The organism is Caballeronia sp. Lep1P3, from assembly GCF_022879595.1.
Taxonomy (GTDB): Bacteria; Pseudomonadota; Gammaproteobacteria; order Burkholderiales; family Burkholderiaceae; genus Caballeronia.
In genome coordinates this window covers 287,073-399,473 of the sequence record NZ_CP084266.1, presented here as the reverse complement: position 1 = coordinate 399,473, position 112,401 = coordinate 287,073, and the positions used below count along the sequence as shown (strand labels likewise).

Annotated in this window: 106 protein-coding genes (2 of these 106 running past the window's edge); 40 read left to right on the top strand and 66 right to left on the bottom strand. The window is 65.0% G+C overall.

The window, feature by feature from the left end; all coding sequences use genetic code 11:
* Together LDZ27_RS16305 and LDZ27_RS16300 are read right to left on the bottom strand one after the other, a co-directional pair.
* On the bottom strand, positions 1–327 hold the 5' portion of the coding sequence (locus tag LDZ27_RS16305; protein ID WP_244817015.1) for a response regulator transcription factor. 321 nt of this gene lie to the left of the window's left edge; the window shows 327 of its 648 coding nt (coding positions 1–327); it begins with the start codon at positions 325–327; its stop codon lies beyond the left edge, outside the window.
* Positions 324–1,469: a sensor histidine kinase gene (locus tag LDZ27_RS16300; RefSeq protein ID WP_244817014.1), complete on the bottom strand. Its 1,146-nt coding sequence runs from the start codon at positions 1,467–1,469 to the stop codon at positions 324–326. The genes LDZ27_RS16305 and LDZ27_RS16300 overlap by 4 nt, the downstream gene beginning before the upstream one ends.
* Before the next feature lie 279 nt (positions 1,470–1,748).
* Between LDZ27_RS16300 and LDZ27_RS16295 the strand changes: the two genes are divergently transcribed.
* A complete protein-coding gene (locus LDZ27_RS16295; protein WP_244817013.1) occupies positions 1,749–1,937 on the top strand; it encodes a hypothetical protein in 189 nt (62 codons plus the stop codon).
* Here the strand turns inward: LDZ27_RS16295 and LDZ27_RS16290 are convergent.
* The 3 genes from LDZ27_RS16290 to LDZ27_RS16280 form a co-directional block, all read right to left on the bottom strand.
* A complete protein-coding gene (locus LDZ27_RS16290; protein WP_244817012.1) occupies positions 1,934–6,790 on the bottom strand; it encodes an NAD-glutamate dehydrogenase in 4,857 nt (1,618 codons plus the stop codon). The genes LDZ27_RS16295 and LDZ27_RS16290 overlap by 4 nt on opposite strands.
* A gap of 162 nt (positions 6,791–6,952) precedes the next feature.
* A complete protein-coding gene (locus tag LDZ27_RS16285) occupies positions 6,953–7,450 on the bottom strand; it encodes an LEA type 2 family protein (protein ID WP_244817011.1) in 498 nt (165 codons plus the stop codon).
* Positions 7,451–7,486: 36 nt separating this feature from the next.
* Positions 7,487–7,993 carry a metal-dependent hydrolase gene (locus tag LDZ27_RS16280; protein ID WP_244817010.1) on the bottom strand — a complete coding sequence of 169 codons (507 nt, stop codon included), beginning with the start codon at positions 7,991–7,993 and terminating at the stop codon, positions 7,487–7,489.
* Positions 7,994–8,221: 228 nt separating this feature from the next.
* Here LDZ27_RS16280 and LDZ27_RS16275 point away from each other — a divergent pair, with 228 nt between their 5' ends.
* Positions 8,222–8,728 (top strand): YgjP-like metallopeptidase domain-containing protein, encoded by a 507-nt coding sequence (locus tag LDZ27_RS16275; protein WP_244817009.1) that lies wholly within the window; start codon positions 8,222–8,224, stop codon positions 8,726–8,728.
* Between the two features lie 10 nt (positions 8,729–8,738).
* On the opposite strand, the gene LDZ27_RS16270 is transcribed toward LDZ27_RS16275, so the two are convergent.
* The 3 genes from LDZ27_RS16270 to LDZ27_RS16260 are packed head-to-tail and all read right to left on the bottom strand — an operon-like array spanning position 8,739 to position 10,306.
* Entirely contained in the window at positions 8,739–9,428 is a 690-nt protein-coding gene (locus tag LDZ27_RS16270) for a 4'-phosphopantetheinyl transferase superfamily protein (RefSeq protein WP_244817008.1), read from the bottom strand.
* A 4-nt stretch (positions 9,429–9,432) separates the two neighbouring features.
* Positions 9,433–9,819: a tautomerase family protein gene (locus LDZ27_RS16265; RefSeq protein ID WP_244817007.1), complete on the bottom strand. Its 387-nt coding sequence runs from the start codon at positions 9,817–9,819 to the stop codon at positions 9,433–9,435.
* Between the two features lie 37 nt (positions 9,820–9,856).
* Complete coding sequence (locus tag LDZ27_RS16260) at positions 9,857–10,306, bottom strand: DUF3293 domain-containing protein (protein ID WP_244817006.1); 450 nt, start codon at positions 10,304–10,306, stop codon at positions 9,857–9,859.
* 102 nt (positions 10,307–10,408) lie between these two features.
* Here LDZ27_RS16260 and LDZ27_RS16255 point away from each other — a divergent pair, with 102 nt between their 5' ends.
* Positions 10,409–10,618: a DUF1059 domain-containing protein gene (locus LDZ27_RS16255; protein ID WP_244817005.1), complete on the top strand. Its 210-nt coding sequence runs from the start codon at positions 10,409–10,411 to the stop codon at positions 10,616–10,618.
* Positions 10,619–10,803: 185 nt separating this feature from the next.
* Here LDZ27_RS16255 and LDZ27_RS16250 read toward each other — a convergent pair whose 3' ends face one another.
* Positions 10,804–11,043: a hypothetical protein gene (locus tag LDZ27_RS16250; RefSeq protein WP_244817004.1), complete on the bottom strand. Its 240-nt coding sequence runs from the start codon at positions 11,041–11,043 to the stop codon at positions 10,804–10,806.
* A gap of 16 nt (positions 11,044–11,059) precedes the next feature.
* Between LDZ27_RS16250 and LDZ27_RS16245 the strand changes: the two genes are divergently transcribed.
* Positions 11,060–11,281 (top strand): hypothetical protein, encoded by a 222-nt coding sequence (locus LDZ27_RS16245; RefSeq protein ID WP_244817003.1) that lies wholly within the window; start codon positions 11,060–11,062, stop codon positions 11,279–11,281.
* A 111-nt stretch (positions 11,282–11,392) separates the two neighbouring features.
* Here LDZ27_RS16245 and LDZ27_RS16240 read toward each other — a convergent pair whose 3' ends face one another.
* The 3 genes from LDZ27_RS16240 to LDZ27_RS16230 all read right to left on the bottom strand — a co-directional run bounded on the left by LDZ27_RS16240 (position 11,393) and on the right by LDZ27_RS16230 (position 14,032).
* Complete coding sequence (locus LDZ27_RS16240; protein WP_244817002.1) at positions 11,393–12,565, bottom strand: acyl-CoA dehydrogenase family protein; 1,173 nt, start codon at positions 12,563–12,565, stop codon at positions 11,393–11,395.
* Between the two features lie 80 nt (positions 12,566–12,645).
* Entirely contained in the window at positions 12,646–13,038 is a 393-nt protein-coding gene (locus LDZ27_RS16235) for a nucleotide pyrophosphohydrolase (RefSeq protein ID WP_244817001.1), read from the bottom strand.
* A 10-nt stretch (positions 13,039–13,048) separates the two neighbouring features.
* Entirely contained in the window at positions 13,049–14,032 is a 984-nt protein-coding gene (locus LDZ27_RS16230) for a 2-dehydropantoate 2-reductase (RefSeq protein WP_244817000.1), read from the bottom strand.
* 294 nt (positions 14,033–14,326) lie between these two features.
* Here LDZ27_RS16230 and LDZ27_RS16225 point away from each other — a divergent pair, with 294 nt between their 5' ends.
* The 5 genes from LDZ27_RS16225 (at position 14,327) to LDZ27_RS16205 (ending at position 17,426) form a co-directional block, all read left to right on the top strand.
* Complete coding sequence (locus LDZ27_RS16225) at positions 14,327–14,761, top strand: Hsp20/alpha crystallin family protein (protein WP_244816999.1); 435 nt, start codon at positions 14,327–14,329, stop codon at positions 14,759–14,761.
* Positions 14,762–14,785: 24 nt separating this feature from the next.
* Positions 14,786–15,190, top strand: a complete 405-nt coding sequence (locus LDZ27_RS16220) for an Hsp20/alpha crystallin family protein (protein ID WP_244816998.1) — start codon at positions 14,786–14,788, stop codon at positions 15,188–15,190.
* A 147-nt stretch (positions 15,191–15,337) separates the two neighbouring features.
* A complete protein-coding gene (locus LDZ27_RS16215) occupies positions 15,338–16,117 on the top strand; it encodes an ABC transporter substrate-binding protein (RefSeq protein WP_244816997.1) in 780 nt (259 codons plus the stop codon).
* 23 nt (positions 16,118–16,140) lie between these two features.
* Positions 16,141–16,929 carry a class I SAM-dependent methyltransferase gene (locus LDZ27_RS16210; protein ID WP_244816996.1) on the top strand — a complete coding sequence of 263 codons (789 nt, stop codon included), beginning with the start codon at positions 16,141–16,143 and terminating at the stop codon, positions 16,927–16,929.
* A 152-nt stretch (positions 16,930–17,081) separates the two neighbouring features.
* The gene (locus LDZ27_RS16205; protein WP_244816995.1) at positions 17,082–17,426 is read left to right on the top strand and encodes a hypothetical protein; all 345 of its coding nucleotides are present in this window, start codon (positions 17,082–17,084) and stop codon (positions 17,424–17,426) included.
* A gap of 3 nt (positions 17,427–17,429) precedes the next feature.
* Here the strand turns inward: LDZ27_RS16205 and LDZ27_RS16200 are convergent, their stop codons facing one another.
* Positions 17,430–18,836 (bottom strand): PLP-dependent aminotransferase family protein, encoded by a 1,407-nt coding sequence (locus LDZ27_RS16200; RefSeq protein WP_244816994.1) that lies wholly within the window; start codon positions 18,834–18,836, stop codon positions 17,430–17,432.
* A 136-nt stretch (positions 18,837–18,972) separates the two neighbouring features.
* Here LDZ27_RS16200 and LDZ27_RS16195 point away from each other — a divergent pair, with 136 nt between their 5' ends.
* Positions 18,973–20,301, top strand: a complete 1,329-nt coding sequence (locus LDZ27_RS16195; protein ID WP_244816993.1) for an aspartate aminotransferase family protein — start codon at positions 18,973–18,975, stop codon at positions 20,299–20,301.
* 252 nt (positions 20,302–20,553) lie between these two features.
* Here LDZ27_RS16195 and LDZ27_RS16190 read toward each other — a convergent pair whose 3' ends face one another.
* Genes LDZ27_RS16190 through LDZ27_RS16180 form a run of 3 tightly spaced genes read right to left on the bottom strand, consistent with a single transcriptional unit; the run spans position 20,554 to position 23,253 of the window.
* A complete protein-coding gene (locus tag LDZ27_RS16190; RefSeq protein WP_244816992.1) occupies positions 20,554–21,315 on the bottom strand; it encodes a slipin family protein in 762 nt (253 codons plus the stop codon).
* Positions 21,316–21,334: 19 nt separating this feature from the next.
* Positions 21,335–22,717, bottom strand: coding sequence for a nodulation protein NfeD (locus LDZ27_RS16185; RefSeq protein WP_244816991.1), 1,383 nt, complete (start codon positions 22,715–22,717; stop codon positions 21,335–21,337).
* Between the two features lie 29 nt (positions 22,718–22,746).
* On the bottom strand, positions 22,747–23,253 hold the full coding sequence (locus LDZ27_RS16180; RefSeq protein ID WP_370653452.1) for a BON domain-containing protein: 507 nt from the start codon (positions 23,251–23,253) through the stop codon (positions 22,747–22,749).
* Between the two features lie 102 nt (positions 23,254–23,355).
* Here LDZ27_RS16180 and LDZ27_RS16175 point away from each other — a divergent pair, with 102 nt between their 5' ends.
* Positions 23,356–23,775 carry a secondary thiamine-phosphate synthase enzyme YjbQ gene (locus tag LDZ27_RS16175; RefSeq protein ID WP_244816989.1) on the top strand — a complete coding sequence of 140 codons (420 nt, stop codon included), beginning with the start codon at positions 23,356–23,358 and terminating at the stop codon, positions 23,773–23,775.
* 71 nt (positions 23,776–23,846) lie between these two features.
* Complete coding sequence (locus tag LDZ27_RS16170) at positions 23,847–25,094, top strand: aspartate carbamoyltransferase (RefSeq protein WP_244817302.1); 1,248 nt, start codon at positions 23,847–23,849, stop codon at positions 25,092–25,094.
* A 13-nt stretch (positions 25,095–25,107) separates the two neighbouring features.
* On the opposite strand, the gene LDZ27_RS16165 is transcribed toward LDZ27_RS16170, so the two are convergent.
* The 16 genes from LDZ27_RS16165 to LDZ27_RS16090 all read right to left on the bottom strand — a co-directional run bounded on the left by LDZ27_RS16165 (position 25,108) and on the right by LDZ27_RS16090 (position 40,078).
* The gene (locus tag LDZ27_RS16165) at positions 25,108–25,872 is read right to left on the bottom strand and encodes a CDP-diacylglycerol diphosphatase (protein ID WP_244816988.1); all 765 of its coding nucleotides are present in this window, start codon (positions 25,870–25,872) and stop codon (positions 25,108–25,110) included.
* Between the two features lie 193 nt (positions 25,873–26,065).
* Positions 26,066–26,383, bottom strand: coding sequence for a DUF4148 domain-containing protein (locus tag LDZ27_RS16160; protein WP_244817301.1), 318 nt, complete (start codon positions 26,381–26,383; stop codon positions 26,066–26,068).
* A 285-nt stretch (positions 26,384–26,668) separates the two neighbouring features.
* Positions 26,669–27,262, bottom strand: coding sequence for a HutD family protein (locus LDZ27_RS16155; RefSeq protein WP_244816987.1), 594 nt, complete (start codon positions 27,260–27,262; stop codon positions 26,669–26,671).
* Between the two features lies 1 nt (position 27,263).
* A complete protein-coding gene (gene hutC / locus LDZ27_RS16150) occupies positions 27,264–27,959 on the bottom strand; it encodes a histidine utilization repressor (RefSeq protein ID WP_244816986.1) in 696 nt (231 codons plus the stop codon).
* Positions 27,956–29,512 (bottom strand): histidine ammonia-lyase, encoded by a 1,557-nt coding sequence (hutH, locus tag LDZ27_RS16145; RefSeq protein ID WP_244816985.1) that lies wholly within the window; start codon positions 29,510–29,512, stop codon positions 27,956–27,958. The genes hutC and hutH overlap by 4 nt, the downstream gene beginning before the upstream one ends.
* Before the next feature lie 128 nt (positions 29,513–29,640).
* Positions 29,641–30,114 carry a GNAT family N-acetyltransferase gene (locus tag LDZ27_RS16140; RefSeq protein WP_244816984.1) on the bottom strand — a complete coding sequence of 158 codons (474 nt, stop codon included), beginning with the start codon at positions 30,112–30,114 and terminating at the stop codon, positions 29,641–29,643.
* Between the two features lie 130 nt (positions 30,115–30,244).
* Entirely contained in the window at positions 30,245–30,622 is a 378-nt protein-coding gene (gene crcB, locus LDZ27_RS16135; RefSeq protein WP_244816983.1) for a fluoride efflux transporter CrcB, read from the bottom strand.
* A 43-nt stretch (positions 30,623–30,665) separates the two neighbouring features.
* A complete protein-coding gene (locus LDZ27_RS16130; RefSeq protein ID WP_244816982.1) occupies positions 30,666–30,884 on the bottom strand; it encodes a hypothetical protein in 219 nt (72 codons plus the stop codon).
* Between the two features lie 71 nt (positions 30,885–30,955).
* The gene (locus LDZ27_RS16125; protein ID WP_244816981.1) at positions 30,956–31,786 is read right to left on the bottom strand and encodes a M55 family metallopeptidase; all 831 of its coding nucleotides are present in this window, start codon (positions 31,784–31,786) and stop codon (positions 30,956–30,958) included.
* The gene (locus LDZ27_RS16120; RefSeq protein WP_244816980.1) at positions 31,783–32,808 is read right to left on the bottom strand and encodes a P1 family peptidase; all 1,026 of its coding nucleotides are present in this window, start codon (positions 32,806–32,808) and stop codon (positions 31,783–31,785) included. The genes LDZ27_RS16125 and LDZ27_RS16120 overlap by 4 nt, the downstream gene beginning before the upstream one ends.
* Positions 32,805–33,695, bottom strand: coding sequence for a glutathione ABC transporter permease GsiD (gsiD, locus tag LDZ27_RS16115; RefSeq protein WP_244816979.1), 891 nt, complete (start codon positions 33,693–33,695; stop codon positions 32,805–32,807). The genes LDZ27_RS16120 and gsiD overlap by 4 nt, the downstream gene beginning before the upstream one ends.
* Before the next feature lie 7 nt (positions 33,696–33,702).
* Positions 33,703–34,623 (bottom strand): glutathione ABC transporter permease GsiC, encoded by a 921-nt coding sequence (gene gsiC, locus LDZ27_RS16110; protein ID WP_244816978.1) that lies wholly within the window; start codon positions 34,621–34,623, stop codon positions 33,703–33,705.
* A gap of 3 nt (positions 34,624–34,626) precedes the next feature.
* A complete protein-coding gene (gene gsiB, locus LDZ27_RS16105) occupies positions 34,627–36,183 on the bottom strand; it encodes a glutathione ABC transporter substrate-binding protein GsiB (RefSeq protein WP_370653436.1) in 1,557 nt (518 codons plus the stop codon).
* A gap of 63 nt (positions 36,184–36,246) precedes the next feature.
* A complete protein-coding gene (locus tag LDZ27_RS16100; protein ID WP_244816977.1) occupies positions 36,247–38,154 on the bottom strand; it encodes a dipeptide ABC transporter ATP-binding protein in 1,908 nt (635 codons plus the stop codon).
* Positions 38,151–39,113: an isoaspartyl peptidase/L-asparaginase family protein gene (locus LDZ27_RS16095; protein WP_244816976.1), complete on the bottom strand. Its 963-nt coding sequence runs from the start codon at positions 39,111–39,113 to the stop codon at positions 38,151–38,153. Before LDZ27_RS16095 ends, LDZ27_RS16100 begins: the two co-directional genes overlap by 4 nt.
* Positions 39,110–40,078, bottom strand: coding sequence for a MurR/RpiR family transcriptional regulator (locus LDZ27_RS16090; protein ID WP_244816975.1), 969 nt, complete (start codon positions 40,076–40,078; stop codon positions 39,110–39,112). The genes LDZ27_RS16095 and LDZ27_RS16090 overlap by 4 nt, the downstream gene beginning before the upstream one ends.
* 192 nt (positions 40,079–40,270) lie before the next feature.
* Here LDZ27_RS16090 and LDZ27_RS16085 point away from each other — a divergent pair, with 192 nt between their 5' ends.
* Positions 40,271–41,536 (top strand): mechanosensitive ion channel family protein, encoded by a 1,266-nt coding sequence (locus tag LDZ27_RS16085; RefSeq protein WP_244816974.1) that lies wholly within the window; start codon positions 40,271–40,273, stop codon positions 41,534–41,536.
* A 133-nt stretch (positions 41,537–41,669) separates the two neighbouring features.
* On the top strand, positions 41,670–42,653 hold the full coding sequence (locus LDZ27_RS16080; RefSeq protein WP_244816973.1) for a LysR family transcriptional regulator: 984 nt from the start codon (positions 41,670–41,672) through the stop codon (positions 42,651–42,653).
* Positions 42,654–42,666: 13 nt separating this feature from the next.
* Here LDZ27_RS16080 and LDZ27_RS16075 read toward each other — a convergent pair whose 3' ends face one another.
* On the bottom strand, positions 42,667–42,963 hold the full coding sequence (locus LDZ27_RS16075) for a YciI-like protein (RefSeq protein ID WP_244816972.1): 297 nt from the start codon (positions 42,961–42,963) through the stop codon (positions 42,667–42,669).
* A 157-nt stretch (positions 42,964–43,120) separates the two neighbouring features.
* On the opposite strand from LDZ27_RS16075, the gene LDZ27_RS16070 reads away from it, so the two are divergent.
* Positions 43,121–43,354 carry a hypothetical protein gene (locus tag LDZ27_RS16070; protein ID WP_244816971.1) on the top strand — a complete coding sequence of 78 codons (234 nt, stop codon included), beginning with the start codon at positions 43,121–43,123 and terminating at the stop codon, positions 43,352–43,354.
* Positions 43,355–43,516: 162 nt separating this feature from the next.
* Positions 43,517–45,376: an OmpA family protein gene (locus LDZ27_RS16065; RefSeq protein ID WP_244816970.1), complete on the top strand. Its 1,860-nt coding sequence runs from the start codon at positions 43,517–43,519 to the stop codon at positions 45,374–45,376.
* Between the two features lie 99 nt (positions 45,377–45,475).
* Here the strand turns inward: LDZ27_RS16065 and LDZ27_RS16060 are convergent, their stop codons facing one another.
* Positions 45,476–45,964 carry a hypothetical protein gene (locus LDZ27_RS16060; protein WP_244816969.1) on the bottom strand — a complete coding sequence of 163 codons (489 nt, stop codon included), beginning with the start codon at positions 45,962–45,964 and terminating at the stop codon, positions 45,476–45,478.
* A gap of 221 nt (positions 45,965–46,185) precedes the next feature.
* Here LDZ27_RS16060 and LDZ27_RS16055 point away from each other — a divergent pair, with 221 nt between their 5' ends.
* On the top strand, positions 46,186–46,440 hold the full coding sequence (locus LDZ27_RS16055) for a GlsB/YeaQ/YmgE family stress response membrane protein (RefSeq protein WP_244816968.1): 255 nt from the start codon (positions 46,186–46,188) through the stop codon (positions 46,438–46,440).
* Positions 46,441–46,494: 54 nt separating this feature from the next.
* On the opposite strand, the gene hutI is transcribed toward LDZ27_RS16055, so the two are convergent.
* Together hutI and hutU are read right to left on the bottom strand one after the other, a co-directional pair.
* Positions 46,495–47,715, bottom strand: a complete 1,221-nt coding sequence (gene hutI / locus LDZ27_RS16050; RefSeq protein WP_244816967.1) for an imidazolonepropionase — start codon at positions 47,713–47,715, stop codon at positions 46,495–46,497.
* Positions 47,712–49,385 (bottom strand): urocanate hydratase, encoded by a 1,674-nt coding sequence (hutU, locus tag LDZ27_RS16045; RefSeq protein ID WP_244816966.1) that lies wholly within the window; start codon positions 49,383–49,385, stop codon positions 47,712–47,714. The genes hutI and hutU overlap by 4 nt, the downstream gene beginning before the upstream one ends.
* Positions 49,386–49,568: 183 nt before the next feature.
* Here hutU and LDZ27_RS28870 point away from each other — a divergent pair, with 183 nt between their 5' ends.
* Positions 49,569–49,694 (top strand): hypothetical protein, encoded by a 126-nt coding sequence (locus LDZ27_RS28870; protein WP_255751460.1) that lies wholly within the window; start codon positions 49,569–49,571, stop codon positions 49,692–49,694.
* 9 nt (positions 49,695–49,703) lie between these two features.
* Here the strand turns inward: LDZ27_RS28870 and LDZ27_RS16040 are convergent, their stop codons facing one another.
* The 3 genes from LDZ27_RS16040 to LDZ27_RS16030 all read right to left on the bottom strand — a co-directional run bounded on the left by LDZ27_RS16040 (position 49,704) and on the right by LDZ27_RS16030 (position 54,535).
* Positions 49,704–52,667 (bottom strand): bifunctional diguanylate cyclase/phosphodiesterase, encoded by a 2,964-nt coding sequence (locus LDZ27_RS16040; RefSeq protein WP_244816965.1) that lies wholly within the window; start codon positions 52,665–52,667, stop codon positions 49,704–49,706.
* 176 nt (positions 52,668–52,843) lie between these two features.
* Positions 52,844–53,629 (bottom strand): hypothetical protein, encoded by a 786-nt coding sequence (locus LDZ27_RS16035; RefSeq protein ID WP_244816964.1) that lies wholly within the window; start codon positions 53,627–53,629, stop codon positions 52,844–52,846.
* Positions 53,630–54,112: 483 nt separating this feature from the next.
* Positions 54,113–54,535: a hypothetical protein gene (locus LDZ27_RS16030; RefSeq protein ID WP_244816963.1), complete on the bottom strand. Its 423-nt coding sequence runs from the start codon at positions 54,533–54,535 to the stop codon at positions 54,113–54,115.
* 294 nt (positions 54,536–54,829) lie between these two features.
* On the opposite strand from LDZ27_RS16030, the gene LDZ27_RS16025 reads away from it, so the two are divergent.
* Positions 54,830–56,056 carry an EAL domain-containing protein gene (locus tag LDZ27_RS16025; protein ID WP_244816962.1) on the top strand — a complete coding sequence of 409 codons (1,227 nt, stop codon included), beginning with the start codon at positions 54,830–54,832 and terminating at the stop codon, positions 56,054–56,056.
* Positions 56,057–56,075: 19 nt separating this feature from the next.
* Here the strand turns inward: LDZ27_RS16025 and LDZ27_RS16020 are convergent, their stop codons facing one another.
* Positions 56,076–57,083 (bottom strand): alpha/beta fold hydrolase, encoded by a 1,008-nt coding sequence (locus LDZ27_RS16020; RefSeq protein WP_244816961.1) that lies wholly within the window; start codon positions 57,081–57,083, stop codon positions 56,076–56,078.
* A 104-nt stretch (positions 57,084–57,187) separates the two neighbouring features.
* Between LDZ27_RS16020 and LDZ27_RS16015 the strand changes: the two genes are divergently transcribed.
* Positions 57,188–57,901 (top strand): 1-acyl-sn-glycerol-3-phosphate acyltransferase, encoded by a 714-nt coding sequence (locus LDZ27_RS16015; protein ID WP_244816960.1) that lies wholly within the window; start codon positions 57,188–57,190, stop codon positions 57,899–57,901.
* Between the two features lie 9 nt (positions 57,902–57,910).
* Here the strand turns inward: LDZ27_RS16015 and LDZ27_RS16010 are convergent, their stop codons facing one another.
* Positions 57,911–58,279, bottom strand: coding sequence for a response regulator (locus LDZ27_RS16010; RefSeq protein WP_244816959.1), 369 nt, complete (start codon positions 58,277–58,279; stop codon positions 57,911–57,913).
* 195 nt (positions 58,280–58,474) lie between these two features.
* Entirely contained in the window at positions 58,475–59,413 is a 939-nt protein-coding gene (gene pcaQ, locus LDZ27_RS16005; protein ID WP_244816958.1) for a pca operon transcription factor PcaQ, read from the bottom strand.
* A 114-nt stretch (positions 59,414–59,527) separates the two neighbouring features.
* On the opposite strand from pcaQ, the gene pcaH reads away from it, so the two are divergent.
* The 3 genes from pcaH to LDZ27_RS15990 all read left to right on the top strand — a co-directional run bounded on the left by pcaH (position 59,528) and on the right by LDZ27_RS15990 (position 61,217).
* The gene (gene pcaH / locus LDZ27_RS16000; protein ID WP_244816957.1) at positions 59,528–60,229 is read left to right on the top strand and encodes a protocatechuate 3,4-dioxygenase subunit beta; all 702 of its coding nucleotides are present in this window, start codon (positions 59,528–59,530) and stop codon (positions 60,227–60,229) included.
* A gap of 2 nt (positions 60,230–60,231) precedes the next feature.
* Entirely contained in the window at positions 60,232–60,822 is a 591-nt protein-coding gene (pcaG, locus tag LDZ27_RS15995) for a protocatechuate 3,4-dioxygenase subunit alpha (protein ID WP_244816956.1), read from the top strand.
* A gap of 86 nt (positions 60,823–60,908) precedes the next feature.
* A complete protein-coding gene (locus LDZ27_RS15990; protein WP_244816955.1) occupies positions 60,909–61,217 on the top strand; it encodes a DUF2288 domain-containing protein in 309 nt (102 codons plus the stop codon).
* Positions 61,218–61,230: 13 nt separating this feature from the next.
* Here the strand turns inward: LDZ27_RS15990 and LDZ27_RS15985 are convergent, their stop codons facing one another.
* A complete protein-coding gene (locus LDZ27_RS15985) occupies positions 61,231–62,313 on the bottom strand; it encodes an AI-2E family transporter (RefSeq protein ID WP_244816954.1) in 1,083 nt (360 codons plus the stop codon).
* Positions 62,314–62,479: 166 nt separating this feature from the next.
* On the opposite strand from LDZ27_RS15985, the gene LDZ27_RS15980 reads away from it, so the two are divergent.
* Complete coding sequence (locus LDZ27_RS15980) at positions 62,480–63,004, top strand: OmpA family protein (protein ID WP_244816953.1); 525 nt, start codon at positions 62,480–62,482, stop codon at positions 63,002–63,004.
* On the opposite strand, the gene LDZ27_RS15975 is transcribed toward LDZ27_RS15980, so the two are convergent.
* From LDZ27_RS15975 to LDZ27_RS15965, 3 genes are read right to left on the bottom strand one after another with little or no spacing between them, the layout of a single operon-like run.
* On the bottom strand, positions 63,001–64,995 hold the full coding sequence (locus tag LDZ27_RS15975) for an acetyl/propionyl/methylcrotonyl-CoA carboxylase subunit alpha (protein ID WP_244816952.1): 1,995 nt from the start codon (positions 64,993–64,995) through the stop codon (positions 63,001–63,003). The genes LDZ27_RS15980 and LDZ27_RS15975 overlap by 4 nt on opposite strands.
* 4 nt (positions 64,996–64,999) lie before the next feature.
* Entirely contained in the window at positions 65,000–66,607 is a 1,608-nt protein-coding gene (locus tag LDZ27_RS15970; protein WP_244816951.1) for a carboxyl transferase domain-containing protein, read from the bottom strand.
* Positions 66,608–66,618: 11 nt separating this feature from the next.
* Entirely contained in the window at positions 66,619–67,800 is a 1,182-nt protein-coding gene (locus LDZ27_RS15965; RefSeq protein WP_244816950.1) for an isovaleryl-CoA dehydrogenase, read from the bottom strand.
* 151 nt (positions 67,801–67,951) lie between these two features.
* On the opposite strand from LDZ27_RS15965, the gene LDZ27_RS15960 reads away from it, so the two are divergent.
* On the top strand, positions 67,952–68,680 hold the full coding sequence (locus LDZ27_RS15960; RefSeq protein WP_244816949.1) for a TetR/AcrR family transcriptional regulator: 729 nt from the start codon (positions 67,952–67,954) through the stop codon (positions 68,678–68,680).
* Here the strand turns inward: LDZ27_RS15960 and LDZ27_RS15955 are convergent.
* Both LDZ27_RS15955 and LDZ27_RS15950 read right to left on the bottom strand, forming a co-directional pair.
* Positions 68,673–69,566 (bottom strand): ferritin-like domain-containing protein, encoded by an 894-nt coding sequence (locus LDZ27_RS15955; protein WP_244816948.1) that lies wholly within the window; start codon positions 69,564–69,566, stop codon positions 68,673–68,675. The genes LDZ27_RS15960 and LDZ27_RS15955 overlap by 8 nt on opposite strands.
* A 95-nt stretch (positions 69,567–69,661) precedes the next feature.
* A complete protein-coding gene (locus LDZ27_RS15950; RefSeq protein ID WP_244816947.1) occupies positions 69,662–71,089 on the bottom strand; it encodes an MFS transporter in 1,428 nt (475 codons plus the stop codon).
* Between the two features lie 374 nt (positions 71,090–71,463).
* On the opposite strand from LDZ27_RS15950, the gene LDZ27_RS15945 reads away from it, so the two are divergent.
* On the top strand, positions 71,464–72,255 hold the full coding sequence (locus LDZ27_RS15945) for an ABC transporter substrate-binding protein (protein ID WP_244816946.1): 792 nt from the start codon (positions 71,464–71,466) through the stop codon (positions 72,253–72,255).
* Positions 72,256–72,503: 248 nt separating this feature from the next.
* Positions 72,504–73,619, top strand: a complete 1,116-nt coding sequence (locus tag LDZ27_RS15940; RefSeq protein ID WP_244816945.1) for a succinylglutamate desuccinylase/aspartoacylase family protein — start codon at positions 72,504–72,506, stop codon at positions 73,617–73,619.
* 5 nt (positions 73,620–73,624) lie between these two features.
* Here LDZ27_RS15940 and LDZ27_RS15935 read toward each other — a convergent pair whose 3' ends face one another.
* On the bottom strand, positions 73,625–73,993 hold the full coding sequence (locus LDZ27_RS15935; protein WP_244816944.1) for a nuclear transport factor 2 family protein: 369 nt from the start codon (positions 73,991–73,993) through the stop codon (positions 73,625–73,627).
* A gap of 251 nt (positions 73,994–74,244) precedes the next feature.
* Here LDZ27_RS15935 and LDZ27_RS15930 point away from each other — a divergent pair, with 251 nt between their 5' ends.
* Positions 74,245–75,417 (top strand): porin, encoded by a 1,173-nt coding sequence (locus tag LDZ27_RS15930; RefSeq protein WP_244816943.1) that lies wholly within the window; start codon positions 74,245–74,247, stop codon positions 75,415–75,417.
* A 64-nt stretch (positions 75,418–75,481) separates the two neighbouring features.
* Here LDZ27_RS15930 and LDZ27_RS15925 read toward each other — a convergent pair whose 3' ends face one another.
* From LDZ27_RS15925 to LDZ27_RS15910, 4 genes are all read right to left on the bottom strand, one after another.
* Positions 75,482–77,122 carry a bifunctional aspartate transaminase/aspartate 4-decarboxylase gene (locus tag LDZ27_RS15925; RefSeq protein WP_244816942.1) on the bottom strand — a complete coding sequence of 547 codons (1,641 nt, stop codon included), beginning with the start codon at positions 77,120–77,122 and terminating at the stop codon, positions 75,482–75,484.
* 64 nt (positions 77,123–77,186) lie between these two features.
* The gene (aspT, locus tag LDZ27_RS15920; protein ID WP_244816941.1) at positions 77,187–78,878 is read right to left on the bottom strand and encodes an aspartate-alanine antiporter; all 1,692 of its coding nucleotides are present in this window, start codon (positions 78,876–78,878) and stop codon (positions 77,187–77,189) included.
* Between the two features lie 329 nt (positions 78,879–79,207).
* On the bottom strand, positions 79,208–80,269 hold the full coding sequence (locus tag LDZ27_RS15915) for an alkene reductase (protein ID WP_244816940.1): 1,062 nt from the start codon (positions 80,267–80,269) through the stop codon (positions 79,208–79,210).
* A gap of 61 nt (positions 80,270–80,330) precedes the next feature.
* Entirely contained in the window at positions 80,331–80,624 is a 294-nt protein-coding gene (locus LDZ27_RS15910; RefSeq protein WP_244816939.1) for a helix-turn-helix transcriptional regulator, read from the bottom strand.
* A 181-nt stretch (positions 80,625–80,805) separates the two neighbouring features.
* On the opposite strand from LDZ27_RS15910, the gene LDZ27_RS15905 reads away from it, so the two are divergent.
* On the top strand, positions 80,806–81,198 hold the full coding sequence (locus tag LDZ27_RS15905; protein ID WP_244816938.1) for a DUF6232 family protein: 393 nt from the start codon (positions 80,806–80,808) through the stop codon (positions 81,196–81,198).
* A gap of 30 nt (positions 81,199–81,228) precedes the next feature.
* Here the strand turns inward: LDZ27_RS15905 and LDZ27_RS15900 are convergent, their stop codons facing one another.
* From LDZ27_RS15900 to phnS, 5 genes are all read right to left on the bottom strand, one after another.
* On the bottom strand, positions 81,229–83,682 hold the full coding sequence (locus tag LDZ27_RS15900; protein ID WP_244816937.1) for a glycogen/starch/alpha-glucan phosphorylase: 2,454 nt from the start codon (positions 83,680–83,682) through the stop codon (positions 81,229–81,231).
* Between the two features lie 232 nt (positions 83,683–83,914).
* Positions 83,915–84,676 carry a 2-aminoethylphosphonate ABC transport system, membrane component PhnV gene (phnV, locus tag LDZ27_RS15895; protein ID WP_244817299.1) on the bottom strand — a complete coding sequence of 254 codons (762 nt, stop codon included), beginning with the start codon at positions 84,674–84,676 and terminating at the stop codon, positions 83,915–83,917.
* 46 nt (positions 84,677–84,722) lie between these two features.
* Positions 84,723–85,634, bottom strand: coding sequence for a 2-aminoethylphosphonate ABC transporter permease subunit (gene phnU / locus LDZ27_RS15890; protein ID WP_244816936.1), 912 nt, complete (start codon positions 85,632–85,634; stop codon positions 84,723–84,725).
* Positions 85,612–86,691: a 2-aminoethylphosphonate ABC transport system ATP-binding subunit PhnT gene (gene phnT / locus LDZ27_RS15885; protein WP_244816935.1), complete on the bottom strand. Its 1,080-nt coding sequence runs from the start codon at positions 86,689–86,691 to the stop codon at positions 85,612–85,614. Before phnT ends, phnU begins: the two co-directional genes overlap by 23 nt.
* Entirely contained in the window at positions 86,688–87,776 is a 1,089-nt protein-coding gene (phnS, locus tag LDZ27_RS15880; protein WP_244816934.1) for a 2-aminoethylphosphonate ABC transporter substrate-binding protein, read from the bottom strand. The genes phnT and phnS overlap by 4 nt, the downstream gene beginning before the upstream one ends.
* A 163-nt stretch (positions 87,777–87,939) precedes the next feature.
* Here phnS and LDZ27_RS15875 point away from each other — a divergent pair, with 163 nt between their 5' ends.
* The gene (locus LDZ27_RS15875) at positions 87,940–88,842 is read left to right on the top strand and encodes a DMT family transporter (protein WP_370653435.1); all 903 of its coding nucleotides are present in this window, start codon (positions 87,940–87,942) and stop codon (positions 88,840–88,842) included.
* A gap of 6 nt (positions 88,843–88,848) precedes the next feature.
* Here LDZ27_RS15875 and LDZ27_RS15870 read toward each other — a convergent pair whose 3' ends face one another.
* The 7 genes from LDZ27_RS15870 to LDZ27_RS15840 all read right to left on the bottom strand — a co-directional run bounded on the left by LDZ27_RS15870 (position 88,849) and on the right by LDZ27_RS15840 (position 100,146).
* Positions 88,849–90,063, bottom strand: coding sequence for a L,D-transpeptidase (locus tag LDZ27_RS15870; protein WP_244816933.1), 1,215 nt, complete (start codon positions 90,061–90,063; stop codon positions 88,849–88,851).
* Positions 90,064–90,779: 716 nt separating this feature from the next.
* Positions 90,780–91,298, bottom strand: coding sequence for a hypothetical protein (locus LDZ27_RS15865; protein WP_244816932.1), 519 nt, complete (start codon positions 91,296–91,298; stop codon positions 90,780–90,782).
* Between the two features lie 110 nt (positions 91,299–91,408).
* Entirely contained in the window at positions 91,409–95,020 is a 3,612-nt protein-coding gene (locus LDZ27_RS15860; protein ID WP_244816931.1) for a transporter substrate-binding domain-containing protein, read from the bottom strand.
* Between the two features lie 190 nt (positions 95,021–95,210).
* Complete coding sequence (locus tag LDZ27_RS15855) at positions 95,211–96,956, bottom strand: S10 family peptidase (RefSeq protein ID WP_244816930.1); 1,746 nt, start codon at positions 96,954–96,956, stop codon at positions 95,211–95,213.
* A gap of 53 nt (positions 96,957–97,009) precedes the next feature.
* On the bottom strand, positions 97,010–98,593 hold the full coding sequence (locus tag LDZ27_RS15850; protein WP_244816929.1) for a protease pro-enzyme activation domain-containing protein: 1,584 nt from the start codon (positions 98,591–98,593) through the stop codon (positions 97,010–97,012).
* A gap of 214 nt (positions 98,594–98,807) precedes the next feature.
* Complete coding sequence (locus LDZ27_RS15845) at positions 98,808–99,707, bottom strand: DUF72 domain-containing protein (protein ID WP_244816928.1); 900 nt, start codon at positions 99,705–99,707, stop codon at positions 98,808–98,810.
* Positions 99,708–99,747: 40 nt separating this feature from the next.
* Positions 99,748–100,146, bottom strand: a complete 399-nt coding sequence (locus LDZ27_RS15840) for a GFA family protein (RefSeq protein ID WP_244816927.1) — start codon at positions 100,144–100,146, stop codon at positions 99,748–99,750.
* 127 nt (positions 100,147–100,273) lie between these two features.
* Here LDZ27_RS15840 and LDZ27_RS15835 point away from each other — a divergent pair, with 127 nt between their 5' ends.
* Positions 100,274–101,596 carry an inositol monophosphatase gene (locus LDZ27_RS15835; protein ID WP_244816926.1) on the top strand — a complete coding sequence of 441 codons (1,323 nt, stop codon included), beginning with the start codon at positions 100,274–100,276 and terminating at the stop codon, positions 101,594–101,596.
* Here LDZ27_RS15835 and LDZ27_RS15830 read toward each other — a convergent pair.
* A complete protein-coding gene (locus LDZ27_RS15830) occupies positions 101,577–103,601 on the bottom strand; it encodes a tetratricopeptide repeat protein (protein WP_244816925.1) in 2,025 nt (674 codons plus the stop codon). The two genes, LDZ27_RS15835 and LDZ27_RS15830, sit on opposite strands and share 20 nt — an antisense overlap.
* A gap of 415 nt (positions 103,602–104,016) precedes the next feature.
* On the opposite strand from LDZ27_RS15830, the gene LDZ27_RS15825 reads away from it, so the two are divergent.
* The 9 genes from LDZ27_RS15825 to LDZ27_RS15785 all read left to right on the top strand — a co-directional run.
* Positions 104,017–104,718 (top strand): (2Fe-2S)-binding protein, encoded by a 702-nt coding sequence (locus LDZ27_RS15825; protein ID WP_244816924.1) that lies wholly within the window; start codon positions 104,017–104,019, stop codon positions 104,716–104,718.
* 10 nt (positions 104,719–104,728) lie between these two features.
* Positions 104,729–105,718: a xanthine dehydrogenase family protein subunit M gene (locus tag LDZ27_RS15820; protein ID WP_244816923.1), complete on the top strand. Its 990-nt coding sequence runs from the start codon at positions 104,729–104,731 to the stop codon at positions 105,716–105,718.
* Positions 105,715–107,934 carry a xanthine dehydrogenase family protein molybdopterin-binding subunit gene (locus LDZ27_RS15815; RefSeq protein WP_244816922.1) on the top strand — a complete coding sequence of 740 codons (2,220 nt, stop codon included), beginning with the start codon at positions 105,715–105,717 and terminating at the stop codon, positions 107,932–107,934. Before LDZ27_RS15820 ends, LDZ27_RS15815 begins: the two co-directional genes overlap by 4 nt.
* A 108-nt stretch (positions 107,935–108,042) precedes the next feature.
* Positions 108,043–108,630: an NTP transferase domain-containing protein gene (locus LDZ27_RS15810; protein WP_244816921.1), complete on the top strand. Its 588-nt coding sequence runs from the start codon at positions 108,043–108,045 to the stop codon at positions 108,628–108,630.
* A 112-nt stretch (positions 108,631–108,742) separates the two neighbouring features.
* Positions 108,743–110,251, top strand: a complete 1,509-nt coding sequence (locus LDZ27_RS15805; protein ID WP_244816920.1) for a UdgX family uracil-DNA binding protein — start codon at positions 108,743–108,745, stop codon at positions 110,249–110,251.
* Positions 110,252–110,376: 125 nt separating this feature from the next.
* The gene (locus LDZ27_RS15800; RefSeq protein WP_244816919.1) at positions 110,377–110,871 is read left to right on the top strand and encodes a hypothetical protein; all 495 of its coding nucleotides are present in this window, start codon (positions 110,377–110,379) and stop codon (positions 110,869–110,871) included.
* A gap of 465 nt (positions 110,872–111,336) precedes the next feature.
* Positions 111,337–111,948, top strand: coding sequence for a glycosyltransferase family 9 protein (locus LDZ27_RS15795; protein WP_244816918.1), 612 nt, complete (start codon positions 111,337–111,339; stop codon positions 111,946–111,948).
* A gap of 19 nt (positions 111,949–111,967) precedes the next feature.
* Complete coding sequence (locus tag LDZ27_RS15790) at positions 111,968–112,129, top strand: hypothetical protein (RefSeq protein ID WP_244816917.1); 162 nt, start codon at positions 111,968–111,970, stop codon at positions 112,127–112,129.
* Positions 112,130–112,285: 156 nt separating this feature from the next.
* On the top strand, positions 112,286–112,401 hold the 5' end (the start) of the coding sequence (locus LDZ27_RS15785; protein ID WP_304657616.1) for a methyl-accepting chemotaxis protein. The gene runs 1,426 nt beyond the window's last position; the window shows 116 of its 1,542 coding nt (coding positions 1–116); it begins with the start codon at positions 112,286–112,288; its stop codon lies off the right edge, out of view.

The window sequence follows — 112,401 nt, the reverse complement described above, 5'->3', positions numbered from 1 at the left end:
CATATCGCTAATCGGCTTGGCGAGGAAGTCAGTCGCGCCCGCCTTCATCGCGCTGACGGTCATCGCGATGTCGCCGTGGCCCGTCATAAAGATGATCGGCAAGGTTTCGCTCGTTCCCTGCATGGCGCGCTGCAATTCGAGGCCATTAACGCCGGGCATTTGCACATCGAGTACCAGGCAAGCGGGCGTTGCAAGCGCTCGCTGATGATTGAGAAACGCTTGCGCAGAGGCGAACGCCTGAACGCAGAAACCCACTGATTCCAGAAGACGCCGCAATGCACGGCGCACACTGTCGTCGTCATCGACGATGAACACGCGCTCGATCATGACGAATGCGCGGGCATGTCCGCCTCGACGGGCAATGTGAATGCGATGGTCGCACCACGCTCTTTGTTGTTGCGCGCCCAGATGCGGCCGCCATGCATCTCGACGATGGAGCGGCTGATCGACAAACCGAGTCCGAGGCCATCGCGCTTCGACGTATGGAAAGGCTTGAATAACTGATTGACGAATGCGGCGGGCAAGCCGTGTCCCGCATCGCGAACTTCCACGCGCACGGCGCTTTCGTCGCGCATGGCGGAAACAACCACCAAGCGCTCGCCGATAGCACACTCATCCATTGCATCGAATGCGTTGAGCAGCAGATTGAGCACGACCTGCTGCAACTGAACCTTGTCGCCGCGCACGAGCGGCAGATGCGCATCGACGTCCAGCACGACGCGAATGCCACGCACGACAGCATCGCTATGAACGAGCAGCGCTACATCGTTTATCACGCTTGCGACCGAAAGCGGCGCCCTCTCGAGTTCTCCTTTCTTAACGAGCGCACGGATACGCCGCAGTATCTCGCTCGCGCGGTTAGTGTCCGCAACGAGGTCTTGCAGAATCTCGCGCACTTCGTCGAGATCGACCGGATCGCGACTGACGAAGCGCTGTGCCGCCTGTGCGTTGCTAAGAATGGCAGTAAGCGGTTGATTGAGTTCGTGCGCAAGCGATGCCGCGAGTTCGCCCAGCATCGATATGCGCGTCACATGCGCGAGTTCCTGGCGATTGCGCTGAAGTTCATAACGCTCGCTGCGATCGACGACAACCGCAAGCGTAAGCCCGCTTTCACCGGGCATCGCGTTTAGCGCGACATCAGCGAGAAATTGTGTGCTGTCCTTGCGGTACGCGAAGATTTGCGCCGCTCCGCTATCGCTCATCTGCAAGGCCGGCATGACGAGATTCACTGTCTTGCCGACGAGTTCATTGAGCGTATAGCCAAGAAGCCTTTCCGCGCTTGCATTGACGAATGCGATGCGTGCATCTGTCTCTAACACGAGCATCGCGAGCGGCACGGATTCGAGCGTGTCGCGCAGACGAGTATCGGTTGAGGCGGCTTCCTGCATCGCTTTGCGTCTCGCGAACGGCGCAAGCGTCAAGCCGGACAACACCGTTCTGAAAGCAGTGGTGGCATGCACGATAGCCATGACTTCCGTGCTCCTGTCAGTCTCTCGCATCTCATTGCCCGATGGTGCGAGCCGTATCCGTTCGATGAGCCGAATGGTAGGCAGCAGGATGCGCGATGTAAATCGATCGCACGGACACAATGCCGCGCATTCAATCGCGACGATTGTTGCGTCGGGCAAAACAACGATGCGCGCTCACTCGAGTCACCATCAATACCACAACCGTTCGCGCGTGGGCACGCTGCATGCGGCGTCATCGCTCGACGCGGCACGCGCGGCACTTATCGATCAGGTGGACCCATGAAGAATCCCTGGACGAAGAAGAATCCGTTCATGAGCATGTGGCTTTCCGGCGCGAATGCCATTGCAGGTTCCGCACGCGGACATGCGACGACAGCGGCTACGCGCCGCGCGCAAAAGCAGGTGACGGACTTCTGGACGGCGGCGCTGACGCCGCCCGAGCCACCGCGTCGCAAGAAGCGTCGCTAGTTCCGGGCGCGTTCCAGCGCGGCCATCTCGCGCACGACGACGAGCAGCATCGAAAGGCTCGCACCGCCGCTCGCGCGCAGTTCGGCAAGCAGGCGTGAATAACGATCGATCGCGTCCTGATGTCTTGCGCGCCAGCTATCGACGATGACCTCCGGTGCATCGATGCCCCGCGATTGCTCGAGCGCGCTCGCCGTCAGCGCACGCTTGAGCCGCGCGAGTTCTTCGAGCGCCGCCGCGCGTGCAAGCAGATCCCAATGCGTCGCGACGGGCAGCGCCATTGCACGCTCGCCAATGCCGCGATAGTCGAGCAGCGTGCCGATGCCGAAGTACACGCTCGCAACCAGTTCGAGACTGCGCTCCGCGCCTGCCGCGACTTCCGCGCTATCCAGCACGGCTATCGCGATCTCGCCGCTCGCCACACGCGCTGCGAGTGTGCTTTCGACGCCCGCATCTTCGAGCTCGCGACGGCCCGCATACCATGCGTCGAGCTGCGCGGCGGGCAGCAACGCGGGCAATCGCGGTGCAAGGCGTCGCACCGCTTCACGGCAGCGCGCAAGCAGCGCGTTACCATCTTCCGACGTGGATGCGCCCTGCATCAGATGACGCAGAAACCAGAGCGCCGTGTCGTCGAGAAGACGCGCGATATCGACGAACATGCGCGCCTGCACTTCGTCCGCGATGAGATTGTCGAGCGCATCGACGCTGCGCCATAGATCGTCCAGTTCGAAGACATCGCGCGCCATCAGCGACGCACGGACGATATCGCTCGGTCGCGCATCCGTCTCTTCCATCAGACGATGCACGAACGTGCAGCCCGTGCGATTGACGAGCGCATTCGTCAGATAAGTGGCGAGAATCTCGCGCTTGAGCGGGTGACGCTGCATCGCCGCGTTAAAGCGGCTTTGAAGCGGCTGTGGGAAATAGGCAGGCAACATGTCCGCGACGAGCGGGTCTTCAGGCACGCCGGATTCCAGCAATTCATCGTAGAGCCACATCTTGCTATAGGCCAGCAGCACTGCGCGTTCAGGCGACGTAAGCCCCTGCTTTTCAGCGGCCCGCTGCGCAATGTCCTGATCCGATGGCAAGAACTCTATCTTGCGTTTGAGCCGCCCGGCGCGCTCCAGATAGCGCATGAGGCGCGCTTCGGCATCGAGCGTTTCGGCTACGTGACGCCTGGCTATCGAGAGCGCCTGCGTTTGCGCGTAATTGTCCTTTAGCACGAGCAAGCCGACTTCGTCCGTCATTTCCGCAAGCAATGCGTTGCGCTGCTTGAGCGTCATCTCGCCATCCGCGACGACGAGCCCAAGCAGAACCTTGATGTTGACTTCATGGTCCGAGCAATCGACGCCGGCCGAATTATCGATTGCATCGGTATTGATGCGTCCGCCCTGCTGTGCGAATTCGATGCGCCCCAGTTGTGTAAAGCCCAGATTGCCGCCTTCAGCAACGACCTTGCAGCGCAGTTCGGCGCCGTTCACGCGAACCGCGTCGTTGGTCTTGTCGCCGACTTGCGCGTGCGTTTCCATGCTCGCTTTGACATACGTGCCGACGCCGCCGTTATAAAGCAGATCGACGGGGCTCAAGAGAATCGCGCGAATGAGTTCGTTAGGCGCAAGCGTCGATGCACCGATGTTCAGCGCCGCCCGCACTTGCGGCGAAATGGCGATGGATTTCGCGGTGCGCGGATACACGCCGCCGCCTGCCGAGATCAGCGTGGCGTCGTAGTCGGCCCAGCTCGAACGCGGCAGCGCAAAGAGACGCTTGCGTTCCTCGAAGCTGCGCTCGATGTCCGGCGAAGGATCGAGGAATATGTGGCGATGATCGAACGCCGCAATGAGTTTGATATGCCGCGAAAGCAGCATGCCGTTGCCGAACACATCGCCTGACATGTCGCCTATGCCGGCTACCGTGAAGTCTGTCGTTTGCGTATCGAAGTTCATCTCGCGGAAATGACGCTTGACCGATTCCCAGGCGCCACGCGCGGTAATGCCCATCCTCTTGTGGTCATAGCCCACCGAGCCGCCTGACGCAAACGCATCGTCCAGCCAGAAGCCGTACTCATGCGCGATGGCGTTCGCATAGTCGGAGAACGTCGCGGTGCCCTTGTCGGCGGCGACGACGAGATACGGATCGTCCGCATCGTGACGCACGACATCCGGCGGCGGCACGATGCCCTCTGGCGTGCGGTTATCCGTCACGTCGAGCAGGCCGCGCAGAAACATGCGATAACACGCGACGCCTTCAGCGAGAAACGCTTCGCGATCGGCAAGCGGCGGCGGGTTCTTCACGACGAATCCGCCTTTCGAACCGACCGGCACGATCACCGTGTTCTTGACCATCTGCGCTTTCATGAGGCCGAGCACTTCTGTGCGGAAATCCTCTCGCCTGTCGGACCAGCGCAAGCCGCCGCGCGCCACGCGTCCTCCGCGCAAATGCACGCCTTCGACGCGCGGCGCATAGACCCATATTTCGAACATCGGCTTAGGCTCCGGCAAGCCCGGCACTTTCGACGGATCGAGCTTGAACGACAGACACGCACGCCGCTCGCCCTGTTCATCGCGCTGGAAATGGTTCGTGCGAACCGTCGCCATGATGACGCCCAGGAACTGCCGCAAAATGCGGTCTTCGTCGAGATTCGGCACTTGATCGAGCGCCGCTTCGATATCCGCGAGCATGCGCATTGCCTCATCCTCGCGCTGCGTAAGTACCGGATCGAAGCGCACCTTGAAGAGTTCGATCAGTTTCCTCGCAATCGACGGATTGCCGATGAGCGCGCGCTCGATATATGCATCGCTGAATGTGGAGCCGACTTGCCGCAGATACTTCGCATACGCGCGCATGATGGTCACGTCACGCGCGTCGAACTGCGCGCGAAGCACGAGACGATTGAAGTCATCGTTCTCGATTTCGCCGGCCCATACGCTTGCGAATGCACGCTCGAACAAGGGCTTGGCGCGATCGATATCGAATTCCACATCGTCCTGCAGTTCAAGACCGAAATCGTGTATCCACGCTCTTTGCGCGTTCGCCGGTTCGATGAGATAGGGCCGCTCTTCGTCCACACGCACGCCGAGATGTTCGAGCATCGGCAAGCTATGCGACAACGCAATCGGCTCGCCCACGCGATACACCTTGAAGCGAAACGCGCGCTTGCCCGTTTCTATCGCCGCTTCGATCGGCCGATACAGGCTCATCGCCACGCCGCCCGCACGCTGCTGCGTGGCTTCGATCAATTCGATATCGCGCACCGCCGTGCGCGCCGGATAGTCTTCGCGATAACCCGCGGGAAACGAATCGGCGTAGCGCTGCAAGAGCCGATTGCCCTCTTCCTCGCCATGACTGTCGATGAGCGCATCGGCGAGATCGTCTTGCCAGCGGCGCGCCACCTGCACGATGCGCGCTTCGAGTTCGCGCGTGTCCACATCGGGCATTGCGCCCTTCTCCGCGCGCACGACGATATGAATGCGCGCAAGCGGCGACTCCGATAAGAACGGCGTGAACTCGATGCTCTTGCCGTTGAACGCCGCCATCAACACTTTGGAAATGCGGCGGCGCAGATCCGTATTGAACTTGTCGCGCGGCACGAAGACGAGACAGGACACGAAGCGATCGAAGCGGTCGCGCCGCACGAAAAGCCGCGTGCGTTGATGTTCCTGCAAGCGCAAGACGCCTAGCGCAATGTCGAAGAGCACGTCTTCGTCGGCTTGAAAAAGCTCGTCGCGCGGATATTGCTCGAGCACGGTCACGAGCGATTTATGCAGATGCCCTTTTTCGAGAAAGCCCGCGCGCCTTACGATATTCGCGCATTTGCGCCGCACGATCGGCACTTCCGATGTCGGCACGAGATACGCCGTGGACGTATAAAGCCCGATGAAGCGCCGCTCGCCGATGATTTTTCCATCGGGCGATGTGCGCTTCACGCCGACATAGTCCAGATACCCTGGCCGATGCACGGTTGCGCGCGTATTAGCTTTCGTCAGAAAAATAGGCGCCGCGCCCTCGATGATCGCCGCAGCGCCCGGCGGCAGCGGCGTCACTTCATTCGCTTGCGCACGCAATGACTCGCGAAGAATCCCCGCGCCCGTTCCCGCAATGCCGCGCAATGCAAAGCCGCCTTCGTGATCGATCAGTTCGTAATCGCGCGCGCCGAGAAACGTGAAGTGATCGTCGACCATCCATTCGAGAAACGCGCGCGCTTCGAGGCCTTCCGCGCTCGTCTCGTGCGCGCGCAAATCCGCAATTGCGCCGCGCGCCGCATCGAGAAGCTTCGGCCAGTCTTCCACGGCCGCCCGCACGTCGCCGAGCACGCGCGCGATGTTCACGCGCACGTCGTCGAGCCGCTCGGCTTCGCTGCATCGGTCCACTTCGAAATGAATGAACGATTCGAGGCGCGAGCGCGCATCGCCCGCATCTTCGTGGCCGGGACCGATGCGCTCGATCTCGCCGCCCTTTGCGCGCCACACGCGAAACACCGGATGAATCGCCGAATGCAGTGCAAGCCCGAGACGGTTCAATTCCATCGTCACCGAATCGACGAGAAAAGGCATGTCGTCGTTGACGATCTCGACGATCGTATGGTCCGAATGCCAGCCATGCTGTTCGAGATTCGGGTTATAGACGCGCAGCACTTCGCGGCCGCCGACGAACTTCTGCGCCGTCTGCCAGTGCGCCATCGCCGCGCCATAGAGATCGGCGACATCGCGGCTTTGAATGTCCTCGACATCGACTTGCTGATAATAGTCGCGAAGAAATGGCTCGATGATCGCGAAGGCTGGCTCGGGCAAGCGCCCTTTGGCAAAGCCGAGCAACTCGTTGATGAGGTGTTCGACCCGCGTGTCGATTCTGACTAGCATGGCGCCCTCCGCGTGCGTTCGGGATGTTCGAGCCGCTTTCGCTTCGGCGATTATGCGCCGCTTGCACGCACGCGCCGGGCATCGCGCATGTGCGGATGCACAATGGCGCGTCGTGCCGTATCGCGATTCCGCTTCGGACACAAACGCGCCCGAAGCGTCCGATCAGTAACCGAACGCGCCGCTGCCGGTCGGGAAGTCGATCGTGCCCTGATCCGAGAAACGCGCGCCGCCGAACGGTCCGCCCGCGAGCCGCCCCCGCGCGACGTAGGAGACTTTGGTGACCGCGTCGCCGCTCGCAAAGCCGAGTGCCTGCCGCGCCACCGACCACGCCGAGACCGTCACCGGCACGGAGACAACAGCTTCCCCGAAGCGCGGGATCGTGCCGCGCTGCGGCGAGACGCCGCTCGCGAACGCGCGGCCGTTCACGTCGAGATCGAGCGCGACGCCGTCGAAATCGATCGGCGTGTCGTTGGGATTCTGCACGCGCAACTTCACCGCGAAGCGCATCTCGAGGCCTTGCCCTTCGAGCGGCTCGATGCCCGCGACGTTCACGCGCGGCGCGTCGCGGGTGAGCAAGCCTGCGCATCCGCTCAACGCGAGGACCGCGAAGAAGGCGAGCATGACGAGGAAGAAACGGCTTCGCGCGTGATTCGATTGCATGGGCAGGTTCCGGTTGTTAGAGGAATTCGGGGACGCTCAGGCATGCAGCGCATGCAGCAGCATGCGGCCATACTCATGATGAAACCAGACACCATCCACGACATAAAGTGCCGCAACCCACGCCGCGCCGACCACGATGAGATCGCAATGCCCGCTCGTCCACAGCCTGAGCGAATGCCGCGCCGCGATCCACGGCACGCCGAGCGGATTCGGCCAGTCCGCGAGCAGATGCATGATTCCGCCGCACGCGAAGCCGAACGCGAAAGGCACGGCCGGATGACGCCCGAGCAGATGCCACGAGAGCGCGGCGAGCGCGGCCCAGCCGATGCCCCAATGCGTAACCGTGCGATGCGTGACCCAGAGCTTGCGCTTGCGCGTCCACCACGCGACTTCGAGCCAGTCGGGGGCGGTCGCGCCCACGACGCCGCCAAGAAGCGCGAGCGCGCACGCGATGTAATCCACGCCCGTGGCCTTGCTCGTAAGCGCCGCCGCGATGATGCCCGCTGCCCATCCGGTCGCGTGATGGGCCTTGCTCGATGCCATGTGAACCTGCCTTGAAGCGCTTGCGAAAGAAAGCGCGCATGTTCGCACGGGGCTTGCTTTGCTGCGCGCGCGGATACAGAAACTTACGCATATGCGCGCGCCGAAACACGCTTTGCCGCACATCGGCGGCGAGCTTGCGCCGCTATGTCTAAAATGAATGCTGACGCCGTCTCGCGCGCCTACAGGCGCACGCCACGCATGCATCGAAAGCCATCACCCGACCCGCACATGCAACACCTGAAATACCTCAGCGCCTACCCCAACGCGCTGCAGGACAAGGTGCGCCGACTCATCGCCCAGCAGCAGCTCGGGCCGTATCTCGACGCGCGTTACCCTCACAAGCACGCGGTCCAGTCGGATCGCGCGCTCTACCAATACTGCGCGGATCTCAAGAACGAGTTCATCAAGGTCGCGCCCGCCATCGACAAGGTGTATTACGACAGCAAGCTCGACGTGCTGCGTCATGCGCTCGGACTGCATACGGCGATCTCGCGCGTGCAAGGCGGCAGGCTGAAGGCCAAGAAGGAGATTCGCATCGCGTCGCTCTTCAGGGACACGGCGCCGGAATTTCTGCGGATGATCGTCGTGCACGAACTCGCCCATCTGCGGGAAAGCGAGCACAACAAGGCGTTCTATCGTCTATGTGAATTGATGCAGCCCGGCTACCATCAGATCGAATTCGACCTGCGCCTGTACCTCACGCATCGCGATCTGATTCGGACCGGAGTGGAATAAACGCCGGGCGCTATTCCGTGGACCAGGCGAGTGCCGCCGCATAGCCGGCGGGCGCGGCAAGCGGTACGGCATCGAAGCTGCCCGCTTCTTTGGAGAGCGCAAAACGCGTTCGGCGCGCGCCGCCGAGCGGCAGCACGGAGAAGCCCGGCATCGCGAGCTTCTCGCCGCCGATGCCCTCGCCCTGCGCCTTTAGCACGGCTTCCTTGGCGGTCCAGCACGCGAACCATGCGCCGCTTCTCGCGCCTTGCGGCAGCGCGTCGATCGCGCGGGCATCGGCATCATGCAACACCGATGTCTCCAGCCCGCGCCAGTCGAACGAAAGCCGCGCTTCCTCGATATCGACGCCCACGCGCCGCGCACGCGATATCGCGATCAGGCCGTGCGCGCCCGAATGCGACACGTTGAAATCGGGCGCATCGCGCATGGCGAGTTTCGGCCTGCCGTGGGCGTCGGTATCGAACGTTAGATGCGCGGCGTCGGCGTGCGTCATGGAGGCAAGCAGCCTGCGCAGCGCCGCGCGCATCGTCGTGAAGCGCACGGCATCGTGATGGCGCAGAAAGCGCCCGGCGCGCTCCATTTCGTGTGCTTGCAGAACGTTTCCGGCGGCGGCGTCGAGCGGCGCATCGAGCGCGATATCGACACGCCACACGTGCACGTCGGCGGGCGCGTCGGGTTGCAACGGCGTGCACGGCGGCTGCATGTCCTTACTCGGGCGCGTATTGCGCTTCGCCGTTGCCGAAGGACCAGTTCTCTTTTCTGACTTCGACCAGATTGATGAAGACGTCTTCCCGGCGCATGTCGAGCCGTTCGTGCAGTGCATCGACGACCGCGCGGTAAAACGCGCGCTTCTTCGCGATGTCGCGCCCCTCGCTCAACGTCACCTGAATCACGATGCAATCGTCGGTCCGGCTGATTCCCATATAGCCGCGATCCACGATGAAATCCGGCGCGCTATGTTCCGAGACGATCTGGAAGCGATCGTTCTCCGGTACGTCGAGCGTCGCGCGCATCGCTTCGTAGACGGCATCGCCAATCGTCGCACGATACGCGGCGTCCTTTCCCTGCAACAGGTCGATTCTGACGAGCGGCATGGCGTCTCTCCTTTTCAGCGTTCTTTTCAGCGTTCTATTAGCGATAGCGCGGGTGCAAGCGCAAGTGCGGGATGCCGTCTGCATCGACCAAAACGACGGCATTCTGCTCGAAGGCGATCAACCACTCATCGGCGGTCTCGTCGCTCGCGCCGGGCACGAAGAGACTCGTTTCGGCGCTCCAGATGTGCTTCGGATCGACCCCCGCGCCCGGCAACGCGGTCAATCCCGCGCGTGCGATATGCGCCTTCAGCGCCGCGTGACGCGCCGCGTTGTCTTCTGCGCCCAGTTCGCGTCCGAATGGATTGAACGCGGTCACGAAGACGCCGCTCGTCGCGCCATATCGCGCGAGCAAGGCCGCGGCGTCAGCGCTTTTCGCGCCTATCGTCATGTCGATGGACGGCGGGCCGTCGATCCGATAGATGGCCGCGCGATAGGCGGCGAGCGTCGCGTCGGGCAAGGCCGGCGTCGCAGAAAGATGATCGTTCATGGAGAAGCACCTTACCGGAGCGCGCACGCGCGTGCAAACTCGGGCGCTCGGGCACAAGGCGCCGCCTACACCGAACTCGCCCTCTCACGGGAGGAGGATGTCATGACACGCAAGTACATCGATTGCCGCGAAGTCCCGAGCGACATGAACTGCACCGTGGCGCTCGCCGCCGACTCCGAAGAGGAGCTGCTCGAAGCCGCCGTGCAGCACGCAGTCAGCGCGCACCGGCACGCGGAATCGCCCGAACTGCGCGCCGAGCTGAAGAAGTTCTTCCACGATGGAACGCCGCCCATCGACCGGCCGGGCGCATGACGAAGCGCGGGTCGTCGGGCGTTGCGTGGGGGGAAGTCGTCGACGGACGCGGATGACATGATGCGCGCCTCGCTTCGGATGCGGTGCGTGAAGTGTCGCGCTCTAATCGCTTGGGGGAAAGGTGCCTTGATGGAGGCGTGGAAAGACGAACGGAAGACCAGCGAAACGGCGTAAGCCGGCCGCGCTCAAGAGCAGCCGGTGCGCCGCTCGCTTCGGCTGAAGCTCTGGCGCGAGCGCCAGTCTTCCGAGCGCAGCACGTACTCGCCGTCTTCGCGCGCTTCGTCTTCCGAGTCGAAACCTTCGTCGCTATAGGCGACGACTTTCATGCCGCCCCCCGCCGCGCGTTCGACGGTAATGCCCCAGTGCCACCCGCCTTCCTGCTGGAAGACGTGCAGCGTCGGATTCGACGGTCTGCTCAGGTCCATATTGCGGCTCCTTCAAGTGGACGCTCACGAGGGCGCGCTGCCCGCCTCGACGAACGTTCTTGATTACCGGCGCTTCTCGTTTGAGGCCCTTGGAGAAGCTCCCCTCCGGGCGATGTTTGTTGTTTGCAAGAATGACGGCGAAGCCGCCCGCGAAGAACAGCATACTCAATGGGATGCTGCGCCGCAACAAGGGGTTTCCCGAGGCGTGGCGTCGATGAAACGCAAGCGGGAAATCTGACAAAGTTCGCAGCAAATGGCTACAAGATGTAACCGGATCGCGGCACTCGTTGCGCACGCCGCAACCGGCCACGACGCTCGTCCGTGGCGCAGTGCACAAAGAGAGAACGCGTTACACGCGCGCCCTGTCCGCGCGCAAGATTCGCCGCGCGATGCTCCAGCGATGCACCTCCGACGGACCGTCGTAAATCCGGAACGCGCGCATGTCGGCGAAGATGCGTGCGACGACCGTTTCGTGCGTCACGCCCTGTCCGCCGAGCACTTGCACCGAGCGGTCGACGACGCGCCACAGCGCCTCTGACGACACCACCTTCGCGATGCTCGACTCGTGCTTTCCTAATACGCCCTGATCCAGCACCCAGGCGCAGTGCCAGATCGCGAGGCGCGTCACATGCAGGTCCATTTCGTTGTCGGCCAGCATGAAGCCGACGCCTTCGTGTTCCCCGAGCGCCTTGCCGAACGCCTGACGCCGCCGCGCATGTTCGCTTGCGACATCGTGTGCGCGCCGCGCCGCGCCCAGCCAGCGCATGCAGTGCGTGAGGCGCGCCGGCGACAGACGCACCTGCGCGTAGCGAAAGCCCTCGCCCGCCTCGCCGAGCACGTTCGCCGCCGGCACGCGCAGCCCGTCGAACCGCACGACGCCGTGGCCGCCCGGAAAACACGTATCGAGCGAATCCATCGACCGCTCGATCACGATGCCGGGACTCGACATGTCGGCGAGAAACATCGTCGCGGGACCGTCCGCGAATTTCGCCATGACGATCGCCACCGACGCGCCCTCCGCGCCGGTGATGAACCACTTGCGGCCATCGATCACGTAATCGTCGCCGTCGCGGGTGGCGGTGGTTTGCAGCATCGCGGGGTCCGCGCCCGCGCCGGGCGGCGGCTCGGTCATGCAGAAGCACGAGCGAATCTCGCCCGCCGCCAGCGGACGCAGCCAGCGCGCCTTCTGCTCGGGCGTCGCGATGGCTTCGAGCAGATGCATGTTGCCCTCGTCGGGCGCGGCGATGTTGAGCGCAACCGGCCCGAGCGGGGAATAGCCCGCTTCCTCGAACAGAATGGCCTTCGCGACGTGACCCAGCCCCAATCCGCCGAATTCCGGCGATACGTGACTCGACAACAGTCCCGCCTTGCGGCCCTTCGCGATCAGTTCGGCGCGCAACGCTTCGTTCGGTCCATGCGGCGTGCAGCGCGGATCGCGCTCGAAGGGCACGATTTCATCCGCGACGAACGCGCGCACGCGCGCCTGCAATTCGGTCAACTCCGGCGAAAGCGAAAAGTCCATCGGCGATCCTTGTTGTCAGTGGTTTATGCGAGCCTAACCGCGTGCGTGCGCGTTGTCATTCATGCGTTTCATTGCCACGCTCATTCGTCGTATTCGCTGTACTTGCGCGCGTCGCCGCGAACCTTGTGCGCCGGATACTTCGCGCGATTGATCGCCATCTTCTCGACGAGCGCGCGATGCAGGTCCACGTCGAGCGCATCGGCCAGCATGACGAGATAGGCGAGCACGTCCGCCATTTCGTGGCGAATCGCGCGGAGCTTCGCGTCGTCGAGTTCGGTCTTGTCGCCGGTGGCAAGCCAGGTGAACGGCTCCAGCAGTTCGCTTGCCTCCACGCTCAACGCCGCCGCCAGGTTCTTCGGCGAGTGAAAGCGGCTCCAGTCGCGCTCGCGCACGAAGTCGCGCAGCAGGTCGCGCATCGCGATGAGTTCGCTCGCGGGCGCGTCGTCGTGCTCGTTGTTGCCTTGCTCGTTCATGTCGTCGCCCTCATTGCGCCGGATAAAGGCCCAGCGTGCGCGCATGCAGGCGCGCGAGACCGAGCAGCGCATCGGTGAAAGGCGTCGGCACGCCGGTGATGGCGCCGAGTTCGCGCACGGACGCGACGAGCGCATCGAGTTCGACGGCCTTGCCCGCTTCGACGTCCTGCAGCATCGACGTCTTCATCGCGCCGAGCTTGAGCGTGACCGCGTGGCGATCTTCCGGCTGCTGCTCGATAGGAATGCCAAAGCGCGCGCCGATTTCCTTCGCTTCGAGCATCACGTTCGTGACGAAGCCGCGCACGAGTTCGTCGCCCAGAATGCGATCCGTCGTGGCGCCGGTGATCGCGCTGATCGGGTTCATCGTCATGTTGCCCCAGAGCTTGAACCAGACGTCGCGCTGGATGAGCGGCGAGCCCGACGCATCGAAGCCCGCCTTCGCGAAGAGCGAGACGAGCGAGTCGACGCGCGCGCTCGGCTTGCCGCTCGCTTCGCCGAAAATGAGTGCCTTTCCCTGACGATGGCCGATCACGCCCGGCGCCTGCACGACGCAACTCGCATGCACGACGCAGCCCACGGTTTGCCCGCTGGGGATGGCCGCGGCGATCGCGCCGTGCGGATCGACCGATGAAAGGCGCTTGCCCGCGAACGGTTCGCCAAGGCCGTCGCAGAACCACCACGGCACGCCGTTCATCGCGGTCAGCACCACGGTTTGCGGGTTCAGAAGCGGCGCGATATGCGCGGCCACCGATTCCATCGCCGGCGCCTTGACGGCCACGACGACGAGGTCCTGCGCGCCGAGTTCTTCCGGCGCGGCCGCTGCGTCGACGCGCACCGTATGCGTCGCATCCTTCTCGACGAGTTGCAGGCCGCGCGTTCCGAGCGCATCGAGCGTCGCGCCGCGCGCGACCACGCTGATATCGCAACCCGCCTGCGCGAGCTTCACGCCGATCCATCCGCCGATTGCGCCCGCGCCGTAAATGCATGCCTTCATCGTGCCGTCCCCGTCGTGAGAATGAAGCGCTCATTGTAAGAGCGTATGGCCGGTCGAGGTTGCGCGTGCGAGGCGCATAAACGATGCAATCTAGGAGCGCGAGCGCCCGTTTCAAGAGTCACCCGATGAATAAGAAAACCGCTGGGACATGCGTTTTTCGGTATTGAAACGATAGCCCCCGCTCCTATTTTGGATTCAAAGGCAGCGACGGCAAAAAGGCGCTGTCCTTATCGAACACTTTCTCTTTTTCCTTGCGCGCCGGCCTCAATCGGCCGCTTTTCCGGAGACTGGACCATGAGTGACTTTTACTTTGGCGGCGACCTGTTCGCGGAACTCGACCGCGTGCAGCGGCAGATGTCGACGCTCTTCGGCAATCTTCCGTCGAGCATCCGTTCGAGCCGTGCCGATGTATTCCCGCAATTGAATATCGGCAGCACGGACGACGCCGTTCAGATTGTCGCGTTTGCGCCGGGCGTCGATCCCGCATCGCTCGATGTGACGGTCGATAAAGGCACGCTCACGATAAGCGGCGAGCGCAAGGCCGAAGCGTTGACCGAAGGCGCGCGCACTTATGCGAAAGAACGCTTTACGGGCAGCTTCCGCCGCGTGATCGAACTGCCGCAAAACGCGGATATCGACAAGGTGCAAGCGCGCTACGAAAACGGCACGCTGTCCATTACGGTCGGCAAGCGCGAAGCGTCCAAGCCGCGCGCCATCACCATTCAGTAACGAGAAAGATTGGGGAGCAATAACATGAGCGACAACACGCAAATGACCGAGCGCAATGAAAGCGAACTCGCGCGCAAGAGCGACGACAACGTGCGCCGCCCAACGATTACGCCGGCAGTGGATATCGTCGAAGACAGTCACGGCATCACGCTATGGGCCGACTTGCCCGGCGTGCCGCGCGACAAGCTCGAGGTGAAAGTGCATGACGCGCGGCTTTATATCGAAGCAGAGGCGGCTATTCCGGCGCAAGCGGGTTTGCGCCTGCGTCACGCCGAAGTGCGCGCGCCGCGCTTTGCCCGCGCCTTTAGCGTGAGCGACGATTTCGACACCACGAAAATCGATGCGAACCTCACGAATGGCGTGCTCAAGCTGACCATTCCGCGCCGCGAAGAAGCGCGTCCGCGTCGTATCGAAGTGCGCGCGAGCTGAGGGATTCGGCAGGCGTCAACGCACTCTTCAGGCAGCAACGGCCGCGATTTTCGCGGCCGTTTTCTTATTCGCTTCAAGCGCCCCTCTATAATCTTTAGCGACGGTTTAAAACGCTATCCTTAAACTCATCGCTAAGAAGGGACGATCGTGAAGACGCTGCTGACGGTGTTGTTGAGTTCAATGCTGACCGTATCCATTGGCGCGCACGCCAAAGACTGGTCGACCATTCGCTTCGGCGTCGACGCCAGCTATCCGCCGTTCGAGTCGAAAGCGCCCGACGGCAAGCTCGTCGGCTTCGATATCGATGTCGGCAACGAACTGTGCCGCCGTCTCGACGCAAAATGCGTGTGGGTCGAAAATGCGTTCGACGGCATGATTCCCGGTCTGAAATCGCGCAAGTTCGACGGCGTTCTCTCCACCATGTCCATGACGCCCGCGCGCGTCAAGCAGATTGCTTTCTCGAGCAAACTCTTTCATGTCCCTACGCGGCTCGTCGCAAAGCGCGATTCGAGGATCGAGCCGACGGCGGAATCGCTTGCGGGCAAGTCTGTCGGCGTGGAACAAGGTTCCATGCAGGAAACTTACGCCAAGGCGCATTGGGGCGCCAAGGGCGTAACGGTCGTATCGTATGCGGATCAGGATCAGGTCTATGCCGATTTACTGACGGGACGTCTCGACGCCTCGCTTCAAAACGCGGTGCAGGCCGAACGCGGTTTTCTCGATACGCCGCGCGGCAAGCCTTACGCTTTTGCCGGGCCCGCGCTTGAAGACAGCGCGATTTTCGGTCCCGGCACGGCAATCGGCTTACGCAAGGAAGACACCGATCTCAAGGAGAAGCTCGATGGCGCGATTGCCGCGATGATCAAGGACGGCACGTACAAGCGCATCGAGCAGAAGTATTTCGACTTCGATATCTACGGCGAATGAGTTGAACGAGAGGAGCCAACGCGATGACGCAAACCGGATCTGACGCCGTGCATCGGGCGGCGGCTGCGGGCTATATGGCCAATGCCGACAGTTACGTGCGCGGACGCCCGGACTATCCGCCGGAACTCGCGGGCTGGCTCACCGGTGCGCTCGGGCTTGAACCGGGCGCAAGCGTCGTCGATCTCGGCGCGGGCACGGGCAAGTTCACGCCGCGCCTTGTCGATACCGGCGCGAGCGTGATCGCCGTCGAGCCGGTCGATTCGATGCGCGGCAAGCTCGCCACCGCGTTGCCAAACGTCAGGGCGCTCAAGGGCACGGCGCAGGCGCTGCCGCTCGACGATGCATCCGTCGATGCGGTCGTCTGCGCGCAGTCCTTTCACTGGTTCGCAAGCCGCGACGCGCTGAGCGAAATTCATCGCGTGCTCAAGCCGGGCGGCCGCCTCGGTCTCGTATGGAATCTGCGCGATGCGCGCGTGCCCTGGGTCGCACGGCTCGATGAAATCGTCAATCGGCACGAAGGCGACACGCCGCGCTATTACACCGGCGCGTGGCGCAGCGCATTTCCGCATCCCGGCTTCGGGCCGCTAAAAGAAACGCATTTTTCGCTTGGCCATACTGGCTCCCCCGAAGACGTGATCGTGCATCGCGTGCGTTCGACGAGCTTTGTCGCCGCGCTGCCGGAGGACGCGCGCGAGCGCATCGACGCGGAGCTTCGCGCGCTGATCGAATCCGAGCCCGAGCTTCGCGGCAAGAAAGCGGTGACTGTGCCTTACGAAACCGCCGCGTTCATCGCGATTAAAGAAAGCGCTTAGGCAGTACTCGTCGAATCGAATCGAACTTCCGACGAATACGTTCGAGCCAATCAAATGACTTTCGTTTTTTCACGCACGGCACGCAGGAAGTTACACAGTCGCTGCCGCAGACCATGAAACCGCGCGCGAGAGGGCATCGGCATAGTGTTTGCATGAAGTGCACCGCATGGAGCAACTATTTCGGGGACATCATGCATCACTCGATCGAACCTCACGAACTTAGCAAGATCAATCTCGCGTGCTTTCAGGTCGTGCAAGTATCGGACGGCACGCATACCGTCGTACTTTGGGAAGCGCCGGAAGCCGACACGCCGATGCCGCTGCACCTGAAGGCATCGACGCTCACCATTCGTCTGTGCGATCCGCTCAACCCTGTGCGCAGAAAAGACGTGTGCGAACGTCTGCAAGCGCATCTCGCCGCATCGCGCGACGGGAAGAAGAGCGCGGCACGCCAGCGAACACATATGCATCGCCTCAGCGCGCATGCAAATGCCTGAGCGCTAAGGCAAGGTCTCGAGAAACGTCCACAACGCGTCGTCGACCGAATGCGGCACGTTGAAGCGAAAGCACGCGCTAGGGGCATCGCCGGGGCGGAAATACGAACCCGGCGCGAGCCAGATGCCGTGCTCGAGCGCGCGTGTGGCGACATCGGCTGCGGCGCAAGGATCGACGGGCAAGCTCGCCCACACGAAAAGGCCCGCGCGCGGCCGCCTGAACACACTTGCGCCGAGCGCGTCCATGCGCTCCTCGACGAGCGCATGCGCGTGCCTGAGCTTCTCCACGACGAATTCGACGTGGCGCGCATAGCGTCCTTCCGTCAGCACTTTGTCGACGATACGTTCGGTCGCCTCCGATGACGTCAGCCCCACCGCCATCTTCGTGCGGGCCAGTTCACGCAGCACCGCGCGCTCCGCGACCACATAGCCGCTACGCAGCGACGGCGTGATGGTCTTCGCGAAACCGCCGACATACAGCACGCGGTTGAGCCCTTCCATTGCGGCGAGCAGGGGCGCGCCGGGGGGCGCGAGTTCGCGGTTCACGTCGTCTTCGATGATCCAGAGGCCGTGGCGCTGCGCGATCTGCAGCAGACGAAAGGCGCATGCCATGTTGAACGTCGCGCCCGTCGGGTTCTGCAATGTCGTGTTCAGAAAGACGGCCTTCGGACGATGCGCGATGACAACCTGCTCGAACGCTTCCGTATCGATGCCCGCCACGGTGCGCGGCACGCCATGCACGTCGAGACCGGCGAGCCGCAGAATCTGCAAGAGATTGCAGTAGCCCGGATCTTCGACGACCACGGCATCGCCTGGGCGTAACAGCGTGCGCACGATGAGATCGAGCGCCTGCGTCGCGCCCGCGGTCATCAGCACGTTGGAGGCGGCATCGACAGGCAGGCCGTAGCGATCCAGTTGCTCCGCGATGCGTTCGCGCAGCGGCGCGAAGCCATAGGGATGGCCGTAATCCGCGATGCGCGCGGCGGGCACGCGGCTTAGCGCGCGCAGCGCATGTTGCAGGCCGCTTTCGTTGATCCACTCGTTCGGCAGCCAGCCGCAGCCCGCTTTTATAGGCACGGAATGATCGGCGAAGACGTCGGAAAGCAGCCACGTCGCGGTGAGACTCGGCGGTTGCCATTCGAGCGCGCGCACTTCATCGCGATGACCGCGCACGGCCACGCGATAACCCGATCCGCGCCGCGCGGCCACGAGCCCCATCGATACGAGCCTGCCATACGCTTCGGTCACGGTGAACGTGCTCAGGCGCTGCTCGTCGGCGAGACGTCGCACGGAAGGCAGCAGCGTGCCCGCGCGCAGCGTCTGCGCTTCGATCGCAGAAGCAAAAGCGCGCACGAGTTGTTCGACGAGCGTCGGCGCATGCCGCGAGCCGCGTTCCAGCTTGAGTTCTATCATGGGATCGATGAGCCGCCGAGAGCCAGCACAGTTTGCAGCATTTTGCCAGCACAGTTGGCAGCGCAGTCAAGCCACTGTCTATGCCGCGCGGCTGCGTCCGGGCATAGAGTGAGCGTTCTTCCCGAGGAGACCCGTTATGAACGCACGCCCCGTCATCGACGATCTTTCGTCGTTCTGGATGCCCTTCACCGCCAATCGCCAGTTCAAGGCCGCGCCGCGTCTCCTGGAGAGCGCGAAAGGCATGTATTACCGTTCGACGGATGGCCGCGAAGTGCTCGACGGCTGCGCGGGTCTCTGGTGCGTGAACGCGGGGCATTGCCGCGACGAAATCGTCGATGCCGTGCAGAAGGCGCTCGGCACGCTCGACTTCGCGCCGACGTTCCAGATGGGCCATCCGCTCGCCTTCGAAGCCGCGAGCAAGGTCGCCGCGCTGATGCCCGAGGGTCTCGACCGCATCTTCTTCACGAACTCGGGATCGGAGTCCGTCGACACTGCGCTCAAGATCGCGATTGCCTATCACCGGGCGCGCGGCGAAGGACAGCGCACGCGCCTCATCGGTCGCGAGCGCGGGTATCACGGCGTCGGCTTCGGCGGCATTTCGGTCGGCGGGATCGCGTTGAATCGCAAGACGTTCTCGGGCGCGCTGTTGCCTTCGGTCGATCATCTACCGCATACGCACGATCTCGCGCACAACGCGTTCTCGAAGGGCCAGCCCGCGTGGGGCGAACATCTCGCGGACGAGCTGGAGCGCATCGTCGCGCTGCACGATGCATCGACGATTGCGGCGGTGATCGTCGAGCCGCTCGCGGGTTCCACCGGCGTGCTCGTGCCGCCGAAGGGCTATCTTCAGAAGCTGCGGGAAATCTGCACGAAACACGGCATTTTGCTGATCTTCGACGAAGTCATCACCGGATTCGGACGTCTCGGCAAGGCAACCGCAAGCGAATTTTTCGGCGTGACGCCCGACCTGATAACGATGGCCAAGGCGATCAACAACGCAGCCATTCCGATGGGCGCGGTGGCCGCGCATCGCAAGGTGCACGACACCGTCGTCGAGGCAGGCGCGGCGAACGCCATCGAACTCTTTCACGGCTATACGTATTCGGCGCATCCGGCCGCGACCGCGGCGGCTGTCGCCACGCTCGATCTCTACGCGCGCGACAAGCTCTTCGATCGCGCGGCATCGAAGGCGCAGAAGTTCGAGGATGCGGCGCACGCGCTGCGCGACGCGCCCTACGTGAAGGACATCCGCAATCTCGGCCTCGTCGCGGGGATCGAACTGGAATCGCGCGAAGGCGCGCCCGGCGCGCGTGCCTACGAGATTTTCGTGAAGTGCTTCGAAGCCGGCGTGCTCGTGCGCTATACCGGCGACATTCTCGCGTTCTCGCCGCCGCTCATCATCGAGGACGAACAAATCGAACGCATTTTCGCGACGGTGCGAAAGGTGCTCAAAACGGTGAAGTAAGTCAGTAGGCCCGGTTTGCGGCGACGGCTGCGTCGTCGCTGCTGGCTTCGCTTCTATCAACGCCTGCGCGTGCTTCGCAGACATCCAGCACGCGTAGAAAACTCGCCGCGCACCGCTGCACGCTCGTGCAGGCGGCGAGCATGTCGGACCGCCGCAGCCCCGCGTTCGAACGGCGGGCACGCACTTAGTTAAGCTGCATTGCGCGCACGCGTGAACGTCGCTCGCGACAAGACTCGCATGAAAACGCGCGGCTTACGTCTTCGTGAAGCGGTCGATCACCGCGCTCACCAGATCGATCGGCACCGGAAACACGATCGTCGAATTCTTGTCGCCGGCAATGGTCGTGAGCGTCTGCAGATAGCGAAGCTGCATCGCCTGCGGCGCTTGCGCGAGCATTTGCGCCGCCTGCAAGAGCTTCTCCGATGCCTGCAACTCGCCTTCCGCATGAATGATCTTCGCGCGGCGCTCGCGCTCGGCTTCGGCCTGACGCGCGATGGCGCGGATCATCGTTTCGTTGATGTCCACGTCCTTGATCTCGACATTCGATACCTTGATGCCCCACGCATCCGTCTGCGAATCGAGCACGCGCTGGATGTCGCTGTTCAGGCGCTCGCGCTCGGAAAGCAGTTCGTCGAGCTCGTGCTTGCCGAGAATGGCGCGCAGCGTCGTCTGCGAAAGCTGGCTCGTCGCTTCGAGAAAGCGCGCGACCTGTATCACGGCCTTTTCCGGATCGACGACGCGAAAGTACACCACCGCATTCACTTTCACGGAGACGTTGTCGCGCGTGATGACGTCCTGCGGCGGCACGTCGAACACCACCGTGCGCAAGTCCATGCGGACCGCCTGCTGCACCACAGGGAGAATCAGCACGAGTCCCGGCCCCTTGACCTTCCAGAAACGTCCGAGCGTGAACACGACACCGCGCTCGTACTCGCGAAAAATGCGGACCGCCGACGCCACGATGAAGATGACGAACGCCAGCACGATACCGCTGAAACCGAAAGTAAGCCCCATGTTTTCAGCCCTCTTTATTTCATAAGGATGTCGAAGTGTTAATCGGCTCGACCGTGAGCGTCAGCCCGTCGCGTGCGGTGACGCGTACGCGCTCGCCCGTCGCGGGCAGCGCATCGGACGACGCGGCGCGCACGCGCCAGCGCTCGCCGTGCACTTGCGCCCAGCCGGGGTCCAGCATCACGCCGATGGTACCGAGCATGGCCTCCCCGCCGCTCACGACAGGCCGCCGGCGCGCCTTCAACGCGAAGCCCGACACGCCGAACACGAAAAACGCGGTGACGAGCGCGAGCGCCACGACGACGCCCATCGGCACGCCGAAGCCGGGCACGTCCGTATCGACGAGCATCAGGGCGCCGATCGCGAACGCGACGATGCCGCCGATGCCGAGCGCGCCAAACGTCGGCAGGAACGCTTCCGCGATCAGACAACCGATGCCGAGCACGACGAGGCCCAGCCCGACGTAGCTCACCGGCAGAAGCTGCAGCGCGAAGAGCCCGACGAGCAGGCAGATCGCGCCCGCGACGCCCGGCAGCACGAAGCCCGGATTGGCGAATTCGAAGAAAAGCCCGTACATGCCGATCATCATGAGTACAAGCGCGATGCTCGGGTCCGTGATCGTCGCGAGAAAGCGGCTGCGCCAGTCCGGTTGCAGCACGACGACGCTCGCCTCGCGCGTCGCGAGCACGCGCTCGCCGTGCGCGGTGCGAACGCGGCGGCCGTCGAGTTTGGCGAGAAGATCGGGCACATCGCTCGCAACGAGGTCGATGACGTTCTGCGCGAGCGCTTCGTTCGCGGATAACGCGACCGCCTCGCGCACCGCGCGCTCGGCCCACTGCGCGTTGCGTCCGCGCAATTGCGCGAGGCCGCGAATGTAGGCGGCGGCGTCCTGCACTTGCTTGCGCGTTTCGGTCGATGCCGTCTCGGACGCGCCCGACGCAGCGCGCTCGGGTGCGCCCGCGCCGAGCTGGATCGGCGTCGCCGCGCCGAGATTCGTGCCAGGGGCCATCGCCGCGATGTGGCTCGCATAGACGATGTAGGTGCCGGCGCTCGCCGCGCGCGCCCCGCTCGGCGCGATGAACGCGGCCACCGGCACGGGCGACGCGAGGATCGCCTGAATGATCGAGCGCATGGAAAGGTCGAAGCCGCCCGGCGTGTCGATACGCAGCACGGCAAGTTGCGCGTGCTCGTCGGCGGCGCGGGCGAGCGCTCGCACGACGAAGTCCGCGCTCGCCGGACCGATCGCGCCCGTCAGCGGAATCACGACGACCGGCGCGGCGGCGGCGCGGCTCGCGGACGAAGCGGGCGAAGCGAACGGGGCGAACGCGCCAAGCACGCCGAGCGCCGTCATCAGCAGCACGCGCCGCGCGATACGCAAAAGCCAGTCAGCGGTATTGGTTCTCATCGGCAATCGCCGGCCGCAGCCGGCGTCGCTCACGGTCTCGCTTTCAGCTTAGGCGATAGAACCGTCGTGCGATCGATGATCTTCTCGACATCCGCCGTCTCGCCCAGTTCCGCGACGAAGCGCGTCGTGTCGAAGTCCGGCGACACGCAGCCGTCGACATAAACGAAGCGGCGTTGCAGCGTCAGCCACAGGCTCGTCTTGTCGCGCCACTGGAGCTGTGCGTTGAGCGCGTTCAGGCGGCGCGTGACGCTGTCGGCGATTTCGCGGTCGTAGTCGTAGCTGTTCGGCAGACGGCAGCGCCCCGCGATCCAGCAGCTATTGCCACGCTCGATGCGGTAGTGTGCCTCGTCCAGCCATTCCTGTTGCGTCTCGAACGGACCGCGTGGCGCGGGACAGCCGGCGATGGCGTCCGATACGTGCAGAAAGGGATCGTTGCCGCGATTGGCGCGATTGGCGCGGGCGTCGTCCGCGTGCGCGCCGGATGAAAGACGCGCGATCGTCGCGAGGCACAGCGCGGCTGTCGTGGTTCTTCGCATGATCGTCGGCCGATGATGAACCTGCACGCGAAAAGCATAGTCCATCATGCTGCCAATGAGCCGCTACACTCGATCACGCACTCTTGCACGGACGAACACGACATGAAACAGGCACTGCACCACCTCACGCTCGCAACCGGCTCGCGCGGGCTGCACGAAGTCACGCGCGACATCGACCGCTGGATCGATCTCCAGGGCATCCGCACCGGCCTGCTCACGGTTTTTTGCCGGCATACGTCGGCGTCCCTTCTGGTTCAGGAAAACGCCGACCCGGACGTGCGCGCGGATCTGGAACGCTATTTCGAATCGGTCGCGCCCGAAGCGCCGGGCCGCTATATCCACGACGCCGAAGGCCCCGACGACATGCCCGCGCATCTGCGCACGGCGCTCACCACCGTCCAGCTTTCGATTCCCGTCGAAGCCGGGCGCATGGTGCTCGGCACATGGCAAGGCATCTACGTGTTCGAGCATCGGGCGACGCCGCATCATCGTGAGCTGGTGTTGCATCTGATCGGCGAGTAACCTACTATACGCTCCGCGTACATTCTGGAGCGTTCACCGTGACTCAGCAGCAAATCGTGCTTCGCGACGCCATGCGCCGCCTGAATATGACGCGCGACGCGTTCGCATCGCGCATCGGCGTGTCGCGGCGGGCGCTCGATACATGGCTTCTGCCGGACGAATCGCCGGAGTCGCGGTCGATGCCGGAGATCGCCGCCCGCTACGTCGGCGAGATTCTGGCGAGCGCGCCGACGGCCGGTGTATATACGCAGAGCGTATATTCCGCGTGCGCGATCGAATACGAGGGACGCCCGCAGTTGTTGTCCGTCGACCAGTTTTCGCGGGAATCCGCCGAAGCGCTGTTTCGCACCGCCGACATGATGCAGCCCATCGCGCGGCGCCGGAAAGTCACGCGCGTGCTGGAAGGCGCGGTGCTCGCGAACCTGTTCTTCGAGGCGAGCACGCGCACGCGCGTGAGTTTCGGCGCGGCGTTCTGCCGGCTTGGCGGCTCCGTGTGCGATACGACCGGCTTCACGTTCTCGTCGATGGCGAAGGGCGAATCCATCTACGACACGAGCCGGGTCATCAGCGGCTATGCCGACGCCATCGTCGTGCGGCATCCGGAGCAAGGCTCGGTCGCCGAATTCGCCCGCGCGACGAATGTGCCGGTCATCAACGCGGGCGACGGCCCCGGCGAGCATCCGAGTCAGGCGTTGCTCGACCTCTATACGATCCAGCGCGAGTTTTCGCGGCTCGGCAAGATTGTCGATGGCGCGCATATCGCGATGGTCGGCGACCTCAAATACGGCCGCACCGTGCATTCGCTCGCGAAGCTGCTGTCGCTGTACAAGGGGCTGAAGTTCACGCTCGTTTCGCCGCGTTCGCTCGAAATGCCGGCGCATATCGTCGAACGCATTGTGCGCGGCGACCATGCAATCGAGCAGACGAGCGACCTGCGCGCGGGTCTCGCCGGCGCGGACGTGGTCTACGCCACGCGCATCCAGAAAGAGCGCTTCGCCGACGAGTCGATCGAAGGCTATACGCCGGATTTCCAAATTAATCAGGCGCTCGTCGACGAAAGCTGCGGGCGGGACACGCTCATCATGCATCCGCTGCCGCGCGACAGCCGGCCCGGCGCCAACGATCTCGCCACCGACCTGAACCACGATTCGCGGCTCGCGATCTTTCGTCAGACGGACAACGGCATTGCCGTGCGGATGGCCATTTTCGCGACGCTGCTCGGCGTCGAACATCAGGTGCGGCATTCCATGCGCGACGCGACGTGGAAATCGCCCGCGTCCATCGGACCGGACGACGCGGTCTTTCACGGCTTCGATTGACGACCAGCGAACGTCAGGGCTTCACGATGGCGGGATCAGCCACGGCGCATGTGTGGTCCTGAAGCTCTTCCGACGACGCCGGATCGCCGCGCCGCACGCGATCGTTGAGCAGATAAAACGCGCGCGCGCCGTCGCCGCGCCATGCGCCGACGAGCAACACAGTCTGGTCGCCCATCGCCGCGCCTTCGCGCGCGACGCTCGCCGCGAGCACTTTGAACGGATCGGTATGCGAGAGCTCTGCGTCGTCGATGCGCAGCGCCCGGTACGCGTGCCCGCGCAGGCGCGTCGGCAGCGGCGTCCAGTCGGTGCCGATGAGCGGGCCCGCTTCGCGCAGCGCCTGTGCGACATCGGCAGCGAGGCAATCGATATGAATGTGCAACTGGTTCTGCGTGCGGCCGCTCGCGGAATTGACCGCGAGCGACATTTCGTCGCGCGGCAAGGCGCGGCGCAGCGCGTCCTCGACGTAATGGCGCGACTGCCACGCGTCGCGCCAGTAATTCGGCGCGTCGGGATCGAGCAGTTCGGGACTTTCGATGCCGCTCACGCGCGCGGTCGGAATCAGCAGATATTGCGCGACGCCGACAATATCCTTCAGCACCGCATAGCCGCCCGCGAGATTCACGTCGGCGCATTGCTGGCGGATAGCCGCGCCGCTTGCCGCCGGCACGCAACGGTCGTGGACGATTTCCCATAGCGCATCGGGAATGGCCGCGTTCGCGCCGGCATTCGGCAACGTGAAAGCCAACAGCACGACGAGGAATGAGCGGACGAGCTTCATCGGTGAGCACCAGCGGCGCGAGTCACGGTCCGCCGATTATGCGGGACGCATATGAACGTCACATGCGCGGACGACGCGCGATCGATCGCCCATGAAAAAAGCGCCGCCCGCGATGTTCGCGGCCGGCGCTTCTTCACTGCTTGCTGCGTTGCTACGTACTACGCTTTTCGACTGTTACTGCGCACGCGTCGGCTTAGTGGCCGAAGTACACCGAGTTGCGATCCGACATCGACACAGCCGAGCGCGCGCCCGATTGCATCGTACCGGCGCTCGACGGACCGTAGGACGTCGTCGCCGCCGCGCCTTGTTCGGCGTTCACGCGAGCCTGAGCTGCCTGCAGATTCTGCGGATAATTCACGCGGTCTTCCGACGGGTTGTAGCCGGCCTTTTCGAGCTGAGCGAGTTCGGCACGCACTTGCGAGCGGGTCACGGGACCGTTGTTCTGCGCGAACGCGAAGGTCGGCGCGGCCAAAGCAGAAGCGATGATGAGTGCCGGAACGAGTGCCTTGATCATGATGAACCTCCAGTAATCTTGTTTTGGAATCGAACGCGGAATCGAGTGCTTTTAAGCGGTTTCTGATTTCGTTTCGTTGATGACAAGTGTAGGAGGACGCCGCGTTAGGGGAAACCCCGATTTTCATGAAACATAATTGTTCGCGGAGCAATAATCCGGTCTGCGGCTCATGGCGGCTGTTTTCGACCTAAGCGGTTGTTTATGCGGGAGAAATCGGCAAACTGCGCCTTCCGTCTCCGGGTTAGTCGATTTCCCGATTGACAGACAATCGCCAGCACCGCGTCAGCGTCGATCGATCGTCTCGTCGATACGGATGTGCAGCCACGCGGCATCGACCTCGGCCTGACAGACGCAAGCCCGCGCATCGCTCCGGTCGATGCGCCAGGTATCGCCTGCTTCCAGCGTGATGCGCGTGTCGCCGGCCAACGCGACGCTCACCGCGCCGCGCGCGCAAAACACGAAAGTGACGTCGCAGTCGGCTGCAATCTCCCAGCGTTCATCGCGACGGACGCTCACCGACATGCGCGCCCGGTCGCGGCGCACCATCGCGTTGAAATCGCGCGTCGGTCCGCGAATGAGGCTGGCACTAACCGGCGCTTCGCCGGGAAAGCGCGCGAGCGCGAGCGGTTCGTCGAGCACCTGCGTCCGGCCGCCGGCGTCCGTCAGGCGCATGCCCGCGCCGTCGAGCAGCACGAGCGCGCGATCGACGCCCGCGAACGTGGAGAACGCGCCGTCCGCCGAAACGTCCGCGATGGAAAGCCGCCACGCGAACGCATCGAGCGATGCGCCCGGCGGACCCGCCGCGATTTCGCGCGTGATGCCGCCGCCGTTCTTCCACGGCATGCTCGCGAGCGCAGCGGCGCGGATGATCGTCACGTCAGAAATGTCCGGTGAACTGGTAACGGTCGCCCGGATGCCACAGATTCGCGACGGAGGCGACCGCGTCGCGCGACCACGTCCGCCGATGCAGTAGAAGGCACGGCTCGTGTTCCGTCATCGCGAGCGCGTGGCGGATTTCGATCGACGGCACCGACGCCTCGATCCGGTACTCGACGCGCTGCAACGGCGCGGCGATCATCAAATATTGGTTTGGCGTGATCGCCGTGAAATCCTGCCGCGCGTATTCCGGCGCGAGCGCGGGGTTCACGTAGCGCTCTTCGAGTTGCACCGGTTCGTCGTTTTCGAAGTGCAGCACGCGCGAATGAAACACCGGACTGCCGAGCGCAAGCTGCATTTCGGCGGCGAGCGTTTCATCGACGATGGATGCGCCCAGAAGCAGCACCTGCGCGCGATAGGCATGACCGCGCGCGACGATTTCGTCGGAAATGCTGCGAATCTCCACGAGCGTCGACGCGTATTTCGGCTGCGCGACGAACGTGCCCGCGCCCTGCACGCGCGTGAGCACCTGCTCGGACGTAAGCTCGCGCAGCGCGCGATTCACCGTCATTCGCGCGACCTTGAACTCGCGCGCAAGCTCGTTTTCGGAGGGCACCTGATCGCCCTCCCTCCACTCGCCGATGTGAATGCGCTCGAGGATATAGTCCTTGATTTCCTGATACGCGGGCGTATTCATGCGCCCGCTGCCTGCGCTTCCTGCCCTTCCCGCGCCTCCGACAAGAACGAGAACGGGCTGTGCTTCGCGATTTCGCCGCCCTCGACGAGCCTCGCGATGGCCGCGATATCCGGCGCGAAGTAGTGGTCGAGGTCGTAATGCGCGACGTGCGCGCGCAGCGTCTTCATCACTTCGATGAGCGGCGCGCTCGTCTTGTGCGGCGCGCGCAGATCGACGCCCTGCGCGGCCGCCAGCAATTCGATGGCGAGAATGTTGGCCGTGTTGCTCGCGATGTCGCCGAGCTTGCGCGCGGCGAACGTGGCCATCGAAACGTGATCTTCCTGATTCGCGGAAGTCGGCAGCGAATCCACCGACGCGGGATGCGCGAGCGTCTTGTTCTCCGATGCCAGCGCCGCCGCGGTGACGTGCGCGATCATGAAGCCGGAATTCACGCCGCCGTCGCGAACGAGGAATGGCGGCAGGCCCGACAGCGTCGCGTCGATCAGGAGCGCGATGCGCCGCTCGGCGAGCGCGCCGATCTCGGCTGCGGCGAGCGCGAGGTTGTCGGCGGCGAACGCGACCGGCTCCGCGTGGAAGTTGCCGCCGGACAGCACTTCGCCGGTGTCGGGGAAAATGAGCGGATTGTCGGAGACGGCGTTCGCCTCGATCAGCAGGATGTCCGCGGCGTGGCGCATCTGGTCGAGGCACGCGCCCATCACTTGTGGCTGGCAACGCAGGCTGTACGGGTCCTGCACCTTCTCGCAATCCGCATGCGACAGGTTAATCCCCGAGCCCTTCAACAGCGCACGATACGCCGCGGCCGCGTCCATCTGCCCGCGATGCCCGCGCAACTCATGAATGCGCGCATCGAACGGCACGATAGAGCCGGCCGCCGCATCCACCGAGAGCGCGCCCGCGACGAGCCCGGTGCGAAAGAGATCCTCGATGGCGAAGAGGTTGAAAAGCGCGAGCGCCGCCGACGCCTGCGTGCCGTTCAACAGCGCCAGGCCCTCTTTCGCCTGCAACGTGAGCGGCTTGAGCCCGGCGACCGCGAGGCCGTCGAGCGCGCTCGCGCGTTCGCCGCGGATCGTCACTTCGCCGATGCCGAGCAGCACCGTCGACATATGCGCGAGCGGCGCGAGATCGCCCGATGCGCCGACCGAACCCTTGATGGGGATGATCGGCAGCACGTCGGCATTGAAGAGCGTGATGAGGGCGTCGATCACTTCGCGGCGGATGCCCGAATGACCGCGCCCGAGACTGGAGAGCTTGAGCGCCATGAGCAGGCGCACGACGGGACGCGACATCGGCTCGCCGACGCCGACCGCATGCGAAAGCACCAGATTGCGCTGGAGCAGTTCGAGCTGATCGGCGGGAATGTGCGTATTGGCGAGCCGCCCGAAGCCCGTATTGATGCCGTAGGCGGGATCGCCCTTCGCGGCGATCGCGGCGACGGCGCGCGCGCTCGCGTCGATGGCATCGAAACTGGCGGGATCGAGATGCAGCGAATCCGATCCGCGCGCGATGCGGCGCAATTGCGGCAGCGTGAGTTTTCCGGGCGTCAGCGTAATCATGTTTCGTCCTGTCTATACAAGTCAGACGCCAGTCTAAACGCGCATAAACGGCGAAACAAGGCATATTCGGGATACCACTAGGGGCAACGCCAGAATATGCGGATGCTTGTCTATACAGATCAGGTCCTTTACAGGACCTTTTCCATGACGAACTGCACGAACCGCTGGCCGCGCACCACAGCCGCGCGCGCGAGCAGCATGGTGAAGCCGCAGTACTCGAAGAACGGCCGGCCCGTCGTGCTCGCGTAGGTATGCAGCACCTGCATGCCGGCTTCGTCGGCTTCGGCCTCGATGCGTGCGAGCAGCGCAGTCGCGACGCCTTTGCGCTGATGATCCGGATGAACGAACATCATGTCGATGAGCCCGTTCTTCTCGAGATCGGCGAAGCCCGCAAGCTGCCCGCCGGTGAACGCGACCCAGGTCGGGCGGCTCGCGCGGGCGAGCGCCCATTCGTCCGGATCGGCCTGCGCCCAGGCTTCGATCTGCTTCTCGTTGTAATCCGCTGACGCCGTTTCGCGCACGGCGCGCAAAAACAGATCGATCACGCCGTCGAGATCACTCGCCCGGTACGGTCTGATATCGATAAGCGGGAACTCCGGCATGGTTTCACCTTCTTTGTTGCGATAAAGAATAAGCCGCTGCAAACGCAGCGATGTGTCGAGCGTCAGAAACGCGGGAACGGGAAATTGTAGGGAACACGCGGCGGGCAAACGCGAAAAGGTGTCGCGGCGTTCAGCTCGCGACTGCGACCGTCGCGATGCCGAGCGCGGTCATCATCAGCGACGCGCCTACGTGAATCGCGATCTCCGCGAACGCCCACCCGAAGCGCCCCTGCTGAAGATGCGCGACGACTTCCGCCGAGAACGTGGAGAACGTCGATAGTCCGCCCATCAGACCGGTGATGATGAAGAGCCGCCATTCGACAGAGATATCGGGAGAGCGCGCGAAGAAGGCCACCGCGACGCCGATGATGTAGCCCGCGATGACGTTCGCGGCGAAGGTGCCGAGCGGCAGGTTCGGAACGATCGCGTTGAGACGCAGACCGAGCGCCCATCTGAGCAGCGAGCCCAGTCCGCCGCCGAGTCCGACGGCGATGATCGACAGGTACATGAATTAAGTCAGTTATCTTGATGAAAGCGCCTTGTTGCCGGCGCTAAGCCTCGCGAGCGAGCCGTTCCACGAGCGCCGCGCGGCTCGCCTCGACGATCCAGCCCTGCGTATGCCGTAAATGCGCCGCCCATGTGCCGTCGCGCCGCGCTTCCCAGCACCCGGCTTCGTGTCCGTCGATGAACAGCGAGCCGCGCATCGAGAGCGCCGGGTCGGCGGGATCGAGCGTGCTGTCGTCGTTGTGTTCGAGCTTTACCTGGTGCATGGACAACGCCTGCCAAAGCCTGTGAGCGGAGCCTGCTCTTCGCGGGCTCCATTCTAACGATACTCGGCGTGTCACCGTAACATGAATGACATTGCCGACAGGCAATTGAGCGTGCGCACGACGTGCTCGATGCCGGGCGCATCGGAGGCGAGCGTGACCGCGTCGATGCGTTCGAGCGTCGGCCACTGGCAGAAGAGATCGGCGAGCGCGCTCGTCTGCACGCGCAGTTCGCAGCGCAAGCTGCCGCATGCATCGCGCGGACGCGGCGCCCATCTTTCCGATGACGCCGACTGCACGACTTCCTTCGCCGCGCGGCGAATCGCATCGCATGCGGCGGCGGGCGTCTCCGTGATGCCGCTCGAATAGCCGTGCGCCGTCTTCACGCATACGAAGCGTGCGCCGGGAAAGAGCGGCAGCGTCTGCGCGCCGAAGACGTCATCGCCCGTCAAGAGCGCCACGCGCGCGCCGCGTTCTTCCGCGAGCCTGCCGTACAGCGCCGCTTCGCCGACTTCCTCGCCGTCGAGCGCAACGCGTGCGAACGCGAAGCTGTTGATCGTATGCGCGAGAATGCCGCGGCTTTGCGCGCATGCGTGATAACCGATCATGAAGACCCGTTCCGGCGATGCCTCCAGCCCCGCCATCATGCCGAGCGTGCGCGGTTTGCCGAGCACGAGATGCGCGCGGGCATCGAACGCGTCGGGCAGGAGATTGCGAAAGCCGCCATGCGAATCGTTGACCCACACCTGCGATGCGCCGCCATCGAATGCGCCTTCTACTGCTGCGTTCGCTTCGTGCGTCATACAGCGCCGCGCCGCTTCGTATTCGGCATTGCCGGGCCGCGTCTGCTCCGGATGAAAGACGCCGGCGATGCCTTCTATATCCGTCGAAACAAGCACTTTCATGGCGCGCCTTCGAGGGCATCGTTGAGCGATAAGCGCCGATGACCGTCGCGCCCGGTCAGCGTCCGCGCGCTGAAAAGCGCATCGAGCACGGCCTGTTCGATACCGTCGGCAGCAGCCTGAAAAAGCGGGTCCAGACGTGCATCGTTGAGCAACGGCGGGACGGCGATGAAAGCGGCGTCGTGCGGCACGGTATAAGCGGTCGAGAACGCGAGCGCGATGTCTCCGCTGCCGTGACCGTAGACCGAGCCGGTGCGCGCGAGACCCGCCGCCGCGCGCATCGCGAGACGGCGTAACTGACGCGAATCGAGCGGCGCGTCCGTGGCAAGAAGCATGATGATCGAGCCGTGTTCCGGCTTTACGTCATCGTGATGCGCCTGTTGCAGCTTGCGTCCGACCGGCTCGCCGCCAATCGTGAGCTGCGGCAGGCGGCCGAAGTTGGCGAGCACCAATGCGCCTGTCGTGTACGCCCGATCGCCGATCGATACGACACGCGACGCCGTCCCGATCCCGCCCTTCAGCTCGAAGCACGACATGCCGCGCCCCGCGCCCACCGCGCCGCGCGCGAAGTCCTTCGAGCATCGAGCGAGCGCATCGCGATAGTGCGTTTCCTCGATGGCGAAGGCGCGCATGTCGTTGAGATAGCCATCGTTGCACTCGAAGACGAGCGGATTCACGCTCGGCCAGTTCCGTCCGATCTCGTCGTTTGCTTCGCAGGCCGAACGAATTTGCGCATCGGCGACCGTTCCTACGCCGAACGTGTTGGACAACGCAATCGGCGTTTCGATCACGCCGAGTTCGTCGACCTGCACGAGACCCATGCTCTTGCCGAATCCATTGATGATGCACGCAGCGGCAGGCACCTTATGGCGATACACGTCGCCGTCATGCGGACGCACGACCGTCACGCCGGTCTGCACGGCGTCGCGGTCCAGCGTGCAGTGCCCGACCGTCACGCCCGCGACATCGGCGATGCTGCCAAGCGCGCCCGCATCCAGCATGCCGACATGCGGTGCGCGCATCATGGCCTGTCGAGCTTCGGATCGAGCGCATCGCGCAGGCCGTCGCCGAGCAGATTGAACGCGAGCACGGTCAGGAAGATCGCGAGACTCGGGAAGATCGCGACGTGCGGCGCCATCGCCATGTCGGCGCGCGCTTCGTTGAGCATCGCGCCCCACTCGGGCGTCGGCGGCTGCGCGCCGAGGCCGAGGAACGACAGGCTCGCGGCAGTGATGATCGATGTGCCGATGCGCATCGTGAAGTACACGACCACCGACGATATCGTGCCCGGCAGAATATGCCGCACGATGATCGTCCAGTCGGATGCGCCGATGCTGCGCGCCGCCTCGATATACGTGAGATGCTTGAGCGCGAGCGTGTTGCCGCGCACGAGCCGCGCGAACGCCGGGATGCTGAAGATAGCCACCGCGCACACCACGTTCACCATGCCGTTGCCGAGAATCGCGACAACGCCGATCGCGAGCAAAATGCCGGGAAACGCGAAAAGCACGTCGGATATGCGCATCACGATGCGGTCCCACCAGCCTTCGTAATAGCCCGCGAGCAAGCCGAAGAACGTGCCTATCACGGCGCCGATCACGACTGACAGCAGGCCCGCCGTCAACGAGATGCGGCTGCCGACGAGTATGCGGCTCAGAATGTCGCGCCCGAGCGAGTCCACGCCGAACCAGTGCGCGGCCGATGGGCCGGCGTTGAGCGCATCGTAGTCGAAGTAGTTCTCGGGATCGTAAGGCGCGATATACGGCGCGATGACCGCAATCGCGATGAGCAGCAGCACGAATGCGGCCGCGATCATCGCGACATGCTGTTGCCTGAACTTGCGCCAGAACTCGGTCCACGGCGTGCGTACATGCTGCGACGCTTGTTCCGTGGCTTGCACTGTCACGCTCATCGCGTCCTCACTTGAAACGAATGGTCGGGTTGATGACCGCGTACAGCACGTCCACCACGAGATTGATCACGATGAATTCCAGCGAGAAAAGCAGCACTTCCGCCTGAATCACCGGATAGTCGCGCATCTCGACGGCATCGACGAGCAGGCGCCCGAGGCCCGGCCAGTTGAACACCTTCTCCACGACGATCGATCCGCCCAGCAGAAAGCCGAACTGCAGGCCCATCATCGTGAGAACGGGGATCATCGCGTTGCGCAGGCAGTGTTTCACGATGACCATCGGCTCATGCACGCCCTTCGCGCGCGCGGTGCGCACGAAGTCCTCGCCGAGCACTTCGACGAACGACGCGCGCGTGAAACGCGCCATCACGGCGGCCACCGCCGCGCCGAGCGTGAGCGACGGCAGCACGTAGCTTTGCCATGTGCCGTCCCCGACGATCGGCAGCCAGCCGAGCTTCACCGAAAAAATCTCGATGAGCAGCATGCCGAGCGCGAACGCGGGAAACGAGATGCCCGATACCGCGAGCGTCATGCCGAGGCGATCCGGCCACTGATTGCGCCACACCGCCGACACGATGCCGATGCTCATGCCGAAGAGAACGGCCCACGCCATGCTTGCAAGCGTGAGCCACAGCGTCGGCATGAAGCGTTCGGCGATCTCGGTGGAAACGGGCCGCTTGCTGCGCGTCGACATGCCGAAGTCGAGATGCGCGACCTTCGTGAAGAAGCTCGTTAGCTGCTGCGTCAGCGGCTTGTCGAGACCGAGATCGGCACGCACGAGCGCAACCGTTGCTTCGTCCGCTTCGGCACCGGCAGCAAGACGCGCCGGGTCGCCGGGCAACAGATGCACGAACAGGAACACGAGCACGGCGACGATGAAAAGCGTCGGCAGCAGCCCGAGCAAGCGCTTGGCGAGAAAGGTCAGCATCGCTTATTTGATCGCGATCTCGTCGATGTTGAACGAGCCATCCGGCATCACGTAAGCGCCGGACAGCCGCTTGCTGCGCGCATACACCACTTTCTCGGTGACGAGGAAGATCCACGGCGCATCGGCCCAGACGCGCTTTTGTGCATCGGCGTAGAGCGCGGCTTTCTCATTACGGTCCGTGGTTGCGAGCGCCTTTTGCAAGTCGGCATCCACGTTTTCGTTCTTGTAGTAAGCCGTGTTCGCGAGCTTCGGCGGAAACGATGCACTCGAAAGCAGCGGCGAGATGGCCCAATCCGCCTCGCCCGTCGACGAGGACCAGCCGATGTAATACATGCGCACCGGCGCCGTCGCCGGGTCGGGCGCGCTGTCCACGCGCTGCACGCGCTGCCCGGCTTCGAGCGCTTCGACCGAGGCTTTCACGCCTACTTGCGCGAGTTGCTGCTGCACGAACTGGATGATCTTCTGCGCCGTCGTGTAGTTGTAGCCCGACCATAGCGTCGTCTCGAAGCCGTTCGGATAGCCGGCTTCCTTCAGCAGTTGCCGCGCTTTCGCGGGATCGTATTTCCAGGGGCCGATCTTCGTTGCATAGTCGACGCCGGGCGGCACGACGCCTTCGGCCGGCACCGCATAGCCCGCGAACGCGACCTTCACGAGCGCTTCCTTGTTGATCGCGTAGTTGAGCGCCTCGCGCACCTTCGGGTTGTCGAAGGGCTTCTGCATCATGTTCATGCTGATATAGCGCTGAATGATGGAAGGCGCCGCGATCAGATCGACCTTCGGGCTTGCCTTGAGCGTCGCGGCCTGTTCGAACGGCACCTGAAACGCGAAGTCCGCTTCGCCCGTCTGCATGAGTGCGGCACGCGTGTTGTTATCGACAACGGGCTTCCAGTCGATCATGTCGATCTTCGGATAGCCCTTCTTCCAGTAGCCCGCGAACTTCTTGACTTTGAGATCGTCGGTCTGCTTCCATTCGACGAATTCGAACGGCCCCGTCCCCACCGGATGAAACGCGATGTCCTTGCCGTATTTCTTGAGCGCGGTCGGCGAGATCATCACCGCCGACGGATGCGCGAGCACGTTGATGAACGCAGAGAACGGGAACTTGAGCGTGACCTTCGCCGTGTATGGATCGATGACTTCCGTCTTCTCGATCTTGTTGAAGAGGTTATAGCGCTTCAGTTTGTTCGCGGGATCGGTCACGCGGTCGAACACGGCTTTCACGGCTTCCGCGTTGAAATCGGTGCCGTCATGAAACTTCACGCCCTGACGCAGATGGATCGTATAGACCTTCGCGTCGGCGCTCGCTTCGTAGCTCGTCGCGAGCACGTTCTGGATCTTCATGTCCTTGTCGAAGCCGAAAAGCCCCTGATAAAAGGACTTCGCGACCGCTTGCGAGAGCGTGTCGTTCGCGTCGTACGGGTCGAGCGTCGTGAAGGTCGAGGCGACCGCCATCACGGCGGTGCCTTGCGCATGCGCAGTCACGGAACCGAACGCGGTCATCGTGACGAAGGCGCTGGCTGCGAAAAACCCGCGCAACGGGAAGGGACGAGAGGACGGCATCGTAAGACTCCTTGGCTTGACGTTATGGTTCGCTTTCGATGGGCTTTTTGCGACTGCGCAAGACTAGTAAGCGCCGCCGACGTGATGCTCGGCAACGTAATGATCGGGACCGACGGCGACGAGCTTCGCAACCGCCGGCTCGTCGCCGAGCTTGCGTATGGGGCTCGGGATTTCATCGGCGGCGAGCATGCGCTTTGCATGACGACGCGCGGGATCGGCCACGGGCACCGCGCTCATCAGCTTTCTCGTGTACGGATGACGCGGCGCTTCGAATACGGCGGCGCGCGGCCCGATCTCGACGATCTGGCCCAGATACATGACCGCAACGCGATGGCTCACGCGCTCCACCACGGCCATGTCGTGCGAGATGAAGAGATAGGCCACGCCCAGTTCGCGCTGCAAATCCAGCATCAGATTGACGATCTGCGCGCGCACCGAAACATCGAGCGCGGACACGGACTCGTCGGCGATCACGACTTTCGGGTTCAGCGCGAGCGCGCGCGCAATGGCAATGCGTTGCCGCTGGCCGCCCGAGAATTCATGCGGATAACGTTGCGCAGCCTCCGGCGGCAAGCCGACCTTCTCCAGCAGCCAGTCGACGCGCGCCTGCGCCTCTTTCCCGCTCGCGACGCCATGCACGAGCAATGGCTCCATCACCGAGAAGCCCACCGTCAGGCGCGGGTTGAGCGACGCGAACGGGTCCTGAAAGATGAACTGGATGTTGCGTCGCAATGCCTGCAACTCGGGGCCTTGCAATGCGCTGATGTCGCGTCCGTCGAATTCGATCGAGCCGCTCTGAGTTTCGACGAGGCGCAAGAGCGAGCGCCCTGTCGTCGATTTTCCGCAGCCCGACTCGCCGACGAGCGCAAGCGTCTCGCCTTGCCGCAGATCGAAACTCACGCGCTCGACGGCATGCACCGCTGCGGTCGTACGGCCGAAAAGCCCTGTTTTGACGGGGAAACGCGTGACGAGGTCGCGCACGCGCAATATCGGCCTGCTGGTTTCGTCGACGGCCGGCTGCACTTCATGTTCGACCGCCGCCGAAGGCCGCAGCGCGCTCGCATCGTCGGGCGCCACGTCCACGGGCTCGACTTCGAGGATCGGAAACTTCGCCGGGCGATCGCTGCCGCGCATGGCGCCGAGCGTCGGCACGGCGGCGAGCAGCGCCTTCGTGTACGGATTCTTCGGTGTCCGGAATAAATCGTCGGAGGCCGCCTCTTCCACTTTCTCGCCGCGATACATCACGAGCACGCGGTCCGCGACTTCCGCCACCACGCCCATGTCGTGCGTGATGAAGATCACACCCATGTTCATCTCGTCCTGCAGCGCGCGCACGAGTTGCAGAATCTGCGCCTGAATGGTCACGTCGAGCGCGGTGGTCGGCTCGTCGGCGATCAGAAGCGCGGGCTTGCACGAAAGCGCCATCGCGATCATCACGCGCTGACGCATGCCGCCCGACAGCTGATGCGGATAGCGCCCGAACACGCGGCGCGACTCGGGAATGCGCACGAGATCGAGCAGATGCAGCGCCAGGCTGCGCGCTTCCGAATGGCTCTTGCCCTGATGCAGCGCGATGGCTTCCGCAATCTGGTCGCCCACCGTGAAGACCGGATTGAGCGACGTCATCGGCTCCTGAAAGATCATCGCGATGTCCGCGCCGCGCACGCCGCGCATCGTGGCTGAGGACGCGCGCGCGAGATCGAGCACTTGCCCATTGCGACGGCGAAACGCGATGCTGCCCGAAGAAATGACGCCGCCGCCATGCTCGACGAGACGCATCAACGCAAGCGACGTCACCGACTTGCCCGATCCCGATTCGCCTACGATGGCGAGCGTTTCGCCGCGATCCACGGAGAACGAAATGCCGCGCACCGCTTCGACGACGCGCGAGCGCGAGCGAAACGCAACCGAGAGATCGCGCACGTCGATCACGCGCGAGCCGGGCAAGGCCGGTGTCGTTGTCATCGTCATCGGTAGATGGCCGTGACCGCCTGCTCGCCCACACGCGCGAACCCGCGATACATGCCTTCCGTATTGAACGGCAGCGTGACGTTGCCCTTCGCATCGACGGCGATCAGACCGCCGCGTCCATCGATGCGCGGCAGCTTGTTCATCACGACCTCGCGCGCCGCGTCGTCGAGCGCGAGTCCGCGATATTCCATCTGCGCGGACACGTCATAAGCCGCGAGCATGCGCATGAACATCTCGCCGGTGCCGGTGGTCGAGACGGCGCACGTGGCGTCGTTCGCATAGCAGCCCGCGCCGACCAGCGGCGCATCGCCCACGCGCCCCGGCTGCTTGTTGGTCACGCCGCCCGTCGAGGTCGCCGCCGCGAGATGACCGTTCGCATCGAGCGCGACGGCGCCGACCGTGCCGAACTTCTTCGCCGGATCGATCGGATCGTCCTCGCCCGCGCGCGAGGCGGAATCGTGATCGAGCAGCGTGCCGGAGTTGCCGCGCGCCCTCAACCATTGCTGATGGCGCGCATCGGTATGGAAATACGACGGCTCCACGAATTCGAGGCCCTGCGCCTGTGCGAACGCTTCCGCGCCCGCCGCAGTGAACATGACATGCTCGCTCACGTCGAGCACGCGGCGCGCTGCCAGCACGGGGTTTTTCACGCGCGTCACGCAGCTGATCGCGCCGGCATCGAGCGTCGCGCCATCCATGATCGATGCATCGAGTTCATGCGTGCCCGCCGCCGTGAACACCGCGCCGTGGCCCGCGTTGAAGAGCGGACAGTCTTCGAGCAGGCGCACGGCCTCGGTGACGGCATCGAGCGCGCCCGCGCCGTTTTCGAGCAGACGCTGCCCCGCTTGCAGGATGTCCGCGAGCGCCGCGTGATAGCGCGCTTCGGTTTCGGTGTTCATGGCCGAGCGCAGGATCGTGCCCGCGCCGCCGTGAATCGCGATGACTGGAATGGCGCTCATGTTTCGCGCGGCTCCCTTTGAGGTTGTCGTTTCGAGGATGCCGTGCGCGGCGCAGCTTGCGCCCCGTTCAGCGGCGAAGGCGCGGCAAGCCACGGCAGCACGAATTCGGCGAGGCCCGAAGCCGCTTCGACCGAGCGTTTCGCGCGATGCGCGACGGCGTCGCACAGCGCTTCGATGACGGCGAGCACCGCCGTATCGCAATTGGCGGCGAGCCTGCGTTCGGCGTGGATCGCGAGCACCAGATGCGCGATGCGTGCGAGCGGCGACGCGCCGCTATCGGTCAGCGCGACGACACGCACGCCATGCTCGCGCGCCTGCCGTGCGAGCGCGAGCGTGTCGTCGACGTAGCGGGGAAAGGCTATCGCGACGAGCACGTCCTCGCGCGACGCGGTGAAGAGCCGCCGCGCCGCGTGCGACGGCCCGCCGGGAAGCGCGAGCGACTGCACGTTCGCGCAATACGGCGTGAGACCATGCTCCAGCAGACCGGCGAGATACGCGCTCGCGCCGTAGCCGATGACGAAGACGCGCCGCGCATCGAGAATGGCATCGACGAGCGCCTCGGCTTTCGCGGCATCGGCGGATGTCTGCGCGAGCCGCACGTTGGCCGCCGCCTGCGCGAGCGACGCCTCGAAGACATCGGCGGCGGTCGCGGGCGTCTCGCGCGACGAGCGCAAGCGTTCGACCGGCGCGATGGTCGCCTCGAAGCCGCGCACGAGCGCGTCGCGAAACGCTGGATAGCCCGAGAAGCCGAGCGCGCGCGCGAAGCGGTTCGCGGTGGCGATCGACGCGCCCGCGGCGGCCGCGAACTCGTCGATACGCATGGTGGCCGAGCGAAAGAGATTGGCCAGCACGAACGCGCCCATGCGCTGATGAATCGGCGTGAGCGTGGGCATGGCAGCGGCGATGCGCGCCGAGATGAACTCGTCGGCGCTTGCTGGCGGAGGAACCGGCGAACGGCGGGACATACGCGATGGCGCGCTCTCGGAGGGTCGCGATGAAAGTATCCTTACCCAAAACCGTCGCCGAAAAAAATTGATTTTCATCGACCTCGGGTTTTCGATAACACACGCTACGCTTCCGAACGATGCGTGGCGCGTTCATTGCACAATACGCAACGCCCGTCTTTCGAGGGCCGCCCTTTACTTTGCCGCTCACGCATGAACCTGGACTTTCTTCCTGATACGCTTGCACAGCATCTTCCCACTCAGCCGTGGGCGCAATTTCTCGTGGGACTCGCCGCGCTCATCGTCCTTGCGGAATTCGCGCAGTGGGTGATCGCGCGCGTGCTGCTCAAAATCGCGCACCGGCTGCTGGTGCTCGCCGGGCATTCCGCGTGGGATCAGGCGTTCAACCGGCATCGCGCCTATCACCGGCTCTGGTACGCGGCGCCCTTCGCCGTCGTCGCGCTCGGCATCGGCGAAGTGCCGCACATCGGGCGCTGGGCGACGGTCGTGGAGCGCGTCGCGCACGGCTGCGCGTGGGTCTGCGTGTTTCTCGCGGCGGGCAGCGCGCTCTCCGCATGGCAGGACGTCTACGCCGCGAGCAAGCAAGCGCAGACGCGCTCGATCAAAGGCTACATACAGATCGGCAAGCTCGCGCTCGCGCTGATCTGCTCCGTGCTCGTCCTGTCGATCCTCATCAACCGTTCGCCGCTCTGGATGCTTTCGGGCCTGGGCGCGCTTTCCGCCGTGCTGCTGCTCGTGTTCAAGGACACGCTGCTCTCGCTCGTCGCGAGCACGCAACTCACGTCGAACGACATGCTGCGCATCGGCGACTGGATCGAGATGCCGCAGGCGCTCGCCGACGGCGCCGTGAAGGACATCGCGCTGCATACGGTCAAAGTGCAGAACTGGGACAACACGGTGACGACCGTGCCGACCTACAAGCTCTTCTCGGAAAGCTATCGAAACTATCGGCACATGTTCGAATCGGGCGGCAGGCGCATCAAGCGGACGATGCGCATCGACGCGCAATGCGTGCGCTTTCTGACCGACGACGAAACCGAACGCATGATGCGCTTCCGTCTTCTGCACGATTATCTGCAACAGAAGCAGACGGAAGTCGCGCAGGCGAACCGCAATCTCGGCGAACTGGCGGCCGAGCCCGCGAACCGGCGGCGGCTCACGAACATCGGCACGTTTCGCGCGTATGGGCTTGCGTATCTGCAGCATCATCCGGAGATCCGGCAGGACATGGCGATCATGGTCCGCATGATGGAACCGGAATCGCAAGGCATTCCGGTCGAGGTCTACTGCTTCACCGCGACGACCGCCTGGACGCAGTACGAGCGCATTCAGGGCGACGTCTTCGACCATCTGCTCTCGATCCTTCCGGAGATGGGTCTGCGGCTCTATCAGGCGCCGTCGGGCACGGATTTCGCCGGCGTCGCGGGGCGGCTGCGCGGCGAAATGCCGACACTCTGATTGCGGCGAGAAGAATCAGGCAAGAATCGTCGATTTTTGTGTATTCACGCGGGACCACGCGATCCTTACGATGATGTCATCGCCGGTGCGCCCGTGTCGCATCGCCCATCATCGGCAATAAGGAAAACTCATCGTGATCGATCGCGTCCATGCCATGCGTGTCTTCACGCGTGTCGTCGATACGAACAGCTTCACGCGCGCAGCCGAATCGCTCGGCATGCCGCGCGCGAGCGTTTCGACGACCGTGCAACAACTCGAAGCGCTCGTCGGCGTGCAACTGCTCGCACGCACGACGCGGCGCCTGAACCTGACTGTCGACGGCGCGGCCTACTACGAGCGCTGCGCGCAGATTCTCGCCGATATCGACGAACTCGAATCCGGCTTCGGCGCGGGCGAGGAGCGGCTGCGCGGACGCCTGCGCGTGGAGATGCCGGATACGGTCGCGACGTCCATCGTCGTGCCCGCGCTGCCGGAGTTTCATGCGCGCCATCCGCACATCGAGCTGTCGCTCGGCATCGGCATTCGCAACGTGGATTTGGTCGGCGAAGGCGTCGATTGCAGCGTGCAGCTCGGCGAACTGCCCGATTCCGGGCTGATCGCGCGGCGGCTCGGCATGCTCGAACAGGTGACGTGCGCGAGCCCCGCTTATCTGGCGAAGCACGGCACGCCCGCGCACCTCGACGACCTCGCGCGGCACGTCGCGGTGAATTGCGTGCCGGAGAAAAGCGGACGCCCCGCCGATTTCGAATTCGACGTCGATGGCAAGCCGCACAGCGTCCGCATGCGCGGCTTCGTGCAAGTGGCCGACGAACACGCTTATCTCGCCTGCGGATTGGAAGGTCTCGGGCTGATTCAGCCGCTGCGCATCGCGGCTCAACCGTACTTGCGCTCGGGGCAACTGCGCGAAGTGCTGCCGCAGTGCAAATCGCCGCCGATGAAGGTTTCGGTCGCGTTTCTGAAGAGCCGTCAGGCGACGCCGCGTGTTTCGGTTTTCGTCGACTGGCTCGCGCAATTGTTCGAGCGCTCGCAACGAATGGACGATACGCTCACGACGCTGTATCGCGCGGCGCGGCGGCGTTCCGACGACGAGCATTCCGCCGAAACCGCCGACGCCTGACGCGGCGGCCGCGCTAGCGAACCGGCGTGGCCGCGTTCTCGCCGACCACCGTATTCCACTTGCGAACTTCCCAGCGCTCGACGAGCCCGTTCCTCACATAGGGATCGTTGCGCGCGAACGCCTCGGCCGTCGCCGGAGAATCGCTCTCGAAGAGCAGCATGGCGCGGTCGGCGGGGGAATCGAGCGCGCCGGCCAGCACGATCTCGCCGCGCTCGACGGCTTCCCACGCGAGCTTCAGATGCGCGTCTCGGAACTGCGCCCGGCGATCCACATAATCGGCGCACAGTTCGTAGATCAGCAGGTAGTGCACGTTTTATCTCCTGTCTTTGCGTTGGCATCTGCCAATTGGCTATCCGAGTCGTTTCTGCCCGTTTACTCAGCAAATCTCAGACACCAATCAGAACCGTCTGATCGTCAGGCGTTACAAAAACCCACATCATGCTCGGGTACTCGAACCAGGACCCGCCATGTATCGCGATCAACCTCCCTGCAATTCCTGCGCGAAGCACGATTGCCGCGCCTGCCACTGGACGTCGCCGCTCGACGCATCGTATCGCAAGTTCGTCGGCGCGACCTTCGGTGTTTCACCGCTTGAAAAGGGCGCGCGCGACGTTGAGGAAGCGGCGCTCGGATCGTGGCTTCGGCTTGCAGCGCGGCGGTTCATCCAGATATTCTCGGATAGTTCCGCGCGCCCGCAATGACGGCGCGCTGTCAAGCAGCTGCACGACAATCTTCAACCGAGTGGTGTATCCACGCCAGTTCTGTAAATAAGTATCCCGCGAAATTTTCAGGATACCTGCACATATAGAATGCACGCGTCATTGCGCCCGCGCTCGGCGTCACAGGAAAAGGATAGGCAGTCGATGAGTATCAATCTGGTTCAAATGGTGAAGAACACGATCTCGAACGAGATCGCGGAACAGCTTTCGCAAAAGTTCGGCATTCCTGCCCAGATCGTGCAGCATCTCGCCGCGCGCACCGCACCGGGTCTCGTTGCCTCGCTCATGGACCGCTCGACGCTCGCGGACGGCGCGCGCTCCGTGTATTCCGCCATCATGTCGCCGGACGCGAATGCTTTCGTGGCCGAGCAGCTGCGCAACGTCATCACCACGACGGCGGGACTCAAGCACCTGGAAACGTCGGGCCATGTGCTCGCGTCGCGCGCAACCGGCCAGCGCATCGACGCCTTGACGGACGCCGTTTCCGCCGAGACGGGCGTTCCGGTTCAGGCAACGTCGGCGCTTGCGGGCATGCTGTCCGCCGTTCTGTTCGGCATCCTCAAGCATCACTTTCTGCTCTCGCAGGCAACCCTGCTGCAACTGCCGGGCTTGCTGCGCAGTCAGACGCCCGAAATCGGCGCGTCGCTCTCGCCTGCCGTCGCGGGGGCAATCGGTCTGGGTAACGTCGAAGGCTTCGTGAGCGGCATCGGCGCACGGCTCGACGCGGTTGGTTCCACGCTCGATGTCGCCGATGAATCCGCCACTGCCGCGCTGCCCGGCGTGGGCCATGTTCCGGCTGCCATGCAGCGCAGCACCGCGCCGCTCGCGCCACCGCCCCCGCCGCCTCCGCCGCCAGCGGCCGCCCCGCAACCGCCCGCAGCCCATACGCCGGCGCCCCAGACCTTGCGCGCCCCCGTGCGAAAGCCCGCGCCAAAGCGCTCCAACAAGGGCGTGTGGCTGCTTTTCGCGGTGCTTGCCGCGGTGCTCGCGCTCGTCTACTACCGCGGCTTCACGCATAAGAACAGCGTCGATATCGCGTCGGACGCGAGTTCGGCGCCGGTTGCGACTGCCGCAGCGCCCGCGTCGGATAGCCCGGCACAACTGCCCGGCGTCGACGATACGGCCTCGACGCCCGCTGCAGTCACCGCTCCGGCATCGGCTGCGCCCGCTGCGGCGAACATCCCGGTCAGCAACTCGGCGAGCGCGCCGGCTGCGAGCGGTAAAGAAGCTCAACTGCTGTTCAGCGTCGACCAGGCGGGCGTTCCGTCCGTACAGGCGACGGTCGGCACAGACGCCGAAAAGCAGCAATTGGTCGACGCGCTGGAGCACCGCTTCGGCAAGGATTACAGCGCGAACGTATCCGTCGTTCCCGGGACGCGTCATGCGACGTGGCTCGCGCGAATGAAAGACCTGACGCCGCTGATGGCCGTGCCGGGCGCCGAAGCCAAGATCAACGGGTCGAACGTGGAACTGAGCGGCGCCGCCGCCGACGCCAAGCTCGGCTGGACGGAGCGCCTCAAGAACTCGCTCGGCGGCATGTTCCAGGTCAGTTCGTTCGATGTCGAAAGCGCCGTCGCCACGGCAACGCAATCGTTTCGAAGCGCGATGAAGTCGCTGCTCGCCACCGACGATTCCTGCGCCGGCGACAAGCTCACCAAAGTGCTCGACCTCCAGGTGGTCAACTTCGGCCGCTCGAGCGCCACCGTGCCTGAAGGCGCATTCGACACGCTTCAGGACACCGCGCAACTGCTCAAGAACTGCGCAGCGAAGGGGTCGATGGTGAAGCTGGAAGTGGCCGGCTATTCGGACGGCGTAGGCGCGCCGCCCGCCAAGCTGGAAATGTCGCGGGAACGCGCGCAAGCGGTTCGCTCGTATCTGGTGAAGAATGGCGTGCCGCCGCAATCGCTCACCGCAATGGGCTACGGCGATGCCAATCCTGTCGCCGATAACGAAACCGCCAGCGGCCGCTTCGCGAACCGTCGGATCGAGTTCGTCGTCAAATAAGTCCAGCGTTACGGTCTGCAATAAGAAATGCCGTCGCTTTGAGCGACGGCATTTTTTCATTGACGAGCGCGGTATGCGCAAGCGATACGCGCGCTACGTTCAATTCGGCTTCGTGAAGTCGTTCTCCGCCCATCGCTCGGCGCTCGCCTTGTTGAGCTTGAATGCCGGCGACACGCGCACATGCGCCAGTTGCGTGCCGAATGCATCGACTGCCTTGAGATCGGCGTAGGGATCGTCGTCGCTCGGGACGATGTCCAGCGTCACCGTCACTTCCTCGCCGCGCACGTCGATGGTCACGTTCTTGTGCAACATCGCGTGGCGCTGCTGCTCGTGACGGCGCAATACCTCGGACGCCGTCTTCACCAGCGTGCGGAACGCGGCGGAATCGAGCGGCTTCGGATTCTTCTTGTCGCGGCCCATCGTCCACGGTCCGACGAGCGCGGGCTCCGCTTCTCCCGCCTGAATCATCGCGACGGCCCAGCCGTCGTCATCTTCGTTCTTGATGACGCGAGCGGTCCAGCCGTCGTCGCGCCAGAGGCGATCTTCGTGAATTGCGTCTTCGGTGGAGGGAAAGTCGGAGTCGGTCATATCGTTGCAGTGTGTTCGTGCCTGAAGCAATGCAACGAATTCTACCCTGCGCGATGCGGTGGCACCCCGCGTGCTATTCGCTTTGGCCGAACGGCCGATCCCATGCAGACACCAGCGGGCGTCATACTCAAACGCTGGCTGCCGTGCTAGTTTGAAGAAACCGGGAGACGCCCGGGCGCTTTTTGTCAAGAAGCAGCAAACCTCAGTCAAGGAGCAACCGCATGCTTGCATTCATCGGTACTTTGATCGTCGGACTGGTCGTCGGTCTGATTGCGCGCGCCATCAAGCCCGGCGACGACAGCATGGGCTGGATCATGACCATCATCCTCGGCATTGCCGGCTCGCTGATCGCCGGATATGTCGGTCGGGCGCTCGGCTGGTATCAGCCAGGACAGCCTGCGGGATGGATCGCCTCGGTGATCGGCGCGATCATCCTGCTCGTCATCTATGGGATGATTCGCGGTCGCCGCACATGACGCCGCGTGCACTGGCGTAGCCAACGCCTCGTCCGTCTCGGGCGAGGCGTTGTTTTATCGGGCGAAGGATTCGGGCGCGATAACTTCGCCGCCGCGCACCACGCGATTCGGCAGCGCCCCGCCCAGCCAATAGGCAAGTTCGGCCGGCCGGCCGATACGCCACGCGACGAAATCCGCTACCTTGCCCGCTTCGAGCGATCCGTGCGTCTCGGAGAGGCCGAGCGCGCTCGCCGCATGAATCGTCACGCCGGCCAGTGCTTCCTCCGGCGTGAGGCGAAACAGCGTGCAGCCCATGTTCAGCATCAGCCGCAGCGACAACGCCGGCGACGTGCCGGGATTCAGATCGCTCGCGAGCGCCATCGCAACGCCGTGCCGACGCAGCGCGTCGATCGGCGGAAGTTGCGTTTCGCGCAACAGATAGAACGCGCCGGGCAGCAGCACGGCGACCGTACCGGCGCGCGCCATCGCGATGGCGTCGTCCTCGGTCATGTATTCGAGATGATCCGCCGACAGCGCCCGATAACGCGCCGCCAGCGCCGATCCATGCAGCGACGACAACTGCTCCGCGTGCAGTTTCACGGGCACGCCGAGTTCGCGCGCCGTCCGAAACACACGCTCGACCTGTTGCGGCGAGAACGCGAGATGCTCGCAAAAGGCATCGACGGCATCGACGAGATTTTCCGCAACCAGCGCGGGCAGCATGTTGTCGCAAACATGAGCGATGTAATCGTCGGCGCGGTCCGCGTATTCGGGCGGCAGCGCGTGCGCCGCGAGACAGGTTGCGCGCACGGTGAGCGGCAGCGCGTCGGCGAGACGTCGCGCCACGCGCAGCATCTTGCGTTCGTTGGGAAGGTCGAGGCCGTAGCCCGATTTGATTTCGACCGTCGTCACGCCTTCGCGCAGCAAGCCGAGCGCGCGCGTTTTCGCAGCCTCGAACAGCGCGTCTTCGCTCGCTTCGCGCGTCGCGCGGACCGTGCTCGCGATGCCGCCGCCGCGCGCCGCGATGTCCGCGTAGCTCGCGCCTTGCAGACGCGCTTCGAACTCGCCGCTGCGATCGCCGCCGAACACGAGATGCGTGTGGCAGTCGATCAGACCGGGCGTCACCCACGCGCCTTCCAGGTCGATGCGTACGCCGTCGCACGCACGCGGCGCGTCTGCGCGCGCGCCGATCCACGCGATGCGCGCGCCGTCCGTCAGAATCGCCGCGTCTTCGATGATCGCGTATTGGCCGCCGGCCATCGTCGCCGCATGGCAATTGAGCCAGAGCTTCTTCATCGCGCGATCATCGGCAAATCGAGGCCTTGCTCGCGCGCGCAGTCCATTGCGATGTCATAGCCGGCATCCGCATGGCGCATGACGCCGGTCGCCGGATCGTTGTGCAGCACGCGTGCGATGCGCGCGTCGGCTTCGCGGCTGCCGTCGCAGACGATCACGACGCCCGCATGCTGCGAGAAGCCCATGCCGACGCCGCCGCCATGATGGATCGACACCCACGTTGCGCCGCTCGCCGTGTTGAGGAGCGCGTTCAGAAGCGGCCAGTCGGAGACGGCGTCGGAACCGTCCTTCATCGCTTCCGTCTCGCGATTCGGACTCGCGACCGAGCCGGAATCCAGGTGATCGCGGCCGATCACGACGGGCGCCGACAACTCGCCGCTGCGCACCATCTCGTTGAACGCGAGGCCGAGCTTCGCGCGCTGGCCGAGCCCGACCCAGCAGATGCGCGCGGGCAGTCCCTGAAACCGGATGCGCTCGCGCGCCATGTCGAGCCAGCGGTGCAGATGCGCGTCGTCCGCGATCAGTTGCTTCACCTTCGCGTCGGTCTTGTAGATGTCCTCTGGATCGCCCGACAGCGCCACCCAGCGGAACGGTCCGACGCCGCGGCAGAAAAGCGGCCGGATATAGGCTGGCACGAAGCCGGGGAAGTCGAACGCGTTGTCCACGCCCTCTTCCTTGGCCATCTGGCGGATGTTGTTGCCGTAGTCGAACGTCGGCACGCCGCGCTCGCGAAAAGCAAGCATCGCGCGGACATGCTCGGCCATCGACTGCTTCGCGGCCTTGACCGTCCCCGCCGGATCGCTCTGCGCGCGGTCGCGGTATTGCGCCCAGGTCCATCCTTTCGGCAGATAGCCGTTGAGCGGATCGTGCGCGCTCGTCTGATCCGTCACGAGGTCGGGACGCACGCCGCGTCTCACGAGTTCGGGCAGCACGTCGGCCGCGTTGCCGCACAGCGCGACCGACACCGCGCGCCCTTCGGATGTATAGCGCCGGATGCGCGCGAGCGCGTCGTCGAGATCGGTTGCCTGTTCGTCGACATAACGCGTCTTGAGACGGAAGTCGATGCGGCTCTGCTGGCATTCGACGTTGAGCGAGCACGCGCCCGCGAGCGTCGCCGCGAGCGGCTGCGCGCCGCCCATGCCGCCGAGTCCCGAGGTCAGCACCCAGCGGCCTTTCAGGTCGCCGCCGTAATGCTGCCGCCCCGCTTCGACAAACGTCTCATACGTGCCCTGCACGATGCCCTGACTGCCGATGTAGATCCAGCTTCCCGCCGTCATCTGCCCGTACATGGCGAGACCTTTGGCGTCCAGCTCGTTGAAGTGCTCCCAGTTCGCCCAGTGCGGCACGAGATTCGAATTCGCGATAAGCACGCGCGGCGCGTTCTCGTGCGTCCGGAACACGCCGACCGGCTTGCCCGACTGCACCAGCAGCGTCTCGTCGGCTTCGAGGCGCTTGAGCGTTTCGACGATCGCGTCGTAGCACGCCCAATCGCGCGCCGCCCGCCCGATGCCGCCGTAGACCACCAGCTCATGCGGATTCTCGGCGACATCGGGATCGAGGTTGTTCATCAGCATGCGCAGCGGCGCTTCGGTGAGCCAGCTTTTGGCGTTCAACTGAGCGCCGCGCGGCGCGCGGATTTCGGTATCGCGGAAACGGGAAGAAGACGTCACGGTGACTCCTGCGCCATGCGCAATGGAACGGTTCACCGCATGTTCTTGTATATACAAGCTGGGTTGTATTGGGGAAATCCCGGGCGCTACGCGTCAAGTGTGCGTATTTCTTGTATAGACAGGCGCACGTCATTTCCTTCGGGCATATTGGCCGTCAGAGTTTGCGCGTTCGACGCGCCGCAGATGATCCGCGATCACGTCATCGACGCGCTGCAGTTCGCGCAAGGAGATCGAGTGGCTCGCGCAGTGGGACGACGCGCGCATCCGCATGCCGGGCGCAACATGCTGAGCCGGCTGGAAGCCGCCTGAACCGCGCGTTCAGTGCGTGGCGCGCGCGCGCCGTTCGAAGTCGACCGGAATAGCCCGCGTCGGCTCCGACAGACATTGCACGAAGTCCGCCAGTTCGGCGTCGTTGACGAAACTCGCGGTCGATTGCGCGGCCAGAATCGCGGAGCTGTCCTGCGGGCGGGCAATCAGATAGCCCTGCACGTAGTCGACGCCGATTTCCTGCAAGGCACGCAAGGTGTCGATGTCCTCGACCCATTCGGCGACGCTTCGCATGCCGAGGTTGCGCGCGAGCGCGACGATAGCCTCGACGATGGCGATATCGGCCGGATGCTCGCACATCGAGCGCACGAACTCGCCGTCGATCTTGAGCGCATCGGCCGAAAGCGCCTTGAGATACTTGAACGACGTGTAGCCCGCGCCGAAATCGTCGAGCGCGATCTTGCCGCCCATCTCGTGCACGCGCGCGATGAAGCGCTGCGTGTTCTCGAGATCGTGCAGCGCGACGCTCTCGGTAATCTCCAGGCACAAGTAATGGACGACCGACGGATGCCGCGCGAAGAGCGCGAAGATGTCTTCCATGAACTGCTCGTCGTTGAGCGAGCCGCCGGAAAGGTTGACGCAGATGAACTGCGTGTTCGTGAGCTTGTGGCGGTTCGCCTCGATCCAATCGAGCAGCGTCGAAATCACCCAGCGGTCGATGGCCGCGATATTGCCCGATTCCTCCGCCGCGACGATCACCTTGCCGGCGGGCAACGTCGCGCCGTCGGGTGCGCGCATGCGCAACAGCACTTCGAAGTTCAGCGATTCGTTCGGCGCGCGCAGCGACATGATCGGCTGCATCACGAGAAAGAGGCCGGCGGGCAGGCGATTGCGCCCGAGCGTCTCGACGAGCTTCAGTTCCTCCGCGCGCTCCTCGAACGCAGCCGCGCCCTTGCGATACGTGACGAGGTGCGTATGCGCGACCTTCTTCGCTTCGCGGCAGGCGCGGTCCGCGTGCGAGAGCGCGTCCTGCACGCGCACGCCCCGCGAGCACTCGACGAGACCGACCGACGCCTTCACTTGGAACGCGCGATTGCCGACCTGATACGGCGCGTCGCTCAGAATCGAGATCAGTTCGCGGCATTGCGTGATGGCGTCCTCGATCGACGTATCGTTCATCACGCAGACGAACTCGTCCCCGCCGATGCGCCCGACAGGGTAACTGCGCGCGAAGTGCGCCCGCGTGCGGGCCGCCACCTGGCGCAGCACTTCGTCGCCGGCGCGGTGGCCGAAAAGGTCGTTCACGAGCTTGAAGCGGTCGAGATCGACGTAGGCCAGCGCCCACGGCAGCGTTTCCTCGCTTTGCACGGAAATGGCCTTCTCGACGCCGCGGCGGTTGAGCGAACCGGTGAGCGGATCGTGTTCGGCGAGAAAGCGCAGGCGTTCGACCGCTTTCGAGCGCTCGGTCGTGTCCTGAAGCGAACCTTCGATCCAGCCGTTCGAGCGAATCGCCTTGAGCAGATAGCGGCGCTCGCCGGTGCCGCGTTCCACCGAACCGCTCATTTCGAGCTCGCCGTCGCTGCCCTTCGATGCCAGCGCCTGCAATGCGCCCCACGCGCCCGGCTCGAAGTAGTCGTGCCAATGGCGCAGCTTGTACTCGGACTTCTGCAAGTCGAGCATCGCACGCAGCGCGGGATTGGCGCGCACGAAGTGGCCGTTGTCGTCGAGCGTGAAAAGGCCGATGGGCGTGACTTCATATGTGTTGCGCAGTTCCATCTGCGCCTGGCGGCGGAAGTCGCGCTCGGCGCGCATCTGCTCCGCGATCGCGAATGCGGCCATCATGCTCGACGACAGCGCGGCCATCACCGTGTTCACGCCACCGAGCAGCACCTTGAGCCCGAACGCCGCGCCGAGCACTTCGGAGAACGTGGCGAAGAGCACGATGGCAAGCGACGCCACATACCACAGCACCGTTCGCGAGCGCGCCATCCACACGAGCCGCACGAGAAAGAACACCAGCACGCAAATGCCGAAACCGGTGATGACCCACAGCGTCGGAATGAAGAGCGAGTATGGCAGCGCGAGGGCCGCGGCGAGCAGCACGACGCCGACGTACTGAATGACGCGCAGCAGCCACCGATAACCGACTACGCGCAGTTCGCGGCGAAAGAGCTGCGTGAAGAGCGCGGCGGTGAGCAGGTAGTACGCGGCGAAGGTGATCTGCCGCAACGGGTTCATGAAATCCGGCGGAAGCAGACGGCCGAGCCACTGCATGTCCCAGCCCATCGCGTTCGCGCACAGCCGCAGATTGCCGACGAGCCAGACCGCGAAAATCACATACGTCCATTCGTGATTGATGATCGCCGTGACGAACACGAAGACCGCGAGCGTCAGCAGCCCGCCCGCGATGAGGGCGGAGCTTTCCTGAAAATCGAGCGCGGAATCGCGCAGTGCCTGCCCCGTCCACGCGCGCGCGTTCACCTGCGCGGGGCCGGAGTACGTGCCGCGGCAGAGAATGCCTTGCGGCGCCTCGATGCGCCCGAGGTCGATGAAGAAGCCCGCCTTCACCGGGCGCAGTTCGCCGCTGACCGAATCGCGGTCAGCGCTGCCGAGCGGACGCAGCGTGGCGGCGTCCCAGCAGGCAAGCGTTTGCGCGTGACGCGACGGCAATTCGACGGCGGTAGACGCTTGTCCGCCCATTGAGGGAGACGTGAACGTGAACCAGATGGGCTTCTCGGATAGATGGGTGCTGTAACGCGGGACGGGCGCGATGCCGCGCAGCGCGTCGAGCGCCTCGGCCGGACGCAGGAAGTCGCCGCGATCCGCGATGACGCGCAATTCGAGCGGCACCGCGCCGCGCGACTCGTACTGTCGCGGCAGGAAATAAAGCGTGGCGATCGTGCCCAACGCGATGAGGAACGGCACGGCATAGACGGCGATCGCGTACAGCGAGTCGTCGATCCACGAACCCGTTCGTCTGAACCTGGATAAGGAAGCTGGAATAACCGACGCCATACCTGAACCACCCCCGTTCACGCCGCCAGTGCCGCTTCGGCAGTAACCGACAGCGGCGCGAGAGAATTCCTCGCCACCGCTGTTTTTTGGCCAACCGGACCGCGCCGGGGTCCGGCTTATTCGCTATTACCTTCGTTGGCGCTTGCCTGAAACGGCCGTGCCATTATTTGCCCGCATCAACGGCCATAAGCCATCAACGGCGCCTCCGGGCATCGTACCGGTTCCCAGTCAAAAGATAAATCTACAGATTGAAGATCGATGTCAGGATGATGCGTGTTCACCATGTAGTTGAAAAGCGGATGACGCGCTTCCTCCCAACGATGCCGCGCCGCTGCCACATCCTTCGCCAGCACACGGTGCGGCAGGCCACCAACGTGCGACATCGGCAGGAATTCGTTCGTGCCGAAGACGTCCCTGAACAACATGGCTTCGTACTCCCGGTCGAGCGGCGAGCGTGCCGTAATCACCATCCAGTCGATGGCATGCAGCTCGCAGAACATCCACAGCGCCTTGCACAGCGCCACCTTCACCACACGGCCGACCATCCCGCCCGCGACCCCGAGGCGCGTCGCTTCGGCGAGCCGGCCAGCGGCGAGATGATCCGGCAGCGTCACCGACTGCTCCAGGGCGAGCGGCCCATACGCGTTCGTCTGGATGCGCATGGTGCCGAGCGGCGCGCCGTCGAGTTTCGATTCCGCGAGCAGCACGACCGTGCCGGGATCGCGGTCGGAAAGCTCGACCGCCATTTTCTCGGCGAATTCGGGCAAATGCCGCCCATAGGCAGAACGTCTGATGCTGACGGCTTTTTGCAGGCCGTCTTCGTCTCCGACGATACGAATGGTAAACGGCATGCGCTCGCTCTTCTGAAGCGCGGGCACCACTGTCAGCGACGGACGAAGCGCCGTTTCGATATGGCTGGCGGATTTGACGGCGGCGTTATTGGCAAGGTTCAGACGTTCCATTTTTAAACCCCATTTTTCTTGGCGATTGGAAAGGTGCCGCGACGACGAGGGCAAATCGGAAAGCGTGCCCTCACTCGGGCGTTCGGAGCCTCTCACGAAGTCAAATTACGGGGTGCGCGCTTGCCGCCGTTTCTTGCACTTTCCGCGTCGTGTGAACGGGCGAAAGTGTTCAATCGGCAAACCAATCGCCGGCAGGCGCTCCTAATCGAATATGCATATGCCGTATGGGAATGGGTCTGCACGAAAATGGTGAAAGAAACGACGTCAGCGATGCACGATCCGCGCAAGAGGCACTGCGAAGAATAGCCGCCGCCGGCCTCTTTCGACATATTTATGCAGGGCCTTAAGAAACGAAAGTTCGCGGCCGCGGCAACGTTTGCGCGACGCAGAAAATTCGAGCTTTTCCGCCACCTCAAAAACGAAGCGCGGATGCGGTCGCGAGACCGGCATCCGCGCTTCGGTTGCGCGCCGCGAACGACTGAATCAGTCTTCTTCGTCGAGCCAGGGAATATCGACGTCCGTGATGAACGCGACCATCGCGAGCGGCCGCCCTTCCTGCCGGCCGATGTTGCCGTCCGCGCGCTGCCATTCGCATCGGAACACCGTGCCGGGCGTGTCCGCGAGGAGCGTGACGGTGCGGATCTCGTCCGGATCGTTTTCCTCGACGGGGCCGTCGAGCGAAATGAGCAATTGCTGCGGCCAGACGCCGTCGGCGGGATCGTAGATCTTGTCGCCATCGTGAATGACGACGTGCGCCTCGACGCCGATCGTCGCCGATGCCTCGACGATCATCTTGCCGAGCGCGCGCAGCACCGCGGTGGCGCGGCCCGAGTTCGCCTGACGGATTGCGAGATCGCCGCGCGTCAGCGCCTGCTCGAGTTTGGGATTGGTTTTCTGTTGCGCCATCGATCTCTCTCATGAGGTTCAATGCAGCGTTCGACGAGCCGCGCCCGGCGTAAGTTGCAGCGGGATCGTATCACCGCATCATCAAAGATAGGATGCGCCGCGTGGACCGGCAACTTCCGGCAGCCGCCGCTCAAGTTTGCGCATCGCCGGCCGATATTGGGGACATCGCCATTACATTCGTGTCACCGCCGTGCTGCTTGCCGAGCCGCCATTCATCGTCCCGTATGCCGTGCCCGCCGACCGGCGGCGCGCGCTCGCGCGCCTCGCGCCGCGCCCGTGCACGCGGACATGCTGATGCGTGGCGGCGAAATCGTCGATGGCGTCGCTCTCTCGACGCATCTGCAGCCCATCTACAGCCTGCCGCATCAACGCGAGGTCGGCTATGAAGCGCTCCTGCGCGGCAGGCCGGAAGGCGCGGACGGCACACGGGACGGCGCGCTGATCGGCCCGTTCGATCTCTTCGCCCGGGCGATCGTCGCGGGCACGCTGACCGAACTCGACCGCATGAGCCACCTGACGCACCTGCGCAACGCGGCGTCGCTGCTGCCGCCGGCGCAGTGGCTCTTCGTGAACATGAATCCGGCGACGTTCACCCAATCCGGTTACGCGCAGGAACTCGCCGCGCTCACGCGCGCGAGCGGTCTCGCGCCAGAGCGTCTCGTGATCGAAGTGCTGGAGTCGGGCGGCACGGATGTCGAGCGCATCGCGAGCGCGACCCGCGCGTTTCGCGCGCAAGGCTTTCTCGTCGCCGTGGACGACTTCGGCGCGGGCCACTCCAATATCGACCGCCTGCTCACGCTGCGCCCGGACATCGTGAAGCTCGACCGCAGCCTCGTGCGCGCGCAAAGCGCGCAGAAGCACGCGCATCTGCGCGATTCGCTGATGCCCAAGCTCGTCGATTTGCTGCATCAATCGGGGATGTTCGTGGTCGCGGAAGGCATCGAAACGCGCGACGACTTGCTGCTGGCCGCGCGCGCCAACATCGATTTCGTGCAGGGCTATCTGTTCGGCAAGCCGCGCGAGGGGCTGGCGGCACGCGGCGCGGCCACCGCGCTCATCGACGACGCGTTCGAGTCGCTCGCGCGCATGCGCCGCAGCGAGCGTCTGACGGCCGACCTGCTCCTGCTGCCTTATCGCGGCAGCGTTTTGCAGGCGGCGCGGCGGCTCGCCGGAGGCGCCGATACAAAGGCCGCGTGCGCCGAACTGCTCGCGCTGCCCGGCACCCTCGCCTGCTTTTTTCTCGACGAAGCGGGGCGCCAATACCTTCCGACGCTCACCGGCGCAGCCGCCAAGCGGCGCAACGAGCGTTTCGCCCCGATCGCGGACCCGTCGACCGGCCGCTGGGACAACCGGCCGTACTTCGTCGATGCGTGCGCGCAGCCGCAGCAAGTCGTCACGAGCGCGCCGTATCTTTCGGTGACGGGCTCGTCACTGTGCGTGACGCTCGCCATTGCGACCTATCGCGGTGGCGAGACCGTCGTGCTCGGCGTCGATCTCGACTGGCGGCGGCTTTCCGAATAACGCGCGGCCCGCTTCCCCTTCAGACGCCGCCGATGGCATCCGCGAGCGCCTGCGCGCCCGCGCGCAACGCCGCCAGATTGCCAGGCTCGAAGGTCCAGTGCCCCGCTCCGCTCACGACAGCCACTTCCGCGCCCGGCCAGTGCGCCGCGAGCGCGACCGCCTGATCGGCCGGGCAGACCATGTCGAAGCGGCCATGCACGATACGGCACGGCAAATGCGCGATGCGCGCGACGAGCGGCAGCAGGGGCGCCGGCGGTAATTCGTGCGCCATGTAGTGCCGCTCGAGCAGCGCCATCGATACCGCCGCGGCGTTCGCTTCGGCGCTCGGCCGCTTGTCCTCGTCGGCAGGTTCGACGGCGGGCTTGTTGACCACCGAAAGCGTCGTTTCGTAGAGCGTCCACGCGCGCGCGAGCCGGGCGCCGGCTTCGTCGAAGCGCGCGAGCGGCGCTTCGGTGAGCGTCAGGATTTCCTGCGCATTGGCCGGACGCTGGCCGCACGCGTCTTCGATGGCATCGAGAAACGCGCGATGCGCCTCGGGAAACACGCGGCGCACGTCCCACAGAAACCAGTCGATGTCCTCGCGCCGCGCGAGAAACACGCCGCGCAGCAGAAAGCCCGTGCAGCGCTCGGGATGCGCGACGCCGTAAGCGAGGCCGAGCGTCGTGCCCCACGAGCCGCCGAAGACCGCCCAGCGTTCGATGCCGAGCGCGGCGCGCAGCTTCTCCATGTCGCCGACGAGCGCATGAATGCCGTTGTGTTCCAGCCTGCCGAAGGGCTTGGATTTGCCGCAGCCGCGCTGGTCGAAGAACACGACGCGCCACGCCCGGCCTTCCAGGACTTCGGCCCATTTCACGTTCATCGCCCCACCGGGGCCGCCGTGCACCACGACGAGCGCCGGCGCGTCGCGCGGGCCCTGCGCGCGCCAGTAGACCAAGTGGCCGTCGCCTACGTCGAGCATTCCTTCGTCGAATTTCACCGGCACTTCTTCCATCGCATTTTTTCCAGAGAAAGGGTTGACCCGGTTCATTGTTGCATCCGTCGGGCGGGCGCGCATCGGCGCCATGAAAAGTGCGATGCGCTATGCTTCTCGCCTTGCCCGCTTTCAACCCGAAGACACTTCGCCCAAGCCCGATGCGACGCACCCTCGTCAAGTGGCTCTTCGCCACCTATCTGCTCGGCAGCGGCACGCTCTGGTCGATTCTGATCCTGCCACTCTTCCCTTTCGTTGGCCGCAACGGTCGCTACTGGCTCGCGAGGCTCTGGTGCCGCGCGATGGTCGCCATGATGCGCGTGATCACCGGCGTGACGTGCTCGATCGAAGGACTGGAGCATCTGCCCGAGGGACCGTTCATCATCCTGAGCCGGCACGAATCGACGTGGGAAACGCTTGCGTTCATGGCGCTCTTTCCGCGCCGGATCAGTTTCGTGTTCAAGCGCGAGCTCATGAAAATCCCGTTCTTCGGCTGGGTGCTGCGCGGACTCGACATGGTGGGCCTCGATCGCGGCTCCATTCGCCAGGCGCATCAGGCCGTCACGCGCGAATGCGCGGCGCGGCTGAAAAAAGGCGACGCCGTCGTCATCTTTCCGGAAGGCACGCGCGTTTCGCACGACGCGCCGCTCAAGCTCGCCTCGGGCGGCGTGCGCCTCGCCTGCGCGACGAAGGTGCCGGTGGTGCCGGTCGTGCACGACGCCGGCAAAGTGTGGCCCGCGAAGGGCTGGCCCGACCACGGCGGGCATATCCGCGTGATCGTCACGCCGCCCTTGCCGATCGATCGCGAGATCCCGCAGGAATTGAACCGGCTCGCGCAGACGCAGATGGACGAGGCGCTCGCCGAACTGCGCTAAGCCAACGTGTCAATAAAGCGGCCGCTTTTTCGCGGCGCAGAGCCGGTTCACGGCGGATAACAGCGTCTCGACGTCCACCGGCTTGCGCAGATAGCCGTCGTAGCTCACGAACGCGGGCGGATTCGGATGCCCCGAAATCATCAGAAAGGGAATGTGCGCGAGCGCCGCGTCGTTCTTCATCGTCTGGCAGAGCAGCGCGCCGCCGAGCCCCGGCATCATCCAGTCCGACACGACGATGTCGACCGCCTGCTCGCTCAGTATCGATAACGCTCCGTTGCCGTCGAACGCGCATAAGACGTGGCAATCCTCGTCTTGCATGCAGAGGGTCCAGGCATCGATGGTGGCGGGGTCGTCGTCGACGAGAAGTACGGTCTTCATGTAGCGAACGGTGCGGGCACGGGTTGGGGGCGGAGCGAGGAATCCGCGTGCAACGAACGTTGTGACCGTGAACGTTTGCTTTCGTTGCTGCGCGGGCACGTCCCTGCGCGCCTTTTCGTCATAGTATTTTGTTCCCGCCAACTTTGCGCGGTAAATGCTCCTTGAGCAAGCCTCGGGCCGCAGCGCGCCAATCGGTCATTTGCTCCCGGCGCGCGAGCGCCCGGCGTCGCGGATCGCATCGACGAGCGATTCCTCCACCGGCGTGCGCGCCGCGTCGTTGCGGCGGATGAGGCCGATGGGCTCGTCGGTGCCGGCGAACGGCATCGGCAGCGCGGCGAGCAGCCCGAGCGCGATGTCGTGCTCGACCGCGCCCGCCGGCACGAACCAGACGGCGTCGTTATGGAGCGCGAGCGAGCGTCCCAGCGACACCGACAGCGTCTCCACCAGCGCCGCGAGCGCATGCGCGCCGAACGCGGTCAGCATGCTTTCGGCGGACTGGCGGATCAGCGTGCCGAACGGCGGCACGACGATGGCAAAGCGCGCGAGCAACGCGGGCGTGAGCGGCGTCTCGAACGTGAGCGGATGGTCACGGCGCACGACAACGGCGAGCGGCTCGCGATAAATCTGTTCGAACGAGAGGCCGTGCATCGCTTCGGGTTCGGAAAGCCGCCCGACGACGAGATCGACTTCGCCGGCCTTCAGGCGTTCGAGCAGCGGCGCGTTGGAATCGGTGTGCACGGAGAGCGAAACGGCGGGCCATTGCTCCCGGAACGCGGCGAACGCGGGCGGCAGGAGCGCGTTCGCGACCGTCGGCAACACGCCAATGGACACCGCGCCCGGCACGTCGCCCCGCTCGCGCAGCAGCATGTCGACGCCCTCGCGCAGCGACGCGACGCACGCGCTCGCGTGCGGCGCGAAAAGACGCCCCTCGCGCGTCGGCACGGCGCCGCGCCGCCCGCGCTCGAACAAACGCACGCCTAGAATGGATTCGAGCTCGCCGATCGTCTTCGAGACGGCGGGCTGCGTGATCGACAGGCTATCCGCCGCGCGCTGCACGCTGCCGAGCTGCGTGACGGCGAGGAAGCATTGCAGGTGGCGGAACTTGACGCGCATGTTGGTGAAGTCCGTATCCATGAAGAGTCGTTATGGTTCGACGCACAAAACGTCATTTTCCATAACTCGGCGCGTTCGATAAAGTAGCCGTCAGAAATATCCTATTCACGTCACAAGACCAGGAGACAAGTCGACATGACATCCGCCATTCTCACGCCGCGCGACTGGGAGTCCCATCCGCCGTATCTTTCGCCGGGCTACCGGTCGTCGGTGTCGCGCAGCCCTTCGCTGCCGCTGATTCCGCTCAAGGAAAACCTGCGCAACCGCCGCGTGCCGGTTTATGGCGCCGATGACCTCGGCACGCTCGACAACGACCTCACGCGCAACGCCGCGAAGAACGGCGAGCCGCTCGGCGAGCGCATCATCGTGACGGGCCGCGTGCTCGACGAAGGCGGCCGCCCGGTGCGCAACACGCTCGTGGAAGTCTGGCAGGCGAACGCCGCCGGGCGCTACGTGCACAAGGCCGATCAGCACGACGCTCCGCTCGATCCGAACTTCCTCGGCGCGGGCCGCTGCCTGACCGACGACGAAGGCCGCTACCGCTTCATGACGATCAAGCCCGGCGCGTATCCGTGGGGCAATCACCCGAACGCGTGGCGCCCGAATCACATTCACTTCTCGCTCTTCGGCGAATACTTCGGCTCGCGCCTCGTCACGCAGATGTACTTTCCCGGCGATCCGCTGCTCGAACTCGATCCGATCTTCCAGGGCATTCCGGAACAGGCGCGCAATCGCCTGGTTTCGCGCTTTTCGATCGATACGACGCAGGAAAACTACGCGCTCGGCTACGAATTCGACATCGTGCTGCGCGGCCCGGACGAAACCCCGACGGAGTGACCATGACGACCCTCAAGCAAACGCCCTCGCAGACCGTCGGACCGTACTTCGCCTACGGCCTCGTGCCCGAGCAGTACAACTTCGACTTGAAGAGCCTGTTCACGGCATCGGCGGCGGATCGCGAAGTGCCGGGCGAGCATATCGCCGTCGTCGGCAACGTGTTCGATGCCGAAGGCAAGCCGGTCGGCGATGCGCTGATCGAAGTCGCTCAAGCCGACGCGAACGGCCGCTACGTGCAGAGCGTGGAAGAAGCGCGCGAGTCGGGCTTTCGCGGCTTTGCGCGCGTCGGCACGGGCACGGACCCGAAACTGCGCTTCGTCGTGGATACGGTCAAGCCCGGCGCGACCGCCGACGATTCAGCCCCGCATCTCGACGTGATCGTGCTGATGCGCGGCATGCTGCTGCACACGTACACGCGCATCTATTTCGACGACGAAACCGAAGCGAACGCGAAAGACACGGTGCTTCAAAGCGTGCCGGCCGAGCGCCGTCACACGCTGATCGCCAAGCGCGAGCCGGGAACGTTATCGACGATCTACCGTTTCGACGTTTATCTGCGCGGGCCGAACGAAACCGTATTCTTCGATCTGTAAGCCCTCGCTCGCTGCGCACGCGGGGAAAAGGCGTCCGGCACTGCGCTATAGTGTCGGACGCCTTTCGTTTTTATCGCATTCCCGTTATGACCGACGCCGCCAATCCCAGCCCGCTCTATGTCAAGCTCCTCGCCGAAACCGCGCAGATAGGCTGGTCGGAACTCGAACGCTTCTTCGCGAAGGGCGTGCTGATCTGGGTGAAGCGCGATCTCGATCTCGTGAGCGTCGCGGAAGCCGTCGCGAGCGACGATACGCAGCAGGTCACGCAATGGCTTTCGGCGGGGCTCGTCGAGCGCGTGCAGGCCGGGACAGCCGCCGATCTCGCCGCGCGCGATCCGGAGTTGTGGGCCGTCGTCGTATCGCCGTGGGTGTGCGTGCAGGAACGCGGAAACTGACGCAAACCACGGCTCAGGCCCGCATCCAGTCCGTCCACAACACGACGAGAATCGTCATCAGCGCCGGGCCGATGAAAAGCCCGAGCAGCCCGAACGTCTCCGCGCCGCCGAGAATCCCGAAGAGCACGAGCAGAAACGGCAGGCGCGTCGATCCGCCGATCAGCACCGGCCGCACGAAGTGCTCCGAGATGAACACGACAATCAGCCCGAAGATCGCGACGCCCGCCGCCGCGATCATCGAGCCTTGCGCGACCAGCCACAGCGCCGAGCCGAGAAAGACGATCGGCGCGCAGAACGGCAGCATCGCGGCGACCGCGGTCAGCATGCCGAGCAGCGTCGCATGCGGCACGCCCGTCACGCCATACGCGATGCCGAGCAACGCGCCCTCGCCCAATCCCACGACCACCAGCCCGACGACCGTGCTGCGCACCGAATCCGCCATGCGCTGAATCAGCGCCGCGCCGTCCGCGCCGAACGCGCGCCGCGAACCGGCCACCAGTTGCCTGCCGAGCTTCGCGCCCGCCTGAAAGATGAAGAAGAGCGTCATCAGCATGAAGCCGAAGATGACGAAGCCATGCACCACGCGCCCGCCGAAATGCCGCGTCATCGCGACGAACGTGGCGCTGTGCAGGCTCTTCACCGCAGGCGACGATTCGAGCGGCGTCGCGAGATTGGCCTGCCACCAGTGCGCGACCTGCTGCGACCCGGTCGGCAGCCGGCCGATCAGCGCGGGCATCGGGATGCCGTTGCGCAGGACGTCATGGAGCCACTGCATCATGTCGTGCGCCTCGTCCGCGGTCTGCGCCGCGACGATCGCGAACGGGACGACGAACAGCAAGCCGATTGCAAGCGTCAGCACGACCGCGAGCAGCGTGTTGCGCTGCCTGAACACCGGCCGGCGTTCGAGCCAGCCGAATGCGGGCCACAGCGCGATGGCAATCACGACGGCCCACACCACGGCCGGAATGAACGTGCGCGCCGTATAGAGCGCGACCAGCACGAGCACCGTATAAAGCACCGCCGATGCCGCGCGCTGCATCTTGCGCGTGCGATCGGCGGTGTCGGATGTGTTGTCGGTGCGCGTAGAAATCGCCATAAAAGAGCCTCTGAGGGAATCGACAATCAGCGAGAGCGATAGAGTCGCCGGCAGAAGGCGCACGATTCATTCCACTTCATGAATGGCATCGATGCAACGTTTCTTACAAAGCGGCCCTTGGTGGTCCCTATAATCGCAGGTCGGCCGTGAACGCAGGGAACTCGGAATGTTGGGCAAAGGCTTACTTGCAGTAGGAGCATGCGCGTCCATCGCGCTGTTGTCGGGCTGTGCCGCCAAACTGGACCGTTCGAAGGAGGAGAAGCTCAATGCGCAGTTCGGCATCGCGATGCAGCAGGTCAAAGGCGGCGTCGAGTTGCGCCTGCCCGAAGTCGCGCTCTTCGATACGGACGAAGCCGAGATCCGCCACGGCAGCCTGCCGGCGCTCGACCGCGCGGCGACCGTCCTTAAGCGCAGCATGCGCCCCGTGCTGATCGAAGGTCATACGGACAACGACGGCCCGCTCGCCTACAACCAGAGCTTGTCGAAGGCGCGCGCGGAGTCGGTGGCGCGTGCGCTGATCGCGCGCGGCGTGCCGGCCGAACGCCTGAGCACGAAGGGCATGGCCTATCTCCGGCCCATCGCGAGCAACGACACGCCGCAAGGCCGCGCGATGAACCGCCGCGTGGAGATACTCGTTCGGGCCGAAAGCGAAGAGACGCTGCTCGGCCCGGCGCAAAGAAAGAAACGCTAGCTCTGCTGCGCTTCCAGCACGAGCAATTGCGCGCCGTCGGCCACCTGATCGCCGACATCGAAAAGAATCTCGCCGATCTTGCCCGCAGCCGGCGCGACGATCGTGTGCTCCATCTTCATCGCTTCCATCACCATCAGCGGCGCGCCCTTTTGCACCGACGCGCCCGCTTCCACCAGCACGGCAATGATCTTGCCCGGCATCGGCGCGGTGAGGCGCCCTTCGTGTTCGGCGTCGCCCGCGTGGGCCATCAGGTTCTGCCATTCGAACGCGAACGCCGCGCCTTCGTAAAAGACGTGGAACACGTCGCCATCGGTGAAGACGTGGCCTTTGACGAGCGCGTCGTCGAGTTGCACCGCGAACGATGTCTCGCCGCGATGCGACCAGTCGAAGCGCGCGCTCTCGCCGTTGAATTGCAGCCGCTTCTCGCCGTTCTTCGTGAAGACCACTTTCAGCGCTTCGTCGGAGTCGAGCGCGCGCCAGTTCAAATCCTGGCTGTAGCCGCCGGCCATGCGCCAGTGCGATAGCGCGTCCCACGGCGAGCGGCCGTGCGCTTCGCCGCCCTCGCGCGTGAGCAGCGCGGCGCACGCGAGCGCAAGCGCCTTCTCGCGCGATACCGGCGACGGCGCGAAGAGCGCATCGCGATGACGCTCGATGAGACCCGTATCCAGTTCGCCTTGCGAGAACGGCTCGCTCGTCACGATGCGCTGGAGGAACTCCACGTTCGTCTGCAAGCCGACGATTTCGCACTGCGCGAGCGCACGCGCCATGCGCGCGAGCGCGTCGCGGCGGTCGCGGCCATGCACGATCAGCTTCGCGATCATCGGATCGTAGAACGGCGTGATGGCGTCGCCTTCGCGCACGCCGCTGTCGATACGCACGTCGCCATCGATCGTGAATTCGACCGCCTGCGGCATGCGCAGGTGCTTGAGCGTGCCCGTCGACGGCAAGAAGCCGCGCGACGGATTTTCCGCGTAGATGCGCGCTTCGATCGCGTGGCCCGTCACGCGCAGTTCGTGCTGACTCAAGGGCAGCGGCTCGCCCGCCGCCACGCGCAGTTGCCATTCGACGAGATCGAGCCGCGTCACCATTTCCGTCACCGGATGCTCGACTTGCAGGCGCGTGTTCATCTCCATGAAGTAGAACTGGCCGTCCTGCGTCATGATGAATTCGACGGTGCCCGCGCCGACGTAATTCACCGCGCGCGCGGCGGCGACGGCCGCTTCGCCCATTGCGCGGCGCGTTTCATCGGAGAGGCCGGGCGCGGGCGCTTCTTCCAGCACTTTCTGATGGCGGCGCTGCACGGAGCAATCGCGGTCGAAGAGATAAACCGCGTTGTCGTGCCTGTCCGCGAAAACCTGCACTTCGACATGGCGCGGGCGCAGCAGATACTTTTCGATCAGCACGCGATCGTTGCCGAAGCTCGACGCCGCCTCGCGCTTGCACGACGCAAGCGCCTGCATGAAGTCCTCGCTCTTTTCGACGACGCGCATGCCTTTGCCGCCGCCGCCCGCGCTCGCCTTAAGCAGCACCGGATAGCCGATGCGATCCGCTTCGCGCTGTAACAGCGCAGCGTCCTGATCGTCGCCGTGATAGCCGGGCACGAGCGGCACGGACGCGGATTGCATCAGCGCTTTCGCCGCGGCTTTCGAGCCCATCGCGCGGATCGCCTCGACGGGCGGTCCGATGAACACGATGCCCGCTTCTTCGCACGCGTTCGCGAATAGTTCGTTTTCCGAAAGAAATCCGTAGCCGGGATGGACGGCCTGCGCGCCCGTCTGCTTCGCGGCCTCGACGATGCGTTCGATACGCAGATAACTCTCCGACGCCGCCGATCCGCCGACGTGCACCGCTTCGTCGCAGACATCGACGTGCTTCGCTCGGGCATCGGCATCCGAATACACGGCGACGCTGGCGATGTTCAGGCGCTTCGCCGTTGCTGCGACGCGGCACGCAATCTCGCCGCGATTGGCTATGAGTATCTTGTTGAACATCGGATCACATCCTGAACACGCCGAAGCGCGTTTCTTCAATTGGCGCGTTCATCGTCGCGGCGAGTCCCAGGCCCAGCAGGTCGCGCGTTTGCGCGGGATCGATCACGCCGTCGTCCCAGAGGCGCGCGCTCGCGTAGTACGGATGGCCCTGCGCTTCGTATTGATCGCGAATCGGCGCCTTGAACGCTTCCTCGTCCTCGCTCGACCATGTTCCGCCCTTCTTTTCGATGCCATCGCGCCGCACCGTCGCGAGCACGGACGCGGCCTGCTCGCCGCCCATCACCGAAATGCGCGCGTTGGGCCACATCCACAGAAAGCGCGGCGAATACGCGCGGCCGCACATGCCGTAATTGCCCGCGCCGAACGAGCCGCCGATGATGACCGTGAACTTCGGCACTTTCGCCGTGGCGACCGCTGTCACCATCTTCGCGCCGTTGCGCGCGATGCCTTCGTTCTCGTACTTGCGCCCGACCATGAAGCCCGTGATGTTTTGCAGGAACACGAGCGGAATCTTGCGCTGGCAGCACAGTTCGATGAAATGCGCGCCCTTCAACGCCGACTCCGAAAACAGAATGCCGTTGTTCGCGACGATGCCGACCGGATGCCCCCAGATATGCGCGAAGCCGGTGACGAGCGTCGTGCCATAGCGCGCCTTGAACTCGTCGAAGGCGGAATCGTCGACGATGCGCGCGATCACTTCGCGCACGTCGAAAGGCTTCTTGGTATCGACGGGAATCACGCCGTAGACGCTTTGTGGGTCATAGCGCGGCGGCAGCGGCTCTTTCAGCGCGAGCGGCGCGCTTTTCACGCGATTCAGATTGCCGACGATGCTGCGCGCAATGCCGAGCGCGTGGGCATCGTTTTGCGCGAGATGGTCCGCCACGCCCGACAAACGCGTATGCACGTCGCCACCGCCCAAGTCTTCCGCGCTGACTTCCTCGCCGGTCGCCGCTTTCACGAGCGGCGGCCCGCCGAGAAAGATCGTGCCTTGATTCTTGACGATGATCGATTCGTCGCTCATCGCGGGCACATACGCGCCGCCCGCCGTGCACGAACCCATCACCACGGCGATCTGCGCGATGCCTTGCGCCGACATGTTCGCCTGGTTGTAGAAGATGCGGCCGAAGTGGTCACGGTCGGGGAACACGTCGTCCTGATTCGGCAAGTTAGCGCCGCCCGAATCGACGAGATACACGCACGGCAAGCGGTTTTGCTCCGCGATTTCCTGCGCGCGCAAGTGCTTTTTCACCGTGACCGGATAGTACGTGCCGCCTTTCACGGTTGCGTCGTTGCAGACGATCACGCACTCCTGCCCCGCAATGCGTCCGATGCCGGTGATGATGCCCGCGCCCGGCGCTTCGTCGTCGTACATGCCGTAGGCCGCGAGCTGCGAGAGTTCGAGAAACGGCGTGCCCGGATCGAGCAATTGCGCGATGCGGTCGCGCGGCAGGAGCTTGTTGCGCGACAGATGACGGTCGCGCGCCGCCTGCCCGCCGCCTTCCGCGATTTTCGCGACTTTCTCTTTCAGGTCCGCGACGAGCGCCTCGAGCGCCGCCGCGTTCGCGCGAAAGTCCTCGCTGCGCGGATTCAGTTTCGATTCGATGATCGCCATGACGCGCGTCCTCAGGCCGTTTCCGCGAACAGCTCGCGCCCGATCAGCATGCGGCGGATCTCGCTCGTGCCCGCGCCGATTTCGTAGAGCTTCGCGTCACGCCAGAGACGTCCGACCGGATACTCGTTGATATAGCCGTTGCCACCGAGAATCTGAATGGCTTCGCCCGCCATCCACGTCGCTTTTTCGGCGGTATAGAGAATGACGCCCGCGCAGTCCTTGCGCACTTGTCGTGCGTGGCCGTCGCCGAGCGTGTCGAGCTGGCGGCCGACCGCAAAGAGATACGCGCGGCACGCTTGCAGCGTCGTGTAGAGATCCGCGACCTTGCCCTGAATGAGTTGAAACTCGCCGATGGATTGCCCGAACTGCTTGCGGTCGTGGATATACGGCACGACCGCGTCCATGCACGCGAGCATGATGCCGGTCGGCCCGCCCGCGAGCACGGCGCGCTCGTAGTCGAGGCCGCTCATCAGCACTTTCACGCCGCCGTTCAGCGCGCCGAGAATGTTCTCCTTCGGCACTTCGACGTTCTCGAACACGAGTTCGCCCGTATGCGATCCTCGCATGCCGAGCTTGTCGAGTTTCTGCGCGACGGAAAAGCCTTTCATTCCCTTCTCGACGATGAATGCGGTGATGCCCTTCGCGCCCGCTTCGATATCCGTCTTCGCGTAGACGACGAGCGTGTCGCAGTCCGGCCCGTTGGTGATCCACATCTTCGTGCCGTTGAGCACGTAATGATCGCCCTTATCTTCGGCGCGCAGTTTCATGCTGACGACGTCCGAGCCCGCGTTCGGCTCGCTCATCGCGAGGGCGCCGACATGCTCGCCCGACACCAGCTTCGGCAAATACTTGCGCTTCTGGGCTTCCGTGCCGTTGCGATGAATCTGGTTCACGCACAGATTCGAATGCGCGCCATACGACAGCCCGACCGACGCCGACGCCCGCGAAATCTCTTCCATCGCGACCATGTGCGCGGTGTAGCCCATGTTCGCGCCGCCGTATTCTTCGGAGACCGTCATGCCGAGCACGCCGAGATCGCCGAACTTCTTCCAGAGGTCCATCGGGAACTGGTCGGTGCGGTCGATTTCCGCCGCGCGCGGCGCGATTTCCTTCGCGGCGAAGTTGACGAGCGTGTCGCGCAACATGTCGATGTCTTCGCCCAATGCGAAGTTCAGGCCGGGTACGATGCTCATGGCGTCTCCTCCAGATGCAATGTTTTGAGCGTCGCTCACACTACTCATAAACGCCGCGACGCTTCGATGCCGGCCATTTCACGCTGAAATCGCCTAGCCGTCAACAGATTTCTGAGCTACGCTCACATCATCGAATACTGGGCCGAAACTCATGTCCACGCAAAACAGCGGCACCGGCCGCCGCACGCCCGCCGGCGTCAAATCGCAACAGCGCGTGCGCGAAATTCTGCAGGCCGGCCGCGATGTCTTCGCCGAAAAAGGCTACGACGGCGCGACGAGCGCCGAGATCGCGCAGCGCGCGGGCATATCCGAGGCGACCGTCTTCAGCTATTTCAGCGGCAAGCGGGAACTGTGCGCGCGCGTGATCGCGGACTGGTATGACGAAATCATCGACGCATTCGAAAGCGGCCTGCCGCGCGAAGGCTCGGTGAAGCAGCAGTTCGCGTTTATCGTGAGGACGCATCTGCGCCTCATGCTCGTGAACGGCACGGGGCTTTGCTCCCTCGTGTTGTCCGAAGGCCGCACGAAGCAGCACGATCTTTCCGACACGCTCACAGAACTGCAGCGCCGCTACACCGCGCCGCTCATGGACGTCCTCGCGCGCGGCCAGGCGCTCGGCCACATACGCGCGGACGTGCCGCTGCGCCTGTTGCGCTCGCTGGTTTTCGGACCGATGGAACACGTTCTCTGGGACGCGACGCTCGCCAGGCGCCGCCTGAATCAGACTCAGATCGAAACGACGGCGGACGAACTCGTGGACGTGCTCTGGGCGGCGCTGCAACCGCCCGACGCGCCGCTCGCCGCGCTCAGGCAGTTCCGGCAGGAGGTGGAAGATGCGTCGCGCCGCTATGACGCAAGCCGCGCGGAGCCGTCTACTTGACGAAGCGCCGCGCGAGCCTCGCGAGCTTCGGCACGGTGGTCGGGCGCAAAGGACGCGCGTCGTAGCCGCGCATGCGCCGATCGTTTTCGGCGAGACACAGGTCGATCAGCGCGCCGACCGACACGTCGCCAGCCACGGAATCGCCGACATTCGCCGGGAAGTTCATGTCCTGCGCCGCGCCGCTCTTGTCGAAGCCGCGCGCGAGCGAGATGCGGTCGCGAATCAGCGTGATCCAGACGCCCGCCGTCTTCAGCAGAAACCCCGGCTTGCGATACCACGGCAGGCTGCGCCGATACCACGCCACCCAGTTCGCGAAGAAAAGAATGTGCCGCGCCTCTTCCTGAATGACCGGCTCGAACGTTTCCACGAGCGCTTCCGGGAAATAGCCCGACTGCCGCGCCGCCTCGAATAGCCCGAACGCGAAGAAGCTGTCGATGCACTCGCTGTAGCCCGTCAGCATCCACGCGCGCAGCGGGTCGTCGGGCGCGGGATACGGCGGCTCGGGCGCGAGCGCGATGCCATACGCTTCCACGAGCTTCGACAGCACGATCTTGTGGCGCGCTTCCTCGCCGCCATTCATGCGCAGCGCGTCGCGCAGAAGAGGATCGTCGGCGGTCTCGGCAAACGTCAGCACGCGAATCGACGCGCGCCCTTCCGTCTGCACCGCGATGTCCCAGATCGGCAGCGAGGTCACGCGCCTGAGCGCCGCGGGATCGAGCGTCGGCCAGTCGATTACCGCGGGCTTGTACGGGTTGTGCGTGCTCAGCAGCATTTCGCAGAACATGCGCCTGTGCGTCTCGGAGCCGACCGGAATCCTGCCTTCCGATCGGTACGTCCAGTTGCGCATCGCATGATCTGCTTCGACTGGGGTGAGCGTGTCGGACATGTTCGAATAGTGGGCGGCTATCGGGAACGTCCTGCGGATTCTGGCACATGGGACGCCCGTTCGCAGCAACCGCTACGCCGCGCGGCGCGGCGCTCTCAGTGCGAGATCTGCTCCAGCGCCATGTCGCGCGTTTTCGGACCCATCAGGCCGATCGCCGCCATCACCACGAGCATCGCCCCGGCGATGAACACGAACACGCCCGTCGTGCCGAAGCCCTTCAGCACGCCCGCGATGATGAACGACGTGAAAATCGCGGAAAAGCGGCTCCACGAATACACGAAGCCGACGGCGCGCGCGCGGATGCCGGTCGGAAAAAGCTCCGCCTGATAAGCGTGGAAGCTGTACGACATGATGTTCGCCGAGAGCGTCAGTCCGACGCCCATCGCGATGAGAAACGCCGCATCCGACGACTGGCTGAAAAGCAGCCCGCACACGATGTTGGCCGCCGCCATGACGACGATAGCGGTCTTGCGCTCGATCCTGTCGGCGATGGCGAGCCCGATGATCGGACCGATCGGCGCGGCAATCGCGATGATGCTGGAATACATGAGGCTCGACGTCACCGTGATGCCCTGCTTGACGAGCAGCGTCGGCACCCAGTTCGCGAAGCCGTAGAAACCGACCGTCTGAAACACGTTGAAGACGATCATCATCGCCGCGCGCTTGCCGTAGGGCGGCCGCCACATGTCGGCGAAGGCACCGCGCGCCGCCGCCGTTTCGACGACCGTCTCGGGCGCCGGAAGCGGCTTGCCGTACTCGCGCTCGACCGCGGTTTCGAGCGCGGTCATCACGCGGTCGGCTTCGGCGAGCCGGCCCTTTTGCGCGAGCCAGCGCGGGCTTTCGGGCAGGCTGCGGCGAATCCACCAGACGAAGAGCGCACCATGCGCGCCGATCAGAACGACCCAGCGCCAGCCGTCGAAGCCGAACGGCGCGCGCGGCACGAGCAGATAGGCGAGAAACGCGACCACCGGCACGGCGGCGAAGCCGACCGCCTGCTCGCACGCGAACGCGCGGCCCCGGATGTGCTTCGGCGCGAGTTCGGAGATATACGTGCCGATCGTCACCAGTTCCACGCCGATGCCCACGCCCGCGACGAAGCGCCAGAAGTTGAGGCCCGTCGCGGTGTCCTGGAACGCCATGACCACGTTCGCGACGGTGTACCACAAGAGCGAGTACGTGAAGATCGCGCGGCGGCCGAAGCGGTCCGCGAGCGATCCGCACGCCACCGTGCCGATGAAAAGCCCCGCGAACAAGGACGCGATGAAGCTCGCCACGCCCGTCATGCCGAAAAAGCCGTGCGTCGCGGGCGTCAGGATGCCGCTCTTCACGAGGCCCGGCGCGACGTAGCCGGAGTACAGCAGGTCGTACAGTTCGAAGAAGAACCCGAGGCTCAGCAGCACGACGAGCTTCCAGACGGTGCGTGTCGCGGGCAGCCGGTCGAGGCGCGCGGAGATGAGGCCGGCGGTGAGCGCGGGCGCGTCGGGAGGAACGCGGCGTGACGCTGCCGCGGAGGAAGTGGCCATCGGTGTCGTCTCCTGTCTTGTATCTGGGCGTCCGCGCGGGCTTTCGGTCGATCCGCGCGCGAAGCAAAAGGCGGAATCTTAACCGCCCGGATAATTCCTGCCGAGAGGCAGCTTCCTCGCGCGCGGCGCTTCGCCGGATGCGCCTTTGCGAAATAATCGCCCGCATTCTCGAGACAAAATCGCGCAATGCGCCGCTATCAGGACTTTCACTAGGTCCCCAAGTATTTTGGCTTGGTAACCTTCTGCCGATTCTGTGCGGACACGTTTCCGCGGAATGTCCGCCGTCCGGCCCTTTCAGGCGGCCGCCCGCCGCGCCGGACGTCACCGGAACGAGACCTTCCGGGCTGAACCGACCACCTTCTGGAGTTAAAACAGTGAAGAAACTGCTTGCTGCCTTGTCGATGTCCCTTCTCGCCGCCACGTCGTTCACCGCGACCACGGCCCATGCCAAGGATTATTCGACGATCCGCTTCGGCGTCGATGCAAGCTATCCCCCGTTCGAATCGAAGGGTTCGGACGGCAAGCTGGTCGGTTTCGACGTCGATCTCGGCAATGAAATCTGCGCGCGCCTGAAGGCCAAGTGCGTGTGGGTCGAAAACGACTTCGACGGCATGATCCCCGCGCTGAAGGCGAAGAAGTTCGACGGCGTGCTCTCGTCGATGTCGATGACGCCGCAACGCGCCGAGCAGATTTCCTTCTCCAGCAAGCTCTTCAACACGCCGACGCGCCTCGTCGCGAAGAAAGGCAGCAACATCCAGCCGACGGCCGAAAGCCTGAAAGGTAAGAACGTGGGCGTCGAACAGGGCACGATTCAGGAAACCTACGCCAAGACGTACTGGGCGCCCAAGGGCGTGACGGTCACGCCGTACCAGAATCAGGACCAGGTCTACGCCGATCTGACCTCGGGCCGTCTCGACGCCGCGCTGCAAGACGCGGTGCAGGCCGATTTGGGCTTCCTGAAGACGCCGCGCGGCGCGGGCTTCGAGTTCGCGGGCAAGGATCTCGTCGACGCGAAGATTCTCGGCAACGGCGCGGGCATCGGTCTGCGCAAGGAAGACACCGACCTGAAGGCGAAAATCGACAAGGCGATCGCCGACATCATCAAGGACGGCACGTACAAGAAGCTCGAGAAGAAGTACTTCGACTTCGACGTGTACGGCGGCTGATTCCGTCAGCACCAGCCAGCCAGCGAACGGGCTCCGCGTAAAAACGGAGCCCGTTTTGCCTGGTGCCGCGCCTGCCGCGCGCACGAAGCCGCCCGGCTCCCGTCCCGCCGATTTCGGCTAAGATCGAACGTCTGAGGCAGCGCCCGCGGACGGAGACACCGCGGCGCACCGCGCGTCGTCCAAGCGCGCCTCTACCGTCCAGCAACCCATCGAGGCAAGACCCGCGCACGCGCGTGCGCGCGAACATCATGCAAACCAGAACCCAACAACTCATCTCGCCGTCGCTCGGCACTTCACGCAGCATCACGAGCTTCCATTACGGCCCGGGCGGCGGACAGAAAATCTATATCCAGTCGTCGCTGCACGCGGACGAACTGCCGGGCATGCTCGTCGCCTGGAAGCTGCGCCGCCATCTGGCCGCGTTCGAAGCCGCAGGCAAGCTGCGTGGTGAAGTGGTGATCGTGCCCGTGCCGAATCCGATCGGCCTGAATCAGTTCCTGCACGGCAGCCAGCTTGGCCGTTTCGAGACGAACAGCGGTCACAACTTCAACCGCAATTTCCACGATCTCGCCGCGCTGATCGCGCCGCGCATCGAAGCGCGTCTCACGAACGACGCCGACGCGAACCGCCTCGCCGTGCGCGCCGCGATGAAGGAAGCGCTCGACGAGCAGACGCCGCACACCGAACTCGAATCGCAACGCCTCGCGCTGCAGAAGCTGTCATACGACGCCGATGTCGTGCTCGACCTGCATTGCGATCTGGACGCCGCGCTGCATCTCTACACGAATCCGGACATCTGGACCGAAGTCGAGCCGCTCGCGCGCTATCTGGATGCGAAGGCGTCGCTGCTCGCGCTCAATTCGGTCGGCAATCCGTTCGACGAGATTCACAGCTTCTGCTGGTCCGACTTGCGCGCGCGCCACGGCGAACGCTTCCCGATTCCGAACGGCGGCATTTCGGTGACGGTCGAACTGCGCAGCCAGCATGACGTGTCCTACGAACTCGCCGACAAGGACGCGCAGGCGATCGTCAACTATCTGATCCATCGCGGCGTGATCGAAGGCGACGTGCCGCCGCTGCCCGCGCTCGCGTTCCCGGCAACGCCGCTCGCGGGCGCCGAGCCGATCGTGGCGCCGGTCTCGGGCGTGCTCGTGTTCCGCGCGCAAGTGGGCGCGTTCATCGACGCGGGCGAAGCCATCGCCGATATCGTCGATCCGCTGACCGACACCGTCACCACGCTCAAGTGCAGCACGTCGGGCGTGATGTACGCGCGTCACATCACGCGTTTCGCGACGGCGGGCCTCGAAGTCGCGCGCATCGCGGGCGCGAAGGCGTATCGCACGGGCTCGCTGCTGTCGGCCTGAGCGGTTCAGAACGCGACGAGACTGCACTGCGCGGCAACGATGCGCCAGCCGCCCGCAGTCTCGGCCCACGTTCGCGTGTAGCGCAGGCTGCCGGTGAACGGCGCGCCGACGAACGTGCCCGAAATCGCGACGCGCGTGACCGTCACGGCGAACCCGCCGTACACGCGCACGCGCTGCTCCTGCGTTTCCAGACTGTCGATGCGCTGCATGCCGTAGCGATGCCCGTTGAGATCGTCCGACTTGCTCCAGACTTTGCCGGTGGCATCGACGAAGCTGAGATCGTCCGCCAATAGCGCATCGAGCGCTTCCCCATCCGACGCGATCATCGCCTTCCTCAGGCGCTCTTCCAGTTCGCGGATTCCCTGTTCGTCCATGTCGTCTCGCTCGCGGTGATTGAATCGTGAGCATATCGCGCGCGCGTGTACGGCAGATCGACGCGGATCGCCAGCTTCGTTGCGGGTTCACGACAACGCGCAAACCGTCGAAAGCCGCTGTCACATATCTTTCTTCAGCGAGCGCTACATTTGCGCCCGTCGCCGCCACGCGCCATCAGAGCGCGACGCGCCGCAGACGCGCGCTGCTTGCAGCGTGACCACACACCGCGAACCAACTCACGGAGCTTGTTTTGAAGAAGAATCTTTTGGCAACGGCGGCATTCGCCGCATTCGCCGCTCTCGCCTCCTCGGCGCATGCGCAAAGCAGCGTGACGCTCTACGGCATCATCGACGCCGGCATCAGCTACGCCAACAACAGCGCGACGCGCACCGGCAGCGATCACATCTTCAAGTACGACGACGGCGTCGCCCAGGGCAGCCGCTGGGGCCTGCGCGGTTCTGAAGACTTAGGCGGCGGCCTGAAGGCGATCTTCACGCTGGAGAACGGCTTCAACAGCGGCACGGGCGCGCTCGGTCAGGGCGGCGCGGAATTCGGCCGTCAGGCGTATGTCGGTCTCGCGAAGAACGACGTCGGCTCGCTCACGTTCGGCCGTCAGTATTCGTTCTCGACCGACTATCTCGGCTCCGCCTATTCGATCGGCGGCCAGACGGTCGCGGGCAACTACGCGTATCACATCAACGACGTGGATCAACTCACGTCGAGCCGCATCAACAACGCGGTGAAGTTCAGCAGCGCGAGCTTCTACGGCGTGACCTTCGGCGCGATGTACGGCTTCTCGAATCAGGCGGGCGCGTTCGCGGGCACGCCCAACACGACCGTCGGCACGACGACCGTCGCCGGTTCGTCGCGCGCATACAGCTTCGGCCTGAACTACAAGGCCGGTCCGCTCGGCGTGGGCGCGGCATACACCGACATCCACTATCCGGGCGCATCGACGCCTGCGTTCAGCACGAGCATCGCGAATATCGCGACGGGCGGCGCGAAGGACCTGCGCACCTTCGGCGTGGGCGCGAACTACACGCTCGGCGCGGCGACCGTCTTCGGCCTCTGGACGAATACGCGCTTCGAGCCGATCGCGGGCGCAAGCTCGAAGTTCAACGCGTATGAAATCGGCGGCAAGTACGCGGTGACGCCGGCCATCACGGCGGGTCTCGGCTACACGTACATGAACCTGTCGGATGCGTTCAAGGGCCACTGGCATCAGATCGACGCGAGCGCCGACTACGCGCTCAGCAAGCGCACCGACGTGTACCTGCTCGCGATCTATCAGAAGGCATCGGGTGCGAACAACGGTGTCGAGAACCAGGCGCAGATCGGCTCCGCGACGAGCTACTTCGGGACGTCGGGCGCGGGGGAGAACAACCAGCTCGCGTTTCGCATCGGCATGCGTCACAAGTTCTGAGCGAGCAACGCCGCTTTGACTGACGCATGAAAATCGGGCCGCTTTTCGCGGCCCGATTCTTTTGTCACTTGCTCTTCTTGCCGTTCTGCGCCTGGAACTGCGCGACGTGCTCGTCCATCATTCTGCGGATCGCGCGGCCAATCGCCATGTAGTCGCTCTCGTTCAGATTCGCGAGCGACACGCGCCCCGACGGATGCTGCGTGCCGAAGCCGCGACCCGGCAACAGCACCACGCGCGCTTCCTTCGCGAGCCGGAAAAGCAGTTCGCCCGGCTTCGTGTTCTTCATCAGCCATTCGACGTACTCGCGTCCGTGCATGCGCTCGCCGAGATATTCCATGTCGAGGATGGTGTAGTAATCGACGAGATTCGCGTCGCCGTCTTCGAGCGGAATGCCGATCTCGCGATACAGCGCCTGCTTGCGGTTGCGGATCAGCCGCTTGAGCGCGTTCTTGTACGCATCGGGCGTGTCCATCAGCGAGAAAAGGGAGAACAGCACCATCTGCACCTGCTGCGGCGTGGAAAGACCCGCCGTGTGATTCAGCGCGACGGTGCGGCTGTCGGCCACGAGACGGTCGATGAACTTGAGGCTTTCCGGCTCCGTCGTGATGGACTCGTAGCGCTCGTGCAGAATCGCCTTCTGTTCCGCCGGCAGCGCGGCCAGCAGTTCGTCGAACACGTTCTCGCGATGCGTCGCGATGGTGCCGAGCCGCCAGCCCGTCGCGCCGAAGTACTTCGAATACGAGTACACGAGGATCGTGTTCTTCGGGCACAGCGCGAAGAGCGACACGAAATCGTCGGCGAACGTGCCGTAGACGTCGTCGGTGAGAAGAATGAGATCGGGCCTTTCCTTCACGATTTCCGCGATGTATTCGAGGCTTTCATCGTCCATCTTCACCGAAGGCGGATTGCTCGGATTGACGAGAAAGAACGCCTTGATTTTCGGATCGCGCAACTTGTCCAGCTCTTCCTTCGAGTATTGCCAGCCTTGCGCGACATCCGCGTTCAGATTCACGACTTCGAGCTTGTAGTCGTTCAGATGCGGAATCTCGATGTAGGGCGTGAAGATCGGCATGCCGAGCGCAATGGTGTCGCCCTGCTTGATGAGGAAGTTCTCGCGCATCGTGTTGAAGATGTACGTCATCGCCGCCGTGCCGCCTTCGACCGCGAATAAATCGAATTCGCCGACGAATGGATACTTGCCGATCATCTCGCGCCGCAAATATTGCCCGACGATCACTTCCGAGAGCTTCAGCATGCGGTCGGGCACCGGATAGTTCGAGGCCAGAATGCCCTCGCACATCTCGTACAGAAAGTCGCCCGCGTTGAGCCCGAGCTGATCGCGCACATACGACACCGCGCCGAACAGGAAGTCGATGCCCGGCGTGCCCCGGTTCTCGCGCGCGAAGATTTCGAAGCGCTCCTCGAGTCCTTCATGCTTCGGAAAACCGCCGATGCCTTCGGGCATGTAGGCGAACGAGCGCTCGGACTCGCGCATCGCGAAGAGACCGAGCTGCCAGAAACCGTGGCGCGGTATCGTCGCGAGAAAGTTCGGATTGCCGCGCCCCGCGTTGAGCATGGCGACATTCGCGGGGCGCTCCACCACGCCGCCGCCCGCCGCCTTGATGAGTTCGTCCTTCAGTTCGAACGGGCTGAGCGACGACATCGCCGCGCCATTGTCGGAACCGGACTTTGAGGACTTTGACATCCAACACCCCCACGTAATGAACGATCGAGTGGAAAGAATCCCTGATACACGCAGCGTCCAGCCTTCACGTCATCAACATCACGATGACCATCCCCCAGATCGTGAGCAGCGTATTGCCGACCGCATACGTGACCGTGTAGCCGAGGCCCGGCACCTGGCTCTTGGCCGTGTCGCAGATCATGCCGAGCGCGGCGGTCGTAGTGCGCGCGCCCGCGCAGATGCCGAGCAGAATCGCGGGATGGAACTTGAACACGTACTTGGCGATGTACATGCTGATGATGAGCGGCACCGAAGACGCGAAGATGCCCCATAGAAAAAGGCTCACGCCGAGCTTTTGCAGCCCCGCGACGAACCCCGGCCCCGCCGATATCCCGACCACCGCGATGAACACGTTCAGCCCTACTGAATTCATGAACCAGATGGTCGGGCCGGGGACGCGGCCGAAGGTCGGATGCACCGCGCGCAGCCAGCCGAAGACAATGCCCGCGATGAGCGCGCCGCCCGCCGTCGAAAGCGTGATGGGAATGGCGCCGAAACGCAGCACGATAGCGCCGATCAGCGCGCCCAGCGTGATGGCGAGGCCCACGAACGCCATGTCAGCCGCATCGCTCGGCCGGTCGATGACGCCCACCGCGTTGGCCACGGCAGTCGTGTCCTGCGTGCGTCCGACGAGCGTGATCGTATCGCCGCGATAGAGCTTCGTGCTGGGCAGCACGGGAATGAGCGTTTCGGTCGCGCCGCGCTTGATGCGACGGATGAACACGCCGCGTGCGCCTGTCGTCTGCCCGAGTTCGGCGAGCGTGCGGCCTTCGATGCTCTTGCTCGTCAGATAAATATCGACGCCTTCGACCGGCACCGCGAGCAACTCGGCATCGTCCACTTCGGCGCCGCCGCCGCCGACCAGTTCGACGAGATGCTCGCGCCGCCCGATGATCGCGACGACATCGCCCGGCTGGAGAACGTCATCGACCTTCGCATCCTGAATCTTGCCGTCGCGCCTGATTCGCTCGATGAAAAGCCGCGCGCCCGAAGGCCGCAGCGCTTCGGCCTGCCCCACGCTCATGCCGACGGCGCGCCCGTGTTCCGCTATCCGATACGCGCGCAACGCGAACTGATGCCAGCCCGTGCCCGCACCGCCGACTTCCGACGATCCGCCCAGTTGCGCTTCATACTCCTTGCACGCCGCGACGAGGTCGATGTTGAGCAGCTTCGGCCCGAGCATCGCGAGAATGATCGCGGAGCCGATCGTGCCGTAGATGTACGTGACGGCGTAGGCCGTGGGCATCGCATCGAGCAGCGCTTTCGTTTCGGCGGGAGACAGGCCGAGCCGGTTGATCGCGTCGGTGGCGAGCCCCATCGATGCCGAGATGGTCTGCGATCCCGCAAAGAGTCCGGCAGCCGAACCGAGGTCGTAGCCCGCGATCTTCGCGGCGGCATAGGGCGCGGCGAGACACAGCACGGACTCGATCACCGCGAAAAGCGCCTGCGGCAAGCCGTCTTTCGCGATGCCGCGCACGAATTGCGGACCGACGCCGTAACCCACGGCGAAGAGAAACATCAGGAAGAAAACAGCTTTGACGTTCGAGGAAATGGTGATGCCGAGCTGACCGATGGCGATGGCCGCAAGCAAGGTCGCGGTGACGGCGCCGAGACTGAATCCCTTGAAGCTCTTGCCGCCGACCCAATACCCGACTCCCAGCGAAAGAAAGATGGCGATTTCAGGGTAACTGCGCAGCGTTTGCGTAAGCCACGACATATGCACTCCTTTGCGGGACGAACCTTGGCGACCGTTTCGTGCTCGGCGAGCACGGCTAAAAGGCGAGGAATGAGCGGCCTTGAATCGTTGATGGAAGCGAACGGCTGCGTGCGTCGGTGCAGCGGCGCCTCGGCATCGGGTCAGAGCCACCAATACACCATTTCCGGGGCGCGGATTAGCCGAAAATCGATAATTTCGGCGTGCGCTCGAATGGGCATGATCGTTACGAAATACGATCGCGCAGCGTTTATTGTGGATTCCCGAATAATCTGATCTGGCAAAAAAAACAGCGGCCGAAGCCGCTGTTTTTTTATCAAACTGAGCGCAGATTACTCCGCCGTTTCGAGCAGCGGATAGTCCGTGTAACCTTCGGAACCGGCCGCATAGAACGTCGAAGCGTCCGGCTCGTTGAGCGGCGCATCCAGTTCGAAGCGGCGCACGAGGTCCGCGTTCGCGATGAACGTCTTGCCCCACGCGACTGCATCCGCATCGCCGCGCGCGATGATCGCTTCGGCGCTTTGCTTCGTGAAGCCTTCATTGGCGATATACACGCCGCCGAACGCCTTCTTCAGTTGCGGGCCGAGGCTGTCCGGGCCTTCCGCCTCGCGTGCCGCGATGAACGCGATTCTGCGCTTGCCCAACTCGCGCGCCACGTAGCCGAAGGTCGCGGCGCGGTCGCTGTCGCCCATCGTGTGCGCGTCGGCGCGCGGCGCGAGGTGAACGCCCACGCGATCCGCGCCCCACACGGCGATGCACTCGTCGGTCACTTCGAGCATCAAACGCGCGCGGTTTTCAATCGGGCCGCCGTAAGCGTCGGTGCGCTTGTTCGTGCTGTCCTGCAGGAACTGGTCGAGCAGATAGCCGTTCGCGCCGTGAATTTCGACGCCATCGAAACCCGCGCGCTTCGCGTTTTCCGCGCCCTTCCGATACGCCGCGACCACGCCCGCGATCTCGTCGAGTTCGAGCGCGCGCGGCGTGACATAAGCACGCTGCGGACGCACGAGGCTCACATGGCCGCCTGCCGCGATCGCGCTCGGCGCAACCGGCAGTTCGCCGTTCAAGAACACGGGATCGGAGATGCGGCCGACGTGCCACAGTTGCAGCACGATCTTGCCGCCTGCGTCGTGAACCGCCTTCGTCACGAGTTTCCAGCCTTCGACTTGCTCATCGGACCAGATGCCCGGCGTATCGGCATAGCCGACGCCTTGCGGCGTCACCGATGTCGCCTCGCTGATGATGAGGCCCGCCGCCGCGCGATCGGCGTAGTACTGCGCCATCAACGCATTCGGCACGCGCTCGACGCCTGCGCGCTGACGCGTGAGCGGCGCCATGATGATGCGGTTCTTGAGCGTCAATGCGCCTACCTTGAGCGGATCGAATAGAGTCGGCATGTTGGAAAGGTATCCTAATTGAATTGAAAGAATGCTGTCACCGGAAGGCGGCCGCAACCGCTCAGAGATTCCCGATGGAATCGCGGAACGCCTGAATGACCGCTTCGTCGCGCTTGAAGAAAACCCATTGCCCGACGCGCTTCGTGGTGACGAGCCCGGCTTTATGCAGGGTCGCGAGGTGAGCGGAAACGGTGGACTGCGACATGTCGCAGCGTTCATCGATCTGGCCCGCGCACACGCCATGCGAATGCGGCAGTTCCTGATTCGGGAAATGCAGTTCCGGCTCCTTCAGCCATTCCAGAATTTCGCGGCGAAGCGGGTTGGCGAGGGCCTTGTGAATTGCGTCGATGTCCATTTCGTTGCTCTTCCGTCTGACGGCCCGAACGCGCGGCACAACTGCGGCGCGCGTTTCGAATCGTCTTGAAGCGAAGTATATATCGTAAATCTCCGATATGCAAGACGACGCGCATGGCGGACGGCGCACGCGGTCTGGTAATCTGCGCGGTTTCCCAGCCTCACTTCAAGAAGAACTGCATATGGATACACCCTTCAACGAACGCGGCGTCACGCTTTCGCGCGCCGGCCTTTCCGCTTCCGGGCAAATGATTCCGCTGCGCGAATTGCGCGCGGCGCGTGTCGTGAAGATCGAGCGAAAGAAGCCGCTGCCGATCGTCACCGCGCTTATCGGGTTCATCGTGCTCGGAGCGGGCGTGGCGACCGGCACGGGCGCGGCGCTCGTGCTCGGCGTGATGATCGCCGTGGTGGGTTATCTCTCATGGATCACGCAGGACGTCATCTTTCAATTGATGGTCACGACATCCGACGGCGAGCGCGAACTTCTCATCACGAAGGATGAGGAATTCGCGGATCGCGTGGCCGCGCTCGTGGCGCAAGCCGTCGCGAAGCACGCGGCGAAACCGCAGGCGTGAGCGATGCGGTTCGCGCGCGCATCGGCCGAATCAGCCGAAGCTCAGCGGCTCCACATGCCAGATCTCGCGCGCGTATTCGGCGATCGTGCGGTCCGATGAAAAAATCCCCATTCCCGCGACGTTCTCGATCGCGCTTTTCGTCCACGCGTCCTTGTCGCGGAACTTGAGATCGACCTCGGCTTGCGTCTTGTCGAAGCTGTCGAAATCCGCGAGCACCATGTAGTGATCGCCCCAGTCCACGAGCGTGTGGAAGATGTCGTAGAAGCGGTGCGGCTCGTCCGGCGAAAAATGCCCGAGCCGTATCTGATCGAGCGCGAGCTTGAGTTCCGCGTTCTCCTCGTAAATCTGGCGCGGCCGATACCCCGCCGCCCGCAGCGATTCGATTTCATCCGTCGTATTGCCGAAGATGAAGATGTTCTCGCGCCCTACCGCCTCGCATATCTCGATGTTCGCGCCGTCCAGCGTGCCGATGGTCAGCGCGCCGTTGAGCGCGAGCTTCATGTTTCCGGTGCCGGATGCTTCGGTGCCCGCCATCGAAATCTGCTCGGACAGATCGGCCGCCGGAATGATGAGTTCCGCGACGCTCACGCCATAGTTCGGAATGAAGCCGACCTTCAGCCTGTCGCCGATGAGCGGGTCCGAGTTGATGCGCTTCGCCACATCGTTGATGAGCTTGATGATGTTCTTCGCCATCTTGTAGGCGGAGGCCGCCTTGCCCGCGAACATCACCACGCGCGGCGTCCAGTCGCGTTCTGGATTTTCGCGGATGCGGTTGTAGCGCACGATCACATACAGAATGTTCAGCAGTTGCCGCTTGTATTCGTGAATTCGCTTGACCTGCAAATCGAAGAGCGCTTCCGGATTGATGATCGCATTCGCCTCGCGCTTCGCGCGTTCGACGAGACGCAGTTTGTTCGCGAACTTCGCTTCGTGAAAAGCCTTGCGGAATTCCGGATCGTCGCGCCATTCGCGCAGTCTTCCGAGTTCGAAGAGATCGGTGCGCCAGCGCGGACCGATGCGCTTGTCGATCAGCGCGGAAAGCGACGGGCTTGCCTGCGCGAGCCAGCGTCGCGGCGTGATGCCGTTCGTCACGTTCGTGAAGCGCTCGGGATACATGCGCGCGAAATCGGAGAAGATGTTCTGCACCATCAACTGCGAATGCAACTTCGATACGCCATTGACCTTGTGACTCGCGACAATCGCCAGATGCGCCATGCGCACGCGCCGCTGGCCGAATTCATCGACGAGAGAAATGCGGCGGATCAGGTCGATGTCGCGCCCGAACTTCTCGGTGACGTGCTTGAGAAAGTGCGCGTTGATCTCGAAGATGATCTCGAGATGCCGCGGCAAGAGGCGCGCGAGCATTTCGACGTCCCACGTTTCGAGCGCCTCGGGCATCAGCGTGTGATTCGTGTACGAGAACATCTGCTGCACGAGCTTCCACGCCTTGTCCCACGGCACGCGATGCGTGTCCACGAGCAGGCGCATCAGTTCGGGAATGGCGAGCACGGGATGCGTGTCGTTCAGATGCACCGCGACCTTTTCCGCGAGCCGCCCGAAATGCGTATGCGTGCGCTGATAACGGCGAATCAGGTCCTGCATCGTCGCGGACACGAAGAAGTATTCCTGACGCAGCCGCAACTCGCGCCCCGCCTGCGTCGAATCGTCGGGATAAAGCAGACGCGAGACATGCTCCGACGTGTTCTTCGCCTCCACCGCGCGGCGATAGTCGCCCTGATTGAACGCGGAGAGATCGAATTCGTCGGTCGCGCGCGCGGACCACAGGCGCAGCGTGTTGGTGGCCGTCGTTGCGTAACCGGGGATGACCGTGTCGTAGGCCATCGCGTTGACGTCGTCGGTCTCGATCCAGTCGATGCGGTCGTTGTGCTGCACGGTCCGTCCGCCGAACTGCACGGTGTAGACCACTTCGGGGCGCGGAAACTCCCACGGATTGCCCGCGCGCAACCAGTAATCGGGCATTTCGACCTGGCTGCCGTCCACGATCGTCTGCCGGAACATGCCGTATTCGTAGCGGATGCCGTAGCCGAAGCCCGGCACGCCGACCGTCGCCATCGAATCCAGAAAGCACGCCGCGAGCCGCCCGAGGCCGCCGTTGCCGAGCGCGGCGTCCGGCTCCAGTTCCTCGAGCGTCGAGAGATCGACGCCGAGACCGGCGAGCGCGTCGCGCACTTCGTCGTGGATGCCGAGCGCGAGCAGCGCGTTGGTGAACGTTCTGCCGATGAGAAATTCCATCGACAGGTAATAAACGCGCTTCACGTCCTGTTCGTATTGCTGCCGCGTGGTGCGCATCCAGCGCGCGACGAGGCGGTCGCGCACGGCGAGTTCCACCGCGTGCAGCCAGTCGCGCGGCTGCGCGGTCGCCGCGTCCTTGCCGACGCCGTACATGAGGCGGTTCGAGATGGAGCGCCGCAGCGCGTCGACGGTGCTGTTGAGCTGATCGAATTCCAGGTCGACGGATGTCATCGAAACCTCCGGTTTTTGCGACTTGTGCAACGACCGCGAAAGCACGCCATGCGTGCCGCCCCCGTTTCGCCGCGGGCCGTGCGCGGCCCGCGCACGCGGTGCGGTCGTTCTTGGAAAATGCAGGTTACGCCAGTTTTGTTTTTTTTGGTATGAAGAGCGCCCGAAAGGTTCCCGTGCATTTTCGCGATTCGGCGGGCAGAATTTACTTCGTCATCCGAATGATATTGGCGCGTCAACGCCGCGGCGCGCGGCCCGCGATGACGAAGAGCGCCGCGAGCGACACGCCGAGCAGGATCAGCGAAAGCGCCGACGCGGGCAGATAGTAGCCACGATGCACCTGTCCGACGACGACGATCGGCACCGTCGCGAAGCCCGGCGGATAGACGGTGAGCGTCGCGCCCAGTTCGCCGAGCGACAGCGCGAAGCCGAGCGCGAGGCTCGCGCGCACGGCGGGCAGCAGTTGCGGCAGCACGACGCGCGCCAGCACCATGCGCGGCGGCGCGCCGAGACTCGCGGCGGCTTCGCGCAACGTCGTGAGTTCGGGGCGCAACGCGGCGGCCGCGCACCGATAGCAGAACGGCAACACGAGCGCGAGTTGCACCAGTACGACGATCGCCGCCGATCCCGACAAATCCAAGGGCCGCTTGTGATACGCGATCAGCACCGCCAGCCCGAGCACGACGCTCGGCACGCCGCTGCCCGTCATCGCGACGGCGTCGACGAGCGCGCCGAGTCCGCGCCGGTCGCGGCCTTCGAGCGCGAGCGCGAGCCACAGCCCGAGCGCGGTGCCGAGCATCGCCACGGCTAAGCCTGTCGTGAGACTCGTCGTGAGCGCGTCGAATTCGCTCGCGCCGAGACGCGCGAACCAGCGCGCGCTGAAGCCGTCGGGAAAGATCGTGCCCGACCAGTGCGACGCCACGCTCGACAGCGCCACGACGATCACCGGCAAGACGAAAAGCCAGAAGCACACGAGCGCAACGAGCGACACGGCCATCACGCGCAACACTGCAACCGGCCGGAAAGACGCCGAAAGCTGCATGTCAGCGGCCTCCGGTGCGCGCATCGACACGCCGATACAACGCATAGAGCGACAGCGACATCAGGAGCATGACGACGGCGCCCGCCGCCGCCGCGCGCAGGTCGAGATCGACGGTCGCGGCGCTGTAAATGGCGATCGGCAACGTAATGAGATGGGCGCTTCCGAGCACGAGCAGGATGCCGAACTCGTTCAACGTCAGCAGAAAGCAGAGAATCGTGCCCGCCGCGATGCCCGGCCACGCGATCGGCAGCACGACTTTCATCGCGACCATCCAGCCATCCGCGCCGAGGCTCTTCGCGGCTTCGACGAGCCGCATGTCGAGCGTGGCGTAGGACGCGAGCGTCGGGCGCACGACGAACGGCGCGTAGAACACCACTTCCGCGAGAATCACGCCGCCGATACCGAAGAGAAAATCGAGCGGCGGCGCATCCAGCGAAAAGAGGCGCTGGAAGCCGATGCTCACCGCGTCCTGCGATCCGTACAAAAAAATCAGCGTGAACGCGACGAGAAACGAAGGGAACGCGACGAACAGTTCCAGAAAGCGCGTGAGCAGCTTCACGCCGGGAAATGGGCGGAAGAAGAGCATCGACGCGAGCGCGACGCCGAGTATCGACGCGATGCTCGCGCTCGCGACCAGAATGCCGAGCGTCGTGCCGATCACGCCGCGCGTCTCCGGATTGCCGAAAAACGCGGTGAACGCATCGAGCGTGAAGCCGTGCGGCCCGCTCACGCTGAGAACGATCAGGCGCGCGAGCGGATACACGACGAGCGGCCCCAGCACGAACACGAGAATGAAGAGCAGATGCCATTGCGCGCGCTTCTCGCGGCGCTGCGCCTCGCGCGCATGCGCGACGAAAACGCTGGCATCGACGGCGCCGGGCGCGACGCCGTCAGGGACGAATAAGGACGACATCGGAAGCCTCGAAGCGAAGAGAAACGCGCGCGCCTCTTTCCGGCACGCGCGCATGGCCGCGCTGCATCGTCACCTGGACGGGCTCGTTCGGCAACGCATCGAGCGCGACCGAAATGGAGAGCGCCGCGCCATACCATTCGACCGATGCGATCGTGCCGTGCAGCGGGCCGTCGCCGAGCGCAACGATCTGAAAGCGCTCCGGCCGGATGCACGCGAGCCGCTCGCGCTCGTCGTGACGCGCATCGCCGAGCGGATACACGACGCGCGGCGGCAGCAGATTCGCCGCGCCGAGATAGCGCGCGACGAAGCCGTCGCTGGGCGCGTCGTAGAGTTCGCGCGGCGAGCCGAGTTGCGCGATGCGGCCGTCGCGCATCAAAAGAGTGCGGTCGGAGAGCACGAGCGCGTCGTCCTGATCGTGCGTCACGCAGATGATCGTCAGGTCGGCCAGACGCTCGTGCAGCGCCTTCAGTTCGCTGCGCACGGAGGCGCGCAGGTTCGCATCGAGCGCGGAAAGCGGTTCGTCGAGCAAGAGCACATCCGGCTCGATGACGAGCGCGCGCGCCAGCGCCACGCGCTGCTGCATGCCGCCTGAAAGCTGCGCGGGCATGATGTGACCGGCATCGGCGAGCTGAACGAGCTTGAGCGCATCCGCGACGCGCCGCGCGATCTCCGCCGGCTTCAGCTTGCGCGCGCGCAGCCCGAACGCGACGTTGTCGAACACGGACAGATGCGGAAAGAGCGCGTAGTTCTGGAACAGCAAGCCCAGATTGCGCCGATGCGCGGGCACGTGCGTAAGATCGCGCCCCGCGATGGCGAGCGTGCCCGCGAGCGCATCGGCGTTGACGAATCCCGCTATGAAGCGCAGGAGCGTCGTCTTGCCGCAACCGCTTCGGCCAAGCACCGTCAGGAATTCGCCGCGCCGGATGTGGAGCGTCAGGTCATCGAGCACCGTGCGCGCGCCGAAGCGCACGCTCAGATGCTCGACGGACACGCCGGGCGCGTCCGAGGCGACCGCGCGCGGTTCCAGCGCGCCCGGCGCGAAGGCGAGCGTGCTCACGACTTCGGCTTGACCACTTCGGTCTGCTTGCCGGAATTGCCGATCACTTCGTTTTTCCAGCGTTCGGTCCAGCCGGCCTTCTTCTGCATGACCTGATTCCAGTCGACGGGAATCAGCTTCACGCCCGAGATTGCCTGCTTCACCGCCTCGCCGTTCTTGCCCGCGAGCGGCACGTCGGTGCGGCCGGGGATGCCGTAGATGTCCGGCACCTTCGACTGCACGTCCGACGACATCAGATAGTCGATCAGCTTTTTGCCTTCCGCCTGATTCGGTCCGCTCTTGATGAGGCCGATGGCATACGGAAGCTGGAACGTGGTCGGCGCATCGCCCGCGCCGTGCGACAGGAAAAGCGGCTTGATGGACAGGCCGCCGTTCGCGGCATCGTCGAGATCCATTTGAAGGTCGCCGTTCGCGAACGCAATTTCGTTACGCGAGAGCAGCACGTCGAGATAGCCCGTGCCCTTCGTATGGAACTTCGCGCTCTGTTCGAGCGACTTGAGGTAATCGAACGCCTTGTCCTCGCCCATCAGCGCGGACGTGAGGATGATGACCGCCATGCCGTCGCCGGCGGTCGCCGGATTCGAATACGCGATCTTGCCCGTGTAGTTCGGATGCAGAAGGTCCGCGAACGTCTTCGGCGCGCTCTTCGTGACATCCGGGTTGATCGCGAACGAGAAATAGTTGTTGACGAACGTGGCCCACGCGCCGTCCTGCGCCTTCGCGATCGCCGGGACGTTCTTGTAATTCACGCTCTGATACGGCTGCAAAAGACCGCTTTGCTGCGCCTGCTGGATGAAAGGCGGCAGCGTGACGAGCACGTCGGCCTTGGGCGAATCTTTCTCGACGTTCGCGCGGTTCACCACTTCGCCGCTGCCGGCCGTCACGATGTTGACCTTCACGCCTTCCTTCTTCTCGAACGCGGGCAGGACGTCCTTGTAGAGATTCTCGAGGCCATCGGCGGTATAGAGAACGACGGCGTCGGCGGCATTCGCGGGCGTCGCGGTGAACGATGCGATTGCGGCCAGGGTAAGCGCTGCGCAAGCGCCGGGCAGCCGCCGGCGCGCGAAGGATGAATCGCGGGTCATGTCAGGTCTCGTGGCTCGTGTCGGAGAGAACGGTAAAAACGGTAGACCCGAAGCATTGCAGGTGTCTGTGACATGGGCGTGAATGCGCGAACGCGTCACATCCGGCGCGGCGCAGTGCACGGTTGAACAAGACGAAGTCTCCCTACCCGCCGATACTGCCGCGATGTTCTCCCCACTGTTCTCCCTGCTTATCGCACCCATATTCGTGTTCCTGTGGTCGACGGGCTTCATCGTCGCGCGGGCCATCACGCCTTATGTCGATCCGAATCTCTATCTGCTCGCGCGCTTTGTTGGCACCGCGCTGCTGTTCGTCGCGCTCGCAATCGCGGCCCGCGCGGACTGGCCGAAAGCGCGCGACGCCGCGCGGCATCTCTTCGCCGGCGCGCTCTTGCAGGGCGTCTATCTCGGCGCGAGTTACTGGGCCGTCGCGCAGGGCTTGAGCGCGGGCGTCATGGCGCTGCTGGGCGCGCTGCAACCGGTTCTGACGGCGGCGCTCGCCGCGCGCATCTTCGGGGAACGGCTTTCAGCGCGGGCGTGGGCCGGGCTCGCGCTCGGGCTTTGCGGCGTGGCGCTCGTGCTCGCGCCGGGCATCGCATCGGGCGCGGGACCGCAGGAACACGCCCAGCACGCCGCGCATGCCGCGCCGCAATGGGTCGTGGTGACGATCGCGCTCGTCGCCGTCGTCGCGATCACGGCGGGCACGCTGTATCAGAAGACATCGCTTGCAAGCGCCGATATCCGCAGCGCGAGCGCGCTGCAGAACGCGGGCGCGGCGATCGTCGCGGCGGCGCTGGCGCTCGCGCTCGGCGAGCAGCGCTTCGTCTCGTCGATGACCACGTGGGCGTCGATCGCATGGGGCATCGTCATGCTCTCCGGCGTGGCGACGACGCTCCTCGTCTGGATGGTCCGCCGCGGCGACGCATCGCGCGCGACGGCCCTGCTCTTTCTCGCGCCGCCGCTCGCCGCGCTCGAAAGCTATCTCGCGTTCGGCGAAACGCTCGAGACGTTGCAGCTCGCCGGCTTCGCCGTGGCGCTCGCCGGCGTCGTGCTCGCGCGATCGAAGTAACGCCGCTCAGTCGACGTTGTTCGCGCCCGCCGGCACATGCGCGCGCGCGGCCTTGCCCGGCCCTGGCGCCCACGCGGGCCGCGTCTTTCTCGCGGTATCGACGACGACGAGGTAATGCCCCGCCCACGGCGTCGTCTGCCGCGTCGATTTCAGAATCCACATGGACTGGCCTTCCGCCGCGCGCGCTTCGTACTGCGCGTCGAGCACGCCGTGGTGATCAAAAAACGTGTTGAGCGTCGAGGGAATACGCACGCAGCCCTTCGAATGACGCATGCCGAGGAGCGGTTCGAGCTTGTCGGGATCGGTGGCGTGCATCTGAAAGCGCATCGGCGAGATGCCGCCCTTGCCCCAGCCGCGCTCGCCGTCGGCCCAGCCGAAATCGTAGATGCGCATGTCGCGCGCGCCGTAGCCGCGAATCTTGAACTCGTTCTCGGTGCCTTCGGCGCGGAAATCCATGTTGCCCGGCACATGCTGGAACACACCGAGCGGCGTGAGGAAGTGATCGAACGTGCCGGGCCGTCCGGTCGATACGGGCGATGCGCCGATCATCGACCACGCATCTTTCGGACGCGCGCGGAAGTAGACGAAGAGCGCCTGCACGTTCTCGCTGCGGTCCACGAGCACGACGAACTCGTTGGCGAGATCGCCGTGGCCATGCTCGTCGAGCGCGCGTTGCAGCACGCGGCCATACGCCTGCTGGTCGGCGGGCGGCACGTTGAGACGCCGGTCGACTTCGTTCGCGAAGGTTTGCCGCATCGCGTAGGCGCCGTTCGGCGCGATGCCTGTGCGTTGCGCGACGTTCGGCGCGGGCGTCTCGGGCGGCAGCTGCACTTCGGGCGCGGCGGCCTCGGATGCAGCCGAAGCCGCTTCCGCCGCTGATGCAGCCGATGCCGCTTCCGCCGCTGATGCAGCCGATGCCGCCTCAGCGCCCGATGCCCCGGGTGTCTCAGAAGCACCCGACGCAGCTTGCGGCGTAATCGGCGACGGCATCGCGGGAAGCGCCCGCGCAGGTACGCTCGCGCCGGCGGGCGCGCTCGCGTCGTGCGGCAACAGAGGCGCGGGCGGCATCGGCGCGGGCGTGACGCGCCCTTGCACGACCGAGCCGGACGAAGACGCGGGCTGGGCGTTCACCTGCGCGGTGAACACAGAAAGGGCGACGAGCGCCGCAACCCCGGTTTTTCGTGCGCCGGATGGCGTCTTGTTGTTTGCTGCCTGCTGCATCGATGGTTCCGCTTGCTTTGAACGACAGACGATCGGACGATCCGACGATCGCCCGCTTCGAACGAAATACGCGCATCGGCAAGAAAAAAGCCGGTGTTGCCATCACACCGGCTTTGCCGCTGGTTTTCGTTCGTTAGTCTCGTCTAAGCAAAGTTCATTCCGACAAACTCATAGCGCTCAATGCAGCGACGTCGATGCATCGGCTTGCGCCGATGACCGGGCACGATGGCTTCGGCGATATGCGAATGTCGGTCGAGAGGCGAGCCGTTGCATACGCGTGCGACGTTCCCGCGCCGTGAATCGCGTATCGTTCAGGTAATCGCCTACTGCGTCTTTCGGAAAGCGCCGCACGTCGCGCGCGGCACAGCGCCGGGGAAGATCGCCGTCACCGTACGCTGCACGTTGCGGCAACTGCGGAAGCGGCATTGCTGCGCCCGCTTTCGCCGCCTCTGACAAGCCGCGGCAGGACATGCTCGACAGATTCGGGTAAGGATCCGCCCAGCGCTGAATGCGCCGCACGTCGCGCGCGGCACAGCGCCGCGGAAAGATTCCAGACCAGCAGATTGATGGCCGTTACCGTTACGTCAGACGAGCGCTCGGACGTCGAGGCCGCGCTCGCGCTCTGCATTCAGGAATCGTTTGATGTAAGGCCGGCTGCACGCGCACGTCGCGGCAACTGCGGATGCGACCTTCCCGCGCCCGCTTCCTCCACCTCTTCAAAACCCGCGGCAGGACATGCTCGACAGATTTGGATAAGAATCCGCCCAGTCGCCCGTCATGGCCGACTGCGCGGCCTTGAGCGTCATGTCGCCGGTGCAGACGCAGCGCTTGAGATACACCGCGAGCCGCTCCTTGCGCCGCGCGCCGGCGCGCCCTTCCCAGCGGCGCAGATCGATATTGGCGGGCGATGACGGCGAGCCGCCGAGCAGCACCGGCATGCGGTGATCGAGCGCATATTCGGCGGCGAACGACGCGTCGATGCCGCGCTGCTTCAGCAGCCGGTCCTTCTCGCGCATCTGCGTCTCGAAGGACGGCAGCACGCGATCGACGTAACCCGGCACGCAGATGGTATCGACGATGGTCGCTTGCGTGACGCGCGCATCGAGCCAGTCGGCATGCTGCGCACGCGCCGCGTGAACACCGAAGGTCGCGGCGAGCGCGAGCGCGGCCATCGCCCGGATGCGCGCGTGCCGCGTCGTGCGGCGGCGGATGAAGAAAGGTTCGCCTGGGTTCATGCCTCGTTCGCGGAAAACGGAGCGCGGCCCACGCACGGCCGCCTGTTCGAAATTAAACGGACGCTCAATTAGAACACATGAACGGCAGCCGGCGCGTCGCTCGCCCCCGGTCAAACCGCGTGGCGCGCGACGGCGGCGTCCAGCGCGGCATCGAGCGCACGCGCGGCGCGCTCGAACGCCGCGAACGATGCGGCGATGGCCGCGTCGTCCTCGCCGTTGCGGTCTTCGTCGATGGCGCGCTGACAGTCGCGTTCCAGCGCGACGCACGCCCGCGTGAAAGGCGCCGCGCCGATCACGCCCGCCGCGCCCTTCATGCGATGCGCGATCTCGCGCACGCGTTCGTGGTCGCAGTCGCTTTCGGCGATGCGGGCGTCGGCGAGATCCTGCGCGTTCGTGGACTTGAGCATGTCGATGAGCGTCGCGGCCTGATCGCCGTAAGCGCCGAGCGCGGCGCGATCGAAGAGCTGGCCCGTCGACGGTTCGGGCGACGGTTCGGGACGCGCGCCGCTAAGCGGCACGACGCCCAGCAGCGCGTCGCGCAGCGCATCGAGGCCGATGGGTTTGACGAGGCACATCGTCATGCCGGCGGCGACGGCGCGCGCCGCCGCTTCCGGCAGCGCGTTCGCCGTGAGGCCGACGATCGGCACGGCGCGCATTCCTCGAGCCTTCTCGTCCGCGCGGATCGCGTGCGCGAGTTCCTCGCCGCTCATCTCGGGCATCGAACAATCGGTGAGGATGGCGTCGAACGCGCCGGGATCGGCACGCCAGCGCGCGAGTGCGCGGCGGCCATCGACGGCCAGTTCCGCCGCGCCGCCGAGAAGCCGAATCTGGCCGTCGAGCACGATGCGGTTGGCCGGATGATCGTCGACGACGAGCACGCGCAGGCCCGCAAGCGGCCGCGCCGCTGCGGGCGGCGCGAGCGTCGGCACGCTCTGGGCTTCGTGCGCCTCGGGCGCTCCCTGCGCGTCTGGAAACGCCGCGCGCACCGTGAATCGCGTGCCGCGTCCGGGCTCGCTCGACAGCTCGATGCTGCCGCCCATCATCGCGACGAGCCGCTTGCAGAGGGCGAGTCCCAATCCCGTGCCGCCGAAACGCCGCGCGCCGCCTTCGTGAGCCTGCACGAACGGCGCGAACAGCGTCGCCTGCCGGTCCGGCGGAATGCCGACGCCCGTATCCGACACCTCGAGCATCAGCGCGCGCGTGCCGTCGCGCGGCAGCCCGATCTCGAATGCGAGCGTGATCGCGCCGGCATCGGTGAACTTGATCGCGTTCGAGAGCAGATTGCCGACGATCTGCCGCAGCCGCTGCGCGTCGGCGAGCAGCCACGCGGGGCCGTCGCGCGGATCGTGCGGGTGCGGATCGTGCGAGTCGTGCGAGTCGTGCGAGTCGTGCGAGTCGTGCGAGTCGTGCGAGTAGTGCGAGTCGTGCGAGTTGTGCGAGTTGTGCGAGTTGTGCGAGTCGTGCGGGTTGTGCGAGTCGTGCGAGTCGTGTGGGTCGTGTGGGTCGTGCGAGTCGTGCGAGTCGTGCGAGTCGTGCGGGTTGTGCGGGTTGTGCGGGTTGTGCGGGTTGTGCGGGTTGTGCGGGTTGTGCGGGTCGTGCGGGTCGTGCGGATCGTGCGAGTCGCGCGGGCCCTGCGAGTCGTGCGGGTCGCGCGAATCGCGCGGGTCGTCCAAGTCGCGCGAGTCGTGCGCGCCCTGCAAGTCATGCAAGCCGCGCCGCTCGACGACGAGCGCGATGCCTTTCGCCCGCGCAGCCGGCTCGTAGATGGAAGCGACGCTCGCGATCCACGCAACGACTTCCATCGGCGCGGGCGCGAGGACGAGGCGCTCCGCTTCGATCTTCGCGACATCGAGCAGGTCGTCGATCATGCCGAGCAGATCGCGCGCGGCGTGATGCGCGGTCGCAAGCGAGCGCTGCGTCGCGGCGCGCTCGCCGGGCGCGCGCATTTCGAGTTCGAGCAGGCCCAGCACCGCGTTCATCGGCGTGCGGATTTCGTGGCTCATCGTCGCGAGAAAGGTGGATTTGGCGCGGTTCGCGGTCTCGGCCTCCTCTTTCGCTGCGCGCATCGCGTCCTCGGCGGCGATGCGTCGCCGGACCTGCACGCGCAGCGAAACGCCCCACGCGCCGAGCAGCAGCACGAGCGCGATGCCTAGCGACGCCGCTAGTGCGATCTGCGGGCGCCTGCGCTCCCACAACGTTTCGGGATGCTCCGCAAGCCGCCAGCGCGCGCGGATCGCTTCGAGCTCGTAGGGCGGGAGCGCCGCGATCGCGCGATTCAGGATGCCGAGCAGCACCGGCTGATCGCGCGCGACGAGAAAGACGTGCGGCACCGGCTTCGGCGACAACACGCCGCTGATCTGCAGGCGCCCGCGATACGGATTGCCGATCGCGTAATTCGCGAGCTTCATGTCCATGATGGTCGCGTCCGCCTTGCCGCTCGCCACCGCCGCGAGCTGGCCGTCGATCGGACTGACTGCGACGATGCGCGCGCCCGGCGCCTTCGCCTGCAGCAGCGGACGCGCCGGAAACTCCGACGGCAGCGCGAGGCGCTTGCCGTCGAGCGCATTCGCATCGCGCAGGGGCGGCGCACCGGCGCGCGTGACGATGGCAATGAGGCCGTCGCCGAAGGGCACGGACGGCACGACGTTCGGATCGGAATCGCCGCGCGGCATGCTGAAGGGCATGAACGCGGATTCGCCGTTGCGCACGTCGCGCTCGATGCGCGCGATGTCGTTGCGCAGGCGCCCTTCGAAGCGCAGTCCGCTGATGCGCGAAATCGCCGCGAGAAGATCGGGCGCGAGGCCGGCCGGCTGGCCCTGCGCGTCGCGGAACATGAGCGGCGGCGCCTGCGAGTACATCGAGTAGTGCACGACCGGATGCGCGGCGATCCACGCCTTCTCCTCGGGCGTGAGTTCGAGCGGCCGCTCCGACGACACCGCCGTCATCGCGACATCCCAGCGCGCGCGTGCGACGATCAGAAAGCGCGGCGGCAAGCGCACGAGCGCCGTGTCGACGCGCGCGCGCAGCGCCGCCGCGCCGGGGCGCGCGTTCGCGAACGCAAAACTGTAGCCGCCCTCGTCGAACGGCGCAAAGCCGGTGATGGCGAGGCCCGGCAAGTCCAGATGCCCGATCGCGTAGGCGGCGGCCGTCACGTCGCCGACGAACACGTCGGCTTGTCCGAGCAATACCGCGAGCAGCCCCGCGACGGTATCCGGATAGGCGGCGAGCGTCATCGACGGATACGCGGCGGCAAGATGCGCACGCGACGCCTGCGCGTCCACATACGCCAAGCGATGCGTCGGCGCGCGCGCGGCGAGCGGCTCGACGCTCACCGTCTTCGTCGGCAGATACGGCTGCGAAAAGAGAAGCGGCGGGCCGGGATCGTCGCCGGTCGAAGCCGTCGCCATGTCGATCTCGCCGCGCGCGAGCGCGTCGATCAGCGCGGTGCGATTCGGATAGCGGCGCCATTGCAGCGTCATGCCGAGCGAGTCCGCGACGGCCTGCGCGAAGTCGACGGAGATGCCGCGCGGCGCGGCGTCTTCCGCGAGACCATTGGACATGTCGAGCGGCGCCGCGATGCCGGGCGCGGCGCCGACGACGAGACGTTCCGGCGAACGTGCAGCGCGAGCGTCGGGAACGTGAAGCGCCGCGATGCCGGCGACGAGCCAGGCGATCGCAAACAGAAAGCGCCACGCGCGTGGCGGCTGGGCGAAACGGAACACGCTGCACTCCTGATCGAAGGAAGCAGCTAGTGTGTCAGAAAGAGGCGCGCGCCCGCAATCGAGGCCGGATGCGGGTTGCGCCATGCTGTCGCCGCTCGTTGCGGCGCGCGAAACGAAGCGCGCAGCCTGCCGCCCGCCATGAAAGGCGTCGCGCGGCAGGGAGCGTGGTCACTGCGCGGTCAGTGCGCGGTCACTGCGCGCTCTCGGGCGAGAGCGCCTGTCCCTTGTCCGCCGCGACCTTTTGCAGCGCGATGATCCGGCTCATCGCCGCATGGTTCGACGTGGCTTCGTCGTACATCTTCGCGAGATCGGCCTTGAGTTGCGTGCGCGATCCGCCGTCGAGATAGACCATGTGCCCCGAAGGATAAAACGTCGCCGAGAGGTTTTGCCGCACGGTCTTGTCGATGAGCGGCATCTGCTGAAGATCGAGGATCGTCTGGTAGAACGGCGTCACGAAGTCGAACATGCCGTTCGCGGACAGCACCTTCAGATCGATGTTCAGCGCCATCACCGCGGCAAGGTCGCCCGCCGTGTACAGCACGATGTTGCCCTTCGAATCGACGCCCTTCTCCTCGCCGGTCGGATCGGTGTGCTTGAAGTCCCAGTTGATGAACGCCTGGTCATTCAAATCCGTGAACGAGGACGTGGACGTGAACTTAAGCTGCTCGTTGAGATAGCTGTTCCACATCGACGTATAGACGCCGCTCACCGCCGTCATGGTCGGGTCGTTGCCGCCGGAGTTCGGATCGATCTTGCCGGCGATGCCCGTCGATATCGCGGTCACGCGACCATCGTATGAGCCGAGCGATTCGCCCTTCGACTTGAGCAGCGTCGTGAGAAAGAGCGAGTTGCCGCGGCTGTCGTAAGCGGCGATATCGAGGCTCCACGCGAGCAGCGTCACCTTGTCGATGCCCGTGTATTCCGCGAGCTTTTCTACCACTTCGTCGTCCGTCTGCGGGAACTTGCGCAGCGCGTTCAGATAATCCGTGCGCGCGAATTCCGCGACTTCTTCCACGAACGCGAGCAGGTTCGTCGGCGTCGGATGCACGCCGAGCTTCTTGTGATACCACGCGTCGGCGGCGGCGGTCGGCAGCGCGCCGACGGGGTTGCCCGCCTGCCGGTAATCGAGTATCGACGACTGCAGCGTGATGCCGTTCAGATCGACGCCGTCTTCGTGCAGCCGGTACGCGAGCACGCAACTGCGCGCCGTGCCATACGATTCGCCGAACAGGAACTTCGGCGAATTCCAGCGATTGTTCTTCGTGAGATAGCGCTTGATGAACTGCTTGATCGAATCGGCATCCTGATCGACGCCCCAGAAATCGCGGTTCTTGTTCGGCGCGATGGCCGCCGAATAGCCGGTGCCGACCGGATTGATGAAAATGAGATCGCTCTTGTCGAGCAGGCTGTCCGGGTTGTCCTCCATCTCGTAGGGCGCGGGCGGCGTGAAGCTCGGCATCGCCGTCTTGATGCGGCGCGGCCCGAACGAGCCGAGCAGCACGAACACGGACGACGATCCCGGCCCGCCGTTGTAGAAGAACGTGAGCGGGCGCGCTTCCTCCTTCGCGCCGTCCTTCGTGAACGCGACGTAGAACATCTTCGCGTCGGGCTTCGAACTGCTCGGGTCCACCGTGACGAGGTGGCCGACAGTGGCCGTATACGCGATCTTTTGTCCGCCGATCTTCGCCGTGTGATGCGTGATCGCCGCGTTTTCGTCGGCTTCGGTGGCTTCCACCGAATCGTCGGGGCCGTTGCCGTAGGCGACCGGATCGAAATACGGCTGATCCTTGCCAGCGCCTTTTTCACCGCCCTTCACGGGCGTTTTGGCGGCGTGTTCGTCAGCCGCGGGCGGCGGCGCGACGCCGCCCGCCTCCGGCGCGACGCCCGTGCCGGCATGTCCGTGAATCGTCTTCGTTACCAGTGGATCGGAGTTCATCGTGGTCGCTCCAGAATCGTCGTCGTGGTTGTTGTTCACTGTTTCGCCCCAACTCATGCCTGCCCGCCAGCCGGCGTGAGCGCGTCGGCGATCTTCGCGCCGTCCGGGCTGCCGAGGCCCGTGCACGCGTCCCATCCCGCCGCTGCGGAGAAGCTGCCGTTGTTGCCCTGCGTGATGTCGCGAAACGCGGTCTTCGCCTTGTAGAGCTTCGGATTGACGAAGCCGCACGGCGAGCCGTTGATCGCGTTGATGCGCGCGATCAGCGCGGCCCACAGCGGCGCGACCGCGCTCGTGCCGCCGACGACCGTTTCCTCGCCGTCGATCAGCACCTCGTAGCCGGTTTGCGGCGATGCGTCGGCGGCCACGTCGGGCACGCCGCGCTTCGAAAGCGGCGTGTGCCTGCCGCCCGCGTGCGTCACCGCGAGGCCCTTCTGCCAGACCGGAAGCGGGAACACCGCGCTCACCCCGCCGCCGCCCGAGCCGCCCTGATCGCCGTCGTTCCAGACGGTTTCGTGCGTGATGGCTTGCGCCGACGCGGACAGGCTCGTGCCGCCGCAGCCGAGCACGTACGGGCTCGACGCGGGGAAATCGACGTGATCCGCGCCGTCGCCCATGCCGTCGGACGAACCGCTGTCGCCCGAAGCCGCGCACACGGTCACGCCGAGCGCGGCGGCGCTTTGCAGCACGTCGTTGAACGCGCCGATGGACTGCGACGTCCAGTTCGATTCCGGACCGCCCCAGCTAATCGACACGACCGACGGCTTGTTCGTGTTGTCGTGAATCGCGCGATTGACGGCGTCGATGAAACCGGCGTCGCTGTTCGGCGCGAAGTACACGGCGATGCGCGCGCCCGGCGCGACCGCCCCGGCAATCTCGATGTCGAGCGTCACTTCGCCGTCCGGACCGTTCGGATTGCCGCTCGGCGCGTTCTTCGCGTTGTCCACGCTCACCGGCACGACTTGCGGCGCCTTCACGCCGAGCTTCGAGAAGTACGCGGACAAGTCGCTGTCGCGGTAGCCGCCGCCGAGTTCGATGATCGCGACGCATTGCCCCGCGCCGTCGCTTTCCGGGAAGTCATAGAGCGACGCGAGATCGACCGGCGAGAACGATGCCGGCGTGACGCCGCGCGCCGGCTTGAACGGCGGCCGGAAGCGGAAATGCGGACGCGCCTGCGGCCGGCTGTCGAGGCCGAGCACGGCGGTGACGGCGTCGTGGATGTCGTCCGGCACGCTCACCGGGCCGGTGCGTCCGCGATACTCGCCGACGTTGTGGTGCTGATAGCGTTCCAGCTTCACATCGAATGCTTTCTGGAACTGGTCGATGCTGCCCTTCAGCACGACGCTGCGCGTGCCGGCTTCCGCGCGCACGACCGCGAGGCCGTTTTGCGCCGCGAATTTCCTGATTTTCTCGACGTCTTCGCTGGATGCGCCGAAGCGCTTGTCGAATTCCTCGCGCGACACGGACTGCGCGGGGGCGTCGCCCGCGTCGATGCGCGCCATCATCTGACGGAAGCCCGCTTCGTCCTTGCGCCGCAGCATGACGATCACTTCGATCTGTTCGGCCAGATCGCACGCGCCGATGCACTTCGCGCCCTCGGGATGACTCTTTTCGCTGCCGCTTACCGGTTGCTTCGCCATGGTATCGATGCTCCTCGTAGGCTCTGGCGTTCAAAGGTTCTCGATCCTGCCGCTTTCGCGCATCCGGGGCGCGGGCTTCGCTCGGCTTGTCAGCCTTTTCCTCGTTCACGCGAAGCACGCCGCTTATCCTCGTATTTTCCTGGCGCGAATGCAATCGCTCGGACCGTCGAGTGAAGGATGCAGTTCCGGCGGGACAATCCGTGTCCCGGTTCGCCTACGGTTGCGCGGGCTGCGCCGTCGACATGCCGAGGCGTTCCATCAGGCGGCGCGCATCGAAGGGCGCCTGCACTTTCTGGTCGTTGTCGAAGTAACAGTAGACGTCGCGCGAGGCACGGCGGCGCGCGGCCGACGACGAAATGAGCCGCCCATCCTCGATCTGCCCGCCCGCCGCCCAGCGCTCGATGCGCCGCGCCCAGCCGTCGAGGGCATCGTCGGAATACGCGCCGCCGTAGAGCGTTTCGGTGCCGTGCAGCCGCAGATAGACGAAGTCGGAGGTGAGGTCTTCCGCATACGGCCAGTCCGCGACCGAATCCGACACGACGAGCGCCGCGCCGTGCTTGCGCAGCAGCTTCACGAAGGCATCGGTGCAAAAGCTCGGATGGCGGATCTCCACCGCATGCCGCAGCGCGCGCTTGCGCCGCGCTTCGAACCACGGATCGCGCACGCGCGTGTCGTGCTGCTGGGCGAGCGCGGCGGCGGCGTGCGTGTCTTTCGGCAGGAGTTCGAGAAAGCGTTCGAAAGACTCCGGCTTGAAACTGAAGTTGGGCGGAAACTGCCAGAGAAACGGCCCGAGCTTTTCGCCGAGCGCGAGCACGCCCGAGGCGAAGAAGTTGGCGATGGCGGGAATCGCGGTTTCATCGCGAAAACGCAGCATGTGCGTGAGATAGCGCGGCCCTTTCACGCTGAAGACGAAGCCCTCGGGCGTGGCCTCGTGCCACGCGCGCCAGCTGGAGAGGCTCTGCAGCGAATAGTGCGAGCCGTTGATCTCCACCGTCTGCACCGCGCGCGAGGCGAATTCGAGTTCGCGCGCCTGCGCGAGTTTTTTCGGATAGAACACGCCGCGCCAGCCCGCATACCGCCAGCCCGAAATGCCGATGCGAATGCGCCCGGCCATGCGGCTCACCTTTTGGGATGCGGCGAACCACGGCGCGCGGTCATTGCGGCCGCTCCTGCGCATATTCGGGGCGCGCGCCCGCCGGCAGCCACGGCTCGCGGTGCTCGCACCACAACTCGTAAGCCGGTTCGAAGAGGCCGGTTTCGTCGAATGCGCCGAGCGGCAAATCCACTTCGGGACGCGATTCGAATTCCATGTACGCCACCGATCCGCAGACCGGGCAGAAGTGCCGCCGCCCGTCGTCCGAGCTGCGCCAGGTTTCGAGGCGGCCGCTCATTTCGACGTCCTCGCGCGCGAAGATCGCATACGCGCCGAACGCCGAGCCGTGCACGCGGCGGCAGGTCAGGCAGTGGCACAGCGCGACGCGCCGCGGTTCGCCTGTTGCGCGAAAGCGAAACGCGCCGCACGCGCAGCCGCCTTCGTGGATGTCGCCGTTCATCGCGTTTCTCCGCTGACTTAGTGGACGGGGTGCACAGCCAGAAGCACATCCCGCGCCCGCTCGACGTGGCGCACGCGGTCATCGCACGGTTTGTTACGATAGCCCTTCACGATTGGAGAAGGCACTCATGACCACATCGGGCATCGCCGGCAACGCCAGCACGTTATCGCTTCTGAAGCTGCTTCCCGGACCGGGATCGGAATTCGGTCCCGCCGCGTCCGATCTCGCCGCGCATGTGCTCTCGCACGAGCGCTTCGACTCGGCGGCCAATGTCGCGCTGCCGCGCGAGACGTTCCGTGGCGTCACCGTCGACGAAGCGATGTCCGACGAGTACGTGTTCCCGCTCGGCGATACGGGGCGGTCCGTCGTGCTGACGGGCTATCGCATCGCGGCGGGATGCATCGCGGAGCGCGCCGCCGACGAATGGCTCGAACTGGCGCACAAGTCGCGCGTGGCGCAGGGCCTCGCGGCATCGCCCGGAGCCGACGAGCCGACGCTCGCACCCGATCCCGCCGAAGCCGACCAGTTGCTCGATCGCGCGCTCGAATGCGCGCAGCGCATCCTCGATCCCGTCGCGGGGCAGCCGGTGTCGTCGTTGTTCGAAGCGCACTATCGCGGCGGGCGCGAGTTCCTGCGCCTGTCGTGGGAAGGCCTGCCGGAAGACCTCGTGCCCGAGTCGCGGCGGCCGCTCGCCGCGCTCGCCTCCGCGCTGCCGGACGGCGAGCGCCGCGAGAAGCGCGACTACGATCCCTACGGACTCGTCGGCGCGGACGACTACGACGTGGACCGGCCGCTCGCATATCGCGAGAAGATCGGGCCGTTCCTGTTCACGATGACGTATCGCCACGAATATCCGCAAGTGGACGACGAGCGCCTCGGCACCGCGTTCGCCATGTTCCACGAAGCGGGCAGCGACATCGTCGCGGCGGCGGTTGAACTGAAGCTCGTGAAAGTGCCGCCGCTCACGAGCAGCGCCGACCTCGTCTACACGCTCGACACTTATTCGGGCGAAATGCTTTCGCTCGCGCTGGCATCGACGGAAGCGCTCGGGCAGACGCGCCTCTGCGAAGTCTTCAGCACGCATCGCGTGATCTATCTCAGCCAGTGGGAAGTGCGCAAGCCGTGGCGCGGCGAAGGGCTCGGCGTCGCGCTGCTGCATCAGGCGCTCGAACGCCTTCCGCTCGATGTGGATGGCCGCCCGAACGCGCTCTGCGTCGCGCCTGAGCCGTATCAGACGGACATGCGCCACTTCGAAAAGCTGCCCGGCGTGCTGCGCGAGGAATTGAAGGCGCCGGCAAGACGTCTGGAAGCGCATCTGACGAGCTGGCTCGAACGCTCGAAACTGCCCATCGCGACGCATTTTTTCGTGCCGATGGCCAGGCACGCCGGCATCGGCTCGGCGGGCGAAAACGCGCGATGGATCGACCGGATCATGGAAAGCGAAGCGTAGCGCGCAGTTCGTCGGCGACGCGCGCGATCACCTCGGTCCAGTCGCCGGGCGAGGCCTGCCGAAAAAGGCGCGCGGTCGGATACCACGGCGAGTCGTCGCGGGCGTCGAGCCAGCGCCAGTCGGCGTTGCTGTGCAGAAGCACCCACACCGGCTTGCCGAGCGCGCCCGCGAGATGCGCAACCGACGTGTCCACCGAAATGACGAGATCGAGCGAAGCGACGATCGCGGCGGTATCGGCGAAATCGGCGACTTCGTCCATCGGGTCGAGCGGGCGCAAGCGTTCGGGCAGCGCGGCCAATTGCGCGCGCGCCGTCGCGCCTTTGTGCAGGCTGACGAACGCAACACCGGGCGTGTCGAGCAGCGGCGCGCAAAGGCGCGCATCGAGCCAGCGGCGGCTGAACGCGCCGAAGGAATCCGCCACCCACGGCCTCGGCTCGCCCGACCAGACGACACCGACTTTGAACCTGCGCGCGGGCAGGCGGTTTCCCCAATAGCCGATGCGCGCGGCCTGCGCGTGTACATACGGCGTGGCCGACGGAATGCTGTCGAGCGTCGTTTCGAAGCGTGCCGGCAAGCTCATCACGAAGCACCAGAATTCGTGCGGCGGGAGCGTGGCGGCGGCGTCGAACGGGACGCAGCGCGTGAGGCCATCGACGGATGCGAGCAAGGACACAAGCGCCGGCGGGCAAACCACCGTGAGCGCCGATGCGCCGCGCGATGCGAGCATCGGCAGATAGCGGCAGAACTGGATGGAATCGCCGAAGCCCTGTTCCGCGACCACGACGAGCGACTTCCCCGCGAGCGCCTCGCCGCGCCACTGCGGGCATCCGAACACGGATGGATCGAGCGGGCGCGCGCTCGTGTCGTCATCGAAGCGCGATTCGTACCATTGCCACCCTTCGCTCAGCTTGCCGGCGCGCAGTAGCGTCGCCGCCAGGTTCTGCTTCGCCGCGCCGAACTCCGGATCGGCGCGCAAAGCCGCGCGATAGAGCGCCTCCGCCTGCTCCGCGCGCGCGCCGTCCTCGCCGATCAGATTGCCGAGATTGTTGAGCGCGGCGGCGAGGCCGGGATCGCGCGAAAGCGCATCGCGATAGGCGCGCTCCGCTTCGGGCAGACGCGCCCAGCGTCCAAGCGCCGCTTGCTCGTGGATGACCCGCCCGAGATTGCAATGTGCCTCGGCGCGATCCGGATTGGCGGCGATGGCTCGCCGATACGCCGCTTCCGCCTCGTCGAAGCGTCCGAGCGTCGTGAGGACGCTGCCCAGATTGATAAGCGCGTCTCCGAAAGACGGACGCAGCGCGAGGGCATCGCGGTAAGCGCGTTCGGCATCGGCGAGACGGTCTTGCGCGCGCAAGGCGTTGCCCAGGTTGAAATGCGCGTCGGGCCAGTCCGGGCGGTCCGCGACCGCTGCGCGAAGCTCGCCGACCGCTTCGTCGAGCCGCCCGGCGTCCTTCAACAGATTGCCGAGATTGTTGTGCGCCTCGGCATAGCCGGGACGCGCGATCAACGCGTCGCGATACGCGGCTTGCGCCTCCGCCGCGCGGCCATTGTCCGCGAGCAGCCTCGCGAGGTTGTAATGCGCGTCCGCCAGCCGGGGGTTCAGTTGCAGCGCCCGTCGAAACGACCGCTCCGCTTCGTCGCGATGTCCGAGCGCGTGCAGCACGTTCGCGAGGTTGTACTGCGCCTCGGTGAAATCGGGACGCCGCGCGATGGCTTCGCCGTAAGCGGTCTTCGCCTCGTCGAGCCTGCCGGACGCATTGAGCGCATTGCCGAGGTTGTTGTACGGGCCGGCTTCGTGCGGATGTTCCGCGATCGCACGCCGCCAGCACGCTTCGGCCTCCTCCATGCGATTGAGCTGATAGCAGCACACGGCGGCAAGATCGAGCGCTTCGACGTGAGCGGGCGTGCGCGCGAGCATCGGCGCGAGCGCGATGAGCGCGTCGTCGTAGCGGGCGTTCGAATAGTGCGAGGCAGCTTGTTGATAGGCGTCGTGATCGGGATTCATGGAACGGTCGCGCGATGGATTCGAGGCGATTGTCCTGCGCCCTGCCTGACGCGAGCGTCATAAAGTGCGACTCGGCTTCGTCCACCCGCCGAAACGATCGAAGGCGAACTGAAAACGCGGAATTACGCATGCATGCAGTATTTACGTGCTTTCCTTCGCACGAACGGCTCGCGCCACGCGCCGCGCGAAGCCTTAGAAAGCGTGGCATTGGACTTGCATGCTGCGTGCGGTCGCGGTGTTCGAACGTTCGGTCGCCTTACAGTTGGCGAACGACGCATTCATCGACTCACGACTCACGCGCCACGGACCGGGCAGCGGCGCTCATCGACCGATAGTCGCGTCGGCCGCGAGCACAAGCCCCACGAGACCCGAGCCGGCGACGCCCTTCCGAACGAGCGAGGAGCCTCCTTTCGCCATGCCCCCGACCCATACCCCTTCTCCCGATCACGACGACGCGGCCCAGAAACCATCGCGCAGACGCTTTCTGCAATCGGCTGCGGCGGCAGCGGCCGTCACCGCCGCGCCGCTCGCGCATGCGCAACAGCCAGGCGCGAGCGCGCCGGCTTCTTCGTCCGCGCCGATGCCGCCCTCGTCCGCGCCGACGATGCCGGTCCATCTGACCATCAACGGCCATCCCTATGAATTGCACGTCGAAGCGCGCACGACGCTGCTCGACGCGCTGCGCGAGTACGCCGGTCTCACCGGCACGAAGAAAGGCTGCGATCGCGGTCAGTGCGGCGCGTGCACGGTGATCGTTGCGGGCAGGCGCATCAATTCGTGCCTCACCCTCGCCGTGATGCACGCGGGCGAAACGGTCACGACCGTCGAAGGCCTCGCGCCCGCCGCCGATGCGCTGAGTCCGCTGCAACAGGCGTTCATCGAACAGGACGCCTTCCAGTGCGGCTACTGCACGCCGGGGCAGTTGTGCTCGGCCACCGCGCTCATCGACGAATACCGCAACGGCGACGCGAGCGCCGCGACCGCCGACGTGCGCTACCGCCCGCCGCAGCTTTCGGACGACGAAATCCGCGAGCGCATGAGCGGCAACATCTGCCGCTGCGGAGCGTATCCGAACATCGTCGCGGCGGTGAAAGTCGTCGCCTTGACGCGCGGTTGAGGAGACGCACATGGACGCAATTTCCTATCAGCGCGCCGGCGACATCCATTCGGCGATAGAGGCCGCGAGCCAGCCGGGAACGGTTTTCATCGGCGGCGGAACGAATCTGCTCGACCTCATGAAACAGGGCGTGACGCGGCCCGCGCGACTCGTCGACATCACGCATCTCCAGGATTTAAGCGGCATCGCGCCATTGCCGGACGGCGGCTTGCGCATCGGCGCGCTCGTGCGCAATAGCGACGCCGCGAATCACACCTGGGTGCGCGAGCGTTATCCGCTGCTGTCGCAAGCGTTCTTGTCGGGCGCATCGGCGCAACTGCGCAACATGGCGACCGTCGGCGGCAATCTGCTTCAGCGCACGCGCTGCTATTACTTCTACGACACCGCGTTTGCCCAGTGCAACAAGCGCGCGCCGGGCAGCGGATGCGCCGCGCTCGACGGCAACACGCGCATTCACGCGATCCTCGGCGCGAGCGACCAGTGCATCGCGACGAATCCGTCCGACATGAATGTGGCGCTCGCCGCGCTCGACGCCGTCGTGCGCGTGACCGGTCCGCAAGGCGAACGCGCGATTCCGTTCGCGCAGTTTCATCGGCTGCCGGGCGACCGTCCCGATCTGGATACGACGCTCGCGCCCGGCGAACTGATCACCGCCGTCGATCTGCCGCCGCCGCTTTTCGCCGCGCATTCGAAGTATCTGAAAGTGCGCGACCGCGCGAGCTACGCGTTCGCGCTCGTCTCGGTCGCCGCCGCGTTGCAGATGGACGGCGGCACGGTCAGAACCGCGCGCATCGCGCTTGGCGGCGTCGCGCATAAGCCATGGCGCGCGAGCGCGACGGAAAGCGCGCTCGTCGGCAAGACGCTCGATCGCGGCACGCTGCGGGACGCCGCCGCGCTCGCGGTGCAGGGCGCGAAGCCGCAGCGCGACAACGCATTCAAGGTGACGCTCGCGCAGCGCGCGATCGTTCGGGCCATCGAACAGGCAGGAGGTGCCGCATGAGTGTCATCGGTCAACCGCTCGATCGCACCGACGGCGTGCTGAAGGTCACTGGCCAGGCGCGCTATTCGAGCGACAACAGCGAGGCGAAGCTCGCCAACGCGGTGCTCATCACGAGCGGAATCGCGAAGGGCCGCATTGCGTCGATCGATACGAGCCGTGCGCAGTCGATGCCCGGCGTGCTTTTCGTGATGACGTATCGCAACGCGATGCGCCTGCCGCACGGCGGCGCGCCCGACACGGAGCCGCCCGCCGTGCGCGGGCTTACGCTCCTGCAATCGGACAAGGTGCGCTACAGCAACGAGCCGGTGGCGGTCGTCGTCGCGGATACGCTCGAGCATGCGCAAGGCGCGGCGCGTTTCGTCGATATCCGCTACGAGGCCGCCACGCCGAACGCGGACATCGAGCGCGCGAAGCACACCGCGTATCAGCCTGACAAGATGATGGGCCGCGCGATCACCACGCAGCGCGGCGACGTCGATGCCGGTCTGCGCCAGGGCACGACGCGCCTGAACGCGGTCTACACGACGCCCATCGAGCATCACAATCCGATGGAGCCGCACGCGACGCTCGCGCGCTGGGACGGCCCGAAGCTCACGCTCTACGACACGACGCAAGGCGTGTCGGGCGCGAAAAGCTCGGTGGCGAAGTTCTTCGGCATCCCCGAGGACGACGTGCGCGTGATCTGCCCGTTCGTCGGCGGCGGCTTCGGCTGCAAGGGTTCCGTCTGGTCGCACGTCGTGCTCGCGGCGATGGCGTCGAAGCAGACAGGACGGCCGGTCAAGCTCGTGCTCGACCGCACGCAGATGTTCGGCATGGTCGGGCACAGGCCGTTCACCGAGCAGCGCATTCAGGCGAGCGCGCGCGAGGACGGCACGCTGACCGGCATGCGCCACGACGTGATTTCGACGACCTCGACATTCGAGGACTGGACCGAAAGCTCGGCCATCGTCACGCGCATGCTCTACGCGGCGCCGAATCTCGCGACGTCGCACAAGCTCGTGAAGCTCGACGTCGGCACGCCGACTTTCATGCGCGCGCCGGGCGAAACGAGCGGCTCGTTCGCGCTCGAAACGGCGATGGACGAAATGGCGTATCAACTCGGCATGGACCCGCTCGCGTTCCGCATCAAAAATTACGCGAACATGGAGCCGCAGGAAAAGAAGCCGTGGTCCAGCAAGGCGCTGTTGCAGTGTTACGACGAAGGCGCGCGCAAGTTCGGCTGGTCGCGCCGCAACGCCGCGCCGCGCTCGATGCGCGAAGGCAACGTGCTCGTCGGATGGGGCGTCGGGACGGCGACGTATCCGGCCAATCGCAGCGAGGCGTCCGCGATCGCGCGCATTCTTCCGGACGGCACCGCGATGGTCGCCTCCGGCACGCAGGATCTCGGCACCGGCACGTACACGGTCATGACGCAGGTCGCGGCGGACGGGCTCGGCTTCGCGCCGGAATACGTGAGCTTCGCGCTCGGCGATTCGTCGCTGCCGAAGGCGCCCGGCTCGGGCGGCTCCCAATCGGCGGCGAGCGTGTCGCCGGCGGTGCGAGCCGCGTCGATGCAGGCGCGCGACCAGTTGATCGCGATGGCGCTCGCGGACCGCGCCTCGCCCGTCGCCGGCCTGCCGCGCGAGGACGTGACCGTTTCCAACGGCTGGGTCGTGAGCCGCTCGAATCCGGACAAGCGCGATCCGGCGGCGGCGATCATCGCGCGCAACGGCGGCAAGCCGATCGAGGCGATCGCCACCACGCGCCCCGGCGACGAAAAGAAGCAGTACGCGTTTCACTCGTTCGGCGCGGTGTTCGCGGAAGTGCACGTCGATGCGGACCTCGGCACGATCCGCGTGCCGCGCATCGTCGGGGTATATGACGTCGGCACGCGCCTCAACGAAAAGACGGCGCACAGCCAGTTGATGGGCGGCATCGTGTGGGGCATCGGCGCCGCGCTCACCGAAAAGACCGATCTCGACGTGCGCTACGGGCGTTACACGAACGCGAATCTCGCGGAGTACCACGTCCCGGTGAACGCGGATATCGGGCTGATCGACATTTCGTTCGTCGACAAACCCGATCCGTTCATCAATCCGCTCGGCGTGCGGGGAATCGGCGAGATCGGGATTACGGGCGTGGCGGCGGCCATCGGCAATGCGGTGTATCACGCGACGGGCGTGCGCTCGCGCGACTTGCCGATCACGCTCGACAAGGTGATGCCGCGCACCGCCTGAACGCGGTTGGTGCGTGTAAAAAGCGGCGGCGCGCGGCATTTTTTCGCGCTTGCCGCCGCTTCCGACGCGCTGCACAATCGGCGTTCCCTTCTCCCTTGAGCCGCGCTTGTGACCTATTCGTCGAATGCGACCGGCATCCTGCTGGCGGCCGGTCTCGGCACCCGTTTCGATCCTTCTGGCCTGCACAACAAGCTGCTCGCCGCGCTGCCGGACGGCACGCCGGTCGTGTTCCACGCCGCGCGCCGGCTGCTGTCGGTGGTGGCGGAAGTCGTCGCCGTCGTGCGGCCCGGCGCGGAAAAGCTCGCGGATGTGCTCAACGAGGCGGGCTGCGACGTCATTTTCAGCGCCGACGCCGAACGCGGCATGGGCGCGACGCTCGCCGCCGCCGTGCGCGCGACGCCGGAGGCCGACGGCTGGATCGTCGCGCTCGGCGACATGCCGTGGATCGATTCCGCGACGATCGAAGCGGTCGCGCGTGCGCTCGATGGCGGCGCGCCGCTCGTCGCGCCGTTCTATCGCGGGCAGCGCGGACATCCGGCCGGCTTCGGCGGCGGGCATCGCGCGGCGCTCGCGGCGCTCGACGGCGATGCCGGCGCGCGCGGCCTCTTCGCGACGACGCCGCCGCTCGTCATCGAAGTGGACGATCCGAACGTGCTGCGCGACGTCGATCAGCCGGGCGACTTGCACGACGCTTGAATGTTTCAAAGGGCGCGATCATCCCAAAAAGATTGCCTGAAGACCGGAGCCGCCGCTAAAATCACTGTATGGATATACAGTACTTTTCGGCATTTTCTGGTTCCGGCTTCCGATGAAAAGCGTCACACTCGACCCGTCGTTCGCTGCGTGGCGCACCGTTGCGCGCTCGCTCGTCATGGAGGGCGTGCCGCCTGAAGACGTGCTGTGGCGCGAGTCGGACGCCTCCGCAACGGTGTTCGGCACGGTCAGCGCACCGTGCGGCCCGGCGGACCCGAACGCGCCCAAGCCGGTCAGGATCGCCCGCGAATTTCTCGCCATGCTGGAAACGGCGGCGTGTTATCGCGCGCCGGACCGCTGGCCGTTCCTCTACAAGCTGCTGTGGCGCTGGACGCAGGGCGACCGCGCGGTGGCGTCCGTGGAAGACGCGGACGGGCAGCGCCTGCATCACATGATGGAAGCCGTGCAAGCGGAGGAAAGCCGGATGCGCGCGACGTTGCGCTTCCGGCATCGGGATTCCTCGCTCGGGCCGCCGGAGTTCATCAGTTGGTGCGAGCCGGTGCACGACCTGCTGGAACACGCCGCCATGCACTTCGCCACGCGCATGGGCAGCGCTACGTGGATGATCGCAACGCCGCACGGCGCGGCGTTCTGGGACGGCGCGCTGCTGCGCGTGGATCGCACGAGCGAGCCGGAGGAAAAGCCGATGGATTTCGGCGTCAGCGCGGACGCCATGAGCGGCGAGGCCGTCAGCGGCGACGCCATCGAAGCGTTATGGCTTGCGTACTACGAGAGCACGTTCGCGCCGGCGCTCGAAAACGCCGCCGAAATGGCATCGCACATGCCGGTGCGGTACTGGAAAAGCCCGCCGAACGAGCGCGCCGACCCCGCGCTGATCGCCCGCGCGGACCCTTACACGCGGCGCGACCGTCATCCGTGCAACGTGCCGGCGGACATGGAAGTCGCGCTGAACACGGACCTGGAGCCGCTCAAGGGCACGTCGCTGAAAGAGCCGCCCTCGCTCGACGCCTGCAAGCGCTGCTCGCTCTGGCGCAACGCGACGCAGGCGGTGCCCGGCGCGGGTCCGGTGGGTGCGCGCGTCATGCTGGTCGGCGAACAGCCGGGCGATCACGAAGACCGCGAGGGCAAGCCGTTCGTCGGGCCGGCGGGCGCGCTGCTCGACGACGCCATCCGCGAGGCGCAGCTCACGCGCGAGTCGCTGTATCTGACCAACGCGGTGAAGCATTTCAAGTGGGACGCACATCGCCAGGACAACGAGCGGCTGCACGTCACGCCGTCGCAGCGCGAACGCGAGGCGTGCCGCTACTGGCTCGACGAAGAGCTCGCGCGCATCGGGCCGAAGGTGGTCGTCGCGCTCGGAGCGACGGCGCTCAAGGCGCTCACGGGGCATCGCACGGCGCTTTCGGAGTATCTCGGCAAGACGATTGAGCACAAGGGGCGCATCGTCGTGCCGACTTACCATCCGTCGTATTGGCTGCGCCTCGAGGACGACAAAGTGCGCGAAGAAGTGTTCGGAACGATCGTGGAGGCGCTCGTGTTCGCGCGGCAAATCGCCGATGGCACCGCCACCGTGCGCACGCCGGTCAAGGACCGCACGCGCTGAACGCCTGGCCGAATGCAACAGGAAGAAACAGAGCGCAACAAGACGAAAGCGTCGTCAACGCGGTTGTAAGCCGGGCGTTATAGCGGTGTCGCGCCGCCGTCGGCGCTCATCCGGACGACACATTCATGGCCGCTCTCCCGCTCGAAGCTCTTCGCCAGCAACACTCCGTGACCGCGCTCGTACCGAAATCGGCCGGGCAACTGCACACCGAACGCAAACGCATCGTCTCGCGCGCAGGCATCCTGCTCAATGCCACCATCGCGCTTGCGCTCGGCGGCGCGGCGCTCGTCGCGTGGCTGCCGTTCTCGCCGCTGCCGCACGAATTCCGCTTCGGCGCGCAGGAAGTGCTGGCGGTCGCGGTGTTCGCGTCGTGTCTTTTCCTGCTGCACGAACGCGCCGAACTCGCGCTCGGCCTTTACGACTACGAGCCGGTCGAACAGACGACGCAGGGCGAACTGCGCGCGCTTTTGCATCGCGTGCCGGAAGGCGCGTCGTATCAGGAGGCGCTGGCCGCCGACAACCGCACTTTCGTCACCGGCGAAATCGATGGCATCCGCCGCCGCGCCGAAGCCTTCACGCCGAAGGAACTGCCGGCGCAGGACGGCAGTTCGGAAACGTAATCTCTTTCTCCCTGTTGCGTCTCCCTGCCGCCGCTTTTCGCACACGCGAGGCGGCGGCTTTGTGTCCTGTTGCACGCCCGGACATGACGGCAACGCCGAAACGCAACCTCTTCGCCTCTCGCGCCGCCGCTTTCCGCACACGCGAGGCGGCGGTTTTGTGTCCTGTTGCACGTCTGCACAGGACGGCAATCCGGAAACGTAACCTCTTTCTCCCTGCCGCCGCTTTTCGCACACGCAAGGCGGCGGCCTTGTGTCCTGTCACTCTCCGGCGCAGGACGGCAACGCCGAAACGTAACCTCTCGCTCCCCGTCGCCTCTCGCGCCGCCGCTTTTCCCACGCGAGGCGGCGGCTTTGTGTCGTACCGCACATTCTGGGCATGCCGCGTGCTGCAATAACTGCCTCGACCCGGCCTCATTCGCCTTTAAGCGAAACGAAGCCGTGGCCATGCCATTTGCAGGAGCCAGGATGCGAGCCAATCCCCTTTCCCCGCTGACCGACGCGCTGTCCTCCGAACTGACGCTTGCCCCGTCGCTCATCGCAGATGCGCCGAGCGCGGCGGCGTCGCCCTCCGGCGATGCGCTATCGGACGCGCAATACGACGATCTCGTCGCGTTTCACGGCATCGAACGGGAGCGGCTGGTGCTGATTCACCCCGGCAGCCACAAGGCTAGCCCCGCGTGGCCCGCCGAACGTTACGCCGATGTCGCCGATCAGCTCGCCGCCGATGGCTGGCAGATCGCGATCATCGGCGACGCGCCCGATCCCGAGCGCACCGCCGGCGTGCTCGGCACGATGCAGACCGCCGCGCTCTTTCTCGTGGGCGCCGTCGCGCCGCGCACGCTGCCGCGCCTGATTGCCGATGCGCAGCTTCTTCTCTCCGACGACGCCGCCGCGCCCTCGCCCGTCGCGTTCGCGCGCGCGCTCGGGACGCCGCATGTCGTGCTGTCGGAACATCCGCGCGATACGTCGAGCGCGACGATCGCGCGACGCGCCCGCGCCGAGCTTTCCGACGTGGAGAACGCGCATCCGGGCCGTCCGTTCACGCTGCACATGCCGGCCGTACACGATGCACTCTGACCTTCCCTCGGAGGCCACGATGAAATTCGACCTGCAAACGACTCCCGTTCCGGACCCGATCGCGGACCCGAACCGCGATCCCGAAGCCGATCCGCTCACGCCGCCGTCGCCGGGGCATCGTCCCGACGAGCCGCAGCATCCGGACGCGCCGCCCGACAAAGACCCGATCCGGCGCTTCTGAGCGCCGCTCAAAGCCGTCGCCCGGACGCGCTCCGGGTATCCCCGCCCTGTATCCGCCGCTCTGCCTGCCGTAAAGGAGGCATGCGGCGGCGCGCGCCGCCGCATCGTCCAGAAACGTCGGACCGACGTAGACATCGCGAGCGCACACATGAAAAGAATGACGTTGAACAGGAAGCTCGGCTCGCTGGTCGCCGTGCTGTGGATCGGCCTGATCGCCATTGGCGGGATCGGGGCGTGGCAAAACCGGTCGTCGATGATCGACGACCGCAAGGA

What these genes read in the sequence shown, in the direction of transcription:
- LDZ27_RS16175 (WP_244816989.1), top strand. Translation starts at nt 23,356, where the DNA reads ATGAAACAGGCACTGCACCACCTCACGCTCGCAACCGGCTCGCGCGGG.
- LDZ27_RS15840 (WP_244816927.1), bottom strand. Translation starts at nt 100,146, where the DNA reads ATGAACGGCGACATCCACGAAGGCGGCTGCGCGTGCGGCGCGTTTCGC.
- LDZ27_RS16125 (WP_244816981.1), bottom strand. Translation starts at nt 31,786, where the DNA reads ATGAAAGTGCTTGTTTCGACGGATATAGAAGGCATCGCCGGCGTCTTT.
- LDZ27_RS15830 (WP_244816925.1), bottom strand. Translation starts at nt 103,601, where the DNA reads ATGAATCCCGATCACGACGCCTATCAACAAGCTGCCTCGCACTATTCG.
- LDZ27_RS16255 (WP_244817005.1), top strand. Translation starts at nt 10,409, where the DNA reads ATGACACGCAAGTACATCGATTGCCGCGAAGTCCCGAGCGACATGAAC.
- LDZ27_RS15950 (WP_244816947.1), bottom strand. Translation starts at nt 71,089, where the DNA reads ATGGCCACTTCCTCCGCGGCAGCGTCACGCCGCGTTCCTCCCGACGCG.
- LDZ27_RS16065 (WP_244816970.1), top strand. Translation starts at nt 43,517, where the DNA reads ATGAGTATCAATCTGGTTCAAATGGTGAAGAACACGATCTCGAACGAG.
- LDZ27_RS15835 (WP_244816926.1), top strand. Translation starts at nt 100,274, where the DNA reads ATGACCACATCGGGCATCGCCGGCAACGCCAGCACGTTATCGCTTCTG.
- LDZ27_RS16170 (WP_244817302.1), top strand. Translation starts at nt 23,847, where the DNA reads ATGCGCCGCCTGAATATGACGCGCGACGCGTTCGCATCGCGCATCGGC.
- LDZ27_RS16210 (WP_244816996.1), top strand. Translation starts at nt 16,141, where the DNA reads ATGACGCAAACCGGATCTGACGCCGTGCATCGGGCGGCGGCTGCGGGC.
- pcaQ (WP_244816958.1), bottom strand. Translation starts at nt 59,413, where the DNA reads ATGGATACGGACTTCACCAACATGCGCGTCAAGTTCCGCCACCTGCAA.
- LDZ27_RS16205 (WP_244816995.1), top strand. Translation starts at nt 17,082, where the DNA reads ATGAAGTGCACCGCATGGAGCAACTATTTCGGGGACATCATGCATCAC.
- LDZ27_RS15955 (WP_244816948.1), bottom strand. Translation starts at nt 69,566, where the DNA reads ATGTCCGACACGCTCACCCCAGTCGAAGCAGATCATGCGATGCGCAAC.
- LDZ27_RS16180 (WP_370653452.1), bottom strand. Translation starts at nt 23,253, where the DNA reads ATGCGAAGAACCACGACAGCCGCGCTGTGCCTCGCGACGATCGCGCGT.
- LDZ27_RS15900 (WP_244816937.1), bottom strand. Translation starts at nt 83,682, where the DNA reads ATGACATCCGTCGACCTGGAATTCGATCAGCTCAACAGCACCGTCGAC.
- LDZ27_RS15935 (WP_244816944.1), bottom strand. Translation starts at nt 73,993, where the DNA reads ATGGACGAACAGGGAATCCGCGAACTGGAAGAGCGCCTGAGGAAGGCG.
- LDZ27_RS16235 (WP_244817001.1), bottom strand. Translation starts at nt 13,038, where the DNA reads ATGAACGAGCAAGGCAACAACGAGCACGACGACGCGCCCGCGAGCGAA.
- aspT (WP_244816941.1), bottom strand. Translation starts at nt 78,878, where the DNA reads ATGTCGTGGCTTACGCAAACGCTGCGCAGTTACCCTGAAATCGCCATC.
- LDZ27_RS15865 (WP_244816932.1), bottom strand. Translation starts at nt 91,298, where the DNA reads ATGAACCCAGGCGAACCTTTCTTCATCCGCCGCCGCACGACGCGGCAC.
- LDZ27_RS16095 (WP_244816976.1), bottom strand. Translation starts at nt 39,113, where the DNA reads ATGAGCGCCATTCCAGTCATCGCGATTCACGGCGGCGCGGGCACGATC.
- LDZ27_RS16250 (WP_244817004.1), bottom strand. Translation starts at nt 11,043, where the DNA reads ATGGACCTGAGCAGACCGTCGAATCCGACGCTGCACGTCTTCCAGCAG.
- LDZ27_RS16130 (WP_244816982.1), bottom strand. Translation starts at nt 30,884, where the DNA reads ATGCACCAGGTAAAGCTCGAACACAACGACGACAGCACGCTCGATCCC.
- LDZ27_RS16025 (WP_244816962.1), top strand. Translation starts at nt 54,830, where the DNA reads ATGCGTGGCGGCGAAATCGTCGATGGCGTCGCTCTCTCGACGCATCTG.
- LDZ27_RS16220 (WP_244816998.1), top strand. Translation starts at nt 14,786, where the DNA reads ATGAGCGACAACACGCAAATGACCGAGCGCAATGAAAGCGAACTCGCG.
- LDZ27_RS16185 (WP_244816991.1), bottom strand. Translation starts at nt 22,717, where the DNA reads ATGAGAACCAATACCGCTGACTGGCTTTTGCGTATCGCGCGGCGCGTG.
- LDZ27_RS15965 (WP_244816950.1), bottom strand. Translation starts at nt 67,800, where the DNA reads ATGAGCATCGTACCCGGCCTGAACTTCGCATTGGGCGAAGACATCGAC.
- LDZ27_RS15985 (WP_244816954.1), bottom strand. Translation starts at nt 62,313, where the DNA reads ATGGCGATTTCTACGCGCACCGACAACACATCCGACACCGCCGATCGC.
- phnU (WP_244816936.1), bottom strand. Translation starts at nt 85,634, where the DNA reads ATGTCGTCCTTATTCGTCCCTGACGGCGTCGCGCCCGGCGCCGTCGAT.
- LDZ27_RS15805 (WP_244816920.1), top strand. Translation starts at nt 108,743, where the DNA reads ATGAAAAGCGTCACACTCGACCCGTCGTTCGCTGCGTGGCGCACCGTT.
- LDZ27_RS16270 (WP_244817008.1), bottom strand. Translation starts at nt 9,428, where the DNA reads ATGCAGCCGCCGTGCACGCCGTTGCAACCCGACGCGCCCGCCGACGTG.
- crcB (WP_244816983.1), bottom strand. Translation starts at nt 30,622, where the DNA reads ATGTACCTGTCGATCATCGCCGTCGGACTCGGCGGCGGACTGGGCTCG.
- LDZ27_RS15910 (WP_244816939.1), bottom strand. Translation starts at nt 80,624, where the DNA reads ATGGACATCGACGCAATTCACAAGGCCCTCGCCAACCCGCTTCGCCGC.
- LDZ27_RS15875 (WP_370653435.1), top strand. Translation starts at nt 87,940, where the DNA reads ATGTTCTCCCCACTGTTCTCCCTGCTTATCGCACCCATATTCGTGTTC.
- LDZ27_RS16165 (WP_244816988.1), bottom strand. Translation starts at nt 25,872, where the DNA reads ATGAAGCTCGTCCGCTCATTCCTCGTCGTGCTGTTGGCTTTCACGTTG.
- pcaG (WP_244816956.1), top strand. Translation starts at nt 60,232, where the DNA reads ATGACGACCCTCAAGCAAACGCCCTCGCAGACCGTCGGACCGTACTTC.
- LDZ27_RS15800 (WP_244816919.1), top strand. Translation starts at nt 110,377, where the DNA reads ATGGCCGCTCTCCCGCTCGAAGCTCTTCGCCAGCAACACTCCGTGACC.
- LDZ27_RS15940 (WP_244816945.1), top strand. Translation starts at nt 72,504, where the DNA reads ATGCAAACCAGAACCCAACAACTCATCTCGCCGTCGCTCGGCACTTCA.
- LDZ27_RS15870 (WP_244816933.1), bottom strand. Translation starts at nt 90,063, where the DNA reads ATGCAGCAGGCAGCAAACAACAAGACGCCATCCGGCGCACGAAAAACC.
- LDZ27_RS16290 (WP_244817012.1), bottom strand. Translation starts at nt 6,790, where the DNA reads ATGCTAGTCAGAATCGACACGCGGGTCGAACACCTCATCAACGAGTTG.
- gsiB (WP_370653436.1), bottom strand. Translation starts at nt 36,183, where the DNA reads ATGCCGTCCTCTCGTCCCTTCCCGTTGCGCGGGTTTTTCGCAGCCAGC.
- LDZ27_RS16230 (WP_244817000.1), bottom strand. Translation starts at nt 14,032, where the DNA reads ATGAAGGCATGCATTTACGGCGCGGGCGCAATCGGCGGATGGATCGGC.
- LDZ27_RS16225 (WP_244816999.1), top strand. Translation starts at nt 14,327, where the DNA reads ATGAGTGACTTTTACTTTGGCGGCGACCTGTTCGCGGAACTCGACCGC.
- LDZ27_RS15915 (WP_244816940.1), bottom strand. Translation starts at nt 80,269, where the DNA reads ATGCCGACTCTATTCGATCCGCTCAAGGTAGGCGCATTGACGCTCAAG.
- LDZ27_RS16090 (WP_244816975.1), bottom strand. Translation starts at nt 40,078, where the DNA reads ATGTCCCGCCGTTCGCCGGTTCCTCCGCCAGCAAGCGCCGACGAGTTC.
- hutI (WP_244816967.1), bottom strand. Translation starts at nt 47,715, where the DNA reads ATGAAGAAGCTCTGGCTCAATTGCCATGCGGCGACGATGGCCGGCGGC.
- LDZ27_RS16265 (WP_244817007.1), bottom strand. Translation starts at nt 9,819, where the DNA reads ATGCCGCTCGTCAGAATCGACCTGTTGCAGGGAAAGGACGCCGCGTAT.
- LDZ27_RS28870 (WP_255751460.1), top strand. Translation starts at nt 49,569, where the DNA reads ATGATCCGCGATCACGTCATCGACGCGCTGCAGTTCGCGCAAGGAGAT.
- LDZ27_RS15975 (WP_244816952.1), bottom strand. Translation starts at nt 64,995, where the DNA reads ATGTTCAACAAGATACTCATAGCCAATCGCGGCGAGATTGCGTGCCGC.
- pcaH (WP_244816957.1), top strand. Translation starts at nt 59,528, where the DNA reads ATGACATCCGCCATTCTCACGCCGCGCGACTGGGAGTCCCATCCGCCG.
- LDZ27_RS15960 (WP_244816949.1), top strand. Translation starts at nt 67,952, where the DNA reads ATGTCCACGCAAAACAGCGGCACCGGCCGCCGCACGCCCGCCGGCGTC.
- gsiD (WP_244816979.1), bottom strand. Translation starts at nt 33,695, where the DNA reads ATGAGCGTGACAGTGCAAGCCACGGAACAAGCGTCGCAGCATGTACGC.
- LDZ27_RS15820 (WP_244816923.1), top strand. Translation starts at nt 104,729, where the DNA reads ATGGACGCAATTTCCTATCAGCGCGCCGGCGACATCCATTCGGCGATA.
- LDZ27_RS15815 (WP_244816922.1), top strand. Translation starts at nt 105,715, where the DNA reads ATGAGTGTCATCGGTCAACCGCTCGATCGCACCGACGGCGTGCTGAAG.
- LDZ27_RS15905 (WP_244816938.1), top strand. Translation starts at nt 80,806, where the DNA reads ATGGATACACCCTTCAACGAACGCGGCGTCACGCTTTCGCGCGCCGGC.
- LDZ27_RS16295 (WP_244817013.1), top strand. Translation starts at nt 1,749, where the DNA reads ATGAAGAATCCCTGGACGAAGAAGAATCCGTTCATGAGCATGTGGCTT.
- gsiC (WP_244816978.1), bottom strand. Translation starts at nt 34,623, where the DNA reads ATGCTGACCTTTCTCGCCAAGCGCTTGCTCGGGCTGCTGCCGACGCTT.
- LDZ27_RS16055 (WP_244816968.1), top strand. Translation starts at nt 46,186, where the DNA reads ATGCTTGCATTCATCGGTACTTTGATCGTCGGACTGGTCGTCGGTCTG.
- LDZ27_RS16300 (WP_244817014.1), bottom strand. Translation starts at nt 1,469, where the DNA reads ATGGCTATCGTGCATGCCACCACTGCTTTCAGAACGGTGTTGTCCGGC.
- LDZ27_RS15850 (WP_244816929.1), bottom strand. Translation starts at nt 98,593, where the DNA reads ATGGCGAAGCAACCGGTAAGCGGCAGCGAAAAGAGTCATCCCGAGGGC.
- LDZ27_RS16100 (WP_244816977.1), bottom strand. Translation starts at nt 38,154, where the DNA reads ATGACGATGACAACGACACCGGCCTTGCCCGGCTCGCGCGTGATCGAC.
- LDZ27_RS15845 (WP_244816928.1), bottom strand. Translation starts at nt 99,707, where the DNA reads ATGGCCGGGCGCATTCGCATCGGCATTTCGGGCTGGCGGTATGCGGGC.
- LDZ27_RS16060 (WP_244816969.1), bottom strand. Translation starts at nt 45,964, where the DNA reads ATGACCGACTCCGACTTTCCCTCCACCGAAGACGCAATTCACGAAGAT.
- LDZ27_RS15790 (WP_244816917.1), top strand. Translation starts at nt 111,968, where the DNA reads ATGAAATTCGACCTGCAAACGACTCCCGTTCCGGACCCGATCGCGGAC.
- LDZ27_RS16190 (WP_244816992.1), bottom strand. Translation starts at nt 21,315, where the DNA reads ATGGGGCTTACTTTCGGTTTCAGCGGTATCGTGCTGGCGTTCGTCATC.
- LDZ27_RS16030 (WP_244816963.1), bottom strand. Translation starts at nt 54,535, where the DNA reads ATGGCGCAACAGAAAACCAATCCCAAACTCGAGCAGGCGCTGACGCGC.
- LDZ27_RS16240 (WP_244817002.1), bottom strand. Translation starts at nt 12,565, where the DNA reads ATGGACTTTTCGCTTTCGCCGGAGTTGACCGAATTGCAGGCGCGCGTG.
- LDZ27_RS16070 (WP_244816971.1), top strand. Translation starts at nt 43,121, where the DNA reads ATGTATCGCGATCAACCTCCCTGCAATTCCTGCGCGAAGCACGATTGC.
- LDZ27_RS15825 (WP_244816924.1), top strand. Translation starts at nt 104,017, where the DNA reads ATGCCCCCGACCCATACCCCTTCTCCCGATCACGACGACGCGGCCCAG.
- LDZ27_RS16280 (WP_244817010.1), bottom strand. Translation starts at nt 7,993, where the DNA reads ATGGCATCGAGCAAGGCCCATCACGCGACCGGATGGGCAGCGGGCATC.
- LDZ27_RS16260 (WP_244817006.1), bottom strand. Translation starts at nt 10,306, where the DNA reads ATGAACGATCATCTTTCTGCGACGCCGGCCTTGCCCGACGCGACGCTC.
- LDZ27_RS16275 (WP_244817009.1), top strand. Translation starts at nt 8,222, where the DNA reads ATGCAACACCTGAAATACCTCAGCGCCTACCCCAACGCGCTGCAGGAC.
- phnS (WP_244816934.1), bottom strand. Translation starts at nt 87,776, where the DNA reads ATGACCCGCGATTCATCCTTCGCGCGCCGGCGGCTGCCCGGCGCTTGC.
- hutH (WP_244816985.1), bottom strand. Translation starts at nt 29,512, where the DNA reads ATGATTACGCTGACGCCCGGAAAACTCACGCTGCCGCAATTGCGCCGC.
- LDZ27_RS16120 (WP_244816980.1), bottom strand. Translation starts at nt 32,808, where the DNA reads ATGATGCGCGCACCGCATGTCGGCATGCTGGATGCGGGCGCGCTTGGC.
- LDZ27_RS16020 (WP_244816961.1), bottom strand. Translation starts at nt 57,083, where the DNA reads ATGAACCGGGTCAACCCTTTCTCTGGAAAAAATGCGATGGAAGAAGTG.
- LDZ27_RS15990 (WP_244816955.1), top strand. Translation starts at nt 60,909, where the DNA reads ATGACCGACGCCGCCAATCCCAGCCCGCTCTATGTCAAGCTCCTCGCC.
- LDZ27_RS15795 (WP_244816918.1), top strand. Translation starts at nt 111,337, where the DNA reads ATGCGAGCCAATCCCCTTTCCCCGCTGACCGACGCGCTGTCCTCCGAA.
- LDZ27_RS16285 (WP_244817011.1), bottom strand. Translation starts at nt 7,450, where the DNA reads ATGCAATCGAATCACGCGCGAAGCCGTTTCTTCCTCGTCATGCTCGCC.
- LDZ27_RS16085 (WP_244816974.1), top strand. Translation starts at nt 40,271, where the DNA reads ATGAACCTGGACTTTCTTCCTGATACGCTTGCACAGCATCTTCCCACT.
- LDZ27_RS15970 (WP_244816951.1), bottom strand. Translation starts at nt 66,607, where the DNA reads ATGGCGATCATCGAATCGAAACTGAATCCGCGCAGCGAGGACTTTCGC.
- LDZ27_RS16140 (WP_244816984.1), bottom strand. Translation starts at nt 30,114, where the DNA reads ATGCCGGAGTTCCCGCTTATCGATATCAGACCGTACCGGGCGAGTGAT.
- LDZ27_RS15980 (WP_244816953.1), top strand. Translation starts at nt 62,480, where the DNA reads ATGTTGGGCAAAGGCTTACTTGCAGTAGGAGCATGCGCGTCCATCGCG.
- LDZ27_RS16040 (WP_244816965.1), bottom strand. Translation starts at nt 52,667, where the DNA reads ATGGCGTCGGTTATTCCAGCTTCCTTATCCAGGTTCAGACGAACGGGT.
- LDZ27_RS15925 (WP_244816942.1), bottom strand. Translation starts at nt 77,122, where the DNA reads ATGTCAAAGTCCTCAAAGTCCGGTTCCGACAATGGCGCGGCGATGTCG.
- LDZ27_RS16195 (WP_244816993.1), top strand. Translation starts at nt 18,973, where the DNA reads ATGAACGCACGCCCCGTCATCGACGATCTTTCGTCGTTCTGGATGCCC.
- hutC (WP_244816986.1), bottom strand. Translation starts at nt 27,959, where the DNA reads ATGAATACGCCCGCGTATCAGGAAATCAAGGACTATATCCTCGAGCGC.
- LDZ27_RS16200 (WP_244816994.1), bottom strand. Translation starts at nt 18,836, where the DNA reads ATGATAGAACTCAAGCTGGAACGCGGCTCGCGGCATGCGCCGACGCTC.
- LDZ27_RS15855 (WP_244816930.1), bottom strand. Translation starts at nt 96,956, where the DNA reads ATGAACTCCGATCCACTGGTAACGAAGACGATTCACGGACATGCCGGC.
- LDZ27_RS16035 (WP_244816964.1), bottom strand. Translation starts at nt 53,629, where the DNA reads ATGGAACGTCTGAACCTTGCCAATAACGCCGCCGTCAAATCCGCCAGC.
- LDZ27_RS16015 (WP_244816960.1), top strand. Translation starts at nt 57,188, where the DNA reads ATGCGACGCACCCTCGTCAAGTGGCTCTTCGCCACCTATCTGCTCGGC.
- phnV (WP_244817299.1), bottom strand. Translation starts at nt 84,676, where the DNA reads ATGGCCGTGTCGCTCGTTGCGCTCGTGTGCTTCTGGCTTTTCGTCTTG.
- LDZ27_RS16010 (WP_244816959.1), bottom strand. Translation starts at nt 58,279, where the DNA reads ATGAAGACCGTACTTCTCGTCGACGACGACCCCGCCACCATCGATGCC.